Source organism: Phytoactinopolyspora limicola, assembly GCF_011320225.1.
GTDB classification, from domain to species: Bacteria; Actinomycetota; Actinomycetes; order Jiangellales; family Jiangellaceae; genus Phytoactinopolyspora; species Phytoactinopolyspora limicola.
On the sequence record NZ_JAAOEN010000007.1, the window covers coordinates 56938 to 172280 of the forward strand.

General features: G+C 64.7%; 103 protein-coding genes, 3 tRNA genes, 5 pseudogenes and 1 riboswitch (2 of these 112 only partly in view). Of the genes and pseudogenes, 30 read left to right on the top strand and 81 right to left on the bottom strand.

The genetic code is table 11. The annotated features are described in order from the left end of the window. A protein-coding gene (locus G8760_RS17350) for a helix-turn-helix transcriptional regulator (RefSeq protein WP_166353364.1) crosses the window boundary here: on the top strand, positions 1 to 962 show its 3' portion. The gene continues 19 nt to the left of window position 1, outside the view; only the last 962 of its 981 coding nucleotides appear in the window; the start codon falls outside the window, past its left edge; its stop codon occupies positions 960 to 962. Between the two features lie 134 nt (positions 963 to 1096). Here G8760_RS17350 and G8760_RS17355 read toward each other — a convergent pair. The 6 genes and pseudogenes from G8760_RS17355 to G8760_RS17380 form a co-directional block, all read right to left on the bottom strand. Beyond that, a pseudogene (locus tag G8760_RS17355) lies at positions 1097 to 2133 on the bottom strand (IS701 family transposase); the annotation flags it as partial. 174 nt (positions 2134 to 2307) lie between these two features. Then, a complete protein-coding gene (locus G8760_RS17360) occupies positions 2308 to 2838 on the bottom strand; it encodes a SigE family RNA polymerase sigma factor (RefSeq protein WP_425502346.1) in 531 nt (176 codons plus the stop codon). Next, positions 2835 to 3092 carry a hypothetical protein gene (locus G8760_RS17365; protein ID WP_166353488.1) on the bottom strand — a complete coding sequence of 86 codons (258 nt, stop codon included), beginning with the start codon at positions 3090 to 3092 and terminating at the stop codon, positions 2835 to 2837. Before G8760_RS17365 ends, G8760_RS17360 begins: the two co-directional genes overlap by 4 nt. 2 nt (positions 3093 to 3094) lie before the next feature. Next, positions 3095 to 3361 carry a hypothetical protein gene (locus G8760_RS17370; RefSeq protein WP_166353490.1) on the bottom strand — a complete coding sequence of 89 codons (267 nt, stop codon included), beginning with the start codon at positions 3359 to 3361 and terminating at the stop codon, positions 3095 to 3097. Positions 3362 to 4164: 803 nt separating this feature from the next. Then, positions 4165 to 4710 carry a hypothetical protein gene (locus tag G8760_RS17375; RefSeq protein WP_166353492.1) on the bottom strand — a complete coding sequence of 182 codons (546 nt, stop codon included), beginning with the start codon at positions 4708 to 4710 and terminating at the stop codon, positions 4165 to 4167. Then, positions 4695 to 4901: a hypothetical protein gene (locus G8760_RS17380; protein ID WP_166353494.1), complete on the bottom strand. Its 207-nt coding sequence runs from the start codon at positions 4899 to 4901 to the stop codon at positions 4695 to 4697. The genes G8760_RS17375 and G8760_RS17380 overlap by 16 nt, the downstream gene beginning before the upstream one ends. A 281-nt stretch (positions 4902 to 5182) precedes the next feature. Here G8760_RS17380 and G8760_RS17385 point away from each other — a divergent pair, with 281 nt between their 5' ends. Continuing rightward, a complete protein-coding gene (locus G8760_RS17385; protein ID WP_166353496.1) occupies positions 5183 to 5725 on the top strand; it encodes an HNH endonuclease in 543 nt (180 codons plus the stop codon). A gap of 599 nt (positions 5726 to 6324) precedes the next feature. Here G8760_RS17385 and G8760_RS17390 read toward each other — a convergent pair. The 3 genes from G8760_RS17390 to G8760_RS17400 form a co-directional block, all read right to left on the bottom strand. Next, positions 6325 to 7623 carry an ATP-binding protein gene (locus G8760_RS17390; protein ID WP_207782456.1) on the bottom strand — a complete coding sequence of 433 codons (1299 nt, stop codon included), beginning with the start codon at positions 7621 to 7623 and terminating at the stop codon, positions 6325 to 6327. A gap of 400 nt (positions 7624 to 8023) precedes the next feature. Beyond that, a tRNA-Glu gene (locus G8760_RS17395) sits at positions 8024 to 8097 on the bottom strand. 188 nt (positions 8098 to 8285) lie between these two features. Continuing rightward, positions 8286 to 8981 carry a hypothetical protein gene (locus G8760_RS17400; protein WP_166353498.1) on the bottom strand — a complete coding sequence of 232 codons (696 nt, stop codon included), beginning with the start codon at positions 8979 to 8981 and terminating at the stop codon, positions 8286 to 8288. 278 nt (positions 8982 to 9259) lie between these two features. Here G8760_RS17400 and G8760_RS30900 point away from each other — a divergent pair, with 278 nt between their 5' ends. The 3 genes from G8760_RS30900 (at position 9260) to G8760_RS17415 (ending at position 12913) form a co-directional block, all read left to right on the top strand. Then, the gene (locus G8760_RS30900; RefSeq protein ID WP_343074421.1) at positions 9260 to 9385 is read left to right on the top strand and encodes a group II intron maturase-specific domain-containing protein; all 126 of its coding nucleotides are present in this window, start codon (positions 9260 to 9262) and stop codon (positions 9383 to 9385) included. A gap of 247 nt (positions 9386 to 9632) precedes the next feature. Next, the gene (locus G8760_RS17410; protein WP_166353500.1) at positions 9633 to 10556 is read left to right on the top strand and encodes an HNH endonuclease; all 924 of its coding nucleotides are present in this window, start codon (positions 9633 to 9635) and stop codon (positions 10554 to 10556) included. 1505 nt (positions 10557 to 12061) lie between these two features. After that, entirely contained in the window at positions 12062 to 12913 is an 852-nt protein-coding gene (locus G8760_RS17415) for a hypothetical protein (RefSeq protein WP_166353502.1), read from the top strand. Between the two features lie 160 nt (positions 12914 to 13073). Here the strand turns inward: G8760_RS17415 and G8760_RS17420 are convergent, their stop codons facing one another. Beyond that, entirely contained in the window at positions 13074 to 14183 is a 1110-nt protein-coding gene (locus G8760_RS17420) for a hypothetical protein (RefSeq protein ID WP_166353504.1), read from the bottom strand. Between the two features lie 45 nt (positions 14184 to 14228). Further along, the gene (locus G8760_RS17425; protein ID WP_343074417.1) at positions 14229 to 17108 is read right to left on the bottom strand and encodes a DUF4365 domain-containing protein; all 2880 of its coding nucleotides are present in this window, start codon (positions 17106 to 17108) and stop codon (positions 14229 to 14231) included. A 237-nt stretch (positions 17109 to 17345) separates the two neighbouring features. Here G8760_RS17425 and G8760_RS17430 point away from each other — a divergent pair, with 237 nt between their 5' ends. Both G8760_RS17430 and G8760_RS17435 read left to right on the top strand, forming a co-directional pair. After that, positions 17346 to 17591: a hypothetical protein gene (locus G8760_RS17430; protein ID WP_166353508.1), complete on the top strand. Its 246-nt coding sequence runs from the start codon at positions 17346 to 17348 to the stop codon at positions 17589 to 17591. Positions 17592 to 17699: 108 nt separating this feature from the next. Further along, positions 17700 to 18494, top strand: a complete 795-nt coding sequence (locus G8760_RS17435; RefSeq protein WP_166353510.1) for an endonuclease/exonuclease/phosphatase family protein — start codon at positions 17700 to 17702, stop codon at positions 18492 to 18494. Between the two features lie 190 nt (positions 18495 to 18684). Here G8760_RS17435 and G8760_RS17440 read toward each other — a convergent pair whose 3' ends face one another. The 3 genes from G8760_RS17440 to G8760_RS17450 form a co-directional block, all read right to left on the bottom strand. Continuing rightward, the gene (locus tag G8760_RS17440; protein WP_166353512.1) at positions 18685 to 19014 is read right to left on the bottom strand and encodes a hypothetical protein; all 330 of its coding nucleotides are present in this window, start codon (positions 19012 to 19014) and stop codon (positions 18685 to 18687) included. A 109-nt stretch (positions 19015 to 19123) separates the two neighbouring features. Continuing rightward, positions 19124 to 19396 carry a hypothetical protein gene (locus G8760_RS17445; protein WP_166353514.1) on the bottom strand — a complete coding sequence of 91 codons (273 nt, stop codon included), beginning with the start codon at positions 19394 to 19396 and terminating at the stop codon, positions 19124 to 19126. Continuing rightward, complete coding sequence (locus G8760_RS17450; protein WP_207782458.1) at positions 19389 to 19580, bottom strand: GntR family transcriptional regulator; 192 nt, start codon at positions 19578 to 19580, stop codon at positions 19389 to 19391. The genes G8760_RS17445 and G8760_RS17450 overlap by 8 nt, the downstream gene beginning before the upstream one ends. Positions 19581 to 19803: 223 nt before the next feature. On the opposite strand from G8760_RS17450, the gene G8760_RS29905 reads away from it, so the two are divergent. Both G8760_RS29905 and G8760_RS29910 read left to right on the top strand, forming a co-directional pair. Continuing rightward, positions 19804 to 20619 carry an ATP-binding protein gene (locus G8760_RS29905; RefSeq protein WP_207782459.1) on the top strand — a complete coding sequence of 272 codons (816 nt, stop codon included), beginning with the start codon at positions 19804 to 19806 and terminating at the stop codon, positions 20617 to 20619. Next, complete coding sequence (locus tag G8760_RS29910; RefSeq protein ID WP_207782484.1) at positions 20564 to 21073, top strand: DUF4143 domain-containing protein; 510 nt, start codon at positions 20564 to 20566, stop codon at positions 21071 to 21073. The genes G8760_RS29905 and G8760_RS29910 overlap by 56 nt, the downstream gene beginning before the upstream one ends. A 983-nt stretch (positions 21074 to 22056) precedes the next feature. Here the strand turns inward: G8760_RS29910 and G8760_RS17460 are convergent. The 13 genes from G8760_RS17460 to G8760_RS17520 form a co-directional block, all read right to left on the bottom strand. Further along, complete coding sequence (locus tag G8760_RS17460; RefSeq protein WP_166353516.1) at positions 22057 to 25005, bottom strand: BTAD domain-containing putative transcriptional regulator; 2949 nt, start codon at positions 25003 to 25005, stop codon at positions 22057 to 22059. 60 nt (positions 25006 to 25065) lie between these two features. Further along, positions 25066 to 26025 (bottom strand): hypothetical protein, encoded by a 960-nt coding sequence (locus G8760_RS17465; RefSeq protein ID WP_166353520.1) that lies wholly within the window; start codon positions 26023 to 26025, stop codon positions 25066 to 25068. Continuing rightward, positions 26013 to 26642, bottom strand: coding sequence for a hypothetical protein (locus G8760_RS17470; protein WP_166353522.1), 630 nt, complete (start codon positions 26640 to 26642; stop codon positions 26013 to 26015). Before G8760_RS17470 ends, G8760_RS17465 begins: the two co-directional genes overlap by 13 nt. Positions 26643 to 26666: 24 nt before the next feature. Beyond that, positions 26667 to 27077 carry a pilus assembly protein TadG-related protein gene (locus G8760_RS17475; RefSeq protein WP_166353833.1) on the bottom strand — a complete coding sequence of 137 codons (411 nt, stop codon included), beginning with the start codon at positions 27075 to 27077 and terminating at the stop codon, positions 26667 to 26669. Positions 27078 to 27082: 5 nt separating this feature from the next. Beyond that, a complete protein-coding gene (locus G8760_RS17480) occupies positions 27083 to 27520 on the bottom strand; it encodes a TadE/TadG family type IV pilus assembly protein (RefSeq protein WP_166353524.1) in 438 nt (145 codons plus the stop codon). Continuing rightward, on the bottom strand, positions 27517 to 27897 hold the full coding sequence (locus G8760_RS31155) for a TadE/TadG family type IV pilus assembly protein (RefSeq protein WP_166353526.1): 381 nt from the start codon (positions 27895 to 27897) through the stop codon (positions 27517 to 27519). The genes G8760_RS17480 and G8760_RS31155 overlap by 4 nt, the downstream gene beginning before the upstream one ends. A gap of 6 nt (positions 27898 to 27903) precedes the next feature. Beyond that, a complete protein-coding gene (locus tag G8760_RS17490) occupies positions 27904 to 28110 on the bottom strand; it encodes a hypothetical protein (RefSeq protein ID WP_166353528.1) in 207 nt (68 codons plus the stop codon). A gap of 72 nt (positions 28111 to 28182) precedes the next feature. Further along, on the bottom strand, positions 28183 to 28818 hold the full coding sequence (locus tag G8760_RS17495) for a type II secretion system F family protein (protein WP_166353530.1): 636 nt from the start codon (positions 28816 to 28818) through the stop codon (positions 28183 to 28185). Positions 28819 to 29066: 248 nt separating this feature from the next. Further along, the gene (locus tag G8760_RS17500) at positions 29067 to 29957 is read right to left on the bottom strand and encodes a type II secretion system F family protein (protein WP_166353532.1); all 891 of its coding nucleotides are present in this window, start codon (positions 29955 to 29957) and stop codon (positions 29067 to 29069) included. After that, on the bottom strand, positions 29954 to 31465 hold the full coding sequence (locus G8760_RS17505; protein WP_166353534.1) for a TadA family conjugal transfer-associated ATPase: 1512 nt from the start codon (positions 31463 to 31465) through the stop codon (positions 29954 to 29956). Before G8760_RS17505 ends, G8760_RS17500 begins: the two co-directional genes overlap by 4 nt. After that, positions 31462 to 32256: a hypothetical protein gene (locus G8760_RS17510; protein WP_166353536.1), complete on the bottom strand. Its 795-nt coding sequence runs from the start codon at positions 32254 to 32256 to the stop codon at positions 31462 to 31464. The genes G8760_RS17505 and G8760_RS17510 overlap by 4 nt, the downstream gene beginning before the upstream one ends. After that, positions 32253 to 32825, bottom strand: a complete 573-nt coding sequence (locus tag G8760_RS17515; protein WP_166353538.1) for an SAF domain-containing protein — start codon at positions 32823 to 32825, stop codon at positions 32253 to 32255. Before G8760_RS17515 ends, G8760_RS17510 begins: the two co-directional genes overlap by 4 nt. 404 nt (positions 32826 to 33229) lie before the next feature. Beyond that, entirely contained in the window at positions 33230 to 34102 is an 873-nt protein-coding gene (locus G8760_RS17520; protein ID WP_166353540.1) for a DUF2637 domain-containing protein, read from the bottom strand. Positions 34103 to 34389: 287 nt separating this feature from the next. Here G8760_RS17520 and G8760_RS17525 point away from each other — a divergent pair, with 287 nt between their 5' ends. Together G8760_RS17525 and G8760_RS17530 are read left to right on the top strand one after the other, a co-directional pair. Next, complete coding sequence (locus tag G8760_RS17525) at positions 34390 to 35649, top strand: ATP-binding protein (protein ID WP_166353542.1); 1260 nt, start codon at positions 34390 to 34392, stop codon at positions 35647 to 35649. Beyond that, complete coding sequence (locus G8760_RS17530) at positions 35646 to 37010, top strand: DUF6414 family protein (protein ID WP_166353544.1); 1365 nt, start codon at positions 35646 to 35648, stop codon at positions 37008 to 37010. The genes G8760_RS17525 and G8760_RS17530 overlap by 4 nt, the downstream gene beginning before the upstream one ends. Before the next feature lie 214 nt (positions 37011 to 37224). Here the strand turns inward: G8760_RS17530 and G8760_RS17535 are convergent, their stop codons facing one another. Beyond that, a complete protein-coding gene (locus G8760_RS17535) occupies positions 37225 to 39033 on the bottom strand; it encodes an ATP-dependent helicase (protein WP_166353546.1) in 1809 nt (602 codons plus the stop codon). Position 39034: 1 nt separating this feature from the next. After that, positions 39035 to 40810 carry an AAA family ATPase gene (locus tag G8760_RS17540; protein ID WP_166353548.1) on the bottom strand — a complete coding sequence of 592 codons (1776 nt, stop codon included), beginning with the start codon at positions 40808 to 40810 and terminating at the stop codon, positions 39035 to 39037. 1105 nt (positions 40811 to 41915) lie between these two features. Here G8760_RS17540 and mobF point away from each other — a divergent pair. Further along, entirely contained in the window at positions 41916 to 45497 is a 3582-nt protein-coding gene (gene mobF / locus G8760_RS17545; RefSeq protein ID WP_166353550.1) for a MobF family relaxase, read from the top strand. 106 nt (positions 45498 to 45603) lie between these two features. On the opposite strand, the gene G8760_RS31160 is transcribed toward mobF, so the two are convergent. The 12 genes from G8760_RS31160 to G8760_RS17605 all read right to left on the bottom strand — a co-directional run bounded on the left by G8760_RS31160 (position 45604) and on the right by G8760_RS17605 (position 56533). Further along, a complete protein-coding gene (locus G8760_RS31160) occupies positions 45604 to 46029 on the bottom strand; it encodes a PIN domain-containing protein (protein ID WP_166353552.1) in 426 nt (141 codons plus the stop codon). Then, positions 46029 to 46208 carry a hypothetical protein gene (locus G8760_RS17555; protein WP_166353555.1) on the bottom strand — a complete coding sequence of 60 codons (180 nt, stop codon included), beginning with the start codon at positions 46206 to 46208 and terminating at the stop codon, positions 46029 to 46031. Before G8760_RS17555 ends, G8760_RS31160 begins: the two co-directional genes overlap by 1 nt. 154 nt (positions 46209 to 46362) lie before the next feature. After that, a complete protein-coding gene (locus G8760_RS17560; protein WP_166353557.1) occupies positions 46363 to 47685 on the bottom strand; it encodes a hypothetical protein in 1323 nt (440 codons plus the stop codon). Continuing rightward, positions 47682 to 48029, bottom strand: a complete 348-nt coding sequence (locus G8760_RS17565) for a hypothetical protein (protein WP_166353559.1) — start codon at positions 48027 to 48029, stop codon at positions 47682 to 47684. Before G8760_RS17565 ends, G8760_RS17560 begins: the two co-directional genes overlap by 4 nt. Before the next feature lie 87 nt (positions 48030 to 48116). Continuing rightward, positions 48117 to 48956: a bifunctional DNA primase/polymerase gene (locus G8760_RS17570; RefSeq protein ID WP_166353561.1), complete on the bottom strand. Its 840-nt coding sequence runs from the start codon at positions 48954 to 48956 to the stop codon at positions 48117 to 48119. Continuing rightward, positions 48953 to 49483: a hypothetical protein gene (locus G8760_RS17575; protein WP_207782461.1), complete on the bottom strand. Its 531-nt coding sequence runs from the start codon at positions 49481 to 49483 to the stop codon at positions 48953 to 48955. The genes G8760_RS17570 and G8760_RS17575 overlap by 4 nt, the downstream gene beginning before the upstream one ends. A 258-nt stretch (positions 49484 to 49741) precedes the next feature. After that, on the bottom strand, positions 49742 to 51034 hold the full coding sequence (locus G8760_RS17580; RefSeq protein WP_207782462.1) for a type IV secretory system conjugative DNA transfer family protein: 1293 nt from the start codon (positions 51032 to 51034) through the stop codon (positions 49742 to 49744). Between the two features lie 477 nt (positions 51035 to 51511). Continuing rightward, complete coding sequence (locus G8760_RS17585; protein WP_166353567.1) at positions 51512 to 52990, bottom strand: TraC family protein; 1479 nt, start codon at positions 52988 to 52990, stop codon at positions 51512 to 51514. Continuing rightward, on the bottom strand, positions 52987 to 54372 hold the full coding sequence (locus G8760_RS17590; protein WP_166353569.1) for an SCO6880 family protein: 1386 nt from the start codon (positions 54370 to 54372) through the stop codon (positions 52987 to 52989). Before G8760_RS17590 ends, G8760_RS17585 begins: the two co-directional genes overlap by 4 nt. Before the next feature lie 90 nt (positions 54373 to 54462). Further along, complete coding sequence (locus G8760_RS17595) at positions 54463 to 55554, bottom strand: hypothetical protein (protein ID WP_166353571.1); 1092 nt, start codon at positions 55552 to 55554, stop codon at positions 54463 to 54465. A gap of 4 nt (positions 55555 to 55558) precedes the next feature. Next, complete coding sequence (locus G8760_RS17600; RefSeq protein ID WP_166353574.1) at positions 55559 to 55912, bottom strand: hypothetical protein; 354 nt, start codon at positions 55910 to 55912, stop codon at positions 55559 to 55561. Positions 55913 to 56248: 336 nt separating this feature from the next. Then, positions 56249 to 56533 carry a type 1 periplasmic-binding domain-containing protein gene (locus G8760_RS17605; RefSeq protein WP_166353576.1) on the bottom strand — a complete coding sequence of 95 codons (285 nt, stop codon included), beginning with the start codon at positions 56531 to 56533 and terminating at the stop codon, positions 56249 to 56251. Positions 56534 to 57015: 482 nt separating this feature from the next. On the opposite strand from G8760_RS17605, the gene G8760_RS17610 reads away from it, so the two are divergent. Next, complete coding sequence (locus G8760_RS17610) at positions 57016 to 58134, top strand: CHAT domain-containing protein (protein WP_166353578.1); 1119 nt, start codon at positions 57016 to 57018, stop codon at positions 58132 to 58134. A gap of 486 nt (positions 58135 to 58620) precedes the next feature. Here G8760_RS17610 and G8760_RS30905 read toward each other — a convergent pair whose 3' ends face one another. Next, a complete protein-coding gene (locus G8760_RS30905) occupies positions 58621 to 59106 on the bottom strand; it encodes a group II intron maturase-specific domain-containing protein (protein WP_343074422.1) in 486 nt (161 codons plus the stop codon). A gap of 518 nt (positions 59107 to 59624) precedes the next feature. Between G8760_RS30905 and G8760_RS17620 the strand changes: the two genes are divergently transcribed. Beyond that, a complete protein-coding gene (locus G8760_RS17620) occupies positions 59625 to 60212 on the top strand; it encodes a hypothetical protein (protein WP_166353580.1) in 588 nt (195 codons plus the stop codon). Positions 60213 to 60329: 117 nt separating this feature from the next. Continuing rightward, positions 60330 to 60975: pseudogene (locus tag G8760_RS17625) on the top strand (transposase); the annotation flags it as partial. 68 nt (positions 60976 to 61043) lie between these two features. Here the strand turns inward: G8760_RS17625 and G8760_RS17630 are convergent. Genes G8760_RS17630 through G8760_RS17640 form a run of 3 tightly spaced genes read right to left on the bottom strand, consistent with a single transcriptional unit; the run spans position 61044 to position 63899 of the window. Next, on the bottom strand, positions 61044 to 62036 hold the full coding sequence (locus G8760_RS17630; RefSeq protein ID WP_166353582.1) for a tyrosine-type recombinase/integrase: 993 nt from the start codon (positions 62034 to 62036) through the stop codon (positions 61044 to 61046). Next, complete coding sequence (locus G8760_RS17635) at positions 62029 to 62964, bottom strand: tyrosine-type recombinase/integrase (protein WP_166353584.1); 936 nt, start codon at positions 62962 to 62964, stop codon at positions 62029 to 62031. Before G8760_RS17635 ends, G8760_RS17630 begins: the two co-directional genes overlap by 8 nt. Beyond that, entirely contained in the window at positions 62961 to 63899 is a 939-nt protein-coding gene (locus G8760_RS17640) for a tyrosine-type recombinase/integrase (RefSeq protein ID WP_207782464.1), read from the bottom strand. The genes G8760_RS17635 and G8760_RS17640 overlap by 4 nt, the downstream gene beginning before the upstream one ends. A gap of 336 nt (positions 63900 to 64235) precedes the next feature. Here G8760_RS17640 and G8760_RS30305 point away from each other — a divergent pair, with 336 nt between their 5' ends. The 4 genes and pseudogenes from G8760_RS30305 to G8760_RS30315 all read left to right on the top strand — a co-directional run bounded on the left by G8760_RS30305 (position 64236) and on the right by G8760_RS30315 (position 66394). Then, positions 64236 to 64616 carry a 4-hydroxyphenylacetate 3-hydroxylase C-terminal domain-containing protein gene (locus G8760_RS30305; protein WP_281355164.1) on the top strand — a complete coding sequence of 127 codons (381 nt, stop codon included), beginning with the start codon at positions 64236 to 64238 and terminating at the stop codon, positions 64614 to 64616. Between the two features lie 2 nt (positions 64617 to 64618). Further along, a complete protein-coding gene (locus tag G8760_RS17650; protein ID WP_166353593.1) occupies positions 64619 to 64990 on the top strand; it encodes a cupin domain-containing protein in 372 nt (123 codons plus the stop codon). A gap of 47 nt (positions 64991 to 65037) precedes the next feature. Continuing rightward, positions 65038 to 65507 (top strand): annotated as a pseudogene (locus tag G8760_RS31165) (flavin reductase family protein). A 209-nt stretch (positions 65508 to 65716) separates the two neighbouring features. Continuing rightward, positions 65717 to 66394, top strand: a complete 678-nt coding sequence (locus tag G8760_RS30315) for a hypothetical protein (RefSeq protein ID WP_166353595.1) — start codon at positions 65717 to 65719, stop codon at positions 66392 to 66394. A gap of 171 nt (positions 66395 to 66565) precedes the next feature. Here G8760_RS30315 and G8760_RS17665 read toward each other — a convergent pair whose 3' ends face one another. The 3 genes from G8760_RS17665 to G8760_RS17675 are packed head-to-tail and all read right to left on the bottom strand — an operon-like array spanning position 66566 to position 67313. Next, positions 66566 to 66850, bottom strand: coding sequence for a hypothetical protein (locus tag G8760_RS17665; RefSeq protein WP_166353598.1), 285 nt, complete (start codon positions 66848 to 66850; stop codon positions 66566 to 66568). Further along, positions 66850 to 67113, bottom strand: coding sequence for a winged helix-turn-helix domain-containing protein (locus G8760_RS17670; RefSeq protein ID WP_166353600.1), 264 nt, complete (start codon positions 67111 to 67113; stop codon positions 66850 to 66852). The genes G8760_RS17665 and G8760_RS17670 overlap by 1 nt, the downstream gene beginning before the upstream one ends. Further along, positions 67110 to 67313: a hypothetical protein gene (locus G8760_RS17675; RefSeq protein ID WP_166353602.1), complete on the bottom strand. Its 204-nt coding sequence runs from the start codon at positions 67311 to 67313 to the stop codon at positions 67110 to 67112. The genes G8760_RS17670 and G8760_RS17675 overlap by 4 nt, the downstream gene beginning before the upstream one ends. Before the next feature lie 98 nt (positions 67314 to 67411). On the opposite strand from G8760_RS17675, the gene G8760_RS31170 reads away from it, so the two are divergent. Further along, positions 67412 to 67741 carry a helix-turn-helix transcriptional regulator gene (locus tag G8760_RS31170; RefSeq protein ID WP_425502349.1) on the top strand — a complete coding sequence of 110 codons (330 nt, stop codon included), beginning with the start codon at positions 67412 to 67414 and terminating at the stop codon, positions 67739 to 67741. Between the two features lie 105 nt (positions 67742 to 67846). Here G8760_RS31170 and G8760_RS17685 read toward each other — a convergent pair whose 3' ends face one another. The 6 genes from G8760_RS17685 to G8760_RS17710 all read right to left on the bottom strand — a co-directional run bounded on the left by G8760_RS17685 (position 67847) and on the right by G8760_RS17710 (position 73802). Continuing rightward, positions 67847 to 68845 (bottom strand): M23 family metallopeptidase, encoded by a 999-nt coding sequence (locus G8760_RS17685; protein ID WP_166353606.1) that lies wholly within the window; start codon positions 68843 to 68845, stop codon positions 67847 to 67849. Next, positions 68846 to 69529 (bottom strand): hypothetical protein, encoded by a 684-nt coding sequence (locus G8760_RS17690; protein WP_166353608.1) that lies wholly within the window; start codon positions 69527 to 69529, stop codon positions 68846 to 68848. 49 nt (positions 69530 to 69578) lie between these two features. Next, a complete protein-coding gene (locus G8760_RS17695; RefSeq protein WP_166353610.1) occupies positions 69579 to 70163 on the bottom strand; it encodes a polysaccharide deacetylase family protein in 585 nt (194 codons plus the stop codon). A 68-nt stretch (positions 70164 to 70231) separates the two neighbouring features. Further along, entirely contained in the window at positions 70232 to 71878 is a 1647-nt protein-coding gene (locus G8760_RS17700) for a PQQ-binding-like beta-propeller repeat protein (RefSeq protein WP_166353612.1), read from the bottom strand. 165 nt (positions 71879 to 72043) lie between these two features. Next, complete coding sequence (locus tag G8760_RS17705; protein WP_166353614.1) at positions 72044 to 72868, bottom strand: hypothetical protein; 825 nt, start codon at positions 72866 to 72868, stop codon at positions 72044 to 72046. Between the two features lie 775 nt (positions 72869 to 73643). Further along, entirely contained in the window at positions 73644 to 73802 is a 159-nt protein-coding gene (locus G8760_RS17710; protein ID WP_166353616.1) for a hypothetical protein, read from the bottom strand. Positions 73803 to 75063: 1261 nt separating this feature from the next. Here G8760_RS17710 and G8760_RS17715 point away from each other — a divergent pair. From G8760_RS17715 to G8760_RS17725, 3 genes and pseudogenes are all read left to right on the top strand, one after another. After that, a pseudogene (locus G8760_RS17715) lies at positions 75064 to 75762 on the top strand (transposase); the annotation flags it as partial. 588 nt (positions 75763 to 76350) lie between these two features. Beyond that, the gene (locus G8760_RS30910; RefSeq protein ID WP_166353618.1) at positions 76351 to 76566 is read left to right on the top strand and encodes a helix-turn-helix domain-containing protein; all 216 of its coding nucleotides are present in this window, start codon (positions 76351 to 76353) and stop codon (positions 76564 to 76566) included. Continuing rightward, entirely contained in the window at positions 76566 to 77933 is a 1368-nt protein-coding gene (locus tag G8760_RS17725) for a tyrosine-type recombinase/integrase (RefSeq protein WP_166353620.1), read from the top strand. The genes G8760_RS30910 and G8760_RS17725 overlap by 1 nt, the downstream gene beginning before the upstream one ends. Positions 77934 to 78050: 117 nt before the next feature. Here the strand turns inward: G8760_RS17725 and G8760_RS17730 are convergent. The 3 genes from G8760_RS17730 to G8760_RS17740 form a co-directional block, all read right to left on the bottom strand. Then, positions 78051 to 78126 (bottom strand) — tRNA-Glu (locus tag G8760_RS17730). Between the two features lie 730 nt (positions 78127 to 78856). Beyond that, the gene (locus G8760_RS17735; protein WP_166353367.1) at positions 78857 to 79294 is read right to left on the bottom strand and encodes a hypothetical protein; all 438 of its coding nucleotides are present in this window, start codon (positions 79292 to 79294) and stop codon (positions 78857 to 78859) included. Between the two features lie 514 nt (positions 79295 to 79808). Beyond that, entirely contained in the window at positions 79809 to 80192 is a 384-nt protein-coding gene (locus G8760_RS17740; protein WP_166353622.1) for a winged helix-turn-helix transcriptional regulator, read from the bottom strand. A 92-nt stretch (positions 80193 to 80284) separates the two neighbouring features. Here G8760_RS17740 and G8760_RS17745 point away from each other — a divergent pair, with 92 nt between their 5' ends. Then, the gene (locus G8760_RS17745; protein ID WP_166353624.1) at positions 80285 to 80944 is read left to right on the top strand and encodes an NADPH-dependent F420 reductase; all 660 of its coding nucleotides are present in this window, start codon (positions 80285 to 80287) and stop codon (positions 80942 to 80944) included. 909 nt (positions 80945 to 81853) lie between these two features. Here the strand turns inward: G8760_RS17745 and G8760_RS17750 are convergent. The 3 genes from G8760_RS17750 to G8760_RS17760 all read right to left on the bottom strand — a co-directional run bounded on the left by G8760_RS17750 (position 81854) and on the right by G8760_RS17760 (position 83784). After that, positions 81854 to 82504 (bottom strand): hypothetical protein, encoded by a 651-nt coding sequence (locus G8760_RS17750; protein WP_166353626.1) that lies wholly within the window; start codon positions 82502 to 82504, stop codon positions 81854 to 81856. A 122-nt stretch (positions 82505 to 82626) separates the two neighbouring features. Then, entirely contained in the window at positions 82627 to 83016 is a 390-nt protein-coding gene (locus G8760_RS17755) for a hypothetical protein (protein WP_166353628.1), read from the bottom strand. A 381-nt stretch (positions 83017 to 83397) separates the two neighbouring features. Beyond that, positions 83398 to 83784 carry a hypothetical protein gene (locus tag G8760_RS17760; RefSeq protein ID WP_166353630.1) on the bottom strand — a complete coding sequence of 129 codons (387 nt, stop codon included), beginning with the start codon at positions 83782 to 83784 and terminating at the stop codon, positions 83398 to 83400. 130 nt (positions 83785 to 83914) lie between these two features. On the opposite strand from G8760_RS17760, the pseudogene G8760_RS31175 reads away from it, so the two are divergent. Beyond that, a pseudogene (locus G8760_RS31175) lies at positions 83915 to 84175 on the top strand (hypothetical protein); the annotation flags it as partial. Here the strand turns inward: G8760_RS31175 and G8760_RS17765 are convergent. Then, positions 84057 to 85253, bottom strand: coding sequence for a hypothetical protein (locus G8760_RS17765; RefSeq protein WP_207782466.1), 1197 nt, complete (start codon positions 85251 to 85253; stop codon positions 84057 to 84059). The pseudogene G8760_RS31175 and the gene G8760_RS17765 overlap by 119 nt on opposite strands. Before the next feature lie 199 nt (positions 85254 to 85452). On the opposite strand from G8760_RS17765, the gene G8760_RS17770 reads away from it, so the two are divergent. Next, positions 85453 to 86664 (top strand): sensor histidine kinase, encoded by a 1212-nt coding sequence (locus tag G8760_RS17770; protein ID WP_166353632.1) that lies wholly within the window; start codon positions 85453 to 85455, stop codon positions 86662 to 86664. Next, positions 86661 to 87335, top strand: coding sequence for a response regulator transcription factor (locus G8760_RS17775; protein ID WP_166353635.1), 675 nt, complete (start codon positions 86661 to 86663; stop codon positions 87333 to 87335). The genes G8760_RS17770 and G8760_RS17775 overlap by 4 nt, the downstream gene beginning before the upstream one ends. A 111-nt stretch (positions 87336 to 87446) precedes the next feature. Here the strand turns inward: G8760_RS17775 and G8760_RS17780 are convergent. The 4 genes from G8760_RS17780 to G8760_RS17795 all read right to left on the bottom strand — a co-directional run bounded on the left by G8760_RS17780 (position 87447) and on the right by G8760_RS17795 (position 90732). Next, a tRNA-Gln gene (locus tag G8760_RS17780) sits at positions 87447 to 87521 on the bottom strand. A 178-nt stretch (positions 87522 to 87699) separates the two neighbouring features. After that, complete coding sequence (gltX, locus tag G8760_RS17785) at positions 87700 to 89232, bottom strand: glutamate--tRNA ligase (protein WP_166353637.1); 1533 nt, start codon at positions 89230 to 89232, stop codon at positions 87700 to 87702. Between the two features lie 62 nt (positions 89233 to 89294). Then, a complete protein-coding gene (locus tag G8760_RS17790) occupies positions 89295 to 90080 on the bottom strand; it encodes a fumarylacetoacetate hydrolase family protein (protein WP_166353639.1) in 786 nt (261 codons plus the stop codon). Positions 90081 to 90195: 115 nt separating this feature from the next. Further along, positions 90196 to 90732 (bottom strand): hypothetical protein, encoded by a 537-nt coding sequence (locus tag G8760_RS17795; RefSeq protein WP_166353641.1) that lies wholly within the window; start codon positions 90730 to 90732, stop codon positions 90196 to 90198. A 52-nt stretch (positions 90733 to 90784) separates the two neighbouring features. On the opposite strand from G8760_RS17795, the gene G8760_RS17800 reads away from it, so the two are divergent. Then, positions 90785 to 91660, top strand: coding sequence for a 3-methyladenine DNA glycosylase (locus G8760_RS17800; protein WP_166353643.1), 876 nt, complete (start codon positions 90785 to 90787; stop codon positions 91658 to 91660). Positions 91661 to 91935: 275 nt separating this feature from the next. Here G8760_RS17800 and lplAB read toward each other — a convergent pair whose 3' ends face one another. From lplAB to ppk2, 12 genes are all read right to left on the bottom strand, one after another. Continuing rightward, the gene (gene lplAB / locus G8760_RS17805) at positions 91936 to 92982 is read right to left on the bottom strand and encodes a lipoate-protein ligase LplAB (RefSeq protein ID WP_207782482.1); all 1047 of its coding nucleotides are present in this window, start codon (positions 92980 to 92982) and stop codon (positions 91936 to 91938) included. Between the two features lie 108 nt (positions 92983 to 93090). Then, positions 93091 to 94131 carry an NAD(P)H-dependent flavin oxidoreductase gene (locus G8760_RS17810; RefSeq protein WP_166353647.1) on the bottom strand — a complete coding sequence of 347 codons (1041 nt, stop codon included), beginning with the start codon at positions 94129 to 94131 and terminating at the stop codon, positions 93091 to 93093. Between the two features lie 30 nt (positions 94132 to 94161). Continuing rightward, on the bottom strand, positions 94162 to 95781 hold the full coding sequence (gene cimA / locus G8760_RS17815) for a citramalate synthase (RefSeq protein ID WP_246222594.1): 1620 nt from the start codon (positions 95779 to 95781) through the stop codon (positions 94162 to 94164). Between the two features lie 385 nt (positions 95782 to 96166). Next, positions 96167 to 97264: a branched-chain amino acid aminotransferase gene (locus G8760_RS17820; protein WP_166353649.1), complete on the bottom strand. Its 1098-nt coding sequence runs from the start codon at positions 97262 to 97264 to the stop codon at positions 96167 to 96169. 202 nt (positions 97265 to 97466) lie between these two features. Next, on the bottom strand, positions 97467 to 101012 hold the full coding sequence (locus tag G8760_RS17825; RefSeq protein WP_166353651.1) for a S8 family serine peptidase: 3546 nt from the start codon (positions 101010 to 101012) through the stop codon (positions 97467 to 97469). Between the two features lie 145 nt (positions 101013 to 101157). Then, on the bottom strand, positions 101158 to 102192 hold the full coding sequence (locus G8760_RS17830; RefSeq protein WP_166353653.1) for a 3-isopropylmalate dehydrogenase: 1035 nt from the start codon (positions 102190 to 102192) through the stop codon (positions 101158 to 101160). A 468-nt stretch (positions 102193 to 102660) separates the two neighbouring features. After that, entirely contained in the window at positions 102661 to 104250 is a 1590-nt protein-coding gene (gene serA, locus G8760_RS17835) for a phosphoglycerate dehydrogenase (RefSeq protein WP_166353655.1), read from the bottom strand. Between the two features lie 196 nt (positions 104251 to 104446). Further along, positions 104447 to 105112 carry a TenA family protein gene (locus G8760_RS17840; RefSeq protein WP_166353657.1) on the bottom strand — a complete coding sequence of 222 codons (666 nt, stop codon included), beginning with the start codon at positions 105110 to 105112 and terminating at the stop codon, positions 104447 to 104449. A gap of 161 nt (positions 105113 to 105273) precedes the next feature. Beyond that, positions 105274 to 106089 carry a bifunctional hydroxymethylpyrimidine kinase/phosphomethylpyrimidine kinase gene (gene thiD / locus G8760_RS17845; protein WP_166353659.1) on the bottom strand — a complete coding sequence of 272 codons (816 nt, stop codon included), beginning with the start codon at positions 106087 to 106089 and terminating at the stop codon, positions 105274 to 105276. A gap of 4 nt (positions 106090 to 106093) precedes the next feature. Then, positions 106094 to 106801: a thiamine phosphate synthase gene (thiE, locus tag G8760_RS17850; RefSeq protein WP_166353661.1), complete on the bottom strand. Its 708-nt coding sequence runs from the start codon at positions 106799 to 106801 to the stop codon at positions 106094 to 106096. After that, positions 106798 to 107601: a hydroxyethylthiazole kinase gene (thiM, locus tag G8760_RS17855; RefSeq protein ID WP_166353663.1), complete on the bottom strand. Its 804-nt coding sequence runs from the start codon at positions 107599 to 107601 to the stop codon at positions 106798 to 106800. Before thiM ends, thiE begins: the two co-directional genes overlap by 4 nt. Positions 107602 to 107663: 62 nt before the next feature. Next, positions 107664 to 107757: riboswitch (TPP riboswitch) on the bottom strand. Between the two features lie 239 nt (positions 107758 to 107996). Continuing rightward, the gene (ppk2, locus tag G8760_RS17860) at positions 107997 to 108779 is read right to left on the bottom strand and encodes a polyphosphate kinase 2 (protein WP_425502352.1); all 783 of its coding nucleotides are present in this window, start codon (positions 108777 to 108779) and stop codon (positions 107997 to 107999) included. A gap of 214 nt (positions 108780 to 108993) precedes the next feature. On the opposite strand from ppk2, the gene G8760_RS17865 reads away from it, so the two are divergent. Next, positions 108994 to 109671: a phosphotransferase gene (locus G8760_RS17865; protein ID WP_166353665.1), complete on the top strand. Its 678-nt coding sequence runs from the start codon at positions 108994 to 108996 to the stop codon at positions 109669 to 109671. Positions 109672 to 109713: 42 nt separating this feature from the next. Next, entirely contained in the window at positions 109714 to 110892 is a 1179-nt protein-coding gene (locus tag G8760_RS17870) for a cytochrome P450 (protein WP_166353667.1), read from the top strand. Between the two features lie 28 nt (positions 110893 to 110920). Here the strand turns inward: G8760_RS17870 and G8760_RS17875 are convergent, their stop codons facing one another. The 4 genes from G8760_RS17875 to G8760_RS17890 form a co-directional block, all read right to left on the bottom strand. Further along, a complete protein-coding gene (locus G8760_RS17875; RefSeq protein ID WP_166353669.1) occupies positions 110921 to 111295 on the bottom strand; it encodes a VOC family protein in 375 nt (124 codons plus the stop codon). 1 nt (position 111296) lies between these two features. Beyond that, positions 111297 to 113279 carry an ABC transporter ATP-binding protein gene (locus G8760_RS17880; RefSeq protein WP_166353671.1) on the bottom strand — a complete coding sequence of 661 codons (1983 nt, stop codon included), beginning with the start codon at positions 113277 to 113279 and terminating at the stop codon, positions 111297 to 111299. Further along, positions 113276 to 115009, bottom strand: coding sequence for an ABC transporter ATP-binding protein (locus G8760_RS17885; protein ID WP_166353673.1), 1734 nt, complete (start codon positions 115007 to 115009; stop codon positions 113276 to 113278). Before G8760_RS17885 ends, G8760_RS17880 begins: the two co-directional genes overlap by 4 nt. Positions 115010 to 115110: 101 nt before the next feature. Next, positions 115111 to 115343 carry the 3' portion of a TetR/AcrR family transcriptional regulator gene (locus tag G8760_RS17890; RefSeq protein ID WP_166353675.1) on the bottom strand. 439 nt of this gene lie beyond the right edge of the window, so 233 of the gene's 672 nt are visible here — the last part of the coding sequence; the start codon falls outside the window, past its right edge; its stop codon occupies positions 115111 to 115113.

A 115343-nucleotide genomic window follows, 5' to 3' on the forward strand; every position in this document is an offset into this window, starting at 1 on the left:
CGTCGTCTCGCGCGGAAACTATCTACCGCTTCGTACTGTTCAATCCGGGACTCTCGATAGATGAAGTCGCAGCGGCTACCGAAGTAGAGCGAGCTGCCGTGTCAGGTGTGGCGCATGAGCTCAAAGAGTTGAATCTGGTGACGGTGACGGACGACGAACACTTGAATCCCGTGTCACCGCAAGTAGGCCTGAGGGACCTCTGCATACAAGCAGAAGTTGGCGTCGCAGACCGCCAGCAACAAGTCGATGCCGCACGGAAGGCGGTCGAGCTGCTGATCCTGGAGTACGAGCAGAGCCGCAAGGTTGCTATGGCGGAACAGATCGACGGCGAGGATCGCGTGCGTGATCTGGCGTGTTCCATGTTGGATGAGATTGACGCGGAACTCTCAATATGCTTTCCTCCACACGTCACCTGGGTGCGAACATGTTGTTCGATAAGCTCTAGCCCTCTATTTACTCGTATCTCCACGGGTAAAACTCGAGCGCGTGTGGTGCACCAACAAAACGACCGGGCACTATCGACTACAACCCGCCGCTTTACTCACTCCGTTTCCGAGGCCGGAGGGGAAGTCCGCCTGCTACCGCACGTGTCGGCGCCGTTGATGCTCGTCGATGGTGCGGTGGTCATACTTTCACCTCCCGGGGACAACCACACTGTAAGCGCTTGGCGAGTGACCAATCCGAGCATTGTTAAAACTACTCGAGTACTGTTTGATCTCCAATGGAACGCTGCCACGCCTGTCAGCGAGCCACAGCAGAGAAACAAGGATGAGCTGACATCGCTCGACTTTGAACTACTGCGGCTCCTTTCCGAAGGCCACACAGACAAGGCCGTCGCAGCCAAGTTGGGAATCGGCTTGCGCACTGTAGGCAAGAGAATGGCAGAGCTCTGCACGATGCTCGGCGCTCGAAGTCGTTTCCAGGCCGGCGTGCGTGCCGCACAACGAGGATGGCTAAGGTGACGCCGACGGGAGCTTCTGTGCCGCGGGTCGGTGTAGGGCCGGGTGAGGGTGTTGATCAGGTGGTGGATTTCGTTGCAGGCCAGAGGGACGAGCTTGTCGCCGGGGTCGGGCTGTGATGATCGCTCGGTCGCGGCGGTGACGGCGAGGAAGGCATGCGCGAGCATGGACAGCACGGTCCAGCGTCGCCAGGAGGTCCACGTCCTCACCTGGTGCTCGTCCAGCCCGCACAGTCCCTTGCCAGTTTGGAAGCTCTCCTCCACCGTCCACCCGCCTTGCCGGCGATCCTGACCAGCACGGATAGCGGCACGGGGTCAGGTGAGTAGCAGCGGTAGTACGCCAGCTCACCGGTGGCGGTGTTCCGGCGGACGAGCAGCCACCGATGCCCCTGCTGATCGTGATCGACGTCGACCAGCACCCAGTCGTAGACCCGTGGCCCCTTCACGCCATGACCGGCCGAGTACTGCTGCCAGGCTCGTTTCGGGAGCTGTTGGGTGATCTGGCCAGCGCGTTGTTTCCCGGCGCCGGTGCTGACCCGGTGCTCACGCGAGACGGCCAGCACATACCCCACCTGGCGTTGCTCCAACTCTTGACGTAGGTGCGGGTCGGCGCCGTAGACCTCGTCACCGGCCACCCATCGCGCCTTCACTCCGGCGTCGAGCGCGCGGGCGATCATCTGCCGGGCCAGCTGTGGCTTGGTCGCGAACTGAACATCGTCAGGCACCCCAGCCCCGGTCAGGCGATCGGCGTCGCTGGTCCAGGACTTGGGCAGGTATAGATCCCGGTCGATGAACGCATGCCCTCTGCTGGTGGTGTAGGTCAGATGCACCGCAACCTGCGCGTTCTCCACCCGTCCGGCAGTGCCGGTGTACTGCCGCTGCACCCCGACCGTGCAGACGCCCTTCTTCACGTCGCCGGTCTCGTCCACCACCAACATCGCCCTGTCCTCGCCGAGCCCATCGATGACGTAGTCACGCAGGTCATCCCGGACGCCGTCGGCGTCCCACGACGCCCTGAACAACAGGTTCTGCAGCCCATCCGGGCTCCGATGCCCGACGTGCTCGGCGATCGTCCAGCAGTTCTTCCGCGGCAGGTCCGACATCAACCCCGTGACCAGGTCACACGCGCTCCGATACGCCTCCACCCGGGCAAACCGGGCCGCGATCTGAGACATCAGCACCTGCCTCTCCACCCGCCACCTATCAACGTCTACGCTTGGCCCTACGGCCACCGTAAGATCATTCTTTGTCTTCACAAACCAAGATCATCGAGCGGTGGCCGCTCCATGTCCAGCACCGACACGACCAAGATCACGATCTACGGCTGGAGCACTAGGCACGTGGGCCGGTCATGTCACTTCCCGTTCAGTTGCATCGTTGTCCGGTATCAGGGAGGGCGCAAGACAGCGAATCCGTTTGAGGGCGTCGAACGACTGTCGCTTGACCGTGCCGGGCGAGCAGTTCAGCAGGGCTGCCGCGTCGGCCACGGAGAGGTCTTCGTAATACCGCAGGTAGACGATGGCGCGTTGACGCGGGGTCAGATGTTTGAGGATGGTGGCCATGTCGATCCGGTCCGCCACACCGAGTTCGGTGCCGTCGGTCGCCGCTGGTTCCGGCACGTCGTCGGTGATCACTTCGTGCCGCCGGCTACGCCGGCGCCACTGCGATCGGGTCTCGTTGAGCATAGCCGCCCGGATGTACTTCTCGGGGTCGCCGTCGCGGAGCAGCTTTCCCCAGCGGCTCACCGCCTCCTGAACAAGATCTTCGGCCAACCCGCGGTCTGCGGTCAGCGCCAGCGCCATCCGTAGCAAGCTTGGCCCGCGGCTTGCTACAAACTCGGTAAACCCGTCTCCGTCCACGTGCGTCAACCGCCCGTTCACTGGTCGCTCACAACAGTGCCGGGCATGATGACCTGAGCGTCAACCGGCAGCGAATGCAGCAACCGGGGTTCACCGCCGTCAGCGGGCAGAACGAACACATCGGTGGCATCCTCGATCACGGACGTTCTGGCAACGGCAGCCCCGTCATGAGTCAGGGCCAGGTATTCCCACGTCTCCTCCGACGTCGACTTGGGCAGATCAAACCGCGTGTATTCCGGCCCCAAGTGGTAACCACGCGCGATCACCGCAGTCATTCTCAGCTCACCACCATGGGGGCTGAAAACCTCAAAGCCAAACCGTGCGAGGTGATCGTCGTCGGCGAAAGAACCAGGTTAATGACTGGAATGAGCTGACCGGAGCCATTGAAGGGCAAGATCCCATAGACGTAGACCAAGACCAGCTGAGAGAGTTTAGACAGTTCGAGATCACCGTTGCCGTGGCTGACCGCGAATGCCGATCTGAGCACTACCAAGACACCTTCGATCAAGTGGCCCACGAGCACGAGAAAGAGTTCGTCACTCAACAACGAGAACTGCTAGAGACCTTTCGCGAGGCGCTCAGCACAGGAGGCCGCTAGCCCAGATCTTTCATTGGCTGCGTGCGGTTGATCGTTGTTCCTTTGGTTGAAGTTTCGGGTGATTGTGGCTGGGTGGGCATGACATGGTGGCCGAGTGTCGTCTCGGTTGGGGCGCAGGTTCGATTGTCCGACGTGCTGCACGGGCTCGGTTGGATAAGGGCGTGAGTGGTCTGGCCGGCCGGGTTCGGCGAGAGCTCGTAGCCGCGTGAATGCGGTGATGATTGAGTTCGGTCCAGGCATACGGCCGGCCAGGGACGGACTGCCCGAAGGTGTTCGTCAACACCGACACCCGTTCGACGCGGTCGGTGGCTCCTCGTCGGTCGCCTGCCGGCTGGTCGCGGCACGCTGCTCGCGAGCGGATCGCCTTCGGGCCAGGCCAGGTGTGCGGGATGCATGTCCTGCGCGGCGCACTGGCCACGGCCATGATCGACAACGGTGCCCCATTCCCATGGTGCTGCGCCAATTCGCTGAGCACTGCGAGCGGGAAGGCTACCCGGGCGGGTCGATCACCAAAGAAGCCGTCGAGGGGTTTCTCTACGGATGAGGGGTGACCCAAGACGGGCCTCACCAGCACAACCCAGCACAACCAAGAACACAGCGATTGTTTAGAACTCAGGTCCGAGCGAGATGCCTTTTCGGGTCGACCAGCGTCTCGAACCTTCCTGTTTGCCTCACGCTCGGATACCGGTGTAACCGGGATTCTCCAAGATCGGGCGTCAACCGCCAGGGGTGAGAGCGGCGTTCGTTTCCTAGCGGAAGGGTGTCAGCGTGATCACGACCAATGTCCAGGCTGCGCTGTTGGCGAGTAATGCGATCATGGCGCGGATCCATACGGGCTTGCTGCTGATCCGGGCTGCCAGGTCAGTGAGGAGAACGCCAAACAAGGGCATGTAGACGGTCGTGCTGATCACCAGGGAGGTGAAGTGCGTGTATCCGCACGCTGCGCCGGCCTCAATCTGGGCGGGTGACACCGGGAGGGCGACGAGGAGCATGGCTGGAACGGTGAAGGCGGCCGTTATCCACAACAGCCAATAGCCGAATCGTAGCGGCGCTGTCCTGGTGGATCGAGCCGCGAGCACGCGCGCGACGAACCATGACGTGGCGGCGACGGTGGCCATCAGCATCGACACTCCGGCATAGCCGGGTGGCTGGTGCAACTGCGGCAGGCAATGCGCGATGCGGATACCAACGGACATCCACGCTCCGATGGCCACGGCGACGGCACCAAACGTCACAACGCTGAGGCCGTACCCAATGACGAGCACGATCTTCTGCCCTGCTACAGCTCTGTCCACGACATCGCATTCTCCACTGCGTCGGCAAACCCGTTGGCAACATCCTCGTTCTCTGTTGCGCGCACGGCATCGGGAGGGTTGTGTGTGTCGGCGGGGTCTCCCGGCGGGCGAACCTTGAGGAACTGGTCGCGGGCGAATCCGGGGATCCAGTGTGCGGAGCGGTCGAGAACGTTATGGGCTGCTGCGACCATGCCGGCTCGTGTCCCGAAACGTTCGGCCACGAATCGTTCGGCTAGCCAGCATCGACCCATGGCAACCCGACACGCTAGTTCACAAGCTCGCTCGTTGGGTAGCGGACGACATGTTCCTGGACGACACCGACGGTCCATACATGTCGAAGCACGAGCCGGAGCCCGGCAAAAGCAGGCGCTAACTCCCAGTCGACCTCTGCCTCGTCGCCTACGGACTGACATCAGCGCCAGGTTTCGAGGTTCCGCCACCCGACGGGTACTACTGGAACGTCAGCACGACCATGAAGGTCTGGCGTGAGTCGACGAACGTCGCCAACGCCTGCCACGACCACTCTCTCAACGACGTCAGGTTGAGCCATCCCTACGAGGTGCTGCTGGAGGCGATCGGGGCCGAGGTCTTCCACGTCGTTTTCCGCAACCGTGAGTTGATGTTCCGGCTCAATCAATACCTCGCTGGACTCGTCCAGGAGATCGAAGCCGAGATGCTCACTGATACGCCGGAGCTGCGAAAGCGGTTCACAGCTCGGGGCAATCTGAGGCGCTCGACGCCTCCGACCTGGGCCCACTGGGCGGTGTTCTTCCGCGACGCGGGACTCTGCGTCATCTGCGGCGTCGACCTCACCGGCCGCTTCAATGTCCTGACTGCTAAGAATTACGATCACATCGTGCCTCTAGCCGCCGGAGGCCTCAACGACGTCACCAACCTCCAGTTGCTCTGCCGGAAATGCAACGCCACGAAGTCCGACTCGCCGAGCGGCACGAGTCGCGTCTACCCACACTTCGGCGCACGTCCGAACCCGAAGCCCAGCGGACCTTCGAAGTAGCCACGTGAGCGCCCCGCTCTTCGCCGGCGGTAGCCGCTCGGCAGTCCCCTCTGTTCGACAACGGCAGGCAACGAGATCTCCGGGTGGCATACCTCCCTCATCGGGAGTTCGCCCTATTCTAAGCTGTCTCCGACGAGCTCCTCAGAGCAAGTGACGGCGCGTGGCGTATCTGGTTTGGAACGTACTTGTCGGCGGTCAGATCACTCAGCTACCAGCAGAAACATACGGGCCACTTCCACGCCTCCTTGGCAATGCTCTGTTCCTGACGGTGAAGATCGGCGAATCGTTCATGGCAGCGGAACAACTGAAGGTAGGTTCATGCGTACTGCGCCAGAGTCCGGTTCAAGCAACGCACAATCGCCACTGCGATCGACATTGATACCAAGCCACATGCCTGGAGATGGCGGCGTCCCCCTTCGTGTCTGATAGCTGTTGACCTGCGCAGACGTAACATTGAGGGCCTCGCCTGCGGCTACTTTCGGCACGTATCTCTTACAACTACTCGTCGATGATCGCCGGACCCGTAGCTACATGCTGATACGCACGCCGTTTCACCTAGATGTGGATCTTGTCCTCTTTGAACCTGTGGAGCATCGTCATCAGTCTGGCGTGTGCTGGGACACGAGTGTTTCGTGGCGCCAGAGGGTATCGACTGGTGCGACGTGGAGACGGTCGTCGTAAGTGTAGGAGCGTGCGCCGAGATAGAGCGCGACACCACCGACGAAGCGCTGCCCTAGCTTGTCACGCAGGAGTCTCAGCGGCGCAAGGTCTCGTCCGGTGACTCGCGAGGATGCCTTGACCTCGACGGCCGCGACGCTTCCGTCGTCGGCTTCCAACACGAGGTCGACTTCTATGCCATCTCGTGTTCGGAAATGGCCGACCTCGATGAGCCGTTGCGACCAGCCAGTCTGTTTAATCACCTCACCGACGACGAACGTTTCCAACAGATGACCGAACTCGGTGAGGACTGCAGGCTCACGGCCGGCGAGCTTGCGCTCTGTCAGGCCCAGTAGCCATGCGGCGAGACCAGAATCGACGATATGGAGCTTCGGGTTGTTGCCGACACGGGCAGCAAGCGTCGTTCCCCAGGCCGGAAGCCGCCGGATCAAGAAGACGGCCTCGAGAAGTGCGGCGTACCGCTCCGTGGTACTGCGATCAAGCTCGGCCGCGCGAGCGGCCTCAGCAAGATTCATCGCCTGGCCGGTCTGACTCGCCAAACGACGCAGCAGCTGCGGCAACTGGGCCCGCTTCCGGACCCGGCTGAGTTCCACGACGTCTTTCGAGATGACCAGGTCGACGTAGTCGCGCAACCACCGCGCACGAGCATCGTCAGAAAAACTACGCAGCGCCAACGGGAACCCTCCCCATACAACACGCTGGACGTACTCGTCCCGGCCGGTCGCCGATGGCACGGCCGTCACCAGGCCGGCCGGATGTTCCAAGAGTTGGTCAACGAAGACTTCGGCCGTTCCCCCGATCTCGCCTTGAGACAGCGGCAGCAGGTCCAGAACGTGAACTCGCCCAGTCAGCACTCGCGCCACCTGGGGCAGGCTTCCATAGCGTGTCGAGCCGGTAAGGACGTACCGCCCTGGCCGCAGGTCACGGTTGAGTTCCGCCTTGATTGCCGACAACAGCTCAGGCACATGCTGATATTCATCGATCAGGACCGGCGAGGGAGCAGACGCGAACAATGCCGGATCGGCCTGTACCGCCTCCCACGTCGCCACGTCATCGAGATCAATCACAGTCGCCCCCATACTCCCCGCCAGAGCAGCGAGCATGGTGCTCTTACCCACAGTCCGCGGACCGTTGACGAGGACAACCGGCGCATCCCGCATACGTTCACGCAGGACACGCTCCAGCCGCCGCTCAACGGTGCCAGCCAGGGTCATTGCCATCGACGTTCACCTCGTGAGCATATTGGAGGTAGGTATTTGCACGTTTTGGCGCCAGGTTTATGACAATTTTGGAGGCCTGCTACTGCATATTTTCGGAGCCCAGAGCTAGCCCACTCAAGTTTCCACGCCGAAACGTCCCGAGACGCCCACCATGCCGCGCTCGACGACGTGGGGCGGCACGCGCCAACTCCTCCTGGATTCCACGCCAAGTGCATCGACGGTAACGCGGCCCGCAACCGAGCCAAGATCGACCAGGCTCTCGGACGATCGCTGGGAGACTGAAAACTTGCGCGCGTATTTGGCGTGAGTGGCCGCGGGCAACCGGTTTCAGCCGGTGACCGCCGGACATAACAAGAGCACCCCTCACCTGCGTTTCCGCAGGTGAGGGGCGCTCTACCAGTGGTAGCCCCGACGGGATTCGAACCCGCGCTACCGCCTTGAGAGGGCGGCGTGACTGCAACAAGTACACATGCCCTGAACTGCGACGATGCCCTTTCATCGGCGACGCGGACGGAGACTTGGGCACGTATTTGACACAGACACTCGACGACAACTAGGGATCACCGATCACGCTCGCGAAAGTGCAGCTTCCCCGCCACATCTCTGCCGCCAACAGACCCAACACAGCTCACTACGGCGTTCCGATCAACCCTGGGCTTGCTTCACGAGGCGAACGCCGTGTGGAAACCGTAGATGTCCAGGATCTTGGCCCGGGTAAGGGGTCGTCCGGTGGGTCGTCCTGAGGACATGTCCCATGTCGTGTGCAAGTGCCGGACGCTGTCAATCTCTTCTGCATGACGCTCGTAGAATCCTGCCAACAAGTCCAACACTCGTGGGCTGACCCGGTTGAACGCCACCTTCTCCGTCTTCGTCTCTCCCAATCCCCTGAAACCTCGCACGAAATAGGTGTCGAACGACGGCAGGCAACCCCAAACGCCCATCATGACCTTGCTGATCAAGATTCGGCTATTCCCGCCATCAGGCAGCAGCGCCAGCCGAATGTCGCGCCAGGCGTCCTCCAGCGCCTGCCTTTTCCTGGTATCGCGGTAAGCGTCCACGTCGCAGCCCCGCATAGTGGCGTTGTGTGTGGCGATCACCTCGACCACCCTGCGGTAGTGCATGACGTTGGTCTGCCTGAACAGAAACGTCGAGCCACGCAGCATCCCCCACGAGGCCAGGTAGTAGCCGAGATGAAGGCATGACAGTTCCATCACCTTGGTCGGATCACTGTGTTCTTGGAAATGGTTGAAACAGAAATCCCAGGATCTCTCTCGACGCCTGGACGCGCTCAGCTCGACGTCCTCGCGCAGATACGCCTCAACACCCGCCGCAATCTGGCCCTTCGTGACCTCCTTCATAGCCATGAGCCTAGCCCTAGCGTCACCACTGAGTAGGGCCGTCGTCGGGTGTCCTCGGTCGCGAGTTGAGTCCTTGATCGTGGTGTAGCGCGGTCGCTGCGGCGCTCGCGCCGATGGGCCTGCGCCTGTCGGAAGAGAAGGCGAGGGGCTGCCCACATCAATGAGGTGTTCGCCTTCCTCGGCTGGTGCATCCAGCGCCGCGCCTGCCGGAGCCGGACCGGCAAGAAGGCGATCTACACCTACCCATCGAAGAAGTCGCTGGCTTCGGTATCGGTAAGGTGCGGCCGCTGACGCGCCGTGCAAGACATCGAACGCTCCCAGACCTGCTGTGCAGGTTGAACCCGACGCTGCGGGGCTGGTGCCCCTACTTCCGCCACGGAGTGTCCTCGCGGACCTTCGGCTAGCTCGCCACTTCGCCTTCTGGCAGATCGTGGGCTGGCTCCGCAAACGACACCTCTGAGTGAACAAGCACACACTGATCGGCACTACCCGCCCGGATGGCACACCAGCGCCGACGGGACCAACATGTTCCGAGCCAACGCGTCCCCATCGAGTGCTATCGCTACCGGGGCACCAAGATCTGTCGAGCCGATGTCAGACGTACGCGGTCGGATCGATCGTAAGATCGTGAGGCGAGCTCTGGGGGTGCAGATGAAGCGTCGCGACAACGAGTGGATCGATCACCGCTACTTCCGGACGTACAGCGTCGCGGCCCGTCTCACAGCAGCTGTGAGCGATCCGTACACACATCTGCCCGGTGTCGAATCTCTCACGGCGGACGGCGACATCCTCGCGTTCATCGCCCCTTGGCAATCCGACACGCTCGTTCACAAGCTCGCTCGTTGGGTTGCGGACGACATGTTCCTGGAAGATACGGACGGTCCATACATCTCGAAGCACGACCTGGGGCTCGGCAAGAACAGGCGCTATCTCCCAGTCGACCTCTGCCTCGTCGCCTACGGGCTGTCGTCAGCGCCAGGCTTCGAGGTCCCGCCACCCGACGGGTACTACGAGAACGTCAGCACGACCATGAAGGTCTGGCGTGAGTCGACGAACGTCGCTAACGCCTGCTACGACTATTTTCTTAATGACATCAGGGTGAGCCAGCCCTACGAGGTGCTGCTGGAGGCGATTGGGGACGAGGTTTTCCACGTCGTTTTCCGAAACCGTGAGTTGATGTTCCGGCTCAATCAATTCCTCGCCGAGCTCGTTCAGGAGATCGAACCCGAGATGCTCACTGATACGCCGGAGCTGCGGAAGCAGTTCACGGCTCGAGGCGATCGACTGAGGCGCTCAAAGCCTCCGGCCCGGGCCCAACGGGCGGTGTTCTTCCGCGACGCGGGACTCTGCGTCATCTGCGGCGTCGACCTCACCGGCCGCTTCAATATCCTAACTGCTAAGAATTTCGATCACATCGTGCCTCTCGCCGCCGGAGGCCTCAACGACGTCACCAACCTCCAGTTGCTCTGCCAGGGTTGCAACGCCACGAAGTCCGACTCGCCGACCGGCACGAGTCGCACCTACCCACGCTTCGTCGCGCATCCGAACCCGAAGCCCAACGCACCTTGGAAGTAGCCGCGTGAGCACTCGACGCTTAGCTGAGGGTAGCCGCTCCGGATTCTCCTCTGGTCGGCAACGGCCTGGAACGCCGTTGCAGCCCCGAGCCGACCATCCCGAGCCCGACGACGCACCAGCCGCCAGCTCTTGGCCACGCCCGACCGTATCGGCCGCGGCTCCGCACTGTTGCGGTAGAAGTCTGCGGGTTTCCCCATCCACCCTGAGCTGGCCCCGCCGATCATCGATCTCGACACTCCAACGCCACACGGCTCTGACTCGTCTCAGCGAACAACAGATTGAAGGACTGGTCTGGCAAGTGGGCAGCGCAGTCAAGGCACTGGGCAATGCCGCGGTGGAAGAGCGAGTTGAACTCCAAGACGAGGTCGCCGTTCGTCTCACATACACAGCCCTCCGCACCAGGTCAAAGTGGACGTTGACCCTGCGAGGGTTAGGGCGTGTCCGAGAGGGACTCGGCTGTATACCCCCGCACACCGCGCTCGAACTAACCACCTGACCTGCGGCTTTACCGACGGACGCCGGCTCATTGTCCTTGGGCCGACGCGTCGGGAGCACCAGGCGCGCGCCGCTCGTCGTCATGTCGTGCAAGATCACATACGACACCAAATGGAGGCTACGTGCGACGACAAAAATACGCGTCCTTATCCCCGGTACAACGGCTTGAAGATCATCTCCGCGCATACCTGAACCACGGGGGCACCGAACACCTACGGGCGTGCAAGGAGATGATCAACAACCACAAGATCGGCACCAAGCTCGTACGGCACCACACGGACACATCGCACCTCGGCATCGCGACCCGGCTCAGCCGACTCATCGACAACCTCACGACCCAGAGAGATGAAGCCGAATGCCTCCGAGAGTTGAGATCGGCCACCGAGGACGCTGCTCAAGCACTCAATGTTCGCGCCAGCTCCCTCCGCCCACCAGGGGTGGTGTTCCTAGCCATGATTCCCATCGGCTTCTCCATCATCTTGGGCGTGGCGACACTCGACGTAGCACAAGAGAATCGGTCCTGGGTCATGTTCATCGGATTCATATTCATCGTTGCCGGCACATGGTTCAAAGCATGTCTTGACTTCTGGACGGAAGGTCTACAACGACGAACGGCAGCCTGGGAGCTCGTCAGGGACGCCACCCAGAGGGGACTCGACCAACACCGGCAACAAGAACGACAGATTCACAGCCCACGGATCGAGGCAACGCCCACACACGCCCGCCGACAGTTATGGGCAGCCGCCGGCTCCGCCGGGCTGTTCTCCGCCATAGCATCAATCGCGCTCGCTCGGCGGATACATCACCGGCAACAATCCACACCATCGCGCTCGTAGCCCCAGAGAACTAGAGACCCCAGGTACGCAAGTCACACTCAGATTCTCATTCGACACCCAAGGGCCGCGACCTGACGCCTGGCTGGCGAGCGCTTCATCGACATCCGTGGCCCACGGTCAAGGTTGACTGGCGGTTTCATATCGCAATCTCGTTTCCCGATGTACGGTCGTGCTGTGACCGACGAAATTCCCCAGGAAGAACCTGGCGATCAGGACGAACCTAGTAATGCCGGAACCAGCGAAGATGCGACAGATCCGCCCGAGTCTGGGTCGATTCAATACATTGGCTCGGACGGGGAGTGGCACGATATTGAGGTCGAACCGAAGAAGACGGGTGACCCTGAACTTGACGCCATCTGGTCGATGTCGTTCCATGAGTTGGAACGAATCCTTGAGGACGAGGCGCATCCTCTGCATGAGAAGGCGAAACAGGTCTCGGCCGAGGCAGCCGGGCCGATAGTCGACGCGGCGAATGACATTTTCCGGCCACTCACAGAATCGTTCGCAAAAGGCCTGGACATGTCGAAGATCGCTGCGTCGCTGGCTCCCAAACTCGACATGCAGGCGCTGTTCCCGGCGCTGAACGCCTCGTCATGGTTCGCCAAGCTGGTGCCAGATCTTCCAAAGTACGAACTCCCGGAGGGCCTGGCGGAGCAACTCTTCCAGAATTCCAGATTGGCACCATTGCCCGCACCTGAGCCTCCCGTGCATCGGCTAATCAACTTCGAAGCTGTCGAGCCCCCGGATGCATCACTGACGGAAATCAAAGAGGCCGCCGATGCACGGGCCCACGAAATGCGCGGCAGGCAGATCGAGATCCTCAGCAACCTGCTCATGGAGGCACGTGCAAGTACGGAATCCGGGAAGGAGGCCCTGGATCTCAGCAGGCAGGCGCTCGAAGCAACCAGAGAGAGCGTGAGCGAGGCGAGAGGCTCGAAGATCGCCGCCTGGACGGCGGCCGCTGTCGGCGCCATTGGTCTAGTGGCAACAGTTGTCTTAGGCATCATCAATCTCATTGCTCAATAGCTGTGCGGGCGGGGGCGCACACACACGGATTGAGTTCGACCTGGACATTCCGTGCCAATCAGTTGCGTCGCTGGAGCGGTCAGACTTGGTTGGCTGCCGCTAGACGCCTGGAATGACGGGCAAGCATTCCAATATTCCTCAGAATGCCTGATTCGAAGGCCTATCCATCGTCGACCACGACCGCCGTCTGCTTCTGCGTGAAGTCGATTGTTAGCCCCACGAATGCGTTCTCAGTAGCGATACCGGTCCGTCGGTCCGGAGCTCCCCCGCCGGGAGGAGTCGTGACTGGGTAACGCAGCCCCACGACCGCGTTGCGTGCCAGATGCTCGGGGGTGGGACCCAAAGGGAGCTTGGGGCATTCAGCTAGCTGTACGTCCCTGCCCTTGAAGTGTCGCTCGGCCGCAAGGTGGAACATGACGCCATGGGTGAGTGCCACCATCCATGCTTCTGCCAGGAGCGTAGCGGGTATTAGGCGCAACACTGACATCTCAAGTCCTTGCTTGCGTCCATTAGTCTTCGGTGCCACTGCGAGGTAGCGAAGCGTGATCGCATCGATCACATTGAACGCATCCGGTCCGTTCAGCGCGCTTAGCGGTATCGTGCCGTCGGCAGTGGGCCCCTGTCTAACGAAGACCGCGCGCTCATTGTCGTTCGCGGCCACTGCTAGGCCGTGTTTCAGCTTGTTGTGGGCGGCGTCGATGTTGATGTCTTCTCGTGTTAAGAGCAACATTGCGCGTCTGAGCCACGAAGCCATCACATTTAACGACTTGTTGGCGGAAGCTCTGATGCTACTGTCGGCGACCGCATCAATTGGCAAGGCAATGGACCAGAAAGTGCTGGCTCCAAGGTCACTATCGAGGTGATCAGCAGCTTGTCCGACAAGGTCGGCCATTTGCCGTGGACCATTGACCATGGACACCCAGACCGATGGTGCCTGTCGTTCTTTAGACGGTGTTACAGCGAGCGCGTGATAGAGCCGCACGAGCGCCTCTGCTGCATGGTGGCGGACGGCAAAGGCGTCGGTCGCGATCTGCAACGCGCGGTCCTTTTCGTCCGCTGCAAGGATTCCGTCAACGTCGTGGAATCCTAGCTTTGACAAGAACGCCGCGCCCAACCCATGAGCGACATCCGGTACACCAGGTTCTGATGCCGAGATCAGGGCGGCGATCCGGGAGGTGAAGTACCCAAACGGTCTCGAAGTGAAGAAGCTGTCGTCAAGTTCGCGTGCCTGTTGATCCGTCACTTGTGGTCCTTCAGGCTCCATAAACACCGCTGACTCCTTCCCTCGATCTCTGCCCAGCCACCGGAAAGATCTTCAGCCGGAGGCAGGGCGCTCCATGCTGTTGATCCTGGCGCGAACCTTCGCGGACGGGTGTTTGCGGAGGTTATGAAGGATACCGCTGAACGTTGATGTTGGGGCTTCCAATCTACTCAGTGTCGAGGCTATCCCGAGTGCGACGCGCGTACCTGTGTCCTGCATGCAATGCTGAAGTCCTTCGACGGCAAGATTGCTGCGCTGTCCTGTTGCCACTAATTCGGCGAGGATGGCAGCTGCCGGGCCCCGAACTTCGGGATATGGATCTTGGAGCAGCCCGACCAGGATCGCGGCCGCCTCAGGCCCGGGAATGCGTCGTAGGAGATGGGGTACCCATGATCGATCGGACGTGTCACCGGACAGCAGGGAGACAACTGCAGGCCCGATCGTTTGCTCGTCAAATGCGCCCAGTACCAGCGCGAGCTCCCATGCTGGGCCTCGGCTTCCGGCCGAGTTGCCAAATGGTGAGATCACGCCTGATTCGTTGGATGCTGAGGTAGCTGCTATCGATGCGAGCCGCGGCCGGATTTGCGCTGCGATCTCCTCCGCGTGATGTGCCAGGATCCACATCGGTTGGCGCTTGTCTGCGCTGGCCACATCCGGGTGAGCGAGAAGGTTGAGCAATGGCTCCCAATCAGCGACGTCCGGGTAGGTGACATTCAGTAGCGCCAATCCTGCCCCGGCATCGATCATGCCAAGTTCGTAAGAGTGCTTCTCTGCCGAGCTGATTCGCCGATTTACTCGTGATGCCATCTCAGTCACTAGGTTCGCTGCGGCATCTGCCCGCAGAACACCGAGATCGGCAATCTCAGTAAGAGCGTGCCACGAGCCTTGCTGTGCCTCCACCATCAAGACTTGCCGCGCAGCGGCGTCGTGTCGTGCAGCTATACCGAGGAGAGGCCGTCGAAGCTCATCGTGGTGAATTGGGGCCTTCTGCCCTGCCAGGACAGCCGTGGACCCATTCCATGCGTCGTCGGGCAGTGCCCCAACGACCCTGGCCCAGGATGTAGCACACGACTGATCTTGACCTGACAGTGCAACCAGGAATTCGACCACGGCCGATCTAGCAGCCGGCGAAGCCGCGAGAACGATGCCGGCAAGGGTGTCGATGAGCTTGAGCTCCACTCTGTAGGTCGGACTCGTTCGCTCCACGAAGGACTCGGGGGTCTTCAACGTCGCCATGACCCAATCGATGGACCGGTCCGCAGCGGCCTCATCAAGTACGTCCCCGCCATGACCAAGCAGTGCGAGATTGGTGGGAGCCGTGGTCCGTGTTGATCTCTCAAGATCGATGTCGGATGCGGCGGCGGTGACCGCCGCGGCGGGCCCGTCCGCGACGATGCGCGTCACGGCGCGGGCAAGCGCCTTGGCGTCTCCGGCCCATCGGAGCACATCGAGCCCTTCACGAAAGTATTCCGGATCGCTGTCACGATCCAGCCCTTGAAGGATGTACTTCCCCAGCAAGCCAGACGAATCCCGCCACCCACCATGATCACCGAGATAGCTAGCGAGCACTGAGGCACTCAGGAGGTTGTTCCGCGCGTCGTCCCCACCGATCAGTGAGATGCTCGAATCCCGTGACCACGCCGTGAACGCACGATCTGCCTGTGCCCCTAACCCCCACGCCAACTTCTGGGTGCGCCACCAGTTTGCAGCTGTGTCCATGCCCGTGATGACGTCGGCGACGTCCTTTGTCCGCCAGGCAGAGACATTGAACAGCAGCACCGCGGCCGCGCCCGCGATGGCCGAAGCGGTCACATCTTCGGGGTGAGTTACGCGGATCTGTTGAATATCGATCGCTGTCGCGCGGGCATCATCGACACGGCCAATCTCCGCGCATGCCCGGGCGTGTTGGAGTCTGAGCCAGGCGTAATCCACCGGGCTCGCCTCATCAAGGGCGAGAGTCGCTTCCAAGACCATCAAGGCGTAATCGGCGTCACCCTCTTCCAAGAGTCCCTCGACCGCAACCACGGTGGCCGCCGCCCGCGTCGCCGCATCCGGCGCCTCATCAATCAGCGGCAGCAGCAGATCCTTGTCACCACTGACCAGGCGCCGATACAGCCGGCCCACCAATCGCCAAGCCCAGGACCTCGAGTCTGCCGCCTCGTCGAGTGACGGCACGTCGTCGTCATCTTCGATGATCTCCCTCAAAGCGCGCACACGCGCCAATACCAGCATTGCGATCGCCTGCTCCACAACGAGTCCTTTTCGCCGCCCAGCATTGGGATGTGGAGCCACAAGCCTGGGCACGATTAGCGCGTATCGCAGCAGATCACGCGGCAGCACCGACTCAGAACCTGTCCATGCACTGCCCTCTAGAGCTACCACAGGACGAGCTGTAGCGGCCACAGCCAGCAGGGCGTGACGATTGCTCTCATCTACCGTGTTTTCCACCGGCACAAGGACCTTTGCGCCCTTGCCAGTACGAGTCACCGCGTCTTCGGTCACATGCTGCCAATATGACGTTCGCGATTCAAGATCGTGCAGCACGATAAGATGCGGCAATGCGTGCGAGAGCCAGGCGTCGATGTGCTTACTGTCGCTGTCGCGAAACCACCATCCGCGTAAACGCTCAGACTCGTATGCGGGCTCGTTAAAGTAGGTCGCACCTGCTTTCACCTGGGCACCCACAACAAGCCCGAGGTCAAACAAACGTTCATCCCGAACCGCGAGGAATAGGTCAGTACCGAGGTCGTGCCGATCATTCGCGGCCGACCCCCACCCGAGTCGCACGAAGGCTGCGGATACCTCGTCCATCCCAGCCCCGCCGACTTGGCTCTGGTTCGTCGCGCGCATACGGGCAGTCAACCCAACCCGAGCTGCGAAGTCCAGAACAACGCTCGGCAGAACGAGACGACGACCTCCGAGAAGCGTTTCCATCCATTATGGACGTGGAATGTCTCATTCAATGCGGCATCACCTTCTGTACCGCTCGGCCACATGAAGCCGACAGACCTCGGAATAGCCGCGGCACGGTCGGACGGCGCCGTCACGCGCCAGGCCCGGCTAGCCCAGAGGATGTGGACGATGCTGGTCTCGCCAGCCTCGGTTGAGCGTTGCCCAGGTCGGCTATGCTCGCATATCGGAGTCCATTGGCGGCGGGGTTGGTGTGGCGGCATGGTCACGGTGGCGTCGTACAACCTGGAGAACCTGTTCGCGCGGCCGAAGGCGTTCGATCCGCTTGACTGGTCGGCCGGCGAACCCATCTTGCAGGCCTATGGCGAGTTCAACTCGCTGATCACCGACGACACCTACACCGGCGCCGACCGGGACCGGATGCGCGAGCTGCTGCTCGAGGTTGGCGTGTATTACCGCAACACCCACGGCGCGATCCGCCGCCGCCCCAGCCCGACACCAGCGTGAGCGTGGCTGCGGAAGAACCGCGGCGATTTCGACCGCCAACCCCGCGATCCCACCGACGACGTCGAGATCACCGCGACCGGACGCGGGGATTGGATCGGTTGGCTGGAGTTGGCCACCGAACCCACCGATGAGATCGGCACCCGCATGACCGCCCGCGTCATCGATGATGTCGATGCCGACATCATCGCCGTCGTCGAAGCCGAAGACCGCCCGTCACTGGTCCGGTTCAACCACGACATGCTCGACCGGCACTACCGCCACGTGATGCTCGTCGACGGCAACGACGAACGCGGCATCGACGTCGGCATCATGACCAAACCCGGCTACCCCATCGGCACCATCCGCTCCCACGTCGACACCGAAGACCACGTCGGCACCATCTTCAGCCGCGACTGCCCCCAATATGAGGTCACCACCCCCACCGGGGTGGCGCTGCATGTGCTGGTCAACCACTTCAAGTCCCAGTTCGGCGGCGGCGACAACAAACGCCGACGCCAGGCCGACGCCGTCCGTGACATCGTCGACGACCTTGTCGCCGACGATCAACACGTCATCGTGCTGGGCGACCTCAACGAAGGCCAACCCTCCCTCGACGAACCACCCGTCAACCTGCGGGCCATGTTCGACGACGATGGGCCGCTGGTGTCCTGCTACGACCTCGACGGCTTCGATGCCGGGGAGCGGCCCGGCACGTTCGACACCTGCAGTATCCGCAACCGGCTCGACTACATCCTCATCTCCCACAGTCTCGTACCGGCGTTCACCGGCGGCACCGTGTTCCGCAGAGGCCTATGGGGAACCCGCAAGACCCGCCCCACCGCCTGGGATACCTACTCCGACATGACCGCCAACATCCACCAAGCCTCAGACCACGCCGCCGTCACCGTCAACCTCGACCTATGAGCACATGTGTCCTTGCCGGAGCTGCCGGGCACCGGCCCAGACGACAGCGCCCTCGCGTTCGGAACCGGCGATGGGCTAACGGTCGAGCAACTTCAACCGGTTCCGGCAACGACGACAAGCCGGCGACCGGACACCGCCACGCCCGTCCCACCGCGCCACCGCCCGAACCGGCTCCCCCGTTGCCGTCTTCTCAACGCGCACAGTGGCCAGTGACACACAACGCCGGGGCCCACCCATCCAGCGTCATCGGCCCGGGCGCGGCGGCATGATCACGCTCACCTATTCCGCGGTCGACCGCGCCGACACCGGGATGCGGCAGCGTATCCAGTAACTCAACCGCGACCGGGTCGAACTGGACCCGTTCCAGCGCGCTGATCAACTCGCGTCCGTAAGCCTTGTCTTTCTCGGTCAGGTGACGGCGCAGGTGGATGATTCCGGGCATCGGGTCGTCAAGGTCGATCGCGACGGTGTAGCGGCACATCGCGAACGGGCACCGTGCGACCGTCTGAGGCGTGTCCACACGTCTATAGTCGAACCTTTGTTCGCTCTTGTCACGTTGATCTCTGCCATCCACCCCAGGGAACCACACGTCCACAGCCTGAGCCAGCCGACCCGTCCGCCCGGCCGGGCTAGGCGTAGCGACGCTTCGCGTCGATCAGCAGACCCCCGAGCCGTTCTGCCATCTCCCAGGACAGCACGGCTCGGCTGTACGGGGAGAACTGGCGAGCAGCCAGCGTCAACACGCAGTACGGCCACTTGGCTTCGGCTTCGGCGGTCACCGCCACGGCGAACACCGCAGCATTGCGGGCGAGCATGATCTCTCCCACGTGAGCGATGTGCAGGCCGCTGTGGCTGGGCTGCTCGGAGAAGTCACACCAGCGCAGGCAACTGAGTTCATGCATCCTGATCACCACCCGGACGACGAGTCACGAAGGTCCCCTTGGCCGGCAACGTGACCACGAGATCGCGCTGCCGCAGCTCCTCCGTGGCCCGGCGCACCGTACCGATCGACACGCCCAGCATCGCCGCCAGGCTCTGCTCCCCCGGCAGCATCGCTCGAGGCTCAAGGTTCCTGGCTTCGACCACAGCCGCGAGGCTGTAGAGCCAGGCCCGCTCGGCTTCACAATTGATCGCGGCGCTAGGAGCTGGACGAGCCTGACCGCCTATGACACGTCACCCTGAATGCCTGACCGAATGGTTGCGCCAGGCAGTTGGCCGTCTGATGAAGCAAGAACGTCAGCCTGCAGAAAGAACAGTACGAATGCTGCTAACGGTAGCGTTAGGTCTGTGCTAACGGTAGTGTCGGCCCATGGCTCGGTATCAGCGGCGGCTCCTGGACACCGAACTCGACGAGCTCCTACCGGCGCTCGCGGCGGTGGCGATCGAAGGCCCGAAAGGGGTCGGCAAGACTGCCACCGCGCAGCGCCGCGCAGACATCACGTTCGAACTCGACGACGCCGAACAGCAACGCCTACTCGCCGCCGACCCCGCCCGCATCAACCGCGCCACGGGTACCGTCCTCATCGACGAATGGCAACGCTACCCCGCCATCTGGGACGACATACGCCGCAGCGTCGACCAGAACCCACGACCCGGCCGGTTCATCCTGACCGGCAGCGCAGCACCCGTCGTCACCCCCGTGCACTCCGGCGCCGGACGCATCGTCCAACTGCGGATGCGACCAATGAGCCTGGCCGAACGCGGCCTCGACACCCCAACCGTCAGCCTCACCGCCCTGCTCGCCGGCACACGGCCCCAGATCGAGGGTGAAGCGTCGATGGACCTGCCCGCCTACGTCGAAGAAATCCTGCGCTCCGGATTCCCCGGCATCCGCCACCTGCCGCCACGCGCCAGACGCGCACAACTCGACGGATACCTCGCCCGCATCGTCGAACGCGACTTCCACGACCAGGGATACCAAGTCCGCAAGCCCGCCACACTTCGAGCGTGGCTGCAGGCCTATGCTGCGGCAACCGCCACGACCACGGCTTACAACGCAATCCTGGACGCCGCCAACCCCCGGCGAATCGGACAAACCCGCAAAGACCACCACCATCGCCTACCGCGACGTGCTCACCCAGCTATGGCTGCTCGACCCGATACCCGGATGGCTGCCCGTCGATAACCCGTTCGCGCGACTCGCCCAAGCACCCAAACACCACCTCGCCGACCCCGCGCTCGCCGCGCGCCTGCTCAACCTCGACGCCGCCACCCTGCTCGCGGACTCACCGCAGCGACGACCCCACGGGCGAGCCATGATCGGCCAGCTCTTCGAATCACTCGTCGCGCTTAGCCTACGCGCCTACGCCCAAACCATCGAAGCCGACATCGCCCACCTACGCACCCGCAACGCCGACCACGAAATCGACTTCATCATCACCGGACCCGGCGGGCGCATCGTGGCCCTGGAAGTGAAACTCGCCCGCACCGTCGACGACAACGACGTCACCCACCTGCACTGGCTCCACAACAAGGTCGGCGACACACTCGCCGACGCCGCCATCATCACCACCGGACCCTACGCCTACCGCAGACCCGACGGCATCGCCGTCATACCCGCCACACTCCTCGGCCCCTGACCCGAAGTTGCCTCATCGCTATAACCAACGAATCAGCCGACCTGCGCCACACCACATCAAACACGAGGCGATACTTGATCGCCGAAAAACCAAACCTTAGCCGCTCCAATTATGATTCACTATTTAAATTCATAGGATTGCGGACGCTATTTTACTAACCGCCCTCAATGGCCAATGAATTGTTAAACGGAAAAGCATTGGCGCCAGATTTCGGAGACTTGCGAATTCGCCGATTCATGCGCTATTCTCTATATCTAGGGCAATAAATTGCCCCACTTCACCTACAGAAGGGAATAGTAAGCATGACCCAATACAATGCGATCTACGACTGGGGGCACCGGACGGCTTGTTTCGGAATTATAGTGGCGGCAGTCTTCATACTTATCGTTGTAATACTCGCCTTCATTGCCGGCCTACTGGTCTAGGTGTTTCAATCCGTCTGCACGCTCCTGTCCGCCAGGAAGGAGCGTGCTTGGACGTTTGTTCGCGCGGAGCGGGGATCCGTTAGCTATTGCGCAGGGCAAGACCGGCGAAACGGCCAGGACGAGCCTCAGAGGGCCACCAATGCGCGGACGACTAATTGCTACGCCTTGGCGTGGCTGGATCTAGCGCTCCGCTGGTTCCCCCAAGCCTCTGCCGAGAGGCCATTTGACCGTTCGTGATCACGTGGCCGCGGACTCGGTATCTAGGATGCCCAATGTGTCGATAATGTCGGAGCGGCGGGCTCGATAGCTACTGCCAATCTTGATCAAGGGCACGGGGAACTCTCCGGCGCGTGCTAGCTCGTGAGTCTTCGGTTGCCCAAGTCCGACGGCCCTCCCGGCGTCCACCAAAGGCACGGCGGCTGGAAGAGTTCTGAACTCGTCAACAGTCAACGCAGCTGCCATGACCACGCTCCTCAATCCCCAAAGCGTCGCACCCCTGAACCTTCGTGGCGCCCTCGTTACCTGGGAATCCCTTATGCGCGCACATGTCCTCCGCAATCAGCTCCTTGCCTGGGTGTGTGACGTCACTGTGCTTGATCGTTCGATTTCCTCAATCAACGCGACGCTCTCATCCTCCAAGTCGCCGCCCAATTCGTCCGCGAGGTCGCGCAGCTTGGCTATGAGGGCCAGAACACTGGCGCGGGTACCGAGGCGCATCTCAGCTTTGAGGCGATCTCGCCACAGCAGTTCACAACCCGGTTCGATCTCTAGACCGCGAAGTGCTGCACGTTGCGCACCTCGAAAGTCACCGTTCCGCAGGGCGCGCTCGGCCAGCTCGTGGCAGACGTCGACAATCTCGGCGATCATCTCCTGCACGTGCATGTCTGCCCACGCGTACGAGCCACTACGTACCCCGGACAAGGGCCGTGCCCGCACAAGCTCCACCGCTCGCTCCAGATTCCCGGTGCTCGTCGTTTGCGGTCCGTCGCGCAGCAGCTCGCGCCAGTCGTCCCAGTCCGAACGGACCGCCGGATGCAGCTCGTACGTGCTGGTTGTCGGAGGTAGATATGCCTGCCCAGATGGGTGCGCGCCGAGCCACCGCCGAAGTGTTGACACCGCGGTAGCGCGGGTAGCGCTGGCTTGCCGACGTCCGGGCCAGATGGCCTCGTCCATGGCCACACCACGGCGCCCCGGCCGCAACACCAGGTACGCGGCGACCTGCACTGCCTGTCCCCTCTTGCTCGGGTCAAGTGGGCCAACAGCGCCGATGACGTCTGGTTCGCCCAGCAGCAGGATGCGAGGGTGCTCGACGCGAGCCGCCGTCATGCCGGATGGCTGTGGGAGCCTTGGTGTTCTACCGGACTCCTGCTCGCTTCCACTCAAGTGGACAGTGAGATCGGCGGGGTATTCGCGCTCGTCTAGCGGTATTTCGTGCAGCCCAAGCTCTGCCTTCGCTGCCCCGGCCGGTTCAGCGTCAGCAGAAGCGATGAGGTCGGTGACCCGTTGCTGGGTGACGCGGTTCATCTGTTGCGGCCGCAGGGTGATTCCCCAGGGCTCCAGGATCGCTTCGTCGGCGCTTGCCACTCGAACGGACCATTCGCCTCTGCGGGTCGAATCGTTGGTCACGACGGCGATGGCGGCATGGGCTCTCTGACCGCTCAGCCGCGCGAGTTGTGTCCAATGCTGATCGTTTAGCTGCGTGGCCACGAGGACGATCTCCGGGGTCCACTCTCCCTCTAACCTGGTCCGTGCCTCGGTGAGGCTGGATGCGCCGCTCTCCTGAACAAGAGTTCGGTTGATGTGAGCCCGAGCCGTGAGTTCTTGCACGAGGATGTCCACATCTTGAGGGTCGACTCGCCTCGTACGGCCCGTTTGCAGTGGCTGTGAGCCGGCGTGATCGACGAGCGTGATTTGGACGTCGTCGGCGAGGCCGGAGGTTGCATACTCGGCAGCCAAGGCCGTCATGAACGCTCGCACGTTGTCGTCATTGCCGCTCACGTGCAGCATCCCGATGTGTTCGAGATCAAGCAGGATGTGCGCATCGTCGGCATCGTGGCCGATGGTGACCAGGCCCGGATATGGGGCTGGCCAGTGCTCAGCCTCGTCCGCGACAAGAGAGCCGACCACGTCAGGTGTGAGCATCCAGACTGTGTCGTCGTCGGTGCTGATCCAGGGCTCTGGTGCCTTCGCCGGTGTAACTAGGTGAAGTTCGAACTGGTCGTGGGCTAGACGTGCTGCGCGGACTGTCGGCGGAGCTCGGTGTTGCTGAGCAAGATCGCGGGCGAGCATGCGCAGTGCTCGATTGATGAAGTCGAGACTCATGGGGTCCGCGACGTGGCGCAGCTCGATCTCGGCAGCCGTGCCCGCGGGTCCCGGTGGGACGAGCCGTTGGCCGGCCTTTCGGTGCCGCTGTCGCAACGCGCGGCGCGTCGTGAGAAGAGCAATGACACCCGCGGCGAGCAACGCACCAACTCCCGCCGTGGTTCGAACGACGCCCAACACATCTGAGTCGGCATCAGTTTCCTCGCCATGTCCGGCCTGCGAGAGTTCGTCCGGGGAGAGTTCGTCCGGGGAGAGTTCGTCCGGCGCTGAGTCTTCACAGTCTTCTGCCCGTGCCGCCATCGTCGGCTGCGGCTCGACCGGCGGTCGGGCGTCGGTAACACTCGCCGAGGGAGTCCCATCGTCGCTGCCGACCATGTCGTCACCACTGGTGGTGGCCTCACCGGTGTCGGGTACGTGCTGGCCCAGGTCTGATACCTCGATCGGCACGGTGAGATTCCATCCGGGATAGATCAGGTCCGGGTTGGTCAGCCGGCGACCGTCCGGCTGGATTGTGTCGGCGGAAGCTTCTGCGATCTCTGGCCATCGGGTCGGATCGTCGAGTTGGTCGCCGGCGATGTCCCAGAGCGTGTCACCACGTTCTACCCGATGTATCGACTGATCAGCCTCCTCCAAATCGTGGGTGTCGGTTTCCGGGCCGGTACCGTCTGAATTCTCGCTCTCGTCGAGTGGTGCGTCGCGCACAGGTGGTTCAGTTTCGAGCTCGGCGGGCGGGACCGGCGGGACGGGCCGCCAGTCGTCCGCCGCGACAAGCATGGTGGTCGCCGCCGATGGTGACCCGGCCATGGCGGCTGGGCCGACGGCAAGCATCCCCAGCACCGCAGAGACCAGCAGCGCAGCAACGCGTTGCTGGGCGCCCAGCGCGGGTATCTTCGGCGCTCGCACTCCCCGCAGCGCAGCTGGTACCTCGACCAGTACGGCGAGGGCGAACGCCGCCCATCCGATCCATCCGGCGATCAACAGGGCGGAGATGAACATAGACCCGTCATCCGGCCTTGTCAGGGCAGTGGTGACCTCGTCGAGGTTCGGGATCTCGGATGGCCAGGGCCGTCCGCCGATCCGCCACAAGCCGTACGGGATGGCGCCCAGCGTGGATGACAGAACGAACAGGGCCAGAAGGCCACGCAGGACTTCAGATCCGCGCGCGTGTTGGCCCGAGCCGGTCATGCGCACGTGGCACCTCCCTGTCGCCTGGCGAGAATCTCGATGGGTTTGCCGTTGCGCGGCTCACTGTTCGATGAGTTGCCGCTCGCCGATTCGGATTCGCGCGGTGGAAGTCAGCGGATCGACATCGAGCTCCCCGGTCTCGCCGCTGGACGATTCCCACGTAGCGATCCACCGGGTCGTCACGCTAACCACGTAGGCCTGGTCTGGCTTCGAACCGCTGGTCTGTTCGTAGCGATGGCCGCACGTCGGCGAGTCGCGCACGCCCATTCGTGCCTCATATGGTGTTCCCGGCTCGGTACATACGTGGCTGCGGCCATCGCCCATATCCCATTCGGCATCCTCAACCGCAGCTGTCACCGTCACCGTGGTACCCCGCTCCGACGCTGAGTCGGTGATGGGGCCCCAGGTCTGCGGAGACGGATCGACGACCCACATCCATACGGGAGCCCCAACGAGGCCCATTGACTCGGGGTCCTCGTCGATCGGCCGCGGCGCTACGCCGACGTCCACGGGCTCCAGGTCCATGTCGTCGAGGATCTGCTGGGCCAGCACGGCTGGGTCGACGGGCGGCAGTCCAGGTGGCTCTCCCAGCCACACCACCCGATCGAGCTGGTACGGCGAGGGTGTTCCGGTGTTGTGGCCTATATGCATGTACAGCTGATAGATCCAACCGTCGGGGTAGTTCTCCCATAGGCCGTCGTGAAGACAACCTGGGCAGCCGTAGATGCCATCCGGTGCGTAGCGCCCGATCTCGTTGTCGGGAACCGGCCGCACGTACCGATCAAGTGACGGGTCGAACGGGCCGAAGGGGCCGGTGCACGGGATGTCCGGGACCGTGGGCTCGTTTTGATTGCAGCCCGTGGTTTCTTGTTCCTCGTCGTCCTCGGGCACGCATTGGAACCCGTTGTAGTACTGCCCGTCTTCACACCCGTACTCAGTCGAAGATTCCTCGGCTGCATGAGCGGTGTGCCCTATGACCGCGATTGATGCCACCGTCAGGGCCACGATCAAGCCTCGCACGGCTCGTCCACAGTGACTTCGATGTCTATCAACGTCCAACCCGCGTCCGGGACGTTGGCCCAGGCGATGGCCCATACCTGGTACTGGGTGGCATCATCGACGACGACGGCCTGCCCGTCGTAGTCGAATGGCTCCAGCTCGGTCATGTCCAGGCATGCCTCTGACTCCGCATGCCCTGGTTCACCGCCGTCATCGGCCCCAATGGAAACGACGTCGTGGCTCATGATCCTCGACTCGCCGCGCAGTTCCAGGCCTGCAGTGCTCCAACGGCCGGCCCAGTCCAAGAGAAGGTTGTAGGCGTCGAGGTCAAGCGGCCAAGAATCGACGAGGTCGACGACCCATTGCCCGTCGTCGTCTGCTGCATAGTCGCTGGTTGTCGCTCGGTAGTTGTCCCAGTCGGCGACGAAGTCCTCGAGCACATCCTTGATTTGTCGTTCTGCCTCGTCCTCCGGCGAGGTGGTCGGGGGTGCTGTGAGCGCCGGTGTGGTCACCTTGACCTGCTCATCTGTCGGCTCGTCGGTTGGCTCTGCCGCTGCGTCGTCGTCTCCCTGTGCGCAGCCAGCCAGGACTACACCGATCGACCACACCAGCGCCAGGACGACAGTCCGCAGGCTCATATTGTTCTCCGTTCCATCGTGCGTTCATAAGTCCTCAGCGATCCGCACCGTCGCCTCGCCTCGTCCCGTTACGGAGGAGATGCCGATGATCGACAGCCATACTGTCGGCTCGGTGGTGTGGGTGGTCACTGTGATCGCGTCACCGCGTATGGCGACTGTTCCGTGAACGCCAGCTTGCTTAAGGTAGCTGCGCGCGGCGGCGGTTGCCGCTGGGCGATCAAGTCCCGTGTCGCCGAGCAGATCATTGCCGGTGATGTGTTGCCCAGCAGCGCGTGCGGCTTCGGCGGCCGCGTTGTCGGCACGTTGCATGGCTCGCACCTTCAGGCCGCCGTCGTGGACAAGGCCGATGAGCGCGATCAGCGCGATGGCGAGAACGGTAAGCGCAAGGCTGACCGAGCCGCGTTCTGCGGACCGTGTTCGTGTTTGTCTGGTCATGGTGGTCACCGCTGCCGGTAGGTGTCGATGGGGCTGGTACCGGTCGAGGTGGCTACCCGTTCGGTGATGCCGGGGATCGGTAGGTCCATGACCCGGATCGGGCAGGTAATGGTGACCGCGACAGTAGCGTGCTGACCAGCCGGACGGTGGAATCCCGACGTGTCCACGTCCATCCCCAGGGCCAGGCAGTCGATCCCCTGGTCGGTTAACGACATCTGCCCGGTGACGTGCGCTTCGGTGACCGCTTCTGAAGGCGTGCGCGCGATGGAGGCTGCCCGAGCTGCGTCGTTGGCTGCCTGTTCAACCGCCCCAGCCGTCGTGGTGACTCGACCGGCCAGTGCGATCACGGCGATGACCAGGAGCACCCCAGGAATCCAAACGGCCCATTCCAGGGCGACCGATCCCCGCTCCGCGCGCAACGGCTGAAGTCGTCGGCGGCTCATCGCGTCGTCCACCCCTTCAAGGGAGCCGTTGAACTCTGCCTGACCTGTGGGCCGGACAAGCCGGGGACGAGGGATGGGGCGCGACCAGTCACCGTCACTGTTGTCGTCGTTGCGTCGTCGCTTTGTGTGACGCTCTTGACCGTCATCACCGATGTCCCGCCGGCGTCGGCGATAAACGACGCAGCGCGGGCCGCCCCGTCGCCTCGGGACTCGGCCGACGCCGCGCGAGCGCCTTCCTGGGCTGCGCCTAACGCCACGTTACGGGCGTGGAACCACAGCGCTCCCTGCATGACAGCCACAAGCGCGAGAATGACCGTGGGCCAGATGATCACTGATTCCAGAGCGATCGCACCGCGTTCCCGCCGTCGAAAGGTCATGGCCGTTTACGGTTGGATCTCTGCGGAACGGCTAGTGATCACGCCGCCAATCCATAGGGCCGCCGCCACCACGATGGGGAAGAGGATGGCTGCGACGATCACGTATTCGAGCGCGGACGCGCCCTTCTCTCGTTGTGTGGTCGCCATCCGGTCGCTTATGCGTGCGCCGATTTCAGCGATCCGGGTTGTGACGGTCAAGATGAAGTCGGTCATGAAGATCGTCCCCTCGGTGCGGTGTTTAGTGATGTCGGTTGTTGGCGTACCTCTCGTGTCGGTGTTTCGGGGCTATTGGATGGCGAGCGCCATCGGGGTAGCGATGATGAGCAGAAATACGATCGAGGTCACCGCAACGGGGGCCGTCGCGCGTTCGGTACGGACACCGGCTTGAGCCTTGTCGTGAGCCAGCAACTCGGCCCGCATGTCTTGGGCACGCGCACGCAGGTTGCCGTAGACGGTTGCGCCCTCGACACCGGCGAGTTTCATGACGTCACCGACCTTGACCAGTTCGGGCAGGCGAAGCTCCTCCCCGACGTGTCGAAGCGCCTCCCACGCTGGTGTGCCGCGGTATCTAGCACGTGCAAGTTCGTCTCGCAGCCTGCGAAATACCCATGAATCGCCCACGCTCGCCGCGTGTTCGAGCGCTTGGACAGGACCGGCGCCGCCCGCGCGTTCAAGCGCGACGAGATCGACGAAACAGGTCATCGCCCGCGCGAACTCTGCTCTGGCACGGTTGGCCTGGTTCGCCACCATGACATACGGGATGAGGGAAAGTCCGGCCGCGGCGGCAAGGCTGAACACTGCGGGTACGACGACGGGCGGTGTCCAGCCCACCACGGACGCCGCCAGCGCGGCCGCAGTCGGGGACGCCAAGCCCAGCATCGCCAGAATGGCGCGTTCCCCGAGGAACCGGCTCACGCTCATTCCCAACAGGGATAAATCGCGATGTGGTATGCGCATCAGCGTTGACGACCACCCCCGTCTCAACAAGGCGCCGCCGAGGCGTTCGGGTATCGAGACGCCAGCGCTCCTTGCCAGCGGCGCGATCCGGTGTGTGTTGGTCAGCTTGGTCGCGGTGTGGACGGGATGCGGATACCTCGGTCGCATTTCCCGGACAACTATGAGCGCTCCGAGCCCGGCCACGAGGCCGGCAGCGATGGTCATCTGAGTCATCACGAAGGTCCACCCCCGACGGCCTGGCGAGCGTCCAGATCGAGGATGCGAGTCTGCCGCGGCGTGCGGGTGATGCTTCGCAACCACATCAAGCAGCCGACGTACAGGCTGAGGTACACCGCAAGGACGGCTTGGCCCAACGTGCTGCCGTACGGCTCGGAGTACGGGGTCATGAAGAGGAACGCCAGGCCGCAGACAGTGATGAGCGTGATCACGCGTACATTGGCGCGTGGCTTGGCTTGTTCGGCGGCCACGTTGCGTCGCATGCGTACGTCGTCGGCGACGGTGTCCGCCAACCCGGTCAGAACCTTGGCCAACTGGGCGCCACGTCGTTGTGCGCCGAGGATAAGCGCGGACGCGATGAGATCGCCGGTCGCGTCGTCGATGTCGTCTGCCCACGCACGAAGTGCGTCGGGAGTCTCCCAGCGGGCCTGAATCCGGGCTACCAGCCGCCCAACCTCGGTTCGGATGGGTGGCGGAACCGTGGCCAGGCTCGTTCGGATGGCTTGCTCGATGCCAATGCCCGCACCGATCACGCCTGCAAGATCACGCGTCCATGCGCTCATTGCCTCAAGGCGGGCGATCTGCTGTTTGTCCGCAGAAGTCTGCAGTAGCACCGGCAAGCCGACGATCGCTGCTGGGACCGCAGGGACGGCAAGGAGCCAGCCGGTCAGCAACCAGATCAATACACCGGCGCCGCATCCCGCCCCGAGCAGGGCTCGTCGGCGACGCTGGGCAGGTGTTTGGCCGCGCGCCGCCCGCAATCGTCGATGCAGGCGGTCCCGACCACGTGCAACGTCGCTCTCAGGCACCGGAACGAGCCCGGCAACAATCAGCCACAAGCCGCCCAAGGCCGTGACAGCGAGAAGCGCAGCTACCGGTGGGTTCATGGCCATTCCTGGGAAGGCCGGTAGCCATGATCAGCCAGTTCACCGATCCAGGGCGGCGGTGTGCCGGGCATGGCCACACCGTTCGGGCCAGCGGTGAACACATCGGTGACGGCTGGCATGCCCCGCTCGCCGGGTTCCAGTGCGATGACCTCGTCCACGTAGCGGCGTTGCTTGACCTGCCCATCGCCGCCACGGCTGGCGCGGAGCTTGATATGCACGATCAGGTCGACATGGTGTGCCAACAGCCGATATGCCAGCACGTCGGTTATGTGTGGACCAGCTTCCAGAAGGCAGGTGGCAAGCCGCTCAATGGCGTCTCGGGCATTGCGAGCGTGAATGGTGGACAGCGAACCCGCCCCGGCTTGAGCCACCTTGAGCATGGGCAATGCCTCAGGCCCGCGGATCTCGCCCACCAGCATCCGGTCAAGATTCAGCCTCAGCGCAGCCTCGAGGAGGTCGTCCAGGGTGACCTCGCCAACCGGACGTCCGTCCGGCCCCTGCTCACCACTTCCCGGCCGCGCGGCCAACGCGATCGGGCGGCGGATGCTGGAGGAACGCAGCTCATCGAGATGGAGCTCGTGCTCGGTCTCGAAGGTGGCGATCTTTTCACCCGGATCAATCACTTGAGTGAGTGCTCGCAGCAGGGTGGTTTTGCCTGTGTTCGGTTCCCCCGCGACCAAGATGCTCCGCCGCGCCTGCACTGCGGCGCAAAGGAATGCAGCGAGCTCCGGGGTCAACGTGTGATATTCGCCGACGAGCTCGTCAATGGTGACGTTGATCAACCGGTGCCGCCGGATGTTGATCACGGTCTGGGTAGCGAGCCATCCGATTGCTGCCAGCCGGTGCCCGCCGTGCAGATTCAGATGCAGGATCGGACTGTTCTCGGTGAATGTCCGTTCCGTCGTGCCGCCGTGGCTGGCGAGATTCGCCACCATCTCGCGCAGTTCTTCTTCACTGTCGGCAACCGGCGGGAGCTCCTCCACTCGCCCGTACTGGTCCAGGGTGACGACCTTCTCGCAACCGAATACCTCGATGTTCTCCAGTTCCGGATCGTCAACCAAGGGCTGCAATCTGCCCAGTCCGAGCAGCGCGTCGAAGATCGCCTTCTCCATTGCGGCCTGGCTGTCAGGGGTGATGCTCTGATCCCCTGCCTGGTAGGCGGCACGGACGTGTTCGTCCAGTAGCTCACTGACAATCTGCCGGGCCACATTGCGCCGATGCTCTTCGCTCACACCGTCGCTGTCGCGCAGCCGATCCGCGAGCCGGTCTGCCGCGACCCGGCGGAAGCTTCGGATCTGTGCCCAATCGGGATCGCTGCCCTGCGCGGCGTTTGCCCGCTTGCTCGAGTCTGGTGGTCGCGTCCGAGAGCCATTGACGTGGCCGGAACCGACACCATTGCCGAGTGATGAGACCAGATCACGTGCGCCGGGCCCGGCCGTCCCGTGCCCGGTGGCCGCATGCCGCAAGATCGGCAGGTCAGTGATGTCGGTACCCGGCGTCGTCGTCATGGCCGGCCGCCTCGCCCGTTGAGCACGTACTCGCGTCGTTGGGCGACATTGTTCAGCTCGCTGATCGCCGATCGGACGCTTCGCATCAGCGGCGACTTCTCAAAACGAGTCCGGCTGGTGATTTCCTTGCCGCCGGATAGCCGATCCGCATTGACCGGATCCCAGGCAACCGTGGCCCACACAGGTAGGCCGGTGGCCCGGGCCACGTCTTTCGATGAATGCGGCTGACCCTCGCCGACAACGATCGCACCTACCCGGTCGTTGGCCACGTCGGCGTCACCACGGAGTTCAGCCGCGTTCGCCGCTAAAGACACGATGTGGTCGAGCTTGCTCCGCGTGACCACCGCGCACAACGTCGCCCGATCGACCAGCGCCTTCGGCGCCTCGCGCATACCGACCCGTCCGGCGTCGATCACAACGTCGATCCCGTGGCTGGGCAAGGTGACGAGAAGAGCCGCCAGCTCCTCCCAGAAATCCTTCGTCAGGGTCGCGCGTTGCGCGGAATTCGCCAGCCCTGGTAGCACCAGCCGGTCTGAATCGAGTGGCAACTCTCGTGTGACACCGCGCAGGGTGGAAAGGTTCAGAGCATTGTTCCGGGCCGCTACGGCGAGATCGACCATATTCGGTGCCGGCTCGGCCTCACCTCGTAGGTGACCTGCATTAATGCTCGAGCTACCCGAGACATCGCCCTCCACGAGCAGCGCAGGCCGCGGCCACGCGAGCGTCAACGCAAGTGCCAGCGTCGTCACACCCGGGGCGCCACGTGTTGACGTCAAGGCCAGAACCGTCACAACCCGTCACCGCCGTCCTCCAGCGAGTCCAAGACGATTCCGACACGACCGGTAGCAACCCGCGCGACAAGATCACCGGCCACGTTGCTACGAACCAGAACATTGACGACGATGTGGCCGGTCGTGGCTTCGCTCGTGACACTCACAACCGACGCGGCGATCGAGTCCGGCGTCGTGTCCGGCGGGTCATCTCCCGCATTCGGTGTATCGAAGATCCGCACTCGTGAGCCGGGAGTAATTGGCTCAGTTGGCAGCTGCGCCTCTGTGACGGCAACCCCGACAACTGTTTCACCCGCCGCTGGCAGCATCTGAGTCGTCACGGACCCGTCAGTGAGCAGGCTCCCCCGCGACAGGTCAGCCGCGGCGCGTTGACCGACGATCTCAGGAATGCGCGAGGCGGGAATCGGCGCCAAGGCCGGATCCGGCATCGCTGAAGCGGTGGTCAAGTCATGTTCGCTGATGACATGACCCCTCGGCACATCCGCCATCATCGCGATCACCTCGACCGCGTCGCTGGCCCGTTCGGCGAGCACATAAGCACCACCACCGCCCAAGGCCAGAAGCGCCACGCCCAGCCCAATGAGTCCTCGCCGTCGCGAGTACCGCACTCGTGCAGCCGTTCCGCGCTCACGAACATCCAGGAAGGCGGCGTGGCCGTTGGGTGCCGAACCGACGCCTTGATCACCTACATCATGCGCGGCCGTCCGGGGCGTCACGCTTGGCTCGCCCGCACAAGAGGGACGAATCCGCAGATGCGATCCACCCACCGGCTCATCATGTATCTCCCCTCAGCCGCCTGGCGCCCCTCCCTGAGCGCCAGACACCTGGTCAATGACCCGTTGAAAGATCGTGTTCTTCCAACTGTCATGACACTTAAATGATCTTGCACAGCCTGCCGCGATTCCGCAAGGGGCCAATTGGGACCGCAACGCCTGCTCAGCCGACGTCGCGCGGCGCTCCAGGACCATGTCCATCACGACGCCTCCGGCGGCGCTCCGTTGGCATTGGCCGCCAAACGAACGTCGGCGGCAACGAACCGCCGGCTTACCGGCGGCTCGGCGAAATGGGACTCGCCATCTCTTACGGCTTGCAGCCACCGCCGGCCCGTAGAAGGCGATACCCCATAGCGTTCAGCCACCATCGCTCCAGTCACCGCACGACCCGCATCGCGTTCCCTTTGCAACCAGACGCCCAGGTCTTCCAGGGTGGGCCGCACTCGCCGCGTCTCACTCGTCCGCAGGTGAGAGCGTGGAACGGCGTCCGTCCCGCCGGACCAGTCCGGAAGGTCATCGCGTACGACGCCGTGATCCTCCCCGCCACCAGGGACCCCATCGCCCACATCGACGGCTCGCCACGCCTGCCGGTCTCCGCGCAGGCCCCGGCGCGGCTCGGCCGCAGGAGCAAGCAACACAACGAGCATGTGCGATGCACACAGCAGCGCCGCCGGCGGGACGGCGCTGACCAGCGTCGCCACCAAGAGCGAGACCCGTGACAGGTCAGCGTGCGACGCCGCATGCAGGGCGTTGCCCGCAACGCTCACGGATGCCGCCATCGCAAGCGTCACCCAGGGATACCACGCGATACGCCACCCACGAGGCCGCAGCAATACCGCGGCGACCGTGGCCACGCAAATGAAACCGTCCACCACCAACGGCCAGATCCACGCCAAGCGCTCCTCAATTCCGGAAGCAACGGCCAGGTCCCTGAGGGCATCAAATGACAAGCTGAACGCTGCCACACCAAGAGTGACTACGGCGATGGACAGCGCGACGAGCACATTCCGCCGGATCGCCTCAGAGTCCCGCCGTAGCCTTCCAAACGATGTGGCCGGCGCCGTGCTGCGCACAAACCCGCTCCCTCCAGACGTAGCAACCCCTACATCCGGTCAGGGAGACGCCCCACCACGCACACCGGGTGTGTCAGATACACCGCTCATCGGACAGACCCTGACTCGGGAACCCCTGCCAGAGCCGAACTCGCGGTCGGCGACCTTGGGTATGCTCGCCGCAGCATGATGCTGACAGGATCTGTCGGTACCAACCGGCCGACGAGCCCTGAGTTGAGGCCTCGAACGGACGCTAGCTTTCCGACCCGTACCGCCCACATTTCTATCGCGAACAGGGAGTCGTAGCCGTGAGCATTCATGACTCGGACGATATTGTCGCGCCCACGAGCGGCGCGATCGTCAGAGTCCGGCGCGTTGATCTAGATGCCAGTCGCATCTATATCGACCGTCTTCCGGATGGTCAGGGTTGGTTGTGGCATCCGACGCTCGCCAACTCGGAACCTGGCGACGTCTACTACATCCCAAAGAGCACAGCATCGGAGGAGCTCGAGAAGCTTCCATACGATTACTGGCCGAACCAGGGCAGAGACATCGCGACGGTCCTAGAGATCAGCGATGACCGGAAGACTGCAATCCTTGAGGTCAACGGCAAGATGACAGCCGTTCCTCAACGCATCGAACCACCGTTCGAGTCCGGTCAAACCGTCTCTTTCAGCTCCGAAGGCGAACCGGGAGCCGTACTCACCTCAAAGCCTATTGACCGACATGGGCTACACCGCGAGTCTCCCGGGCTCGACCCGTCAATCATGCTCGTCGAACCACGCGACATCGACGTTCAACTGTCTGACTTCGGTGGCTCCGCGGACCTAGTCGGCCGAGCACTCGACCTCGTTCGCGTAGCACTCGACCCTCGGCAACTGATGGACCGCATCGGGGTGAAACCCGTGAAAGGCATCCTGTTCAGTGGCCCCTCCGGCACAGGCAAGACCCATCTCGCTCGCGCGCTCAGCCGCGAAGCCGGCGCCAAGTTCTACCTCATCGATGGCCCCGAGATCATCAACAAATGGGTCGGAGAAAGCGAACAGCGCCTACGAGACCTCTTCGAGCACGCAGCAGCGAATGCCCCCGCGATGCTCTTCTTCGACGAACTCGACAGCATCGTCTCCAGGCGAGGCGCCGATGCACCCGAGTATGTCACGCGCTTCGTTGGCCAGTTTCTGACGGTGCTCGACGGTTTTGACTCCAGCAAGGGCGTACTGGTCATCGCAGCAACGAACCTCCCTGGCGCGCTCGACACGGCGCTCTTGCGCCCCGGCAGACTCAGCTTCAAGGTCGAGTTCAACGGCCGCCCCGACAGCGAAGACCGACTCGCCATCCTCGACGCTTCCTCACGTCGAGTCCGCGGAGCCGGCAACGCAGATTTGAAGGCCCTTGTCGACGAGACCGAAGGGTGGACGGCCGCAGAAATGTCGATGATCTGGACCGAAGCCGGTGTCCTAGCCGCGCTCGACGGGCGAGAGAGCCTCAACGCAGAAGATATCCGAGAGGGCCAGGCGCGCGCGAGACTCAATCGCGAAACCACCCTCAGGCAGGAAGGCCGCGTGTGAGGCTGAGACAGCGATGGCGACGGAAGCGCACCTGGGAACAACGACGACGCGAGTTCGTCTATCTCGATGAAGTCAGCGTCACCAGCCTCGTTGCCGCTCGGCACGGGTCGATCGCCGAGACGTTCAAGAACACCCACAGCGAGACCGCAGGCATAGAGGCAGGGAGCCAGCTCTCTACCCCGCTCACACCTGGGCTGAGTCTCAACTCCCGGACCACGTCCTCTAAGACGACCACTCAAGAGGTGGTGCGACGCGCTGTCGTACAAGGGACCTTCCGTAGCCTGCGAATCACCGACTCAGACCTGAAGCTCTCAATCGAAGATCAGCAGCCCCAGAAGCGGCCCCGGCAAGCCAAGACGGAGGCTGAACTGGTCCGAGCCCTGGAGAAGCTCACCAAGCAGCGACGCGCAGTCCGAGTAAGTGACCTCAAGCGCGGAGACGTCGTTGAACTGCGTGTCGAACTGAGCGCCGACCGCACCTACCAGTTCACGGCCGCGGCCACGTCGATGCTCGACATGATCAAGGGCCGATCCTCCGTGTTCGGAATCAGTGAGTTCCAACTCGCTGAGATTGCACCCATGCTCGACTTGCTTCCCAAGATGCTTGTAGACCTCGTACCAATCAACGCCAACGTCACCAGCCACGTCCAACTTGACCTGGAGAACGAGTCCTGGCTCATCGACACCACGATGATTGCACCAGAAAGTCCCCTGGTCACCCTATCCGAACCGATCTCAGTTGCCGGAGTAACCGAACTACCCCTCTACTGGAAGGACGCCCGCCGGGTTCTCTTCGACCGGTCTGAGTACATCGTCTACGCGCGCCTCGCCAGATCTGGTCTCGACACGGCCTGGTCACCGGTCAAGATTGCGGACGTATTCGACTCCATCTCCAAAGACATCGGCGACCAGATCAGGCAACTCCCCCTCGCGTTCGAAGGCGTGCACAAGGCAGGGGTCGAAGTACTAGCAACCCCGATCCCCGATGTGCTGAAGACCCACGGTCTCATCCCCTTCGGACAAATACTCGCCCGAGCCACCGGCCGCGAACTCGACGACAGCGCCCTGGAGCAGGCCGCACATGAAGCAGCACAGGGCGTCGCGGACATTGAGAAGCTCGGCGATGTGCGCGTCACTCGTGCCGCGTTCGACCGGGTCGTCGCAGCCGTGGAGTCGAGCGCGCCGCTCGTCCTAGCGCCCATCGACAGGGACCTAGTGGCCGAACTACGCGAACCCTTCCAGAACCTCGCCCGAGTACTGGCCGCACTCCCTGTGGTCGAAGCAGCAGCGGTAGAGAACTCCGCAGAAGACGACTCAAAACAGCAACTTCTCGAGGTCGAGTTCGTAGCGATCTACTGGTGACGCCGCGCTGCGAACGCAACCTGTGATCACTCGCCTTTTTGTAAGGGCCATCGGCTTTACTTGGGGTTGCAATACGGGACTCGTCGATGATTGTTGTATGGATGGAGCGTAGACAAGCCCGGACGCAAGGCGGCGGAATGGTACACTCGTAGACACCGGAAAGCTAATCTGACGACCGTCCGTGCGCGACCATGACTCACGGGAACGCCGTCGGCTATCGGACGAGTTCGAGAAATCTCGACGGGTTCGAGGCTCGGCTCCCATACCTGGTCATACGCGACTGCGGTCGGGTCAACAGAAGAGAGCGCCGGGCTCGGCTTATCGCGACATAAAACGTCCGGAGCTCCGCCGTTAGTTTCTCGGTGGAAGTGGCTCTGAAGTCAGGCAGCTGACCGTCATTCAGGCCGACGACAGCAACAGCCCGGAACTCACGGCCCTGCGATTTGTGAATCGTTAGGAGTCGTACGCCGGGAGCCAATTCGTCCCCTCGCTGCTGCTTGGCGCAGAACAGCTTGAAGTTTCCCCATGTGACGGCAACACGGTCGACTTCGGCATCAAAGCGGGACCATGCCTCGTCAAGGAGGGCCAGGTCGGATTCCCAAGCTGCCGACTCGTCTGGGGTGCTCGTCTCCGGAAGTTCGACATCTGCGAGCGTCCGAGTGAAATCCTCAACTCGATCGACTTCGGCCAACGGAGCCAACGCTGCGATCGCAGGGTCTTCATGTGCTCGCAGTACGGATGCCAGGGCGTCGAGTGTCGAGGCCTGATCCTCGGAGACGTTCAACAGGCGCCCGAGCTGCCAGTGGGTTGACCGGTGATCGGCAGATGTCCGGAGAGAGACGATCTCCATCGCGATGCGGCCCGGTACGCTTGAGAGCCAATCGCCTGTGGTGCTCGCCGACACAAACTCGACGCCTCGCCCGCTCAGCGCTGTGCTGACAAACCGAAGCGCACCGCCCGACCGTGCAAGGATCGCGATCTGCTCAGGCTCGATTGCCGCCGTTTCATCCGGAGCGAGTTTCGACGGATTGAGGCCACCGGACAAAAGGCCTTCGACCCATCCCGCAACCAAGTCAGCCTCGGCTGCCTCATCGGGTGCCTCGCGAAAAGCCACTTCGCCCTCAGCAGCGTATTCCCCGGCAGGGTTCGGATGACCAAGTTGAGCGGCGATCGCCTCTGTTGTTCGTCCGATCGCCGTTGCCGAACGGAAGTTGGCCGTCAGATCGAATCTCCTTGCTCCGAACTCTGCGGCGAACTTGAGCATCAGCGTCGGATCGGCGCCCGCGAAGCTCACGATCGACTGTTTGTCATCGCCAACCAGCATCGTCGGGATGGTCAACTCGCCCTCCGACCCAGATATGAGGCCGACCAGCAATCCGTATTGCGCCGCGGTCAGATTCTGGGCCTCGTCAACAATCACCTGCTCGTAGACGCGGGCGACCTGACGCTTTACTGACTTCACTTCGAGGAGTCGCTCCGCAGCGGAGAGCAGTCCTGGGTAGTCCAACGCCCCCGCGTTCTCAAGAGCCTGCTCCCACTCCTCCAGAAACTCACACGTCGTACAGGTGGACCGAGCCAGGTCCAAGGCTCGAAGTGTGTCGACCGTGTCTTCGGGAGCGTCGATGCCGTTGTCGTCCAGCCACCGGTTCAGCAGTTCAGCACGGTCCTCGTCGCGCACGAGCAACTCTGGCTCAGCAGGAAGACCGATGTTGGTCCCGTGCTGCCGCAGCAACGAATGAGCAAAGCCGTGAATCGTTTCCGTGTCGACTCTGCGAGAAGCACTGCCCAGACGTGTCCTGAGGCGATGCCGTAGCTCTGTAGCGGCTTTGACGGTGTACGTCACCGTCAGAACTCGACTGTGCGACTCCGCCTGGCCCTCAAGCAGTCGCTCGACGCGTCTTGCCACGACCTCTGTTTTTCCGCTTCCAGCACTCGCCACAACGATGACGGCCGCATCCTCACTAGCGATGGCGGCAGCCTGTTCTGGACTCGGAATGATCTCGTTCAAGGTCGGCTCTGCCATCTCACAACTCCGCGACCAGGCGACGAACGAGCGTTTGAAGCGACTCCGGCCAGTCAGAAACTGACGGGTAGCCCTCAATCAACCTGCTCGCAAAGGCCGCACCGCCGCTGCCCTTCAGGCCCTTCATCGCAGCGAGGACCGAGTCAGACGTGCCCACCGTCACGTCGATGTCCGCACATGTCTTGCGGCAGAGTTCCTCGTCGAAGTTAACAAGCATGTGCTCGAACCCTCCGACTAGTGGCTCGCCGGATTCGTCAACGCCGACAGCCCAGACGACCTTGTTCATGTCGCTTCCACCGTGGTTCTCGATCAGACTCTTCACCGCCTTTTGACCCGCGTCGTCTGAGTCTGCGAAAAGGAACCAAGGCATCTCGATCATGTTCGCAAACTTTGCGGCCGCTTGAGCGAGCGTGCCGTTCATGCTCTCGGGATCGATGACACAAATTCCATGTGCCTTGTCTCTCAGGGCATGCCGGAGAATCACCGGAAGAAATGCTCGTTCGCTTGCACCGTCACCGATGACGAGCGCGTTTGCGAAGAGCAGCTCTCCGAAGGGCCGTTCCACCAACCGACGCAACTTCTCCATCTCAGCTTGGTGCGTGCTGGGTCTGAACGCTCGGTGCGTCGCTGCCGCGTCGGTGTCAGCCGGACCCAGGTCGACTACGCGCAGAACTGGCCGTCCACCAGGCAGGATCCGGATGCACATAGGATCGACTACTGTAACCAGTTGTGAGGAATGGGTGCTCACAACCTTCTGACCCTGAAGGCCGCTCAGCAAGCCCGCGAGATCTAGACTGGCTTGTGGGTGAAGATGTGCTTCGGGTTCCTCAATTAGGGTAATGGGGTGAGGTCTAATTCGCGGCCCATCATTTCCGAGCCGACGTTCGTAGAGAACGCCTTGAACCTGCAACGACGCGAGGCTCCGCGAGCCGGCGCCGTGAAGTCGAATGGGCATTGCCCCGGTGCCGCTGTTCAAGTCGATTGAGATCGACCGCGCGAGCTCCTCAAGCCTGATCGGAAGCGGATTCAAGTCAGGCGATCCCATGCTGCCAATCAGGCGGTTCAACTGCCCGAGCGCCTCGGCAATCGAAGCCAGGGTTTGACTCCCCGTCACGATCTCTTGACCCAACGCCGACAGCTGGGCTTCGAGCGACTCGCGGTCGCCGTCCCTGACCTCGAGGTCGCTCAGCACCTTCCGAATGCTCGACCCACGTCTCCCGAGCTCCTCCATAAGGTCTCGTCCGGTGTTAACTAGATCAACTGCGAAAGCTTGACGGTGATCCCGTGAAAGGGAGGACGGATTTCTTTGCTCTACCCAACCGCCCGTACTTGCATTGAAGGTCAGGAAGAACGCTTCAGACCGAGCTCCAGTCCCCTCCGAGGAACGCCGAATACGAGTACGCCAAGCGATGCGCTCCCGGAACGGCTCCTCCCTGATCGTCTGGCTCATGCCAGCGAACCTTCGACCGATCGCATCGTCGAACGTGTCCTCTTTTGAATCCGAACGAGGCGGCGTAGGTGCAACGACGACGTCAATCTCGGGCTCTGAGCTGTTACCGATCGTGAAGTCGTCTACATCGGCCGGACGGCCCCCGAACGCAACCTGGATCGCGCTCAGGATGCGCGACTTGCCGACGTTGTTGCGCCCCACCAGGAGAGTCAGGTCTGGTTCCAACTCAACGGAACATTCAGCAACGCCTCGGAAGTTGCGAATGGTCACACGCTCGACGTAGACCGACGCAAACTCGCGCGACCGTTCAGTGGGCTGTTGCGTCATGACTCGAACCTACCGCCTTAAGGCTCCGAGGTCCTGTTGACACGGTCTTCCCGCGGGTGTGAGTACGAGAACAGTCCCGATAACCGAGAATGCCCCCGCCAGCATGTGTCCTGTCGACGGCTCGAGGCGCCCCCACCCGACTGAACGAGGCAATTGTCCACCCCAAACGTCCGGGCCCACTAAAGCGCATGTATCTCTGGGCGGACTGACACGATGCCGCCACGTCATAGCCACACCGCACCAGCTTTCGCCGCGCTCTCGTAGCCGCCCGCATATGGCTAACAATCCTGCGACGACGAACGAGGAACCAGAAGCGATGCTTCGGCACAGCGCATTCCGCTCTGTCGGGTCCAGGATGACGAGAAGCAAGTGGCCGTCCTTTGCCGATCCTACCGATCTCGGACACTTCTGGCATTCCGGCCCCTGATCCGTTCGGCAGCCGTTCGTTTGTGCGGCGGTCACCTACTCCCTTTCAGCAGAAGCACGTTGGTCTGGCCCGCGTCGACGACGTGATACAGGGAGGCTTCGGTGGCCATTGCAAGGATCGCAATTCTGCGCTGGTGCGCCCTCTGTAGTTCGCTCCGGCTCCACGAAGAACTAACAGGCAAGGCCGCTCGTCCACTACCGGATCGACGCATCCTCGTCTGTGACCAGTGCGGTTTTGTCACCACACCACCGCGATGAGAACTGCGGACACGACAGCACTCGAAGAGCCTGGTCACCAACGGGTACCGATCGGCGCACTCAATGAGAAGCGCTGCCAGAACGGGCACTGTAGGCGCTGGTTCGTCGCGGCCAGCGTCGTACAACGATTCTGCTCATCGAGGTGCCGCACTGCGGCTCGCAGCGATCAGTCCGTCGCTCGCGAGCGACGCTCATGCGAACATTGCGGTGCCGATATCGCCGGTCGGCGCGCAGACGCGCGTTTCTGCTCATCCGTCTGTCGCTCGCGCGCTCACCGGCAACGCGCACGAGCGAGCGATCACCAGACATGCCAACAGTGTGGTATCGACCTGGCCGGGCGGCGCGCCGATGCCAAGTACTGCTCGTCAGCTTGCCGCGCAATGGCGTATCGCTCGCGTACGGACATCGATGGTGCACGCTCATGATGTCGATCAAGGAGCTGCACGCAGGCGACGGATATTCGTATCTACTGCGTGGCGTCGCTGATGGTGAAGGTATCACTGGTGTGGTCTCGCCTATGAGCCGTTACTACGCCGAGTCCGGCCACCCGCCCGGTCGGTGGACCGGCGCAGGCCTTGCCGGCCTCGCCAATGGTGCCGGGCTAGTCGCCGGTGAGCGCGTTACCGAACAGCAGATGGAGCGACTGCTCAAACACGGCACCGACCCCGTCACCGGAGATCCTCTTGGCCGCCGATACAACCAGCCAAGATCGTGGCGTGAGCGAGCCGACGCGCGCGTCCGCGCATTGTCGACGACGCTCACCGACCAGGAGCGTGCTGCACTCACTACCGCAATCGAAGCCGAGGAGCGTGCACGACCAACCCGCCGCCCGGTGGCCGGGTTCGACTGCGTGTTCTCCCCGCCGAAGTCGGTAAGCACGCTCTGGGCGCTCGCTGAACCAGGCGTGCGCGATCAAATCGCTCATGCACACTACGTGGCCATCGACGAAGTCATGCGGGTGATGGAGCGCGATGTCGCGCGCACCCGGATCGGCACTGACGGTGTCGCTCAGGTCGAGACTCGCGGATTAATCGCCACGGCGTTCGATCATTACGATTCCCGCGCTGGCGACCCACAGCTGCACACCCACGTCGTGATCGCCAACCGGGTTCAAGGTCCGGACGGGAAGTGGCGAACGCTGGACTCGCGCGGTTCGTTGTTTCCAGCCGCCGTCGCAATGAGCGAGCTCTACGACACCGTGCTCGCCGACCAGCTCACCGCTCGTCTAGGCGTGAGATGGGAACGACGCGGCACCCCGGCGAAGCCGAAGAACCAGTCTTGGGAGATCGCCGGGGTACCCAACGAACTCATGACGGAGTTTTCTCAGCGGGCTAAAGGCATCGAGGCGGTCACACATGAGCTGATCGCCGCCTACCGCACAACCCACAGCCGGGATCCCGACGACGTCACAATCGTCCGTCTACGTCAACAAGCGACGTACGCCACCCGCCCTGACAAGCAGTTTCGCTCGCTCGCCGAGATGACCGCTGACTGGCGCGCCCGCGCAACCTTCTATGTTGGCTCCGACCCGCAACGCTGGGCCAGGGGCCTGATCGGGCACACCACGGAGGCACCGGCGCCAGCCCTTAGCGAAGACGCCGTCGCACCGCTGATCGATCAGCTCGCCGCAGAAGCGCTCGGTGAGCTTAGTGCCGACCGTTCAACCTGGCGTACCTGGAACGTACGCGCGGCCGCCGCGCGCGCATCTATGCCGCACCGACTGCCCGCCCCCGCCGAACGCGACGCTCTCATCCAAGCGATCACACGACGGGTGACCGAGATATCGGTCAACATCACCCCGCCAGAGCTCGCCTTTACCCCCGAGACATTCCGTCGCAAAGATGGCACGTCGGCGTTCCGACGCACCCACGGCGACATATTCACCACGAGCAGCATCCTCGACGCCGAAGATCGGCTGTTGGCTGCGTCGGAGACGTTAACGGCTACCGTGCTCGACCCGACTACCGTCGAGCATGCGGTCGCGTCGTCATCACCCAGTGGACTCACAACCTCGATAGATCAGGCCACAGCCGTGAGGCAGATCGCGACCAGCGCACGCATGCTCGACGTCCTCGTTGGCGCAGCAGGCAGCGGGAAGACCACCGCTCTGGCCACTCTGAGGTGCGCATGGGAGACCGAACACGGTCCCGGCAGCGTCGTCGGGCTAGCTCCCTCGGCGGCAGCGGCCGAAGTGCTTGGCGAGAGCCTCGGTATACCGACCGAGAACACAGCCAAGTGGCTCTTCGAATCAACCGGAGCCGCTACACAGAATCGCGGCCAGCCCACTGCCGGTCCGTGGTCCTTCCGGGCCGGACAGCTCGTGATCGTCGATGAGGCATCCCTCGCCGGAACCCTGGCGCTTGACATTCTTCGAGCGCAAGCCGAGGCCGCCGGAGCAAAGCTGCTCCTCGTCGGAGACAACGCTCAACTGTCGCCTGTCGAAGCAGGTGGAGCGTTCGGGATGCTCGTGCGCGAACTCGGCGATCGAGTTCCCGAGCTCACGGATATTCGACGCTTCACCCACCCGTGGGAGCGCGACGCCAGCCGCGCGTTGCGCGTAGGTGATACGAACGTCATCGAGACTTACATCGACCATGACAGGGTTCGCGACGGCGACCGCGAACAGGCGATCGATGCCGCCTACAGTGCTTGGCGGGCCGACGAGGCTGCCGGACAGCGGTCGCTCCTCATCGCCACCGACGCAGCGACCGTCCGCGACCTGAACGAACGCGCGCGCACGGACCGCGTCGCTGCTGGTCATGTTGAACGGGATGGCGTCACACTGCACGATGGCACCCGCGCCGGGCAGGGAGACCGGATCGTCACACGGCAGAACATGCGGAGCCTGGCCACCGGGCCACGCTCCTTCGTGAAAAACGGTGACCAGTGGACAGTTCAACAACGCAGAAACGACGGAGCGCTCATCGCCACCAGGCGAACCGGTGGACCGTCAATCGCCCTTCCCCCTGACTACGTCGCCGAACATGTCGAGCTGGCCTACGCCACCACAGCACATCGCGCGCAGGGCAGAACCGTCGATACCGCCCACACCATCATCGACCACACACGATCCACACGCGAAGCTCTATACGTCTCAATGACCCGCGGTGCCAACGCCAACAGCGCATACGTCATCACTGAGCTGACCGACGAAGAAATCCCCGATGGCGACATCCGAACCGCTCGCGACGTCCTCTCCGAGGTGATGAAGCGCAGCGGTGCCGAGCTGTCCGCTCGAGAGACCATCGCCGACCAACAGCGCCAGGCCACAAGCATCGCCCGCCTCGCAGCCGAATACGAGACCATCGCGCGCGAAGCGGCCGCCAGTCATTGGTCCGGCATAATCGACTCTTGTCCACTTCCCCGTTCCCGGGACGTTCCTACGACGTCGCCGTCATACACGCCACTTGTCATCGCGATGCGGCGCGCAGAGAACAGCGGACTGAGTCCCGAACAGCTCCTGCCCCGCCTTGCCACCGCCGAGGAGCTGGAGCACTGCGACGATCCGATCGCCATTCTTCATCACAGGCTTGATCAGGTGACCGAACATGCCGCCTTCACTAGGCCAGGCCTCGATCAGCAACACCTCATCGCCGGGCTTATCCCGGTAGCTGAACATGTATCCGATCCTGCGCTACGCCGCGCACTCGACGAACGAGCCGAACTGATCGAGCACCGCGCCACCGAGCTCGTCCAGCAAGCCATCGCCGACCAGCCGCCGTGGATAACCGAGCTCGGTCCAGTCCCTCATGACCTCACCAAACGTCAGCAATGGCAGCGCCATGTGGCGACTATCGCTGCCTATCGCGAGCTCCATGCCATCAACGGTCCGGCGGCCCTTGGACGCGACCTGTCGTCGGAGGCGATACGACGCCTCGGCCACCGCCGCGCCCGGGCTGCATTCGGCAGCGCACAAAAACTCGCCGCGAATGCTCACGCTGAATTCACTCGCCCACGCGCTCCGAAGGCGTCGACCGAAGCCTGTCGGTCATACCGTCCCTGACATCGCGAATACCCAGCACGCACCGGTCTAGCCTCGTCAAGATCCGGCCTCGTCGTCCCGCACTCTCCAGGATCAGGCCCGACATGACCGCCGGTGAGGCATTGCGCTAGCCGTCACGCCTCAACTCTGTGTGAAGCTCAATGCTGGGGCAGCCAAGAAACACGGCATCATGGGCGACTAGCGGGATCTGCCAACGCATCGCGGTGGCAGCGATCCACAGGTCACCCAAATGCTCCTTCTGATGCAAAGGGTGGCCAAGACGACGGCATTCTGCCCGCAACCTTGCATACGACCACACCGTGTCGTCATCGACGGGCAGTGGCCGACTACGACGAATCAGGCGCTCTAGCTGTTCAAGGCGCTTGCCACCCCATCCGGCGGCTAAGGCGCCATACCGAGCTTCGGCGACGGTCTGCTGAGCGACCGCCAGCCGATTCCCGTAGACATGTTTGCCATACAGATTGATGAGGGGCGACCGTGGTCGAAGCCACGCGGTGAAGACATTCGTATCAAGGAGTACGGTTGCCGCCATCACTCGTGGATCGCTCGAATAAACGCATCCCACTCGTCATCAGTGAGGTCAGCGATCTCGAACGATTCATCTTTCCGGAGAGGCTTAGCGCCAGCCATCACCTCATCCAGGTCAGGTTTTCGCCAGTACGAGGCGCTAGCCTCATCGAGCGCGTCAGGCGCGACTGCTGGTTCAGACATCGCCATCACCTCCTCACCTTCCCTCAAGAGTAACCGACATTCGCCATCAAGCTATTTCCTTGATCGCCAAACGTCGCGTGGCCAGCATCATCGCAGATCAGTGCCCGTCAACAGCGACCTTGCCGAACCCTGGAGCCCTCGCGTTGCCCAGTGTCTAACCGATCGACGGGCGATTCAAGGGGCCAAGCCGTGGACGTTGCCGGTCGCGGCGGAGCGTTCCCGGATCGAGCACGTCCCGCGGTCGCGAAACCGCGTCTCTTCGGGCTCCCGACTGGCCGGTCGGCAACTGGGCACCTAGCCGCTCAGCCTGCTTGGCGGCGCGATCAACAGCCTTGGAAAGGCGTTCGTGGATCGGATCATCGAGTGCAAGACCGGGCATCTGCACTCCCTGGTGTTCAGGCCGCCGGCACCATTCACCCCGGCTTACCATCCTGTCGATGAGATCGCGGGACGACGTCACGGTGGCCAACGCCGGTTGAACGCTACGCAAGGCGGCTCGCCGCTCGGAGTCGCTCAATGCGGCGACCCCTCGCTCCTCCACACGGCGCCAAACCAGGCGGATCTCGCGGACCTGGTGCAGTGGGCGCTGATCGTCCGCGGCCAGCGAGGTGTAAGCGCGGGTGTAGCGCGCGATGGCGTTCACCGAGGACGCAACGCGCCGAGTGCTGTCCGCAAGCGGACCCAATACGCGTTTGTCGCTATGTTGGTCCAGGACAGCCGCCACCGCAGCCAAGCTACGAGCATGAGCGTGAAGCACGGCCTGGACGCTCTCCGGTCTAAGGTGCTCGGCTGTGCGAAGCAGGTGACTCAACCGCGCGGTAGCAGCCGGCACCTCGGGCAGCGAGCGCACACGTAACGGCATGTCCCGGCGGCCGTCTGGTAGGGGGACGCCTTGGGGCAGAGGACCAGCTTTGGCAGTGCGTCGCAGGTGCTCGCCGGCAAGGGCGAGTTCCCATCCGTCTCGCTCGCGGGCATACGCCGGGCCGATGACAGCAGCCTTCGGATGCGCTCGCGCTAGGTCGCGGTCAAGCAAAGCGGCCGCCTCGACGAGCACGGCGATATCGGCAATGGCGGGCCACGCGTCCTCCCCATGGGGACGTGCCTCGGCTGGCACCGCGTTCCACTCATGGGCCGCCAAGGCTGCGTGTCGGCGTATCTCACGCCATTGCCGCCCCGCGTCGGTCACGACGTCGTAGTCCTGCCAGCCGATGTCGTCGCGCGAGGAACCATAAGGGACGGGTTCGCAGCTCAGCAGGCCCAGGGCCGAACCGATGGGTCGAATCATCAAGTCTCCGAGCAATGGCTCCGGGACGGGGGTTTCACCGGTGACGTCTTGCAGTACTTGCCTGCAGAGCCGTCGGACGTTGACACGGCCTTCGTCGACCAAAGCGAGTTCGCCGTTGTCGACCCGGGGGGACTTTCCCATGAGGTTGGCAATCTCGATGGCCAGCCGACTGAGCTCTTCGTCATAGGTCACGGCACGCCGCCCAAGCGATCATGCTCAGCGAGAAGGTGACTGGCTCGAGCGATTCTCAGCCGCAGCTCGACATCAGTGCCGGCTTCGGCCGCGGCCCTGGCCAGCGCCTCACTCACGGCCGGCAGAACTACGCCCAACGGCGACGGCTGGCGACTGTCGTCCACTCTCGGATACGGAGGTGTGACGTCGGTCAGGACGGTCAGTACCTCGCTCGCGGTAATGAGCGCGAGGATGCCCGATCCGTCAAAGGGATCGGCGTCGTGGCGCTCCGCGGCCGAAAGCCACGCGCAGGCGTTGGCGAGATGCGGAGGAAACGGTTGCATTTGCATCTGGTGTGCGTTCATGCTTTCAGCCTTCCGTCGCCGCCGATCACGTGTCCCCCTCCGCACGGCATCTGTGGATAAACCATCGACAATGCTCCCCTCTTGCGCTCAGCGCTGTGGATACTGGCCACGCCCACTTGCACGCCGCAACTGTGATGGGCCATGGCCCGCGAGCCTGCGGTAGGCCGAAGAGATCGTCTGAGCCGCCTCACGCTGATCCAGGCCAGCACGTACGGCGGCGTCGAGCAATGGTTGCGTGTCCCGCACTCCTCCCTCAGCTGCCCGACAGGACGCCCAATACAGGACGTCGTTTCGGTTCCCTTCGGGAGTTTGAGCAACGTAGCGGGCCAACCTCTCGACCACGCGCTCCGACGTCGCACTGTCCAAATCGGGGGCAGCCCTTGTGGCCGCCAGGTGACGTCTGGGCACAGATGCGCTGAGATACTCGCGAATGGCTTCCCAGTTCACCGACGCACTTGGCTGCGTGCTGCTGGCCACTGTCACGTAAGTCCCATGGCCGCTGATCGCGGACGGCGGCAGCAGCACGTAACCCCCGGTAGACCGAAAGTCGATATGGGCACGCGGCACAGACCCGTTGCGTTGGGCGGTGCCGGGAAAGTAGATATGCACTCCCCCGCTCGGCGTACGAACCATGTGTGTCCAGCCGTCAAGCAACCCCGCGTTGCGGAGCTCTGTCATCTGCGGGTATCCGTTGCCCGCGGCGTGAACATCGACGTCGACCACGTCAAAGGTGCTCCGCCCGCCGTGCCGTCCCGTCGGCATGGCCAGGTTCGCCTCGGGCCAACGAGTCCACCAGTCACGGATCTCGTCCACGTCCGTCATGGCGGCGTAGAAGCCGCGCTGAATGAGCGGACGTTTGGTGCCTGGGACGCAGGGAAATACCGGCAGCCCTGACGATGCGCACCTCAACGCCGCGTCGAGCATCATTCTGGACTCCCGGCGTCCGGATGGTCCGTTCCCGCTTCGGCTCCAAGCTCGTCGCTTATTGCCGTGGCGAACTCGCTCCACCAGTGGGCATACAGATCGTCAGCCCATGGCGGCGTAGTGCCCTCTCGGTGTTCACGCGCGGAACAGCCCGTTCGCGATGTCCATTCGCGCAGCCGTTCGCGCGCCTCGGCGAACATGCTGTGCCAGTCGGCCATCGCCGACGCCGACTGACGATCGCCGTACGCCACCTCCCATGAGCCCCACAGCGCAGTCAGCTCCTCAGTTTGTGCGCCATGCCGCCACCAGCAGGGCGGCAGCTCCCGGCTGTCCAGCTGATACCGGAGAGCAACCCAGCGCACCCACCCAGCAAGGTCGACGAACGCCCGCTCGTAGTCGTCTGCGGACATCTCATGCCAGCGGATCGGTCGTGGCGATTTCGGACCGATGAACTCCGCAACCAATCCCTCGACGACAGCCGGATCTAGACCGTCGTGAGCTGGATCCGACGCATCATAAAGGTCGTCCACGCCCGCGGCACCTCCTCGCCGTCAACATCTCAGCCACGGCTTCGCGTCGCCGTCTGAGAACCTCTCAAGCCGAAGGGAGACGACTATTCGCGCACACGCTCAGCGACGACGGCCCGCGCGAACACCACGACAGGTCGCTCGCAACGCCACAGCAGCGGCTTCAATCGAACATTTGTTCTATTCTAGCGAAGATGGTCGCGCCGTTCGAAGCCCACAGCGTCAGAGCCAGGGGGCATGGTTCGACACGTCGACCTGTATCTACACGTGATCTGCGCCGGCGAGTCGCCGTTCGGTCTCGTCACGTTCGTGGCGCAGTTGTTCGGCGTCGTGCCGGTCCGTCCACGGCGCCATCTCGAGAACGATTGGCGGGGCCGAGCGGAGCATGAGAACGCCGGTCCCGAAGGGCAGGGTGCGGAGTCGGCCCGTATCCATGATCGGGACTCGCCGCAGGCTCGTTGAGGTCGAGCGGGCCCCGTCCTGCGCTCGTGACGTTGAGAGCGTCTCGTCATCGCGTTCACCGATCAGCGCGGAGATGTCTTGGAGATCTTTAGGGTTCGACGCGCCGCCAAGGATCAGCTTGACCGTTGCGGCGTCCCAGATGGTGGCTGCGTCGTGCTCACCCCATCTGCCCCGCGCCTGGGCCAGTGATTGAAGGACGGCAGTCGTGGCGAGCCCGCTTCCGCCGCCTTCTGCCATGAGGGCGGGCAGGCTCGGAATAGGCACAAGATTGCCGATCTCGTCCAAGACAAGACTCAACGGCGGGTCAAGGCGCGCACCGGGGTTACCAGCTGCGAGACGGCGTGCGGTTTCTAGCACGTCTTCGACGAAGGCGTTGACGAGTGCGTTCGCTGCGCCAGCACCGGTCGATGTGCCCAGCATGTACAGCGTCCCACCCGAGACGATGAACTCCTCGGGGTCAAATTGCTCGTGCGCAGTGGGAGTGACGGCGTCGAGAACTCGTGGGTCGGCCAATGCACCCAGTGCTTGACGGACGCCGCTCCAAACGTTTGAGCGAGTCCGCTCATCCATCGAGATCGTGGCTTCCAAGGCGTCCGCCCAGCCGGCGGCAGCGACGTCGGTGTTGTACATGAGCCGGACGGCCTCCGATGCGTGCACCGGATCTAGGGACCAGCGATAAAGATCGCGGGCGGTGCGGTGGTCGAGGGCAGCGGCATGCAACAGGCCACGTAGAACTGCCTCGGTTTGCGCTTGCCAATATGAGCCGTTCTCCACGCCGCCCCGGAAGCCGGTATCGGAGGCGAGGCCCCGCGCTCGGATCATCGCGGTCTGTGGATCTGCGCATCCTCGTACTGGCGACCACCGCAGTCCACCGGGGATGCCGGGAGCGAGGTGCTGCGGATCGAAGACCGCCACCGGCCCGAGTCGAGCTCGGGCGTTGTGAGTGATGGCGAGATTGTCGGGGCGGGTCGAAGTTGTAACGACGGCGCCGGGAGCGTCCAGGATCATGTCGACGACGACATGAAGCCCTTTACCCGAGCGGGTCGGGCCCAGAACAATCACCGAGTCTTCGCAGCTAATCCAGACGGGCACACCGCGGGCTTTACCGAGTTGGTGACCAACATCATCGGGGGCAGGTTGACCAAGCGATGGCCGCAGATACCGGGCACGCTTGCGCAGGGTCCGCGCGGACGCAGCACGACGGATCTGCTGTCTAGTGGCAGTGCCAGGGAGCGCATGAACAGGTGCGGCTTCTCTGCCTCCGACCCAGTGCTGGGCTAGCCACGCGCTGCCAACGACGACCAGGGCAAGCGCGACAGTGGCCGCCCAGGTCACGGCAGGACCGGGCATCGGCTGACCCCACGCAGCATCAGGGTCTCGCGGGTGCGTGATAACCGCAACCACCGCATCCGGCGTGAACCTAGGCACGTCGTACCCGCCTGCCAACGCCGCGATGGCCGCTCCGGCCCACACCACTCCGGCCGCGGCCAGCAGTCCCAGTGCTGCGGTGATAACGAGAGTGCTTTCACGGTTTGTGTTTAAACGTCCACGTGTCGAGGTCATGCTCGTTTACCCGTTCATCCGCTGGTCCGTGTCGAACAGTTTTCGCTCGGTCAGCGAGAGCGCATGGGCCACAACGTAGGCGCGTTGTCCGATACGCCAGAGCCCTTCGCCGACGCCGAGTTCGCCGATGATGTCGCGTTGGGTTGGGGTCAACCCGAGCAAGGCAGCGGACTGTCCAAGTTGGTCGCTCTCTTGCCGGTAGGCGATCCGGGTTGAGCAGTCGGCCAATAGTCCGGCGGCCAACTCACGCGATTCGGAGCCTGCGTCACCGATGGCATCAAGATCGCTGAGCCGGTGGATCACGGCCATATTCGCGATCCCCCACGCGCGGGACAGCTTCCACTGGGCTTGCATGCGGCGCAACAATGCGGTCACGGACATCAGGCGCCACGCTTCGTCGTAAATGATCCACCGAAGGCCGCTCTGAGCATCCTGCAGAGCCCCTTCCAGCCACGACGATGCGCAGGTCATGATGATCGGGAGCGCTTCGTCGTTCTCGTTGAAAGCGGACAGATCAAGGCTCACCATCGGTAGGGTCGGGTCGAATTGGGTCGTCGACTCACCGTCGAACATGCCCCCGAGGTCGCCGTGAACCATGCGCGCCAGCGCGTGCCCGACACGGCGGCCGTCGTCGCGCAGGACAGCGACATCGTCCGCTGACAGGTCTGTCGCCAACGGCGACGGCGCCAGCAAATGCTGAACCACCGTCGGCAGTGTGGGCGTGCCTCCCGCACCCTCGGCCACGGTCAGGGCCGTGGTTAGCGCAGTTTGCTCGGTCGGAGCCAACGCGTCGCCGAGCACTGTCTCTGCGATAGCGCGAAGCAATTGCCTGCGCCTGGCCTGTACGAGAGTGGACCACTGCGCATCACTCAAACCACTTGGGCGAGTTCCTTCATCCAGAGGATTGAGCCTGGTGGTTAGCCCCGGGCCAAGTCGAATCACCTTGCCGCCTGCGGCCTCGACGACGACGCTCCATTCGCCCTTGATGTCGCCTGGCACGTACGTCTTGCGTCCGAAGGCCAGCGATCTCCAAGCGATTGACTTGGCTAGACTGCTTTTGCCGTTGCCGATGACGCCGGCCAGCAGCACGTTTGGGTTCGTGACGATCCTCGCCTTGTAAAGCTCCCAAGGGTCGAAACAGAAGCTCGCGCCGGCGAGCAAGTCCCGGCCGATGTACATTCCGCTAGCCCCGAGTCCGTCGTCGGCGAGAAAGGGATACAGCACACGCAGGCTGGCGCTCGTGGAGTAGTGCGCCTGTAAACGCAGCGGCAACCAGGACCGTCCAGCCGCTGGGCCGGGGGCACCGGCTCGTGGGTGGGTCACGTCCCGCGGAGTGGCGCGCTCAGCCATTTGTTCTTCGCGTCGCCGCACGCGTTCGTCATCCCTCTTCTGGCGAATCAGTCTGCGTGCTTCCTTGCGCGCTGCCCGCCGAGCGGCGGGGCTGGCATCGGCTGGGATGAAGAGTTGACCGGAACGCACGTTCATAGCAGCATGCGCCCGAATGGCAGCCCCGCATAAAAGGCGGTGTCTTGCTGTCCATACAGCACGACAGTGTCCAGGCCGCAATGGTGGCAGGCGGTCTCCGTCTCCTCCAGTGCGAGTTCGAGTTCCTCCTTCGAACCGGCGGACACTGTCACCAGTCCGGTGAACGCCAGGTCAGCGTGCCCAGAGACCAACTCACGTTCACGTTTATCAACGTCTTCCTGTTCCCGCCTCTGAGCCGCCGTGGTTCGGATGTCACGCTTGTCGCGGCGCCGCTGTTCGGATTCTTGTTCCGCCTGCTCGATCTTGAGTTGTCGCGTGGCCTCACGGACCGTGCGCGGTCGGTAGACCACGCTGACGCTTCGCTGAACCGACGTGGCCAGGAGGAGCGGCACCAGAAACGTGGCGTCGACCTCTTCACGCGTCCATTCCTTGATCCACAGAACAGCGTGCCAACCGTCGTCAATGCGCAGATGGTCCCATTCGGAAGAGACAGCCACAGGTCCGGCTACCGCAACGTCGCGGCCTAGGCCCGACCTCTCCCACGCAGGAGTGTGGTGTGGTCTGAAGGCGGTGTTGATCAGGCGAGCGAGGTCCGACTCGTCCAGCCAGGCGTCCACGTTGATTTCGGCCGAACGCAGATTCGCAGTCAACGAGGTCAGCTCCCGCGCAAGAACGTCGGCCGCGCCGGCCACTCCTCCACCGGCGGACCGGACAGCGCGTGCCGAGTCCTTCAACGACACGGTGACGGAGAGCAGTGCTTCGTGTCTGGACGACGTCGGCTCGGCATTGCTGACAAGCTGTCCGTATGACTCCGCGGCGAGGCGGGAGTCCTGGCGGCCATCCCGTTCCCAATGGGTGCGTACCGCGTTCCCACCTTCAGGAAGCGACCGGACGAGCACCTGGAGCCTGCTCATACGCCCAGTGCGGCACGCGCCGCTGAGGGCCTGTCCCCACCCGGCTACACGACGGTTCTGGTCGTCCACGCTGAGCAGCAGGAAGACGTCGTGGCGGACGCGAATTACGCCGGTCAGCGTGCGCCGATGTGGGTCAAGGATGAATGCGGCCCCAGAAGGGTCGTGCCGATGGAGCCGTAGGCTCGCTGACTCACCCGGCAGGGAAAGTGTCCCCACGGATCGGGGCCGGTCCGGCCGGATCAGCCACAGCGCCTGGCCGCGGATCCGCCGTAACAGGGCATGCACCACAACTGGTGTCCATGACACGAGGGTTCGGCCTCGTGGAGCGACGAAGGCAAGAACGAGCGCACTGATCCATACCGGCGCCGTGATCACTATCCCGGTAGCGCCAGCGCTCATCGCCGCCGGGCCGAGGACGGCCGCCGCGACACCCACAGCTGCCATCTGAGCCGCAGAGAGCCCCCACATGACACCTCGCTCAGAGCGTCGGCCCAACCGTGCGGTGACCGCAGCCGGTGGGCGCGTACTTCCGATACCGTCCATTAACACGTTCTCCATTCACCCAGATGTGTGTTGGCGTTGTCGGTGCAGGAGATGGGCCGGAGCAGTTATCACTCGCCCCGCCCCGGCCACCGCCGCGCGAGACTGAAAGATCACCGAACGCGCGCTGTGTGAACCGGCATGGACCGTCATTGCGCCGCGCCCCATAGTGCCGTCCCATTCCCGGCCGCTCGGTGTCACGAAATCGAGGAACTTGTACGTCAACCAGGGCGCAATCGCAGCGACGAAAAGCAGCATCAAGCCCATGGACAACTCGCCAATAGACCGCAACACCGACCCAGCGGAGCCAGACAATCCTTCACGGATGGCACTGGCGGCGATCGCAAACGTCATCACAATAGTGATCTTGCTAATCGCGAGCGCGAACATGATGCTTGCCCATTTCTGCGCCCAGCCAGACGTCCATCTGCTCGTCAGACCTGCAAAGGCCAGCGGAGCGAACACGGCCGCGACTATGATCAAGGCCTTGCGTGCCATCAGCGCGAACCACACGGTGATCGACGCCAAAATGTAAAAGAAGGCGAAGACAATGATGAGTATCGCCGGGAGCACAGCACCGTGGCCGGTGGCCGAGGCAACCAACATAGCCGGCGTCAGCGCCTCGATCGCCTCGCCTACCTCGACGCCGACCCGCCATCGCATGATCAAACCAGCAGCCCAGTCGGTCAACGTCAACACCGACTGCGTCACAGACAAGGCAATCGCCGTGGCCGAGAAGCTACCAAGCATGCCCACGACCGCACGGACCAGTTCGCTCGACTGGCGCCGCCACGCCGCTGACGCTAGCTGAACGATATAGAGCGCAACGACGATCGGCAGCGCGATGAGCATGGCAACCGTGACATTGCCCCTCACCCAATCGGCGGTCAGGTCAACTGCCGTCGTCTCCATGAGCAGGGACCACATCGCGACAATCAGCGTCTCCGCCGCCTCAGCCATAGCTCGGGCCAGATTGCCGATCGTCTTGTCATGGAGCCACCCGCCCGGATCTATTCCACCGCTGACGAGCTTGCACACGAACTGGGAGAACGGATCGAACAGGCCACCACAACCGCCACCGGTCGGCGAGGGCTCGGGATAGCTCCGCATCAACTCACTCCGCGCCGGGCAACGGAATCCCTTGGCCGATGCCCCACGCCCACGACGTGATCGTGTTCACCATGCCGAAACCGATGAACGACACCAGCGCCCAACCAGCCGCCGTCTTGCCCGTATCGACACGATGAGTCGAGCCAGACATTCGTCCCCAGGCCCACATCAGAAACGCCACGATCACCGCACCTATCGACGCAAACAGACAGAACGACAGGACCCCACCAAGCAGCCTTCTCAGCGCCGGTATCCCCGGAACCGCATCGTCATTCGGCGTAATCCCAGGGTTAAACAGCCCTACGTCGACCTCCCCCAACAGCCCGAACGCCGCGATCAGCCCTTCAACGACACCCATGCCTACTCCCTGCCGCTCGACCGACCCGCGTCGGGCGCGGGCCTCCGAACGGTAGGGAGCCAACCATCGGCGCACGTGGGCGAACATCACGCGCGATACCCGCCTCCCCAGATGGCCAAAGGCCGAGATAACACGCCGTGATGCAGGTCAGCCAGACGATCACGTTATTGAGTTCGTGTTGGGCCTTTGGCGACACCCGTGTTCCTGATCGCACGAGGGGGTGACGCCCGAAGGTCCAGAAGCGTGGCGTCGGACGCCCGACGCGACGCTCGGGAACCTCTAATCACGCTCGCGTTCGCATTCTTGTTACGCGGGCATCTCCCCCGCCAGCGCCTGTCAAGCGTTCTCGTACACGGTCGTCAAGACCCGAACAATGATCAATGGTTCTAACATCTGCCGCTGACTCATGCCCGGGCCGTCCAGAATCAGCTGTGCGGCGGTAACGCCCATCTGAATCGTCGGCTGAGTAATCACCAACAATGCCAGCAACAGGTACTCCGCCCACGCGGAGTCAGCCAAACCGTCCATGACGACATCGCCCGGTACGTTCCGACCGTTAGCGGCAAGCGAATTGAACACGCGAAATGTCGCGCCTTCCGTGGTCCCGAACACCGCGTACACCGCTCCGTCGGCGAGCCCAACGCGGACGCGATACAACCGCCTTGTGAGGGCGGTGTTCCCGCCCCGTAGACTATGCCCCTGACCAGTAACGACGCGTCCAAGACTGAGGCGCTAGAGACAATCTGGCCGCGTATTTGCCGACGGCTCCCGGTGGACAGTCGATGTCAACCGATGATCGCCGGACACGCGAAGAAGGCCACACTTCGCGGTATAGCATCGCGGCCACCTTTCACACGGCGCTGCGACCATGTTCTATGAGGAGGCCGACGCGGTGTGGGGGCGTGGCCGCGTCGGGCAACCACGCTTGCCAAGCATGCGGACGTGGCCGATCAGCTCGTGCGATCGACGTTGGAGCAAAAGATCCGCCTGATTCGGGGCTATGAACGTCGCCTGCGCCCCTTACTCCGTCCGGCGGCGTCCATGCCGTCGCATGCATGTTCCCGAAGGGCGTGCTCCGCCCAAGAGCTCAGTAATATCGAGACGTGGCGCCCATCATTCAGCGAATCAGGCACTTCCTATCGGACGAGGCGCGCCGCGAGCGCAAGGCAGCCCGGGCTGAGTGGAGTGAGCGTTGGAAGCAGAGCCAAGCTGAGGAACAAGCCATCCTCGCTGGGAGAAGCCCATTGCACTTCGCGACCACGCGGTCGCCGTTGGTTCAGGGACAGGTCCAGATGGGGCCCGCCTACGCACGCATCCGCGGCAGGTACAGCTTCAATTCGCGACTCACTTTCGCTACCCCCGCAGGGGAATCACGCACAACACCAGCCCGGGTGGATCATCCCGCAACCGTCTGCCTGCCAGCAGACACCGAAGTGTGGATGCACGAGGAGATCTTAGACCAATCCGGAAAGAAGCTTGGCTATGTTTCCTCAGTAGACCACGTCCCAACCGGGCAGCAGATCGATTCGGTCCCGGTGAGTGGGCCCTGTGGCGAGAACCTCGTGGCACGAATCTCGACGCTGGAGCACATTAAGATCAACTTCACGCGTGACCTTACCATCACCTCGACAGTCGAGACGCATCGTCCAGTGGTTCTCGTCACCGCAAATGATCGTGACCGGCCGCTCGACCTCGGAGCAGAACAAGCAGCCATTGAGCGAGCTATCGGCTGGAACTGTGTCAGGGCAGTCCCTGCCGCGACACCCGGAAGGCTTGTGGAAGCCATTGATCAACACAGCCCAGCAGTCCTTCACTTCGCTGGCCACAGCAACACAGAAAGCCTCTACCTACGAGACGAACTGGACCACGAAATCGAAGTCACCAGTGAGAACTTTCGAGATTTCGTGGAGGGTCGCGGCATCAGGCTTCTGATTCTTAACTCATGCTACTCGAATGCCACAGCCGAAATGTGCTTACCGTACGTGTCAACGGTGATCGGGTCGTCCAGCGAAGTGGACGATGAAGACGCCTGTCGATTCGCTGGTGAGTTCTATGCGAGCCTGAGCCGGGGCCTCACCGCTGAGCAGGCGATGAAGAACGCTACCGATATCGTCAAGATGCACGATGGCGAGGACTACTTCGTGTTCCTGGGCGAAGGCGAACTTCGCCTGAACATCCCAAGCGTGGCCACACCACGGCAGGACACGTCGGTCGACGCATAACCCGCGCCGCGGAAGCTCCCGCGCAGTTCGCGCGGCAGAGTTCAGACGGCCGTCGTGACCGCTGGATGTCTCCGTGCAACAGCTCCCGGCCTAAGCCAATGCGCGAGTCAAGTTGCTGATGCCGCCGACCCTAAAACCGACTAGCTCAGCTGACCTAGGAGGCCACAACGCAGCTCAGTCCCGATGGTTGAGTCGGCCTGGGGCGCGGTTCCGGAATTGCTTCCGGTCCGTTTCCCCAGGCCGCTCACCGAACCCGTCGTGCCGATCTCTCGGCAACGGGCTCTCCACGGTGTCTGCCGTTAGGTGTGGTTGAGAGCGATCCAGGGGTTGGGGATCTTGGTTCCTCGGTACCGGTATCGCGTGATCGGTACTGAGGAGAGGTTGAAACAGTTCGATCCCATGCGTCGACGGTCTGCGCCACCGGCCGTTGGAGCCGGTGAGGCATCGCCGGATGTCCTTCCTGCTCCAGCGGTGCAAATTCTTTCCCTAGCGGATCCCCCTCCGCCACACGAAGTTTTCGAGGGACTGCATTGTGTGCTTACAGACTGCGTGCTTGAAGTAGTTGGACCAGCCGCGCATGATCTGGTTGAGCCTGATCAACACGGCCCCGGGTGGCTGCGACAACCTGTTTGTCAGGGCATGGACCTTTCCTTCAACGACCGGATGGGCCGGTCGCCGATGAAGGTGTAGGCGTACCACTTGTTCGTGCCTCGCTTGCGTTTCCACTGGATGCGGAACCCTAGGAAGTCGAAGGGCCTGCTGCACAAACGGATGACACTTTCGGTTTGGGCTGCCTTGGAGTCGGCTGGTTTTATGATCAACTCGTATTGGATCTGAGATCAACCGTCCTAGAGTATCCTGTGGACGGCAGCGGTGACAGGTTCTCTCGACCCAGACAACGATCACGATTCGCGTTTCTTCGCCTGTAGTCCAGGAGCGGCGGTCGAGGACCTTTTTCTGTAGCCTTACCATAAGGCCTGGAACCAAATCGCCTTCTGCCGCGGCGCGGGGCCGCCAACGTCCCACTCGGCCAACGCTTTCCGGACTACCCTTCAGGGCGTGATCACGATGCCATCTTGTCACCGCGCAGACCGTATCCAAGATCTCACCCCTCGCCACTACAGCCGAGTTTCGGCCACCGACCCAGCTGAGCCTGGATGTTCTGCTTGCGAGCCGCCAACTTCAGCTCCTTCTCAGATCAGTCAAATGTGCACTGTCGACGTGCCATCGATCAACGTCTACGCCGAGACATACGGCATGGGAAGATCACTCCAAAACCTACCCATCAAGTTCATCTCTGCACTGAACAAGATCATCCATCTGTACCCTTTTCCATATCCGGCACCGATACCACCAGGACCGCACGACTGGAGCGCTAGCGCGGCTAGCCAATTTCTCGCGATGCGCAGCTCAAGATCATCTCATGTCAACATTCATCAGCAGGGTGCACTATTCAAGATTATCAGTGCCTTAAACGAAATGGAGGTTCTGTGAATCGCGGCCGTGCTTCTTCCAAGCCTGAGGGCGAGTCATCGCAGGCCCTTAACGCGAAAACACAGCTGACTTCGGCATGGATCGGACTCGTTGGTGTCGCCATCGGCGCAATATTGGGACTTAGTGGGAGCCTTCTATTATACTTTCAAGGCAATAATATTCATGATGTTGCCGCACAGAACCGCGTTGCTGACATAAGACGAGCGGCATACAGTGATTTCGTGGCACAGACTCAAAGTGTGCGGGGCACGTTTACAACATTTCATAATCAGGTAGTCAACGGAGCAAAGGGACAGGAGTTATTTACGCTGTACAATGAAATAATAGCACCTGAGTTAGTAAAGTATGCCCGCGTCGCATCTAGCATTGAACTTGTCGCTCCGCCGAGTGTCGGAGATGCATCCCGCAAGGTGAGTCTAGTGCGAGATCGCTTCAGTGAATTGGCGTTTCGCTCCATCGAATCCAAGGATGGTGAGAGCGGCCCTGTCGTGCCATATTCTCAGGACGAATTCGAGTCGATACTCGATGATTTCGACCGCGCAGTACGCGATTTTACAAATGAAGCGAGGGCTAGCTCAGTTTAAAGCCAAAATACCGCAACCTGAGGCTCAGGGTTTCGGACTATCGCGAATTGAAAATAGCTAGCCGTTCAGAGTCAAGCTTCTCAAAGTGATTTAACCCGCGAGCATTGGCTCGCCTGGCACGTGTGGCGCCACACCCGACGCGACAACAAGTACGTCACCGTGATCATCGATCTGACCGGCATCCGCGATGGCGCCGGCCAGCCAGGCTGCTGGACATGGTCGAGGGCCGCTCCAAGCAGGTGCTCAAGACCTGGCTCGCCGAACGCGACGGGTCCAGCAGGACATCCATAACCACCGCAGCCGCAAGAGCGACCCGCTCCACGGTGCACCACGGACGCTGCACACCGGAGTCGATCTGCTCACCGACAAGCAGAACGACCGACTGAGCGCCCTGTTCGCTGACGACCAGCATGTCGAGGTCAAGGCCACCTCGGGGATATACCAACGCATGCTCGCCGCCTACCGCGAGCAGGACCGACGCTGTGGTCGTGAGCTGATAGTCAAGCTGATCGACTCGGTCAGCCACGCCGTGCCGAACGCGCTGAGCGAAGTCATCGCGCTCGGCCGGACACTGAACAAGAGGTCCGCAGACGTCCTGGCCCACTTCGACTGGCCCGGCACATCCAACGGCCCGACCGAGGCCATCAGCGGCCGACTCGAACACCTCTACGGCTCCGCCCTCGGATTCCGCAACCTCACCAACTACATCGCTTATGTCGACTTCCGCATAAGCGATGGTATGTCGCCTTCATCGTTATGTTGACCAGCTCCGTGTGCGCCCCTGCTCGGGCCGGGATCAGCGGTTGATCCGGCAACATAATCGTCCGGGTGTTACCTGCTCTTGAGGAAGGCGATGAGAGCGTCTGACGCCTGGTAGCGGGCGGGTGGCCGCTCGTCGAGGGTGGGGACGCGTCCGAGGGTCCGTCGCTTGAGTTCCAGGTCGGCGTGGAAGTAGATCTGCGTGGTCTGGATGTTCGCGTGTCCGAGCCAGAGCGCGATGCTCGCGGTGTCGATTCCGGCGTGCAGCAGGCTCATCGCGCAGGTGTGCCGCAGCGTGTGCGGGGTGACATTCTTCCCGGCCAGCGAAGGACACCGCTGTGCCGCGGTCGTGGTGTGCCGGGTGACGAGCTTGCCGACCGCGGCCCTGGTCAGCGGTGTCCCACTGCTGGTCGGGAACACTGGCCCGTCCGGCGCCGGAGAGAGCTCGCCGAGCCAGGCGGCCAGGAGCTTGACGGTGTTCTTCTGCAGCGGGATCACGCGCTGTTTACGGCCCTTCCCGACGCATTCGAGTTGGCTATGCGGGCCGAGCTGGATGCTGTCGATGCGCAGGCTGGCCAGTTCGCTGACGCGGAGTCCGGTCTGGATGCCCAGGTGCAGCAGGAGCCGGTCGCGACGGCCGAGCCAGGTGCTGGTGTCGGGAGCGGCGATGAGCGCTTCGGCCTCGGGGGCGGTGAGGAACGAGACGAGCGTGGTCTTCGTGCGTTTCGCGGGGATCGCGAGGACCTGGCTGATCGTGGAGATCGCGTCCGGTGCCCGGTAGCTGGCGTAGCTGAAGAACGACCGCAGCGCGGCGCGGCGGGCGTTGCGGGTGGCGGCGGAGTTCCCGCGCTCGGTTTCCAGGTGTTGGAGGAACCCGCCGATCAGGTCCGCGTCCAGGTCGGCCAGCGCCAACGCGGACGGAGCGATGCCGGTGGCCTGCTGGGCGTAGGTCAGCAGGAGTCGGAACGTGTCGGCGTAGGCGGCTTTCGTGTGGACGCTGGCGTTCAGGTGCCGGTCGAGCTTGTCGGTGAAGAACCGTTGCAGCAGCGGCGCGAGGTCACTCATCATCGCCCCCGCTCGCGTGGATGCGTTCGGCGAGAGCGGCTGCGAGTTCTGGAGTGTTCGACAGATACCAGTAGGTCGCTTCCGGGCCGACGTGCCCGAGCCAGGCTGACAGCACCGGCATCATCGCGTCGACGTCGCCGCCGGCGCGGACGTGACCGATCAGGGTGTTCGTCGCGAACGAGTGCCGGAAGTCGTGCAACCTGGCGGCCGGTTCGGTCGGGCCGCCGGCGAGGCCGGCTGCCTCTCGTATTTCGCGGAAGGTGTTCCCCGCGGTGGAGCGGGCGATCCGGGTGCCGCGGCGGGCGACGAACACCGCCGTCGTCTTCGGGACCGGGAACGTCCGATCGCGCATCCGCTGATATCTCTGGATCGCGGCCATCGTCGTCGCGTGGAGTGGGACGAGCCGGGACTTGCCGAACTTGGTATCGGTGACCCGTGCCCATCCGCTGCCGTCACCGGCCTCGTCGTCGGTGGCGATGTCGTCGTCGTTCAGGTTCCGGGCCTCGCTGATCCGCATCCCCGTCGCCGTCAGCAGCCCGAGGAGTGTCTGCCAGGACGCTGCACGGACTCGTGGAGTCAGTGTCCCTGCCGCGACCAGCAGAGCATCGATCTGCCCACTGGTGAAGATCAGCGGGCGAGGACGATGAGCGCCGTAGGGTCGCCCGTCGAGAACGGGAACCTCTGTCGCGGCGTCGAACCACGCGACGTGCTCAGCGAACTGGCGGACGTAGTTCAACCGTTCCAGCACCGTGCCGCGGGAGAACTGTGATGCCCACGCGGTCGCCAGATCACGGCGGATCGTGGGCTCGCCGGCCTCTTCCATCCAGCAGACGAATCCGTCCAGTGCCTTGCCCGTCGCGGTCAGCTTGAACCCCAGCGCCCGCCTGGTCGCCAGGTAACCGTCCAGGAGGTCACGCAGCCCGCTCATCGTGCCCACCTGCCCGACGCGGCAGCAGGCCACTCGGGGACGAGCTGGGTGAGCCGGTTCTTGTCGACCTTGGTGTAGATCGCGGTCGTGCGCGGATGCGCGTGTCGCAGCAGCCCCTGAACCTCCTGCAACGTCGCTCCGGAGGCGAGCATCCCGGTCGCGAACGTGTGCCGCAGCCGATGCGGGCCGAACTTCTCCACCCCGGCTTTGATGCAGATCTGCCGGACGGTCCCGCAGACGCCGTTGGAGCTCAGCGGCTGGACCGGATCGATCACCGTCCAGAACACCTCATCGCCGGCGACCCTGCCGCCGCGGCCGTGGAGCACATAGTCCTCCAGCGCCTGGCCGACCTCGTCGGGCAGCGGGAGTTCATCGACCCGGTCGCCTTTGCCCCGGATGCGCAGGCTTCCGGTGCGCCAGCCGATGTCATCAAGCCGCAAGCCTGCGATCTCGCATGCGCGCAGCCCGAGCCCGGTGAGCAGCAGCAGGATCGCCCGGTCGCGGAGCCCTTTCGCCGAACGCAGATCAAGCGTGTCGAACAGCGCCTCGATCGTGCCCGCCGGCACCGGGTCCGGGATCGACGAGAGCCGCCACGCCGCCGCATGCGGCACCACCCCCGACAAGTCCTGCCCCGTCCGCCCGGAGCGATGGCAGTACTGCAGGAACGAGCGCAGCATCACCAGCTGCTTGCCCAGCGTCGAAGCCTTCAACCCGCGCGCGGCTTCCAGGTTCACCCACTCGATCACCGTCGCCGCCGCCAGCTTCCGCAGCGACTGATCGACCGGCGCGGGCAGCCACTCCACGAACCCCGCCACCCGGGCGGTGTATGCGGCTGCGGTGCGCTCCTGCGCCGACCGCTCCCGCAGTAGCCACCCCTCGAACTCGTCCAGCACGCCTCGCGCGTCGGCGCGGCGCTGATCACGATGAATCGCCATCTCGGTCCTCCTCGACCTGATGCTGGGCGATCCCAGCGACCGCCCAGTCAGATCAAGCGAACCCCGACGCGACCGCGCACGGTTATGTTGACCGGATCAACCGCTGATCCCGGCCCGAGCAGGAGCGCACACGGAGCTGGTCAACATAACGATGAAGGCGACATACCATCGCCAGAGCCCTCCTGGAAACCGGCGGCGCCAGCCCTCCCTATCAGCCCGCGCCACACCCGCATCTGTGAAGAGCCGAATAGTGGCCGGAATCACGCCCCGGGCACCGTGGCAGGCCCCGAGCCGTGGTCGGTATCGAGATATCCAGGTTGGCCTGCGCGGAGAGCAATGTACCCCAATGCTGTCGGCGATCGATACCCTAATCTCGCTCATCGGCTCTGGGTACTGCAGCTGCCGTCCGGTGTTGCCGACCTCAACAGCCCGGTCACCGCACCCGACGTACAGCGCTACATCCAGTCACCCGGCGTAGGCAGCATCGAACGCATCAAGCTGTCCCGGCTCGCCTGGGACATCAGCGGCTCAGAGTTTGCCGGTCGCCATCAGCAGTACGAGATCTTCTACGCCGGCGCTCCGTTCGTAGTAAGAGGCGTCTACACGTTCCACAACTTTGGCTATGACGAGCACGTCGCCAGGCTTGACGAGTTTTTAGCGACCTACGGTACCGACGCACAGCCGAATCGGACCGCGACTACTAGCCGGGAGGTATGAGCATGGCCAAGCCGGAGATCGAGTTCACTCCCACCTCGTCGGTGCCGTTCCGGCCGTGTGATCCACCGATAGACGGGCTCTCCGAGGCGGTCCTGGCGCGCAACGGCACCGACGGCACGATCACCCGCATACTGCGGTTCGAGCCGGGAACCGACACATCCCCAATCGGAACACTCACTCACGACTTCTGGGAGGAGGTGTACATCTTTGAGGGCTCATTCGTAGACCTTCGGCTCGGCCGCACCTTCCGGACCGGTGACTGGGCCACCCGCCCGCCTGGGATGGAGCACGGTCCATGGTTCTCACCAGACGGAGCCAAGATGTTCGAGGTCAGGTACACCCAGCCGGCAGCAGACGGGGGAGATAGGCGATGATGACCGACACCTTCATCGAGCCAGACAGCGCCATCATGCGTCGGACCATGGGGCGCTTCCTGACCGGTGTCGCAGTGGTCACCGCCGCCCACGACGAAGCACTCGTGGGGATGACGATCAACTCGCTCACCTCGATCAGTCTCGAACCGCCGATCCTCATGATCGCGCTGAACCAAAACACCCGAACCGGCGATGCTGTGCTGCACAGCGGGCAGTTCGCCATCTCCATCCTGGGCGCCAAACAAGAAGCGGTCGCGCGTCAGTTCGCGGTCCGAGGCGAACGCGGTTCGAGGCGGGCGAATTCGACACCACCACCTGCGGCCTGCCGACCATCCGCGGAGCACTCTCCCAAGTCGAATGCCGCGTGCTCAAGCATGACAACATCGGGGATCACCAGGTCTTCTTCGGTCGAGTCATGGGCTGCCGGGACCGCGACGGCGAAGGGCTCGCGTTCAACGCCGGCGCGTTCGGAGCCTTCCGCGATTTCCGCCACGACACGATGCCATGGACATTCTGACCTGCTCCCTCCTGGTGCCACGCCCGCCCTCCACCTCAGGGATCTCGATGAGTCAAGAAGACCGATGCACCTATCCACTCGACGCGGCGCCACCGGTCGCCGACGATCCCACCCAGACCGCGTACACGCAACACATGGGATCGCGCCGCTAAACCGACGTCCAATACGCCATCCTGTCCGGATACCGCCCACTGCTACTCGACCTCACGGTGCCTCAGACCGACAGCCGCCCGCCACTGGTGATCATCGTGCATGGAGGCGCCTGGCTAACCGGCAGCCACAAGCGGGCTCTGGGGCTAGGCACCTCCGTCGGCCAGTTCATGACCTGGAACGGACTGAGCCGTGTTCAGGGGCCCAAGTCTTTAGGCGGTTTTGGCAGCGCCGACAGCTCGGTTTCCGAGCTGTCGCGCGACCATCCCAGCGCAGGACGGCGCGCAACGGATCACCCGTCGCCGTTCTGTATAGGGAGAAGTGGCAAGGTCGACACACAGGGCAGGTGCCCACCCGTCAAGGGTCATCAACCCCGGAGCGGCGGCGTGATCGCCACCGCCGATTCCTCGATCGGTCACCCCAACCCCGGGATGCGGCAAGGTCGTGAAGATCTCGATGGGAGTTGGCTCGAAGCTGACCTCGCGCAATGCGCCCATCAACTCTCTCCCGAACGCCATGTGCACCTCAGTGAGATGACGTCTCAGGCAGGTGACCGCCGAGATCGCGTCGTCGACGTTCAACTCGATGTCGCGGCGGCACGCCGGTGCCGGACATCGCGCAATAGTTTGCCTCGACTCCATCAACCAACTGTCGAACTTATTTTCTATTTTGTCACTTTGATCTCTAAACTCCCGCGCACACTGCCCGACACGGGCACATCAGCTACCACCCTTTGAGAGTGCGCCCCCGCTGCCCGATGGCCAGCATAGTGCGGCGCCATGTGCAGAGAGGAGCAGCGGCCCGACCTGCGGAACACCAGGCCCATCCACCCACGATTCCGTCCACCCGAGAACCCGATGCTGCGCTGCCACAGCAAGGACACAGGGTCGCGGAGGGCGAACGCTGATCTAACCCGCCCAGGAGCCGTAGCGCCCCTTGGCATCCATGAGAAGTCCGGCGAGCCGTTCGGCCATTTCCCAGGACAGGATCGCCTTGCCGTACGGGCTGAATTGCCGTGCCGCCAGCGTGAGCACGCAGTACGGCCGCTTGGCGTCGGCTTCGGCGGTCACCGCGACCGCGAAGACGCTCGCGTTGCGGGCGAGCATGACCTCACCAATGTGGGCAGTATGCAGACCGCTGTGACCGGCCTGGTCGGAGAAGTCACACCACCGAGGACATCGTCGCTCGCGCATCAGGACTCACCACCCAGACCAGCGACGACGAAGGTCCCTTTGGCCCGTAGCGTGACCACCACACCACGTCGCCGCAGATCTTCGAGGGCGCGACGGACGGTGCCGATCGAGACACCCAACATCGAGGCAAGCGCACGCTCACCCGGCAACCTCGTCCCAGGTGCGAGGTTCTGGGCCTCAATCACCGACCCGAGGTGATCCGTGACCCGGCGGTGGACGTAACCAGGGGCGCCGTCATCGGGGTCGAACTCTTCCCACATCATGCACCGCCCCGATCGGCCCCGTCGCTCTCGCCCCGCCTGCCGGACCGCGAACCCGCGCCACGACGGGCACGATCAGAGGTAGCTGCGATATCGGCGTTGCTGAGCAGCAAATCCAGGCACATGATCTCGCGCTGCAGATCCCACAAGGCCGACTGCACCTCAGCCTCGGCCTGAGCCACCCGGTCCACCTGGCGAGTCACAGCCCGATCTCCATCACCCGGCATGGCCACCACCCCGCATCGTCACCAGCGGGCCTTCGCCCTGCCCCAGGGCAGGCGTGATCGATAGGGTGTGTCCCATGGTTCTCAACCTCCAAGCAGGTTGGGTTCCTAGGTCTTGGGTGGCGTTGGCGCGCCGCCCAAGACCGCCTAGTTGTCGCTCTTCAGTCTACAGCGGATTCGCTGCGCAGCAAATCCGCTGTAGACTAGCGTTATCTGCCGTGGCGGAGCAGGAGCTATGGGATACCAAGGCCGTGGCTGAGTATCTGGGAGTGACCGCTTCAACAGTTCGGGCCTATGTCGCCCGAAATGAGATGCCAGCCCCGGACATGAGGCTTGCTGGTGGTTGGGTCTGGCACGCCTCCACGATCCGTGAGTGGCACGAAAACCGGCCAAGCCAACGCGGCTAGATTCAGCGTAACCGAGGCAACTGCACAACATTGAACCTCGCGGTACGCGAGCTGGTCATGTCGGCGCGATCTAGTGCATTGGAGCGCGGTCTCCGCTTCAGCTTCTCATGGCTCCAGGTTGTGTTCAGCGAACCAGTGTTCCGGATCCAGGGTCGCTCCGTCGTGGCGAATGGTCAGATGTAAGTGCGGTCCTGTAGATAAGCCTTCGTTGCCGACGGTGCCGATTTGCTGTCCGGCATCGACGGTTCCGCGGCGGGCGACGGTGGTAGACGCCATGTGCCCATACTCGCTGGTGTGACCGTCTCCGTGGTCGATCTCGACCAGATGTGGTCCGGCCCATGGCCGGAATCCGACGAATGTGACCTTGCCTGCGGCGATGGCTAGGATAGGAGTACCGGCGGATGCGGCGAAGTCGAGCCCGTCGTGCAGTTTCCACTCGCCGGTGATCGGGTGTTCCCGGTAGCCGTACCGGTCGGTTATTCGGTAGCTCCCCTTCGCGATGGGCAACGACGCAGCACAAGTGGCGCCGTCTCCGGCCAGCTCGGCCACCCAGGCGCGTGCGTCGTCTTCCCAGTCGGCATAGCGATCGGGATAGGCGCTGCGTTGAACGGCCTGGGCGGCTTGCCCAACGGTCATCTGTTCCCAGCCGGGGATGTCGAGCAGTCCGGGCGGTTCGCTTGCTGCTCCTTGAGAGTTTGGCCCGTCGGGGCCGCCGAAGAATGCTGCCGATGCGTAGGAGACGTTCATCAGTTCGCTGGGTGTCCCCCAACCAGTTGATGGGCGTTGCTGGAACACACCGAGGGAGTCCCGGTCGCCATAAGGAAGGTTCCTCAGTCGGGTCTCGACCGCCCCGGCGGCCAACGCAACGACCAGGCCCCGATGCGGAACGCTGGCGGTTTCGCCTGCCCTGATGACGGTTCGTGCTATCCCCGTTTGCTCCGCGTCGAGTTCGCTGCTGGTGGATGCTGCACAGAACGTTCCGTGGCCATCGTCGCCGGTGTCGTCGTTGCCTGCGTCGCCGAGCACGACAGAGATGCCGAACGTGGCGGTGAGTAGGAAGGCGAGTGAGATGAATGCGAGCCCACCGATTGTCTTGCCTAGCATTTATGGTTGCCGATCAAGGACCCGTAGGAGTCGGCATCCGGACCACTCGGCCGCGCAACCGATCAGCATCTCCAGCGACGGTCGAATAAGTTGAGTCTGAGCGCTGCCGTCGCCGCCGGTGTAGTGCATCGTCTGCGTGCCGGTGACAAGGACCATCGTGGTGATGACGCCAGCGCGCGTCAGGGCAGGGTCGAGTTCGACCTCCTCGGCGCCAATGGGTTCACGCACATCGAACACAGCCCATTGCTCGTGCGCAGCCAGGCGACCCCAGACCTCCGGCTCCGGTATGAGCTCGACGATCCCAGCGAGTGCAGGATCCTCGGCGAACGCGGCCCAAGCCGTGTCCGCATCCACGGCATCGGCGCCGATGCTCACCGCCCACAGGGCGTCGACGTAGTGCTCGCGATCCTCGCGATAGTCAATTCCGAAGACGACTTCACCAATCCAACGGCCCAGCTCACGCGGATCACCCGTCACCGGTGCGTCGAGCAGCATCCCCGCTGGCGACCGGCCGGCTGACATGCTCGCGTGGGATCGGACGCTGCCCGTAGGTGAGGCCACGCCGCCATCTCGCGTGTTCTCGTCAGACCGATCGTTGTCATCGGTCATGCTCATCAGCGCGAGGACGGCGCCACCTGCAAGGAGCCCGCAGCCGATGATCACGATCCATGTCTTGCCGAGCACGATGTCAACCTCCCCCTCCGTCGTGGGTGCGGAGTTTTGGATAACCGGTTCACACGGCCGGGCCAACGAGGCGGGTTGCAGACGTCCTAGGTGTTGTGGTCCGCGAAGTTGGCGCTTGGCCACGGGCCATCAGGGCTACCGTCACGAGCTTTGTGCGGGCCGCTTGGTCGTAGGTGAGCTCTCCACGATCGACGGCGTCCACAACGCGCAGCCCGACGGCATCGACGTCGCGGCCTACGCTTGCGGCGACTGGGCGGAGGATCGAATCGTCGTGGCGGACGGGGCAGAGATCCCAACCGAGCTGGTAGAGGTGGTACAAGCCGTTGGGGCCTGGCTGTAGATGGAACGACCCGAACGCGGTGCGTGTCTCACCGCCCACGTCTGCTGGCTCGATGACGAACTGGGAGTCGACCCGGACCCGCTCGCCTTCCCAGCTGAGATGGTCCAGCGCCGGGAACGCTTCGCCGGCAGGAGTCGGGAAGCTGTCGCGCTGCACCACGCTGCGCGCGATGTCGTGTAGTTGCGCCTGCCGCGCGACGATCTCAGCCATCACGCTGCGAGTGACCGCAGGAACGGCTTCCCGGCCGGAGCCATAGACATGCCACGTCCAGGTCGCGACTTCGTAGGCGGTCAAGTATCCACCGCCTCGGTTCTTGGCGGCCCAGACATGTTCCCAAGGCCCTGACACAAATCGTGGATTGTTCATTGCCGATCACCGTTCCTGGTTGTCTCGGTCGTTGTGCCGTTCTCTGGTGCCAATGCGTATGCGGTGCCGCCGACGACGGTCACGGCTACGCCGTCGGCGGTCACTCCGAGCGGCGCTGGCGTGTCTGCAGGTAACACCTCGACGTCACCGGCTGGGTCGATCCGCATGATGTGCCCGTCGTCACGGACGCCCCAGACGTGGCGTTCGGTGTGCCAGTGCCATGTGGTCTCCGGTTCAACTGCCGCCTCGCGCGTGCCGTCCAGCCTCAGCGTCACCGGTCCTAGCGCGATGCTCGGCGGTGACGCGGTCTGGCCTGAGGTCAATCGGGCGTGCCTGACGTCGGCCCACATTGCTCGAGCCGAAGCGATTTCCTGCCCGCTGCTGGCATCGTGGGTCATGACCACGACGTCACGGTCGTCGTCGTTCTGTCCAGGACGGTTCCAGACGACGGTCACGGTGTTGCCGGCCATTCCGGCCCATCTGCGGATGACCATCCCTTCCGGGCTGTCCAAAGCGACTACCTCGGTCCGGCCCCCGTGCACTGGCGTGCGTTGCAACACGGCGGTGCCGTCCGACGACACGACCACACCATCAACTGCGGCCATGGCCGTCTGGCCCTCACCGATTCCGACCTCGACAAGCCCGGACGCGTTGAGCGCCCACACGCGACCCGGCATTTCGGGGTCAGAGACCAATACAGCGTCACCGGCGTTGCTCACCCGCGCACGCGGCCCGGTTCGTTGCACGACGGGGACGTCGCCCTTGGCGGGGGTGCCAAAGACAAGTTCACGTGCGCGTTGCCAGACCACTGTGTCGTTGCCATCGATCCGGACCAGGAACAACGACCCTGCGTCGGTGCGAGCTTCGTGTTCCCATACGACGGTGCCGGTGGCCGCCTCCACCAGGCGGACATGGCCGTCGCGCGCGTGTGCGGCGACAAGTTCGGAGTCGCCAGTCACTGGTGCCGTCCCGGGAGCGACATCCAGCTGCCACACTGGCTCGCCGGAGAAGCCAGGCGGAACACGGCCGGGGACGGAATCCACCTCGGACGCCACCGCTACCGCGGCGGCGAGATGCTTTTCCCCAGGCGGGTCCAGTTTGCCGACGACGACCATGGCCAACGTGCAGGCCAAGAGCACCGCCGATGCACAAGCCATGACCGCTGCTTCCGTCCGGCCATCGGATGACTCGGCTCTCGCGCCTTGGTAAACGCTGTCCTCGTCTTCAGAACACGAAACGGCCACCGGCTCGGGCACCTCGCCTGTCGCGGGCAACTCGTCGACCACTGGCTCGTGTTCTGCCTCGTCCACCTCCTTTGAACCAGCGTTCTGGTTCTCGGTGGCCCGCGGAGGCGGCAGCATTCGTCTCCGCCGCTGAACCGCCGGTAGGTCCACGTCGCGGTTTGCATCCTCTCGTTGCTCACGTTGGCTGTTCCGAGACTCTGCGGGGGTCGAACCGTCCTCCTCGGGGGATGCGGCGCCGTCGTCAACAGCCGCATACTCGGGCCGTGGGGCCGGGGCGGCGTGGACGACGTCACGGTATGCGCGGCCGTGTTCGTCGACAGTTCGGACCAGCAACGGATGCCCGGCGTCGGACGCCATCTGAGCCAGATGCTTCCAGGCGTCGGCCCTATCGACACTCACCTGTCCTGTTGGTGAAGTGATCGTCGTCGTAGCATCGCCGAGCTGGTCCACTGTGATCACGGCCGTCACATCCGGGCGATAGCCCACCGCTCCTCCCATTGCACCTAGCAGAAATCCGTGTCTGTCTTGTCAGGGAGTACTCGACGACCGCACACTGGACCGGCCTTATGCACTGACCCGAAGCTCGGCGTCGGCTTTCCTGCCGTCTACGAAGGGTGCAGCGAACTTCGCCACTCGTGCGGCGAACTTCGGGTAAGCCCGCAGTTGCGGCCGTTCCCCATCAGCCAGTCGGCAGCGCAATGTCCACCACGCCGAGTCCGCTGCACCACCGCGCCGGGTACCGATCAACAGCTCAGCCAGGGCTCTTCTCTGCGCATGGTCGAGGCCCTCTAGGTGCGGTGAGCGATACACCTCGGTGTGCATGTAGGAGCGTGAATGTGCGGCCGCGATGACCTCGATCACCTGCTGGATCGCCTCTACGGTCTGTTGCGGTGGAACACCTGCTTCGATGAGTTCGGTCTGCAACAAACGCAACGCCTCGTCCCAGTCCTCCGTAGGTTCGGCTTGAACGTTGCCCAAAGCCTCGTCACCGACAGGGTCCTTCACCCCCGCCGGCGCCGTTGAGGCATGCTCAAACGTGGTTCCCTCGCCTAGACGGACCGTCGTATGCAGTGCGCCAGCCTGCAACCGCGACCGAACATTGGACTGCATAAGCTGACGTGCGTGCCGCTCTGACACTCCGAGCTCGTCGGCAAGCGCCGCCGAGCATGCTCGGTGCCACAGCGCAACGTTGATCATCCCCCATGGGGAGCGGGCACTGACGACCTTCTCTGGGTAGGTCACCAGCATCTCCCACGCCAGACCGACCAAGTGATCAAGCCGATGCGGATCGACCACATCGGCGTGCGGCACCGTCCACCGGTGCGACATTGCCCGAAGTGCGTCCACCACCAAGTGGCCGACTGGGCTGTCCCATCCCTCCCCATCCATCACGCGTGTGAGAGCGGCGCGCAAGCCGTCATCGGTGAAAATGTCCCCGACACCCACTCTGTTCGACGTAGAACCAGACATGCCGAACCTCCCAGGAGGTCTCCTTGGACACGGCCGTCGCGGCGGAACCTCGCCCACGTCACCCGTGTCTCGCGATCGCCTACGCTGCGAAAGCACAGTCGGCACTCATCACCGAGCCGTTGGCCGAAGCGCTGACCGACGAACTCACCGAAACGCTCACCGGCACGAATCAGCCCAGCTCAAAGGCACTTCTTCACGGACGCCGGACGACGAGACCCTCACCAGAAGGGCGCCGCGCCGTCTAGCCCCATCAGGAATTGATCAACTGATGAACACGCTGGAATGAGACTCCGAGAAGCCAACCGATGTCACGCAATGACAGTCCGTGATCGACCAGCGCCCGTGCTGCAGCCCGAACCTCAATCGCGGAGGCATGATTCGCCCAGGCCGCAGCTGCACGCAGCTCTTTGCTCCTGTTCAAGCGCTCGAGTGCTGCCTGCGGCAGAACAGGGCAAATCTCCATGTCGACCTGATCCGCCGGAATACCCAACGAAGCAGACAGGGCATGCCTCTGCCGCTCCGCACACCGAGCAAGAGTCCTGGCCTTCGACACCACAGGCGGGCAGCCACACGAAGCCGACCAGAACCAACCATCCCACTGCGCCAAACACACGTAACGCCGCCGCGTGGTACTCATCGCGCCGACCTCGATTGACCGGGACGAGAGGAAACGCGAACGGACTGTCCACACGTCCTAGCGGAGCGCATCGGCAACCGCCTCGGCTAACAGCCGGCCTCGCCGCACGCGGTCCGGGGCAACTGTCGCCTGCCGGACGCCGTTCGGCCATGTCAGTACGACGGGTTCCTCGCTCGGCTCGATGCCGAGGCAGGCAGGGTCAGGTACCGTACCCATTGGGTCTACCTCCTGCTAGCTCAGGTGGTGGATCAAGGGACCGTTCGGAGGGCCAACTCCGGGCGGTCCCGCTGTGCAGTTCTCTATTGCATCCACCCGACCATACATGAGCCAGCTGTACATGACTAGCCTGTACTCTAGGCTCGTTTGCGTGCCGGGCGGTGAAGATGAGATCTGGGATGTAGCACGGGTCGCAGAGCACCTTGGTGTCACACGAGGCACCGTTTCTAGCTACCTTCACCGCGACCAGATGCCCAAACCTGACTATTGGCCATCAGTAGGGCCATTGTGGTGGCCGTCAACCATCAAGACCTGGCACCAGAACCGCCCCAGCCAACGCACCGATCGACATAAACGTCCTGAGTAGCCGGATGCGGCAGCGGTGTTGCGGCTGGTCCCGACCAACTCGACCTTGACCCTTCGCCGCGTCCCAGAAATCTTCCTCGATCCGCACGCCCTCGCCCCGTCCGGAATCGTTCGTTATGGGACACGTCCGCCCGCGTCGGGTGGCACCTGTTCGACTATCTCTGGAGTGATCGACTTCGCTGGCCACTCCGTGCCGTCCACGGCGTGCAGCGTCACAAGCATCCTCGGCGGGCGGTCGATTCCGACAAGGTAGGGGTTGTCCTCAAGTGCGCCCCGGTATATGCCCGGCTGCACTCTCTCGAATCGGTGCTTGATTCGTGGACTGCTGTACTCGAACGCCTGCGATGTTTCGGGGGGTTGCCGTCGGCGCAGCGCCCGAAGCCTATCCCCGGATTAACGTCGACTGACGGAAGCGCCAACTCCAGGTCGACCGCCAATGTGGCCTGGCCACCGTTCCACACGCGAACCAAGCCCGTGCGGTTGATGATGAACACCCGAATCCGCGGGCGGGTCTCATCTCGCCGCCGTTCGTGTTCGATCGCCACGGCTGCCTCCGTGGCGTCCGCCGCCCGTCGAGCTTCGTCCGCCGACCGCTGGGAGGCCTCGGCGGATCCCTTCGCCGCCTTGACCTGTGCTTCGCCGTGGCGCTGAGCGACGAAACAGCGGCGCCGGCGAACAACGCCGCCACGATCGCCACAACGAGAGCCGCTACATCCATGCCGGATATTGTCCCACCGGCATGCAACACAAGCGGTCGACCGCCCGGCAATCGCATGTTGCGCCACTGCCGTCGACACGTTCGTTGTCGGACGTGGCTGACGACGACCCTGGCTCTCGGTGGCGGCAGCTTCACGATCTCGACGTCGCGGTCCCACGGCCCACCCCGACGGCCTTCCGCGAGGGCGGCAGAGTCGTCAACGCCGTAGCCCCGAGCGCTACCGGGAGGACGGGCACCGTGAGGTGCTTGGCATGCGGGTGGCCACCAGCGAGACCGGGGCGGCGTACAAGCGAGTTCTTCGCCGACCTCGTCGCCCCCGGGCTGGCCGGCGTCAAGCTGGTCACCTCCGACGCGCACGCCGACTTGGTCGAGGCGATCACGGCGAACCTGCCCGGCGCCACCTGGCAACGCTGCCGCGCTGACTACGCGGCGAATCTTATGAGCATCTGCCCGAAGAGCATGTAGCCCGCGGCCGAAGCGATGCTGCACTGGCGTCTACGACCAGCCCGACACTGCGAGCGTGCAGCCCCAGTTCGACCGGCTGGGGCGACTACGTCGCCGAACGCCTGGACGCCGCGCGTGCTGACATCCTGGCATTCACCGGCTTCCCCAAAGACGTGCGGACGGAAGATCTGGTCAAATAGCCCATCCGAGCGGCTCAACAAGGAGGTCCGCCGCCGCACCGACGCCGTCGGGCTCTTCCCGAACCGCGACGCGATCGTGCGCCTCGTCGGCGCGTTGCTGGCCGAGCAGATCGACGAATGGGCCGAAGGCCGCCGCTACCTCGGCCTCGAAGTCCTCGCCCGACGCCCCCTCACCCCCGTCACCGACACCACCACGGAGGTGACACCCGACCCAGTCCTCGTCCTCAGCGTCCAACCCAACAAAGGATCATCGGGGCACTACACCACTCCCAGGGACTTGACCGCACATGGTCCGGGCGCAATCGTCGCAGCGCCTACGATTCGACCTCTCGCGCCGAACCTCCGAGGGCCCAACCACAGTGTGCGTGCGCCCAGAGACGCCTCCCTGCCGGTACGGGAGCCGGGAGTCCCGAACGGCAAGGAGGGCAAGTGAGTACCTACAAACGCTGCAAGTGCAAGGACGAAGGCAGCTGCGAACTGGGAATCCAGTGCCCGGATCTGAGACGCGAAGATGGCACGTACAGCTCGTTATGAAGGTCATTCAAGCGCGGCCCCGCCACTCACCTGACGCGTTGACTCGCGACACCTGCACGAGCGTCTTCGACGACGTCGGCAAAGACATTGCCACAGCGGCCGCCGCAGTCGTCTCACGGACACGACGAGCGACGTCCAGGCCCTACGGCCTCCCCGATCGGAGCTCAACACCGCCCCACCACGCCCTCGAGAACTGCATAACCGCAGGTGAAAGCCATGTTCGCAAGTGGGCGCAGCTGGGCTCTGACCAGCGATCAGACCAAGCGGGCACAGAAGGGACACTGCCATGGCGGCCATACATTCACCTACCCACCGGCAACCCCGTCGACATCTCACGGTGGCCGACATCTGCGAAGAACTCGGCATCTCCCGGTCCACGTTCTACGAGTGGCGCGCCAAGAAGACCGCGCCCCCGTGCTTCAAACTTCCAAACGGCGAAATCAGAATCCGCCGTGACGACCTCGAGCGTTGGCTCGAGGGACGGACGGAGCTTCAAGCCTGATGCTCACCACATACAACGTCCGTATCTGGAAGACCGAGGTCTACAAAGGCAAGCGCGTAACCAGTCACTACGTCCGCTGGAGCGTCGAAACGAAACGATTCAGAGAATCGTTTCGGACTCGGGCACAGGCGGAGAGCTTTCGAGCGGCCTTGATGGCGGCCGCGCGGAAGGGTGAGGCGTTTTACGTCTCCTCCGGCCTGCCGGTGTCGATGAGGCAAACCCAGGAGAACATGTCCTGGTACGAGTTCGCCTGTGACTATGTCGACGCAAAGTGGCCCAAGTCGGCGGCCACGACTCGCCGCACGGTCGCCGAAGCAATGACCGCTGTCACCTGCTCGATGCTCACGACCGACCGCGGCAGGCCCGACGGGGTCCAGCTTCGGTCTGCGCTGAAGCGGTTTGCGTTCAACACCGGCCGGCGGGATGGCTCGAACCAGCCTAGACAAGTTACGGACGCCCTGAGTTGGGCCAGCCGACACACCCGGTCAGTATCAGCCATTAGCGACCCGCAGGTGCTGCGGAAAGTTCTCGACGACATCGCCACATGTCTGGACGGCACCCCACGCGCACCGAGCGTGGTCTCCCGGTGGCGGCGAATCCTGCACAACGCCGTCGAGTACGCCATCGAACGTGAAATCCTCGCCACCAACCCCATACCGGCGCTCAAATGGAAACCACCTCGCACCGTTCAGGCCGTCGACCGACGCCGGGTCGCCAACCCCGCACAAGCTCGGGCGCTCCTTACAGCCGTAGACACGCGGGCACCACATCTTGTTGCGTTCTACGCGTGTCTGTACTTCGCCGCCCTGCGTCCGGAAGAAGCTGCCGGGCTCTCCAAGCAGAATCTGACCCTGCCAGCTGAGGGTTGGGGCGAAATCCATCTCGAACGGGCGAGACCTCACGCTGGCAGCGAGTGGACCAACTCCGGAGATAAACGCGACAATCGCCAACTCAAGCAACGCGCGATCGGCGAAACCCGCACCGTACCGTGCCCGCCGGAACTCACCGCGCTGCTCCACCGCCACATCAAACGGTTCGGCACGACGGCGGACGGGCGACTCTTCGTCGGCCAGCGCAACGCCGACCACCTCCCCGTCCTTACTGTCACCCGAACCTGGGCGCGTGCCCGCGAAGCCGTCTTCGGCGAGATTGCCGGAACGTCTCACGTCGCTGCCAGGCCCTACGATCTGCGCCACGCAGCAGTGTCGACATGGCTCAACGCCGGCGTCCCGGCAACCCAAGTTGCCGAGTGGGCAGGCCACTCCGTCGACGTACTCCTCGCCACGTACGCCAAGTGCATCGACGGCGAAGCTCAGCGCAACCGAGCCAAGATCGATCAAGCCCTCGGCCGATCTCCAAGCCCCTGAAAACTTTGGCACGTATTTGGCACAGACAGTCGTAGAAACCCGTTTCTAGCCGGTGACCGCCGGACACAACAAGATCGCCCCTCCCCGCGTTTCCGCAGGTGAGGGGCGATCTACCAGTGGTAGCCCCGACGGGATTCGAACCCGCGCTACCGCCTTGAGAGGGCGGCGTGCTAGGCCGCTACACAACGGGGCCATGCGCCATAGTCATGCTCCTGACGCCGTCGGAAACTCTACCCGACTGGGCGCCAGGCTCCAAACCACCGCGTTGACTCATCTGAGGATGCCCGCGTGGGATCTGTGATGGATGGAGCTCACGTTGGGTGCGCGGAAGCAGATCACGCCGGCCCAGCTGGATCGGTGGCCGAAAGCGACTCGTGCGGAGAAGTGCGAGATCTTGAAAGTTTGTCCGCCTCTCTCTACGCACAGACGCCACCCACACGATCAACAACACCGCATCTTTCACGTGGCTGTCAGTGGCGCCGCGCACGGCAACGTTTCGGCCGACCACGTGGGTGGGTTTCAGGCGCCGCTCCTAGTGCGCCCCGGAGCGGCCCTCCAGAGGTAGCACGACGCCCTCAGGCATCTAGCCCGGCAAGGCCGCAACTGAGCCGCCTGGTGTGCTGCGCGCCTTCTTGGACCATCCGGATGGGGGCGCTTAGCTGCGCACACAGCTCTGCGGGTCAGCCGTGTGATCCGGGTAAGGACATCGGCGCGAGGTTCCAGGGCGGCGGAAAGGCGACATCAAACTCAGCCGGTTGAGCCGCAAAAACAAGTAGCGCATGCCGGACCAGGGAGTCCAAATCCCGGCCCGGCATGCGCTACATCATGACCTAACGGCCCCGTCGCAACCTGACATGGCGGATACACACCCACTCGGCGGACCGCCGCCCATAAATGTGCTGGCGCTCAGGGCTTAGCCGCGATCACTCCTGGACCATCTCGGGGTCGCCAACGTCGACGTTACCGTTGTTACCACCACCGGTACCTCCGCCGCCGCCGCCAGTGCCGCTCCCCCCGCCCCCGCCGCCTGGCCCCCCGCCGGCGCCCCCGCCGCCCGAGGAGCCGCCATCTCCAGAGCCCCCACCGTCGCCCTGGTCCGAGCCCTCTACGTGCACCTGCACGATAGCCTCGGCCAGCTCGGCCTCCGTTCCGTGGAAGCTCTCCCCCACGTAGGCGACGCCCACCACCACGTCCCCGTCTGAGGCCTTGTAGTAGAACACCCGAACTCCATTGTTCTGCACGATGGAGTACTGGTAGTCCCAGTTTCGGGCAGCATCGGCCATTCCTGTCGCCGCGGCGCCTAGCACCATGGCGCCCGCGAGTGCGAACGGCGCGATAGCGCGGATAAGTTTCTTCTTCACCTGCATGTGTTCTCCCCTGTGTACATCTGAGCTGTCACGTGTGGTGGCCACGGGCCACCACGACGTCAATGTGCTGGGCCGGCGTTATGTGTCGACGGCGCGGCTGCGCACACAATCGCCATCTCGATGGCTGTTCCTCCTTTTGCCGATATCAAACGTCGTCGTGAATGGTCGACTGCGCCATCGACGCCAACCATCGGGTCACGTCGAAACTGTGATCCGACGCATGGTGATGACAGCCAACCGATTTCACGATGAAGGCGTCCGTCGCACGGTGTCGCGAATCCCAGACACTCCCAGACGTCTATGGGGAGCGCCGCGGCTGACCTCACGGCCTGGGCGCTCACCCCAACCGCCCGGGTTGGCCACCGTGCACCTAGATCACGCTTCAGAACGTCGGTGCGAGAGGAAAACCCGGGGACCAACACGCTCTTCCTACTCGAATCATTTCGTGACCTGCAACAATGCGTAGCCGGGTGCCCGGCGGGCGAACCGTCCGGCCTCCGCAGCAGCCTCAATCAGGTTCTTCGGCGTGCATCGCCTGGAGGGTAGTGGCATGGCGGTACGCCCAGACGCCGACGGCCTGAATCGGTTCGAGGAGATCCTGCCCGGCCTCGGTCAGTTCATACTGCACCCGGGGCGGTGCTTCAGCGTACCGTCGTCGAATCACCAGTCCCGCATTTTCCATGCGCCGCAGGTTGTCGGTCAGCACCTTATGACGGATGCCACCAATCGTCCGCTGGAGTTCTCCGGGGCGCATCGGACCATTGCGCAGAGCCCACACGACCACCGGAAGCCACCGAGACGCAAAGAGGTCCAATGCGGCGCGGGCGGGGCAGTCAGCAGCGAAGGGGCCGTAGGCCTCGAATTCCACTGCCCCCGTTGATTCGACCGTCATGGCTTACTCCACCATTGTTGTTACGCACCCAAGAGTGCATAACGACTCTCCTACGTTGTTCATGACATCGTCAAGACGGAAGAGAGAACTCAATGCGCATCGCAACAATCGGCGCCGGCAAAATGGCCCGCGCCCTGGGCGCCAAGTGGGTCGAGGCGGGCCACGAGGTGTATATCGGCGCGCGCCGCCCGGCAGAGGGAAGTAGGGTCGGCACCGAGATAGGCGCCCGCGGTGGCACCATCGACGACGGACTTCCCGATGCGGAGGTCGTTCTGCTCGCCGTGCCGGGGCGGACCGCGCCAGTGGTTGCTCAGGGCGCGGCCGCTCGCGGCTCGCTCGACGGGAAGATCGTCATCGACTGCACCAACGCGCTGGGCTACGACGCCTTTACCGCACCTCCGGACTCGTTTGTACTGGCCACCACCGCGGTTGCTGAGGCGGTCGCGGAAGCCGTGCCCTCAACCAGGGTCGTTAAGGCGTTCAACATTCTCGCCGCCGAGGTTTGGACGACGCCGACCCGCCAGTTCGACGGACAAGACACGCTGGTCCCGGTCTGCGGAAACGACAAAAACGCGGTCCGTTTGGTATCGGGCCTTGTCGCGGACGCCGGAGCGCAAGCGATCCGAGCGGGCGACCTGGCCCGGGCACGCTACGCCGAAGCAACCGCCGCCTTCGTGATGGGACTGTGGTTCGCCGGTCACGACGCCCGCGCGATGTTACCGCCGCTGGACGCTATGACCGGAGCTGACTGAGCGATGAGCACTGCGTCCCGGTCGGATCGACGTGCCGAGTTCCCGCCCAGTGATTCTCATCGCCATACATGATCACCGCTTTCAACGCCTGGACATCAGAAATAGCGGGATTCGTATTCAGCCGTTGCCCCACAGCTGTGCGACAGGCTCGGCAATTATGCCCAGCAGTCGTCGTTGGTCCGCTTGACGTGCCGAGCTTCAACCCAGTAGTGGCCGTTGCCGTGCGGAATTGTCGTCCTCAACCGCCTGGTGGAAGAGAGAGTGGGATTCGCGTTGATTCGCTGTCCCTTATAGAAGTTGCCATTGTGCCTACTCCCACTGGAGTAGGTGTAGCGCGGAGTCTGCCCCGCGGTGACCTCAAATCGACAGATCAAGGACGGCGCGACGTCGGCTGTGACCACTCCTGCCGTCACCGACGCGGCCGCGACGACCTTACCTGAGGCGGAATTCGCCCCGGCGGACGGAGCGGCAACAGCACCGACTCCTAATGTCATGACGACGGCGAGCGCACATGCGGCCATCCGGGACCTGAGTTTGTTGGACATGTACCGTCTCCCCTTGCACTGGTGGCGATCTGCCGCCTCGTGAGCCGCGCGACCGCCTGGTTAACCTGAAACCTCAGCCTGCGACAAGATCAACAACACCGCATCCGTCACACGACTAGTACGTGGCGCCGCATACGGCAACGTTCAACCAAGAACAACACCGCCCACGGCAACGTCCGCGACCCATGTCCACCATCTACGCCAGAACCCCGGTCAGCGCCTTGGCACAGATAGTCGGAATGCGTCGCGGACGCGCCCGAACGGTTACCCGGCAGCCTCAGCCGCTACCCCCAACAATCATCGCCGGTTCACCCGCTCGCAGAAGCACGTCGCCGGAACCGGTGGGCAGCGAGTTTAAGCATGACTACCAGCACTTACCGTCGCCACGATCAGTGGTCCAGCTGCCGTCCGCCCTGGTCATCAACCGCGCCTGGAGAGTTCTGGACTCAGGCCAGGCGCTCCAACGGCCACTCCGGGCGCTGTAGTGGCGGCCCCTCGCGATGCCTCGCCAGGAGCGGTACTCGCCAACAGACTCGGTGAGGCGGTCGAAACTCCAGCCGCCGACCCTGCCAAGAGTCGTCGTGCTGTGACTCCAGTCGTGTGAGACGTTGCGCACCGTCGAGCCGTTGCCTTCCCAGTACTTTTCGACAGTTAGTCGGAAGAGCCGGTGACCGGCCAGGTTGTTGGCGTCCCGCCGAGCCGTCAGCGTGCACCCGCGGTACGTCGCCTTGATGGTCGGCGAGTCGACGGTCTCACTCTCCACAGAGTCTTCGGCTACGACCTCCACCGGCACAGTCAGCACCACGTCGGGATCGTGGTAGGCATCACGAGCGTCAGCCTCGGAAAGACCACCGACCTCCATGGCTCCAGCGACGAACTCTTCTTCGCTCATCGGGAGTTGATCCTCGGCGTCCTCGTCACCCGCAACCGCCGCGCCAGGGGTCGCGAGCGCGAGCACACAGGTCAAGGCGAGGAACGACGTCAATGCACTTCGAGTTATCGCGTGGGCTTTCAAGTAATCTCCATTCACTGGGTTGGATATCCGGGAGTGCGAAAGATGTGACGAAACTCGGCCTGACTTAGTCTCAGGCGCCTTAATGGCCGCACCCGGTTAGCCGGGGTACGCAGGCTCAGCGATTACGCCCGGCACTGGTCGCCGGTTCGTTTAACGTGCCGAGCATCCACCCAGTAGTTCCCGTTGCCGTATGAGACGGTTGTTCTCAACCGGTTGGTGGGCGCCATCGTGGGGTTCGCATTGATCCGTTGCCCCTTGGTGAAATGCCCGTTGTAACCGCCGCCGTCCCAATGAAAGTAACGGCGAGTCTTCGACGCGGTGACCACGTACGGACAGATCATGGCCGGCGCCACGTCTCCGGTGACCGCTCCCGCCGTCACCGTCGCGGCCGCGACCGCCTTGCCCGAAGCGGAGCTCGCTCCCGCCGACGGAGCTGCAACCGCCCCGACGCCCAGCGTCATGACCACGGCAAGCACACACGCCGCCATCCTGGACCTGAGTTTGTTGGACATGTTTCGTCTCCCCTTGCATTGCTGGCACCTGCCGCCTCGTGAGCCGCAACCGCCGGTCTGACTAAGCGACTTCAGCTTGCGACAAGATCAACAACACCGCATCTGTCACACGACTGGCATGTGCAACTACGCACACCTCAGCCCGCGAAACCAGCCCCATGCACTCGACGGACCTCCGCCGCCGGAAGAAGGTGACAAGCGGCCGTTCTTCACGCCGTCTCACCGACCGAACCCACTCGTGTGAAAACCAGCCGACCAAACACCGAATGGGGCAGCGCCCGCGAAACCTCATCCCCACTCATTCCGACGCCGAATCAAACGCCATCGCACGAGTGGTCAGAAGATCGTGGACCTGCCCCAACGGCTACGCTGACTCAGCAACTACGCCCGGCACTGGTCGCCAGTTCGTTTAACGTGACGAGCATCCACGTAGTAGTGGTTGTTTCCGATTTTCTGGGTTGTCCTCAGCCGTTTGGTCGCGGTTGGATTCGGATCCGCGTTGAGCCGTTGCCCCTTGGAGAAGTATCCGTCGTGTTCGGGCCCACGGTTATATCGGTACCGGGGCGTCGTCGCCGTGACCACGTACGGACAGATCGTGGCCGGCGCCACGTGTCCGGTGACCGCTCCCGCCGTCACCGTCGCGGCCGCGACGGCCTTACCCGAGGCGGAACTCGCTCCCGCCGACGGAGCAGCAACAGCCCCGACACCGAGCATCATGACGACGGCCAGCACACACGCAGCCATCCTGGACCTGGGTTTGTTGGACATGTTTCGTCTCCCCTTGCACTGATGACGATTAGCCGCCTCGTGAGCCGCAACCGCCGGTCTGACTAAGAAACCTTAGCCTCCGACAAGATCAACAACACCGCATCTGTCATATGACTGGCCTTCGCTCTGAGCCGTGTCCACCTGGCTCAACGCCGGCGTGCCGGCGGAATGGGTCGCCAACTGGGCCGGACACTCCGTCGATGGCCTACTGCGGATCTACGCGAAGTGCAACGGCGGCGACGCGGGGAAGCCCTCCACTGTGCCTGCGGGTTCTACATCAACGGGTGCGTGCCGCAACGCCGGCACGCTCCACGGGTACGGAAGTGGTAAGCGAGCGCGGCGGCACCGAGAGCAACGGCCCAGAGCGGCCACAGGACACCCGGATTACTGACGACGGCCTCCGGATCGGTCCAGTCGGTGAGCCGGACCATCACCATCCCTGCTGAAGCCAGCGCGACGGCGACGATCGACGCGAACATGATCGGGAACATCGGGGGCACCCGCCTGCCGGCTCGGCCGAGCACCCACCGGGGCCAGATGACACCCCAGCGCTGCACCAAACCCAGGGTGAGGATCCCGCCCAGGGCACCCAACGTCGCCAGATAGGCTCCGGCCCAGACGAGGCCGTCCTCGTGCAGCTCATCGAGGAACTCGCGCGAGACGGTGAACGGTACGCCGAATGCCCAGAGCCACCGGACCACCGCGTAGGTGAACGGAACGAGTGCCGCCGTGTACGCGGCCCAGCGGCCCCACCGTGCCGCGGCGGCCGGTGTGGTCCAACTCTCGGTGGCGCCCGGGCGCCGGCCGCACCGCGGACAGGCGCGGAGCGTACGAAGGTGGAACGCCACGGTAGCCGCGGCGAAGAGCACTCCGCCAAGAGCGCACAGAACCAGGTTGAGATTGGTCCACGGGTAGAGCAGTGCGAAGAACTCACCAGCCCCCATCGGTGGCCAGCCGAACGGAAGGGCCAGGATCGCCGGCGTGTAAGCGATCGTCATCAGGACCCGGTGGTCCGGGATGAAAAGGATGAGGACGACGGCGAATATCCAGCCGGAGGCGATCAACGACGATCGGAGCGTCCCGCGTGCGCGGGCCCGGGCGAGGCCGATTCCGGCCAGCCCACCCGCGAACCCGAGAACAGCGATCCACGGCCCGGCCCCAGCTGCGGTCGCCTCGCCGAGCATCGAGTGGTGCCGGGCTCCGGGCGCGTCGCCTTCGCCGAACGGGAACCCCGGCACCCCCAAGGTCCACAGCAGCCCTAGTGCGCCGTAGCCGAACGACCAGACGGCCGCGGCGTAGCCTGCCCACGACCGCCAACTGCCCAAGGCCCTGCGAATCGGACCGCGAGGTGGTTCGGCCTCGGCGTGCCCCGGCTCGGGCTCACCGGTCCTGGCGTGCCCCGGCTCGGGCTCACCGGTCCCTGCGTGCGCTGAGCCAGTCCCGGCGTCGGCGGATGTGGAATCGATCATGCTGTACCTCCGAGTGCGACGCGGGTCGTTCCCGCTCACACCTCTAGCCTTCGCGTGGATCGTTCGCGCGACCAGATGCCGTCCGGCCCGTATCAAGCGCTGCTGACCACCGGAAATATGCCGAACGGCACAGGTCCTGCTACCCGCCTGCCAGTAGGCTCAGACTGATGACTAACACGGCGGCATCGAGGCGAGACCAATGATCCACGGATCATACAGGCACGCCGTCTCCCACCGTGTGCTCCGGGGTGCTGGCTGTTCGGTACTGGTCGCCGCACTGTGCGGGTGGGGCGTCGCTGTTCCGTGGGCCCGGCCGCTGGCAACGACGACGGCAGCGGCAGCCGTCGTGATGTTCTGGTGGCCCCTCTCCAAGACGTGGCTGCCATGGCTCGTAGGCGGTGCCGGTGCGGTGTCGGGTGCGGCGACCGTCGGCCATCGGCTACTGGACTGGCCGGGCATGCCACCGTTGGCCGTCGTCGAAACCGTGCTGCTGTGGGTGCTGGTGGGGATGGTCGTCCGATGGGCGCCCGTCCGTTCGGCAGCCATCGCCGGCGCCTCGGCCGGCCTCGCGGCGGCCGTCGGCGTGCTGCGCATCATCGGCCCCGCGGACTCCGATCAGCTTTCACCGGAAGAGTCGCTCTATGCCGTGGCCTTCTGGGCGCTCGGGCCCATCGTGGCGGCCGCGATCAGCGTCTACCTTCGCCACTTGGACGATCGCCGGACGAGCGCGGTCGCCGCCGCCCGGCAGGCACAGCGGCTGGACCTCGCGCACGACCTACACGACTACGTCGCACACGACGTCAGCGAGATGATCGCCCAGGCGCAGGCCGCCCAAGTGATCATCGACGACACTCACCCGGCCCACCCGGTGCTGCGCCGGATCGAGGCGGCCGGCCTGCGCGCCATGACGTCGATGGACCGAACCGTGCACTTGCTCCGCGGAGGCGCCGAAAACCCGGAGCGGTCCGACGCCGAGAACAGATCCTTGCCCGGTATGGCCGAACTGCCGGAGTTGGCGGAACGGTTCGGCAGCACTAGCTCGGCCGTCGTCCATCTGTCGGTGGATCCGGTTCTGGCGTTGCGGGTGCCGCGCGAGCTGGCCGGCACGGTGTATCGCGTCGTCGTCGAGGCGCTGACGAACATCCGCCGGCACGCCCCGTCGTCGGACACCGTCGAGATCGCCGTCCACCACGATGCCCACGAGCTGGAGGTGGTGGTGCGCAATGAGGGCGCAGGGGCGCCGGCCGTCGAGCCCGGCCGCAGTGGCGGGCTCGGGCTGCCCGGTTTATCCGAACGGGTGGAGGCCATGGGAGGCACGTTCCACGCTGGGCCCATCGCCGGCGGCTGGGCGGTCCGGGCCCGGTTCCCGCTGGTGGCCAGCGCCCCGACCTACAAGGAGGCCCCACGATGACCACCCGGATCGTCATCGCCGACGATCAAGAAGCCATCCGCGGTGCGTTCCGGATGGTGCTGGACGCACAGCCGGACATGCACGTTGTAGGCGAAGCCGAGGACGGCGTCGCGGCGCTCGACCTGGTTGGCCGGCTCCGCCCGGACGTCGTGCTCGCCGACATCCGGATGCCCCGGATGGACGGACTCGAGCTCACCAGGCGCCTGGCCGGGCCGTCGGTGGTCGCTCCGGTGCGGGTGGTGGTGGTCACGACGTTCGATCTCGACACCTATGTGCACACGGCCTTGCGCAGTGGCGCCTGCGGTTTCCTGTTGAAACGGTCCGGGCCGAATCTGCTGATCGAGGCGGTACGTGCGGCCGTCGCCGGGGACACGCTGATCAGCCCGCAGATCACGGTCCGGCTTCTGCGGCACATGCGCCCGTTGGACCAGCGCAGTGGGACCGACGGTGCCGTGCCGCTGGATGCGCTGACCGACCGCGAAAGAGACGTGGCACGGCTCGTCGCGCAGGGATACAGCAACGCCGAGATCGCTGCCGAGCTGTTCATCAGCCCAGGCACCGCGAAGAACCACCTCGCGAACATCCAGCAGAAGCTGGGCGTGCGCAACCGCGTCGGCGTGGCGGGCTGGGCATGGTCCAGCGGCCTGGTGCGCGCTGTGCCGGACGCCTGATCGTGTCGCTGCCCGGACGACCATGCCGACGTGACCGCACTCCATGCCCTCTGGTGCGCCCCGGAACTTGGCTCAGATGATCGAAATGTGCCCTGAACGGCGCAAAGAACGTGGCTGGGGTACCAGGACTCGAACCTAGACTAAGTGAACCAGAATCACTCGTGCTGCCAATTACACCATACCCCAAGGGCATCGGGCGGGCCTGCCGCCTGATCCGCCCGGTAAGAATAGCCGCCCGGCAGCTCAGGCTCCAAACCGACACGTCGCGACGTACGTCACCCCGCCCCGTCACCCCGCCCCATGATCATGAACACTTATCCGTGCTATCACCCGGGTAAGTGTTCATGATCATGGGAGTGGGCGGTTAAGGGAGGGAGTTCAACGCCGCCTCCAGGCGGTCCAGCGTCGTCTCGCGGCCGAGCAGCTCCAGCGACTCGAACAACGGCGGCGACACCCGACGTCCCGTCACCGCCACCCGCACCGGCCCGAACGCCAGCTTCGGCTTCAGCCCGAGGCCTTCGATCAACGCTGCCCGCAAGACCTGCTCGATCGACTCCGTCGACCACACCTCCGCCTCTCGCAGGGCCGACGCGGCTGCCTCGAGCACGGGTTTGGCGGCGTCGGTGAGAACCTTCGCACCGTCGGCCTCGTCCACCGCGAACCCCTCCCCGGCGAAGAGGAACCCCAGCATGCCGACGCTCTCCTCGAGGACCACCATGCGCTCCTGCACGAGAGGTGTCGCTGCCCGCAACAGCTCCAACGACGCTTCGGAGGGCGGATGCGCGAACAGCCCCGCTTCCTGCAGGTGTGGCACCATTCGCTCGGCGAGATCGTCGACGGTGAGCCGCCGTACCCAGGCGGAGTTGATCGCCTCGGCCTTCTTCAGGTCGAAGCGGGCAGCATTGGGATTGACCTTGGTGACGTCGAATGCCGCAACCATCTCCGGCAGGGAGAAGACTTCCTCGTCGCCGCCGATCGACCAGCCCAACAGCGCCAGATAGTTGAGCAGGCCCTCACGCAGGAAGCCGCGGTCGAGGTAGAGCTGCAACGACGACTCCGGCTCCCGCTTCGACAGTTTGCGTCCGCCGTCGCCCGTCACCAGTGGAAGGTGCGCGAAGCGTGGCATCGGCCCGCCAGCGATACCCAGCTCCCGCAGCGCCTCGTGCAGCACGATCTGCCGTGGAGTGGACGACAGCAGGTCTTCACCGCGCAACACGTGGGTGATCCCCATCAGCGCGTCGTCCACCGGGTTGACCAGGGTGTAGAGCGGGTGACCGTTGGCCCGGACCAGGACGTAGTCGAAAAGGTTGTGCTGGTCGACGCTGATCTCACCGCGGATCAGGTCGGTGAACGTGACGGTCTCGTCGGGGGTACGCATGCGCAGGACCGGCTCGCGCCCTTCGGCCCGGAACGCCGCCACCTGCTCGTCGGTCAGGACTCGGCAGTGGCCGTCGTAGCCGCTGGGTTTCCCCGCCGCCCGGGCAGCCTCCCGGCGCTCCTCCAGCTCGGCGGTGGAGCAGTAGCAGTGGTACGCCTTACCCGACTCGAGTAGACGGGCCGCGACGTCGCGGTAGGTGTCGTAGCGCTGCGACTGCCGGTACGGTCCGTGGTCTCCCCCGGCCTCCGGGCCCTCGTCCCAGTCGAGGCCCAGCCAACGCAGCGACGCCAGCAGCGCCTCATACGACTCCTCGCTGTCCCGCGAGGCATCGGTGTCTTCGATGCGGAACACGAACGTGCCGCCGTAGTGGCGGGCGAACGCCCAGTTGTATAGCGCCGCCCGAACCAACCCGACATGCGGGTTGCCGGTGGGCGACGGGCAGAACCGCACCCGCACGTCGCTCGGAGCGACGTCGCCGAGCACGAACGCGTCCGACGCATGGTCGTCAGTCACAGACATCACCTTCACGTTCATATACGACACATGGAACTGTCACGAACACTTGCCGGGGCGCCGGACCGTCAGTCGGCGGCGGCCACCACCTGATTGCCCAGCACGCCAATACCCTCAACCGACACGACGACGTGATCACCGGCGTTGATCGGCCCGACACCGGCCGGGGTGCCGGTGAGGATCACGTCGCCGGGCAGCAAGGTGAACGCCGCGCTGATGTAGGAAACGAGAGCGGCGACGTCGAACACCATCCGCGACGTCCGCCCGTCCTGCCGACGTTCACCGTTGACCTGGCAGCGCACCGCGACGTCAGCGGGATCCAGGTCGGTCTCGATCCACGGACCGAGAGGGCACGACGTGTCGAACCCCTTGGCCCTGGCCCATTGGTGATCCTTACGTTGCAGGTCACGGGCCGTGACGTCGTTGGCGCAGGTATAACCGAGCACGACCTCGGGCACGCGCTCGGCCGGGACGTCCTTGGCGATCCGACCGATGACGACGGCCAGCTCAGCCTCGTAGTGCACCTCCGCGGAGTGCGCGGGCAACACGATCGGATCGTCCGGGCCGATCACCGACGTGTTCGGCTTCAGGAACAACAACGGCTCGGCCGGCACCTCGTTGCCCAGCTCGTCGGCGTGCTCCACGTAGTTGCGCCCGACGCCCACCACCTTGCTGCGCGGGATCACCGGCGCCAGCAACCGGACGTCGTCCAGGGCTATCTTCTCGCCGGTGAGCTGGATGGGCTTGTACAGCGGGTCGCCCTCCAGAACGGCGAGGACAGTCTGGCCGTCCTGATCTTCACCAACCGCACCGAATCGCGGGTCGTCACCCGTCGTGAACCTCGCTATACGCACGCACGGAGAGTATCTCGGACCGACGGCGGCGATCGAACCGGACTCGCCGGCACGTCGCGTCGCCCTGGTGGCCACCGCTCAACCGGCGATCCACCCGGCCCGATTGGGGGGCGTTTCAGGAGCCGTGGTGTTGGTGGCGAGAGCGTCCAGCAGCGCGCCGACGCAGGACGGTCACCACGTCGGCGTCGAGGCGCGACACCACGACGACCCCCAGCGCCGCGACAACCGCCACGGCGATCAGCACACCGGCCACCGCGGCCGTCGTCGACACCGCGTCGCCGACCAGCCAGCCGATGGCCACCAGCCAGCCCGCGGCGACCCACACCCCCGCGTCGCCGGCGACGTCATGGACGATGGCAGCGGAGTCCGACGTTCGCACGACGGCGGCGTAACACGCGACGACGGTGAGCGCCGCGCCGATGGTCAACCCGGCCGCCACCAACCAGCCGGTCGTCGCCCCGAGGTGACCAGCGACGAGGTAGCCGACGACGCCGGGCCCGACCAGCCCGGCCGCAACGACCAGCGTCTTCGCTGCGATCAGCAGAGGCAGCAGAGCGACGGCACCCAGGACCGACCGGACCGCGAGCCGTCCACTGGCCGGGGTCTCCCGGCTGGCACTGGCGGCAGCCCGCTGCGCAGGGTCGTCTCTCATGCTGGCACCCTATCCACCGGCCCGCGCTTTGGGTCCTCGTAGGCTGGAGAACGTGCAGGTCCTGACCGAACCCGAGTGGCGACGCCGCGCCGAGGCGCACGCCCGACGGGTCAACGCTCTCATCGGCCAGCACCTCGTCCGCCGCGACGAAGGGCGGGCCCACCCGGTCGAAGATTTCCTGTTTACGTACTACAGTCAACGCCCAGCCCGCCTCCGCCGTTGGCACCCTGGACCAGGGGTGACGCTCGCCGGCGACGCTCCGCACGCCCAATGGCGCGGGTACCACCCAACGGCGGAGGGCACCGTCCTCGACCCGGCGTTCATCGCCGAGCGGGCGGACACCTTGCGGTGGGTGCGCGACCTGCTGTCCGCAACCGCGTCCCGGCCCGCGTTCACCGGCTGTTTCGGACTGCACGAGTGGGCCATGGTGTACCGGACCGCCCCTGGTGACGTCCGGCATGAAGCCTGGCCGCTGCGGCTCGGACACCGCGGCACCGACGACGTCGTCGAGTCGCACCAGATCCGGTGCACCCACTTCGACGCCTTCCGGTTCTTCACCGAGCCGGCCCGCCCCCGCAATACCGTGCAACCCACCCGATCGCACCAGGCGCAGCTGGAACAGCCCGGCTGTCTACACGCCAACATGGACCTCTACAAATGGGCGTACAAACTCAGTCCGCTCACGCCGAGCGAGTTGGTCGCGGATGCCTTCGAGCTGGCCAAGGAGATCCGAGTGCTGGACATGCGCGCCTCCCCGTACGACCTCGCCGATCTCGGATACCAGCCGGTGCGTATAGAGACGCGGGAGGGCAAGGCTGAGTACGCCGCGGCGCAGCGTAAATTCGCCGAACGTGCCGCCGCGCTACGCCGTCGGCTCCTCGACGTGGTCGACGCGTGTCATCCAGCACCGTCGCCGACCACACCCTAGCGCACCCCGCTTCCGCACCTGATCTCCGTTTTGTCACCTGATCGTTTTCATGGCGACGATCAGATGCGGATGTGATGGCAACGCTGCTGGTCAACGCGCCGCAGCGGCGTCTGGATACATCTCAAGATGCGAACGGTAGAACGATCAGATGCGGAAACCGCCCTGCGGCGTGCGGTCGTGCATCTGATCGAGAAGTGTCCACATGCTGTGACGACGCGATCAGATGCGGAAACGGAGATCAGGTGCGGAAACGGAGATCAGGTGCACGACGGGGGTTAGGGGACGCGGTAGAGCCAGTCGTCCGAGGTGAACTTCGTCTCGGCGAGCTGCCGAGCTCGGGCCAGCGTCGCACCGTCGAGTTCGCCGTCCGCCAGACCGTAACGGGTGCGGAACGTCGCCACCATCCGGCTGATGACGTCGGCGCGATCCAGCCCCGTCTGGCTGCGTAGTGGGTCTACCCGCTTGTTGGCGCTCTTCGTGCCCTTGTCGGAGAGTTTCTCCCGGCCGATGCGCAACACGTCCAGCATCTTCGCCGCGTCGATGTCGTACGCCATCGTCACGTGATGCAACACCACGCCTCCAGCCAGCCGCTTCTGTGCGGCGCCGGCGATCTTGCCCACAGGCGAGGTGATGTCGTTGATCGGCTGGTACGTCGCGGCCACGCCGAGGTCGTTGAGCGCTCCCACCACCCAGTCGTCCAGGAAGGCGTACGAGTCGACGAATGACAACCCCGACACCAGCGACTCCGGGACGTACAGCGAGTAGGTGATCGTATTCCCGGGTTCGACGAACATCGCCCCGCCACCGCTGATCCGGCGGACGACGGTGACATCATGCCGACGCGCCGCCTCGAGGTCCACCTCGTTGCGCACCGACTGAAAGCTGCCGATGATCACCGCGTTGGACGCCCATTCCCATACCCGCAGCGTTGGTGGCCGCTCCCCCGTGCCGACCTGATCGGCGATCACCTCCTCCAACGCCATCTGCAGCGCGGGTTCGTACGGCTCGCCCCGGAGGAGGTGCCATTGGTGGTCGGTCCAGCCCGTCGCACCGGTGACGGCTCGGCGTACTGCCACGGCGACCGCGTCGGCATCGAACCCGAGTGAGACCGCCCCTTCGAGCGCTGTCCGGGCTCGGGCCGACAACTCGGCCGCCGGAGTGTTCAGCGGGATGCCGCTGAGCGCCTCGTTGATCCGCGTTAGCGCGTCGTCGGGTTCGAGGAAGAAGTCGCCGCTGATGGTGGCCTTCTCGATGACGTGGTCATGAACGACGAGGTCGGCGACGACGAGTTTTCCGCCCGGCACCTTGAATTCACCATGCACACCCTGTGCAACCACCGAACCACGCCGACTGTTCCGACCTCTCCCCATGATCATTGGCTTTTGACTACCGGATCCGGTAGTCAAAAGCCAATGATCATGGGGAGGGGGCTAGGGGAGGCCGGCGGCGAGGTCCCGGGTGATTTCACCCGCGCCGACCTCCCGGCACCCACTGGTGTTTTGGCCCGCCCACATCCACGAGAAGTCGCCACGCCCCTGCGCCTCGGCAGCCGCCCGCAGCGGCGCTACGGCGGCCGACGCCAGCGGGAAAGCGGGCACGTCGTCGCGCATCGCGCCGAGTTCACGCATCGCCCGGTTGACGAGGCCCCGGGCTGGCCGTCCGCTGAACACGTTGGTCAACGCGGTGTGCCGCGAGTCTTCGCTGGCCAGCGCGGCACGGTGGACCGGTGAGGTGGTCGCCTCCGGGCAGCGCAGATACGCGGTACCGACCTGCACTCCCTCAGCGCCGAGCGCTAGCGCCGCCGCCACTGCCCTAGCGTCGGCGATCCCGCCGCTGGCGATCACTGGCACGTCGACGGCGGCCACCACCTGCGGCACCAAAGTCAGCGTGCTCACCTGAGTTGTGAGGTCGTCGGTGAGGAACATGCCTCGATGTCCGCCGGCTTCGAGCCCCTGGGCGATGATCACGTCGGCTCCCCCGTCGTGCAGCCAACGCGCCTCGTCGATCGTCGTGGCCGACGCCAACACCGTCGACCCCCACGCCTTCACCCGGGCCAGCAGCTCAACCGACGGCAGCCCGAAATGGAAGCTGACGACGGGCGGCCGGAACTCGTCGAGGACATCAGCAGCGTCGGCGTCGAACGGCGACCGCGTCGGCCCGGACGGCCGAGCGTCCGGATCGAGCCCCAACTCCTCGTAGTAGGGCCGCAGCCGCAACCGCCATGCCTTGTCTCGTTCCGCGTCGGGCGGCGGCGCGGTGTGGCAGAAGAAGTTGACGTTGTACGGCCCGTTCGTCAACGTCGTGATGCGGGTGAGTTCGGCCCGGATACCGTCCGGGCCGAGCGTCGCGCAGGGTAGTGAGCCGAGGCCACCGGCGTCGCACACCGCGGCGGCTAGCTCGCTGCCTTGCACACCCGCCATGGGTGCCTGGACGATGGGAAGCTCGCTGTTGAGTACATCGGCCAGGCTCACCCGGGTTCTTCCTCTCGTCGCCGGCGGAAATCAGGAAACCCGTTGCACGCCCTGCCTGAGCAGGCCGTAGGTAACGCCGGCGACCAGCGCTTCCCACGACGCCTCGATGATGTTGGCGCCGACACCGACGGTCTCCCACGACCGTACGCCATCGGTCATCTCGACGAGCACCCGCGTCACCGCGTCGGTTCCGTGGGAGGCGTCGAGAATCCGCACCCTGAAGTCGATCAGCTCGATCTTGTCGATCTCGGGATACAACGTGCCGATGGCGGCCCGCAGCGCATGGTCGAGGGCGTTCACCGGGCCGTTGCCTTCACCGGTGACGACGGCCCGCTCACCACCCGCACGCAGCTTGACCGTCGCCTCGCTGATCGCTTCGCTGCCCGGCCGGGACTCGGTGATCACCCGCCAGGTCTCGACGTCGAAGAACCGCGGTCGCTCACCCGCCGCCTCCTCGCGTAGGAGAAGCTCGAACGACGCGTCGGCGGCCTCGAAGGTGTATCCGGCCGCCTCCAGCTCCTTGACGCGCTGGGTCACCCGCGTCACCAGTTCGCGGTCGTCGGACAGGTCGAAGCCGAGCTCGCGCCCTTTCAGCTCGACGCTGGCCCGCCCCGCCATATCGGATACCAGCATGCGCATGTCGTTGCCGACGTGCGCCGGGTCGGTGTGCTGGTAGAGGTCGGGGTCGACCTTGATGGCGCTAGCATGCAGCCCGGCTTTGTGGGCGAACGCGCTGGCGCCAACGTACGGCTGGCGCGAGTACGGCACGGCGTTGGCCAGCTCCGATATCGCGTGCGCGATGCGAGTGGACTCCTGCAGCGCACCGGCGGGCAACACCGCGCGGTCGCGCTTCAACTCCAGATTGGCGACGACGGTGATGAGATCGGCGTTGCCGGTCCGCTCCCCAGTACCGTTGACCGTACCCTGCATGTGCGTGGCCCCGGCATCGACGGCGGCCAGCGAGTTCGCCACCGCACACCCGGTGTCGTTGTGAGCGTGGATCCCGACCCGCGCCCCCGTGGCGTCGAGAACGTCGGCGACGATAGCCCGCACGTCGTCGGGCAACATGCCACCGTTGGTATCACAGAGGACGACGACGTCGGCCCCGGCCTCCGCGGCGGTGCGGACCACTTCGAGGGCATAGGAACGGTCCAACCGGTGACCGTCGAAGAAGTGTTCGGCGTCCAGGAACACCCGCCGCCCTTCGCCGGTCAGGAACGACACGGTGTCGCGGATCATCTCCAGGTTCTCGGCCCGGGTGGTACGCAGCGCCCGCTCGACGTGCCCGACGTGGCTCTTCGCGACGAGTGTCACGACCTCGGTCTCGGCGTCGACGAGGGCCCGCACCAGTTCGTCGTCGGCGGCCCGACCGTCGGCCTTCCGGGTGGCCCCGAATGCGGCGAGGGTGGCCGACGTCAACTGGAGCTCGTGACGCGCCCGCCGGAAGAACTCGGTGTCCTTCGGCACCGCGCCCGGCCAACCACCCTCGATGAAGCCGACGCCGAGTTCGTCGAGGTGCCGGGAAATAGCCAGCTTGTCCTGGACGGACAGGGACAACCCTTCCTGCTGCGCTCCGTCTCGCAGGGAGGTGTCGTAGACGTGAAACGCCTCCGGGTCCACGCCGCTGGCCTGCTCCGCTGTGCTGGTCACTGCTCTTCCCCGATCCGTGTGTGGGTGGATTGCGTGCGAATGTTCGGTGCGTGCCGGCCACCGATGCTCACCGTGTCCCGCTGGCGCCACGCGTTCCCGGACCGCACATGCTCCCTGGAATGCAAAAGACCCCTCGCAGAAGCGAAGGGTCTGGCGCGCCGGGCGGTGATGCTCAGTGCCGACGCGCGCCAATAATAATCATCTGGAAAGACATCGCTTCGTAGCATGCCACAGACTCGACGATCCGGCCAGCGCCTGCGTCCACATGGTGAACAGCCGTACCACTGGCTGGACGCGCTACCGACAGCCGCTCCTCCGGTCGCCCTCCCGTTGTCCGGCCGGACAACGTGGAACACGGAGGCCGCGGGGCGGGACGACTGGCGGATCAGACGACGCGATGCATCCAGCCGTGCTGATCATCGGCCCGGCCGTACTGGATGTCCAGCAACGCCGCGCGCAACTCCTGGGTGACCGGCCCCGGCTCATCACCCATGGTGAGTTCGCCGCCGTCCCAGGCGAGCCGGCCCAGCGGTGTGATCACCGCGGCCGTACCACATGCGAATACCTCGGTGATCTCTCCGGAGCCGACGCCGTCGCGCCACTCGTCGATGGACACCGGACGTTCTTCCACCTTCATCTGCCGGTCGGCGGCCAGGGTGAGGACGGTGTCGCGGGTGATGCCTTCGAGGATCGTGCCGGTGAGCTGGGGTGTGGTGACCGAGCCGTCGGCGCGGACGAAGAACAGGTTCATGCCGCCCAGCTCCTCGACCCACTTGCTCTCGTTGGCGTCAAGGAAACACACTTGGTCACAGCCGTTGGCGATGGCTTCCTGTTGGGCGATGAGGCTGGCGGCGTAGTTGCCAGCGCACTTGGCCGCTCCCGTGCCGCCGGGCGCGGCGCGGGTGTACTCCGAGCTGAGCCAGATGTTGACGGGCTTCACGCCGGAGGCGAAGTACGCTCCCGCGGGCGATGCGATGAGCGCGTAGGTGACCTGCTTGGCCGGCCGAACGCCGAGGAACACCTCGGAGGCGAACATAAACGGCCGCAGGTAGAGGCTTGCTTCGCCGCCCGATGGCACCCACTCGACGTCGGTGCGCACCAGCAGGTCGAGTGAGTCGACGAACGCCGCGGCCGGCAGCTCCGGTAACGCCATACGCACGGCGCTGCGCTGAAAACGAGCGGCGTTGGCCTCGGGCCGGAAGGTCCACACCGAGCCATCGGCGTGCCGGTACGCCTTCAGACCCTCGAAGATCGACTGGGCGTAGTGCAGGGTGGCCGTGGCCGGGTCGAGGGACAGCGCAGCGTACGGCCGTAGGCTTGCGTCGTGCCAGCCCGCGTCGGGGGTCCAGGTGGCGGTGATCATGTGATCGGTGAACGTGGTGCCAAACCCGGGAGCGGCGAGAACCTCGGCCCGGCGCTCGGCCGGTACCGGGCTCGACGAGAGGGTCGTCGAGAACTCCAGTGCCGGCGCGGTCGCAGTCATGGCGAGGTCCTTTCAAGCTGAATGGTCGGGGTCGACAATTCTATGTGTCGACGAATGGTGCCCTGGGCCAACTAGTAGGACATCCGAAGAAACGTTACCTGGCCCGCACGCCAGTAGTAAACCGGAACCTCATCCCCGCCCATGATCATGAACACTTTGCCGTGCCATGGCACGGCAAAGTGTTCATGATCATGGGGAAAGGCTAGTGCGGGTGGGACGGGGTCAGGGCGTAGGCGCGCAGCACGGTCTGCTCCATGGTGTTGCCGTCGGCGTCGGTAGCCTGGACTCGCAGCGACACGAACTCCGCGCCCTGTCGCGGCCGAACCAGCGCTCGCCATCGGTCTGGCCGCGCCCCAGTTACTGGTGCTTTCTCCCAGGTGCGCCCGTCGTCGAAGGACACGTCGACGTGCAGGTCGCCCCGCCGGATCAGCCCTGCCCCAGGTAGCGCGTCGACGTGTACCGGCACCAGAGCGGGCCGCCCAGCCGGCAGCCGGTTGTACTCGTCCACATCCGGAACGAACCGTACAGCCGACATCGGCAAAGCCGTCGCTTCACTTTCTCGCTCCGAGGTAAACACCCACACCGCCGAAACGTCCTTGGACAGCACAGCGTCCGAATCCGGACGGCGGAACGACACCTCCAGGCGATACTCGGCCGGTTCAGGGGCCACAGTGAACTCGCCGTACCCAGCGTTGCCTGTCTCGCCGACCAGCTCGCCGTCGGCATACAGCGCCGTTCGTGCTTCGGGCGGATGGCCCCAGCCGCCATGCCCGCCACCATCGGCCTGGTCCGGCAGGTTCACCACGATCTGGTCGCCCACCCGGTATGCCGCCGGGACGACGGCCGGCCCGGCCTCCGCCCCCACACCCGCCACGACGGAAAGCCCGGCTTCGCGCCCCACACCCGGCCCAGCCGACCCCGTGGATCCCGCAGGTCCATCCGGTGCGCCGAAGGGATCCCACCATGGCGCCGCCGCCTGCACCCCGAACCCGAACACGGCGGTGTTCCACCGTTCGCGCAGCTGCTCACCGGCGACGTGCCGGGTCGGCTGGGACCACAACCAGCGGTCATTGCCGTCGAAGGCGAGGTCCCGGTACCACCACGCGCCGTCGGTGGTGAGGTGTACCCGCATCGTCCCCGGCAATTCCACGCTCGGCAGCGGACCGCCGGCGGAGCCGAGTCCCGCCGGACCAGCCGCGGAGAGGCTCCCCGAGGCTTCGTCCTCCGCCCCCTCGACCGCGATGTCCATCTCGACGGTGGCCAGCTCATCTGCGCCGACGTCGCGGCTGTACCCGGTCGGAACCTCGCCGGGGACGAACCAGGCGGCCCCATACACCGCTGCGGCGTCATCTTCAGCGGACCAGTACCCGGAGACGTGTCCCTCGAGTTGCTCGGGCTCCAGCGTGGGACCGAGATGCCCAATGGACCAACCATCGAAGGTGTCGTCGATGAAGCCGACGGCCCGCCGCGGCAGGTCCGGGTTCACCTGCATCGCGAATCCGACGTCGACCCACTCCAGCGTCGCCGCCTCATCCGGCATGGTGACCGATACCGGCGCCGCCTCACGGGCGTCCATCACCACCGTCATGTCTTGTTGTAGGTCGAGCATCGGGTATCCGAGCACCGTGTTGTCGTCCGCCCCATGAATCCACGACGACAGCGCGTAGCGCCCAGCTGGCAGCCGCAGCCGCACCTCGTCACCGGCGACGCCGTCCGCCCACGTGTGAAGCTCAGCGTCGTGGCCGCTCACGTGGGTACTGAACAGCTCTGCCGGGGTTCCGTCCCGGCCGAGGTGAGTCAGTATGACGTCATGGCTGCGCACCTCCTGCTCGATCGCGAAGGTCGTGCGCACGACGGTGTCTGCCGACGTGGCCACGAACCGGCCGGTGTAATAGCCGTCCGGGCCACCAACAGTCGTGTCCGCGGTGACGGTGGTGCTGGCGGTGCCACCCGGCGGGACCACGAGTTGGTCGGCTTCCAGGGTGAACATCCCGGCCGGCGGCGCGGCGCCGGCCGGCCCGGCCGCCTCCACGGTGAGATCCACCGTGGCCGGCTCGTCGCCGAGGTTGCTGTAGGTCAGAGTGTGCGTGATTGGCTCATCGTCATCGTGCGGCCACTGCTGTACTCCGAAGCTGACCGTCGCTGGCTCCACCACCAGGGTCCCTCCCACCACGGCGGCAAGGTCGAGGCGGCCGGCGCCCTGGTCGAACACATCCAGCTCCGCACCCGGCGTGGCCGCTGATACGAGTGCCGCTTTGATTCGCGCACCGTCCCAGTCCGGATACGCTTCGGCCAACAGTGCCGCCGCACCGGCCACGTGTGGTGTCGCCATGGACGTGCCGTCGAGGCTGGTGTATGCGTCGCCCACGGGGTCGCCGATCCACCCGTCCTGTGCCCGCGCCGCCACGATCCCGACACCCGGCGCGCTCATCTCCGGCTTCACGCCACTGTCGCCGAGCCGTGGGCCACGACTGGAAAACGGCGCGACCTCGTCGTCACGGTCCACCGCAGCAACGGCCAGGGCCGCGTCCGCGCTTGCTGGGGAGCTGACGGTCTCCTCGAATGGTCCGTCGTTACCGGCAGCGACGACGAACAAGGCGCCGGTCTCGGCGCTGAGCCGGTTCACCGCCTCCTCCAACGGATCCAGCTCCGGAGTGTCGTCGCCGCCCAAACTGAGGTTGACCACCCGCGCCCCTTGTTCGACGGCGGCCCAATACATCCCGTCGAGGATGGCCGAGTCTGAGCAGCCGTCGTTCTCACACACTTTGGCGTCCACCAGCCGCGCGCCGGGGGCCATCCCCTGGTAGCGGCCCTCAGCGGCGGCGCCGGTGCCGGCTACCGTGGACGCGACATGTGTGCCGTGGCCCACCAGATCGCCGTCGTCCTCGTCGGTGAAATTGCGTCGGGCGGTGACCTGTCCGGCCAGGTCGGGGTGGTCGTCGTCGATCCCGGTGTCAAGGACGCCGACCACGATCCCCTCCCCCGAGAGTCCCATCTCCCACGCCGCCGGTGCACCCACCTGCACGGTGCTGCGGTCGAGCAGGGGGCGGCGTTTGCCATCCAGCCATATCCGGGCTGGCCGCTTGTCGGACGTCCGGTCCGCGTCCGACGCCGAGCCTTCCTCGGACACCATGGGGAGCAGATCGGCCCACACGTCGGCCGCGCGGTCTTTGTCCACCTGGGCGGCAGCACCGTCCACCGCGGGCAGCTCCCTGGTGACCAGGGCCCCGGCGGTGGCGAGCTCGCCGGTCAGCCGGGCAGCGGCAGCGCCGCTCGGATCGGGCGCCTCCCCCGCATCGGACGCCTCCCTCGGTTCGGACGCCTCCCCCGCGTCGGGCGCCTCCCCAACACGTGCCGGGTCCCCATCGGCGGGGTCCAGCTCGCCGAGGTCCGGTGCCACGATCAGCGGTATGTGTTCGATGCTCGCGTCGTCGTAACCGGCCTCGATGAGTGTCGTCACGTCGAACAGGCGACGGTCGAGAGTACCGGCCGCCAGCGCGCCGATCGCGTCGGCGGGGAGCACGTGCAACCCGTCGGGGCCGCGGTCGATCCGGAACTCGATGCCCTGACGGCCGGGTCCGGCCTCGACCATGGCCCGGTGGGGCTGGCCTTGCGGCACGATGACCTGGTCACCGGTGATCAGGGTCACCGTGACATCGCGGGCTGGGTTGGGTGGCGGCGCAACCCCCACCCAACCGGCCGCGGCCGGGCTGGCTACCAGCCCGGCCACTATCGTGCTCGCGATCACGCACACCTTGATCTGGGCCCTCATCCGTGCCCTCCCGTCGACGTCATACAGGGGGAGACGCCCGACCGGGTCGGCCGGTTGCACGGCGAGTTGATCGTCCCGGCCAAACCACCGTGAATGGTTAGCCGGTGACCCGTCGGAGTGGCTAGCCGGCGACCCGCGCGGCCAGCGCGTCTCCGACGTCGCTGGTGCTGCGCTGAGCGCCGCCGCGGCTGGCCAGATCGGCGGCGACGGCGTCGTGGACCGACTGTGCCCGCTCGGTCAACCCCAAGTGATCGAGCAGCAGCGCCACGGACGACACCGTCGCGGTCGGGTCGGCGATGCCCTGTCCGGCGATATCCGGTGCCGAGCCGTGCACCGGCTCGAACATCGACGGTGCGGTGCGGTCGGGGTTGATGTTGCCGCTGGCGGCCAGGCCGATACCACCACAGACGGCCGCGGCGAGATCGGTGATGATGTCGCCGAACAGGTTGTCGGTAACCACGACGTCGAACCGGCTCGGGTTGGTGACCAGGTGGATGGTGGCGGCGTCGACGTGCATGTAGTCGACGTCGACCCCGGGGAACTCAGCGGCGACCTGCTCGACGGTGCGGCGCCACAGATGGCCGGCGTGGACCAGGACGTTGTGTTTATGGATGTAAGTGAGTTTGCGCCGCGGCCGGTCCTGGGCGCGCCGGAATGCGTCACGTACCACGCGTTCCACTCCGAAGGCCGTGTTGACGCTGACCTCGGTGGCGACCTCGTGTGGGGTGTCGACGCGCAGGGCGCCGCCATTGCCGACGTATGGCCCCTCGGTGCCCTCCCGGACGACGACGAAGTCCACGTCACCAGGGTCGGCCAGCGGTGTGCTGATGCCGGCGGCGATCCGCGATGGACGCAGGTTGACGTAGTGGTCGAACGCGAAGCGCAGCTTGAGCAGCAGGCCGCGTTCCAACACTCCGCTGGGCACGGTGGGATCACCGATGGCACCGAGCAGAATGGCGTCGTGAGCGCGGATCTCCTCAAGCACCGAGTCCGGCAGCGTCTCGCCGGTGGCGTGCCACCGGCGAGCGCCCAGATCGTATTCGGTGGTGGACACCTTCACGTCAGAGATGGTGTCGAGAACCTTCAGACCCTCGGCGACGACGTCGGGGCCGATGCCGTCGCCGGGGATCACGGCAAGATTGATGCTCTGGGTCATGACCGACCACGGTATCCGCGCCGTCCGAATGGCAGTACGCACTTCTCACTATTTGGACGGCTGTCCGTGACCGGGCTGGCGACCGGTTGATCAGCGGACGGTTACTCAGTGGCCGGTTTCGCCGCCGTTGTCACGGCGGTCCATGGCCTCTTGCAACGCCTGCTGAGCTTTCTGCTGCTCTTCAGTCATGATGCATACTCCGACAGAGAATCTAAGAATGAATGTGGGTGGCGAATGCGGGAACACTCGCCGGCCAGCTGGGGTACACCAGGCTCCGCGACGGGGAGCCGGCCTTATCGGGCCCCGTCGCGGCAGCTAAGAATGCGTACCGACCACAGCATGACCCTGTGAACGTTACGCCCGTGTCGAGGCGCTGTCTCGCCAATCGACACAACTTCTCACATTCCGAGATTCTCGATCATGTAGGTACGGCCGAGACACCAAGGGGTCCCGGCCGTACCTCCATGGTTAGTCGTCGAGATCGACCGTGCGGCCCCACTCCGCGCCGATAGCCTCCACGATGCTCTCCATCGGGGCACCGGCAATGGCTTGGTCGACGGTCATCGCGACCAGCGCATGCCCACCCCGGGTGTCCCGGCTGACCTGCATACCCGCGATGTTGATCTCGGCCTCGCCGAGGATACGCCCAACCGTGCCGACCACACCCGGGCGGTCGACGTAGCGGAAGAACGCCATGTGCTCGCTGGGGAACGCCTCGATGTCGTGACCCAACACCTCGACGATCTTCTCCACGTGTTTCGGCCCGGACAACGTTCCCGAGATCGAGACCGTCCGCCCGTCGGACATCACTCCGCGCACGGTGACGACGTTGCGATAGTCCGGTGAGTCTTCGTTGGTGATCAGGCGCACCTCGACGCCGCGGTCGGCCGCGATCACCGGCGCGTTGACGTAGGAGACCTGCTCCTCGACGACGTCGGCGAACACACCCTTCAGCGCCGCCAACTCAAGAACCTTCACGTCATGTGCCGCGATCTCGCCGCGTACTTCGACGTCAAGCTGCGCGGCGACCCCACCGGCCAGCGCGGTGAAGATCCGGCCCAGCTTCTCAGCCAGCGGCACCCCGGGACGGACGTCCTCGGCGATCGCACCACCTTTGACGTTCACCGCGTCCGGCACCAGCTCACCGGCCAATGCCAGCCGCACCGACTTGGCCACCGAGATGCCGGCCCGCTCCTGCGCCTCCGCCGTGGACGCACCCAGATGCGGGGTAACAACAACCGACTCGAACTCGAACAGGGGCGACTCGGTGCACGGCTCCGACGCGAACACATCGATGCCGGCGCCGGCCACCCGTCCTTCTTTCAGCGCCATCGCCAACGCGTGCTCGTCAACGATGCCCCCACGGGCCGCGTTGATGATCCGTACCGTCGGCTTGACCTTCGTCAGCGCACGTTCGCCGATCAGCCCGGCCGTCTCGGGTGTCTTCGGCAGGTGCACGGTGATGAAGTCACTCTTGACCAGCAGCTCGTCGAGGGTGACGCTACGCACGCCGAGCTGAGCAGCCCGCGCGGTGGATACGTAGGGGTCGTAGGCGATGAGTTCGGCGCCGAACGGAACCAGCCGTTGAGCGACCAGCGCGCCGATCCGGCCGAGCCCGACGATGCCGACGGTCTTCTCGTACAGCTCAGTACCGGTGTACTTGCTGCGCTTCCACTCCCCGCCCTTGAGCGACTGATTGGCCGGCGCGATGTTGCGGGCGGTGGCCAGCAGCAACCCGACGGCGAGCTCGGCGGCGCTGGTGATGTTGGACGTGGGGGCGTTGACGACCATGACGCCGGCCTGGGTAGCGGCCTTCACGTCGACGTTGTCCAGGCCAACTCCGGCCCGGGCGATGACCTTGAGGTTCTTGGCGGCGGCGATAGCCTCGGCATCCACCTGGGTGGCGCTGCGGACCAGGATGGCATCGACATCGGCGATGGCCGGCAGCAACGCCGCGCGATCCGCGCCGGTGGTGTGCCGAATCTCGAAGTCCGGGCCAAGCGCCTCGACCGTGGCCGGCGATAGCTCCTCGGCGATCAGTACGACGGGCTTGCTCACGTGGTTTACACCCTCTTCTTGTGTCGTGCGTCCACTGCGTGCATCAGGGCGAGCGCGACACTGAGCCCGGTCGCAGTTGATTGTAACCGCTGCGTTTCCTGGCCGCGACCGCCGAACACCACCCGGGGCCGGACATGGACCTCACCCGGCGCGAGCCACACCTGCCGCGAACCTCACTCGGTACGACGGCACCAGCTCACGGCATCGGCCAGGTCTCGCCTTGATACGACGCGTCCCAGAACATCCACTCGAACCTCGAGGCACGAGCATACGCGTGATGCATCTGCTCCACGTTGGTGGTGTCGACCTCCGCGAGGTTGTCCACCAGCGCCTCCGCGCGTCGCGTGTCCGCGGCGAACTCCGGGTCGCCGTACGTCGCCAGCCACGCCGCGTACGGGTGGTCCGGACGCTCAGCGAGGGCGCCGGCCAGATGCTGACCCACCTCGGCGTAGATCCGGAAACACGGCAGCAGCCCGGCCATCGCTACGCCCACCGGCGCCAGCGAGGCGTCGGCCTGCAGGGAGTGGACGTAGGCCAGACAGGTGGGGGTCGGTTCGGTGTCGAGGTTGCTGAGCTCTATGCCGGCCTCGTCCAAGAACGACGCGTGGAGCAACCGCTCGGCGTCGACGGCGCCAGCGGCGAACCGGGCGATGGCCGCGGCACCGTCCGGCTCCGGCCACCGCGCCGCCGTCGTCGCCAGCGCGCGCGAATAGCGGGCCAGGTAGTGGGCGTCGTCGATCATGTATCGCAGGAACACCTTGCGATCGAGTGAGCCGTCACCGAGCTCCCGGACGAACGGGTGCGCGAGGATGGCGTCGTACCAGGGTTTGGCCCGGTTCCAGGCATCGGCGGAGAATCCCATGCTGCTGTGTCACTCCTTGTTCTCGGTTGGGTGCGTCGGTCGGCATATCCCCGTGATCGTTAGCGGATTTCGGCCCCCAGGCCGGGTGATCGTTGCCGGTTTCGTGTCGCGATAGCGACCCAATCCCGGCGACGATCACCCGGCCTGGGGGCCGAAATCCGCTAACGATCACGGGGGCGAGGTGTCCAGAGGGCGTGAAAGTGGTGCACTGGCCCATAACCGCCGCCGACGTGAAGGGTGTCGGCGGCACGCAGGGCATCGGTCAGGTACCGCTTGGCGTCGGCGACGGCCCGCGCCAACGGCCGGTCGAAGGCGAGGCCAACCGCGATCGCCGAGGCGAAGGTGCAGCCGGTGCCGTGGGTGTTCTTCGTCGCCACCCGAAGTTCCCGCAGTTCGTGTACGCCGCCGTCGTCCACCAGCACGTCGATGGCTTCCGGGCCGCCATCGTGCCCACCTTTGACGACGACCGCCGCCGCCCCCTGCTCCCGCAGCGCCGCGCCCGCCTGCGCCATCCGGTCCGGGGGGACGTCGTCCCATCCGAGCAGCGCCGCCGTCTCCGGCAAGTTGGGGGTAATCACCGTCGCCAAGGGAACCAGACGCTCCCGGATCGCCTCGACGGTCTCTTCGGAGACGAGCCGATCACCCGATGTCGCCACCATCACCGGGTCGACCACCACCTGCCGCACCCGGTAGCGCTCGATCGCCTCCACAACGGCGTCGACGACGTCCGGGCCGCCCAACATGCCGGTCTTCATGGCGCGGACGTCGAGATCCTCGAAGATCGCCGCCAGTTGGTCGGCGACGAACTCCCCCGACACCGGCAGCACCCCCGTCACACCACGAGTGTTCTGCGCGGTCAGCGCGGTCAGCGCCGCCGCGCCATAGGCACCGAGTGCGGAGAACGTTTTGAGATCGGCCTGGATGCCGGCACCGCCGGACGGGTCCGAACCAGCCACGGACAGGACGGTGGGGATCATCGCGTCACTCCTTGCTCGACGTGATCGGTGAATCGTCATGGACTGACGTGCGCTCTAGCGGGCGTCGTCGTTGTTCATCCGTCAGCGCGTCGTCGACGGCGTCCCGTAGCCGGGCGGCCGCCAGCTCCGGGTCGCTGGCGCCGAAGACCGCCGACACCACCGCGACGCCGTCGGCCCCGGCCCGGATGGTCGCCGCTGCCCGCTCCGGGGAGTTGATCCCGCCGATGCCGACGAGTGGTCGATCGGTCGTCCGGCGCAGCCCCGCCACCCCGGCGAGCCCTAGCGGTGCCGCCGTGTCGGTCTTCGTTGGTGTGGACCAGACGGGACTGGCCGCCACGTAGGAGCACGCCGCTAGTTGCTCCACGTCGTTCCCCTGCGGGTCCTCGATCGACCAACCAACCACCGCGCCGCGACCCAACGTGGCGCGGGCCAGCACCGGGGTGGTATCCGTGACCCCCACGTGGACCCCGACCCCGGCCCGTTCGGCCACGTGAACGCGGTCGTTGACCACCAGCGGAACGCGGGCCGGTGCGAGCACATCGCGCAACTCGCTGGCCTGGCGCAGAAGTTCGTCGTCGCTGGCGTGTTTGTCGCGCAGCTGAACCAGCGTGGCGCCGCCGCGCACCGCCGCCAGGCACATCTCCGCCAGCCGCTCCGGTGGGGTCAGCGCCGGATCGGTGACGACGTACAGGCGAAGGTCGAGGACGGTCATGGCGCGACCCGGACGCCATGAACAACAGCCGGCTCGTCAAGTGTGTGCAACTCGTCGAGGATCCGCCAGCGCAACGAACCGGGTCCGGCGGCTTCGGCCGCGGCCCGCTCCCCCGCCAGGCCGAACACGGCCAGTGCCGCGGTGGTCGCCACCAGGGGGTCCTCGTGAACCGCCGCGAAGGCACCCGCGACGGCGCTTGCGGCACACCCCATGGCGGTGACCTTGGCCATCAGCGGGTGTCCACCACCAACTCGCCAGGTCCGGTCAATGCTGGTGACGACGTCCACCGACCCCGTCACCGCCACCACTGCGCCGCTCTGACGTGCAAGCTCCTGAGCAGCGTCGATGGCATCAGAGGACTGGTCGGTGCTGTCCACACCCTTACCGCGGGCGCTGGCCCCGGCCAGGGCGAGGATCTCGCTGGCGTTGCCACGGATCACGGTGGGCCGCAGGGCCAGCAGATCCGCCGCCACCTTGGTGCGGTACCCCGTCGCCCCGGCGGCTACCGGGTCGAGCACCCACGGGATGCCGCGCTCAGCCGCGACCCGGGCGGCGTCGAACATCGACTCCACCCACGGCGCCGACAGCGTGCCGATGTTGACGACGACGGCGTCGGCGATACCGGCGAACTCGGCAGCCTCCTCACGGGCGTGCACCATGGCCGGCGACGCACCTGCCGCCAGCAGCACGTTGGCCGACAGATCCATGGCGACGTAGTTGGTGAGATTGTGAACCAGCGGCCCCCGGCGGCGCACCGCGTCGAAGACCGTCCAGACGTCGGCCGGTACCAGCGCGGACATAGCGCTCTCCTTCCCACCGGGAGGGAGCCTGCGAGGTGGTGCGTCTGGTTCGAGGTGACGTCCGCACCCCCGATTCGGCTCCCTGCGCCGGCATGACCCGGATCAGGTTCGGCGGGTGTGATCTCAGCCTCGCGCGAGGCACCCCGGCCGATCGGTTTCGTGATTCCAACCTACCTCATCGGGCACGACGGGCAATACGCCGCCTTGTGCCCAAACCCGCCACGCCACCACCGCCCGCCACGCTGCCCCGGGGTTGGATGTGGCAACGGAGCGGAACTGGTGAACGGAGTGGAGCTGGTGCAGCGACGGAGCGGCGGAGGTGTTGCTCTGGCGACACTGATGGCACTCCGTTCGCGCACCAACTCCACTCCGCGCACCAACTCCACTCGGTGCGCTCACTCCAGGGTGGCCGCGTGGTCCGGAACGTGGTTCTGCAGCTCATGCGGCGGGCGCTGGTAGCCCGTGGACTCTGGCCGCGGCGGCAGCTCTATCTCCGGCTGTTTCACCTCGTGATAGTCGAGGGTGGAGAGCAGGTGGGCGATCATGTTGATCCGGGCGCTGCGTTTGTCGTCGCTTTCGACGACGTACCACGGTGCCTCGGCGATGTCGGTGTGAACGAACATGTCGTCCTTGGCTCGGGAGTAGTCTTCCCAGCGCTGGACCGCCTCGACGTCCATCGGCGAGAGCTTCCACCGTCGCATGGGGTCTTCCAGCCGGGACCGGAAGCGACGTTCCTGCTCCTCGTCGCTCACCGAGAACCAGTACTTACGCAGCAGGATCCCGTCCTCGACGAGCAGCCGCTCGAAGATGGGACATTCACGGTAGAAGCGCATGTACTCCTCGGGAGTGCAGAAACCCATCACTCGCTCCACGCCGGCCCGGTTGTACCAGCTGCGGTCGAACAGCACCAGCTCGCCGGCCGCCGGCAAGTGCTGGATGTAGCGCTGGAAGTACCACTGGGTGCGCTCGCGGTCCGACGGCGCAGGTAGCGCGACGACGCGGGCAATCCGGGGGTTCAGGAACTGGGTGACCCGTTTGATGACCCCGCCCTTCCCGGCGGCGTCTCGGCCCTCGAAGATCACGACGAGCCGGATCCCCTCCACCCGGACCCATTCCTGAAGCTTTACGAGTTCACTCTGGAGTCGGATCAGCTCGGCTTCGTACAGCTTCTTCTTCAGCCGCCGACGATCGCCCGGCTGTGCTGCCGCGGCCGCGTCCGAGCTGCGTTTGGTGACGGACACCAGGCCCTCCTCGCCGGCGTACGGCCCCTGCGCGGCGCCCCCGCCATCGGTACACGTTAATGCTGTTGTCTCGACCCTAACGTTCCCGCTGACGTCGCCGTCACCCACTCGCCGGATCGACCACCCACGCACCGCCTGCGACGATGGTGCGATGAAGCTGCTGGCGTCGGGGCGGGAAGCCGACGTTTACGATGTCGGCGACGGGCGGGTCTTACGCCGGTATCGCAACGGCCACCGCTCTGTCGGCGACGAGGCCCTCGTCATGCGGCACGCCCGTCAGCACGGAGTCCGGGTGCCCGAGGTGCATCGGGTGGCTGGTGGCGACCTGGAGATGGAACGTATCGACGGCCCGACGATGGTGGACGCAATGGTTAATGGCGCCCTACCCATTGATGACGGCGCCGTTGCCCTCGCCTCCCTGCACCACGACGTCCATCACGTGCCTGCCCTGCGATCCCAGGCACCCGAGCACCGCCTCCTCCACCTGGACCTGCATCCGTACAACGTCATCATGGCAACGGACGGTCCGGTGCTGATCGACTGGCCGCACGCCACCGATGGTCCTCCCGACCTCGACGTCGCCGTCACCGCGGTGATCCTGGCGCAGGTGGTACATCTCCCCGGCCCGCATGCCGAGCTGGCCGCGGCGTTTCTCGAATCGTTCACCACCCGCGTCGCCCCGCCACCCCGGCAGATGATCGCCGCGGCGGCCACCCGACGGGCCGCCGATGCCAACCTCACTCCAGCCGAGCACGCTGCCCTGCCGTCGGCCGTGGCCATGCTGCACCAACTGTTCGGTCACCGAACGCCGGATCAGTCCGACAGCTAGGGCCGCGCCGGAGATCCGTCCGGCACGATACGGTCGGACATCATGTTCGACCCGCGTGACCCGGAGTTCCTCGCCGATCCCTACCCGTACTTCGCCCGGCTGCGTCGCCGGGGTGAGGTCCATTGGCACGACGGACTCGGCCTCGCGGTCGCGGTGTCACACGCAGCCGCGTCGGCGGTCCTGCGTCACCGCGGTCTCGGCCGGCTCTGGTCCGACGCACAACCTGCCGACCGGTTCGCGGCGTTTAATATGTTGCACCGGAATTCGCTGCTGGAGAACGAACCACCGGCCCATACCCGGCTGCGTCGGCTGGTGTCGACGGCCTTCCAACGCGGACATGTCGAACGGCTGCGCCCCCGCGTGGAGCAGCTGGCGTCGGACATGGTCGCGGGCCTAACCCGGCAGATCGAGACCGACGGCCAGGCCGACCTGCTGGAGCATCTCGCGCAGCCGTTACCGGTGGAGGTGATCGCCGAACTGCTCGACGTCCCCGCTCCCGACCGGCCGAACCTGGTCCCGTGGTCGAACGCGATAGTGAAGATGTATGAGTACGGTGCACCGGACGAGCAGCGCGACAGCGCCGAACACGCCGCCGCCCAGTTCGCTCGATACCTGAATGAGCTGGCCGGGGAACGGGTACGACGGCCCGGCCCGGATCTCATCAGCGACCTCACCCGCAGCGGCCTCACCACCGACGAGGTGGTGGGCACGGCCGTGCTGCTCTTGATGGCCGGGCACGAGGCCAGCGTCAACGTTCTCGGCAACGGGGTGTACGCGCTGCTCCGGCACCGTTCGCAGTGGGAGGCGCTGGTGGCCGACCCGGGGCTGGCCGAATCGGCGACGGAGGAGTTGATCCGGTTCGACTCTCCACTCCAGCTCTTCGAGCGCACCGCGAAGGAGGACGTCGAGATCGCCGGCTACCGGGTAGCTCAGGGCACCAAGATCGCCGCGCTACTGGGCGCCGCCGCTCGTGACCCCGCCGTGTTCACCGCGCCGGACACGCTGGACATCACCCGGAACCCGAACCCGCACATCGGCTTCGGTGGCGGCATCCACTACTGCGTCGGCGCCCCGCTGGCCCGGGTGGAGGTAGCCGCGGCTTTACGCGCGTTGTCCCGCGACCTGCCCGGCCTGCGCCTCGCCGGAATGCCCCGACGCCGCGCCGAGTTCGTCATCCGGGGTTTGCGGGACCTGCCGGTGACCACCGCGTCGCCGGCATAGGTCGATCAAGGCGTCGGTGGGCGCAGCGTCAGCCAGCCGCCACACAGAACTCGTTGCCTTCCGGATCGAGCATGACCGTCCACCGCTCATGCCGCCGTTGCACCGACGCCCCAAGCTCGACGAGCCGCTCCACCTCGGCTTCGCGATCGGCGGCGACCACGTCGAGATGGAGCCGGTTCTTGACCACCTTCGGCTCGTCGACCTGCTGAAAGAACAGCATCGGACCCGGACCGCCTACGGACACGGTCGGGTCGGTGTCCGGCGTCAGCCCCAAACTCGCCAGCCGTTCGACTTCCGCGTCGTCGTAGGGGAGCACGTCGTACCCGTCGAGTGCCCCGGCCCAGAACCGGGCCAGCGACGGTGCGTGCCGGCAATCGATCGTGATCTCGTCCAGTTTGGCCATGTCAGGGTGTCTCCCCTTCGGTCACGGGTTGGGTGAACTGGCTCGCATACAGCTCGTAGTACGCTCCGCGCCGACGCAGCAGTTCGGCGTGCGACCCCTGCTCGACGATCCGCCCGGCCCGCATCACCAGGATGACGTCGGCGTCGCGGATTGTCGACAGCCGGTGGGCGATGACGAAGCTGGTCCGCCCCGACCGCAGGGCCGCCATGGCCTCCTGCACCAACACCTCGGTTCGGGTGTCGACCGAACTGGTGGCTTCGTCGAGAATCAGGATCTCGCGGTTGGCCAAGAACGCCCGGGCGATGGTGATCAGCTGCTTCTCGCCCGCGCTCAGGTTGTCGCCTTCCTCGTCGATCACGGTCTCGTAGCCGTCCGGCAGCGAATGTACGAACCGGTCCACGTAGGCCGCCGTCGCCGCGGCGACGATCTGTTCATCGGACGCCGACGGGTCGCCGTAGGCGATGTTGTCCCGGATCGTGCCACCGAACAGCCAACTGTCCTGTAGCACCATGCCGATGCGGGAGCGCAGGTCGGCCCGGGTCAGCTCGGTGACGTCGACACCGTCCAGCCGGATCCGACCGCCCTGCAGCTCGTAGAACCGCATGATGAGGTTGACGAGAGTGGTCTTCCCGGCGCCGGTAGGCCCGACGATCGCCACCGTCGTCCCTGGCTCCACCGTCAACGACAGGTTCTCGATCAAAGGCGCGTCAGGGTCGTAGCTGAACGACACGTCGTCGAACTCCACCCGGCCCCGCGGCGCGTCGATGGCCACCGGCCGCGCCGCGTCGGGTTCCTGCTCGGGTTCGTCGAGCAGCTCGAACACCCGCTCGGCGGATGCCACACCGGATTGCAGCAGGTTGGCCATCGACGCCAGCTGGGCTAACGGCTGGGTGAACTGCTGGGAGTACTGGATGAACGCCTGGACCTCACCCAGCGTCATCGATCCGGACGTGACCCGCAGCCCGCCGACCACGGCGATGGCGACGTAGTTGAGGCTGCCGAGGAACATCAACACCGGGCGGATGATCCCGGAGATGAACTGAGCCTTGAAGCTGGCCTCGAACAGTTCCTCGTTCTTGGCGCGGAACGTGCGCTCCACGTCGTCCTGCCGGCCGAACGCCGTCACCAGCGCGTGACCGGTGTACGACTCCTCGACGTGGGCGTTGAGATCACCGGTGTGTTTCCACTGGGCGACGAACTGCTTCTGCGACCGCTTCGCGATCACGGCGGTGACGATCACCGACAGCGGCACCGTCACCAGCGCGATCAACGCCAGCAGCGGTGATATGAGAACCATCATGGTCAACACACCCAGCACGGTGAGCAGCGACGTGATCAGCTGACTCATGGTCTGCGTCATCGTCTGCGAGACGTTGTCGATGTCGTTGGTGACCCGGCTCAGCACATCACCGCGCGGGCTGGTGTCGAAATACCGCAGCGGCAGCCGGTTCAGTTTGGCTTCGACGTCGGCCCGCAGCCGGTACATGGTGCGTTGCACGATTTCGTTGACCAGGTAGGCCTGTAGCCAGGCGAACAGCGACGCACCGAGGTAGATCATCAGCACCCCGATGAGCACCCAGCGCAGCGCGTCGATGTCAACACCTTGCCCTGGGACGACGTCCATGCCGGTGAGCATGTCGGCGAACGTGTCCTGACCGTCGGCACGCAGCCCGGCGACCACGTCGTCCTTGGCGGCGCCGTCGGGCAGCTGCCGGCCGATGGCGCCGGAGAAGATGAGGTCGGTGGCGTGGCCGAGCACCCGCGGCCCCAGCACGTTGAGCGCGATGCTCACCACGGCAAGAGCGAGCACCAACACCACGCCGGTCCGCTCGGGCCGCAGCCGGCCGAGCAGGCGACGTGCGGACGGCCCGAACTGTAGCGGCTTCTGCGGGGCGGCGGCCATAGCCCCCATGCCGAGGGGGCCACGTCCGCCGGGCGCGGCCGGACCGGGCCGGGCGGGGCTGTCGGTTCCGGTTCGGCTCATGTCAGGTCCTCCACGGCGAGCTGCGACTCGACGATCTCCACGTAGGTCGGGCAACTGGCCATTAGCTCGTCATGGGTGCCGACGCCGACGACGGCACCGTCATCGAGGACCGCGATCTGGTCGGCGGCGGTGACCGTGGACACCCGCTGGGCGACGGTGACGACGACGGCGTTGGCGATATACGGGCGCAGGGCGGCGCGCAGGCGGGCGTCGGTGGCGACGTCGAGGGCGGAGAACGAGTCGTCGAACAGATAGATGTCGGGGCGGCGGACCAGGGCCCGCGCGATGGCCAGCCGTTGCCGCTGACCACCGGAGACGCTGGTGCCGCCTTGGCCGAGTGGCGTGTCCAGGCCCTCGGGCATCGCACGGACGAAGTCGACGGCCTGGGCCACCTCCAGGGCCTGCCAGAGTTCGTCGTCGGTGGCGTCGGCCCGGCCGTGCCGTAGGTTGCTGGCGATGGTGCCGGAGAACAGGTACGCCTTCTGTGGGACCAGTCCGATGCGGCGGCGCAAGGTCTCAGGGTCGAGCTGGCGCACGTCGACACCACCGACCCGCACCACACCGGCGGTGGCGTCGATGAGCCGCGGCACCAGACTGATCAGCGTTGTCTTTCCCGCTCCAGTACTGCCGACCACGGCGAGCGTGCTGCCTGGCCGCACCTGAAGGGTGACGTCGCGCAGCACCGGCTCGTCGGCGCCGGGAAAGGTGAAACCGGCTCCGTCGAACTCGAGACTGACCTGTTCGGGAAGGCTGGTGACCGGGTCCGACGCTGTGACCACCGACGACGACGTGTCCAGGACCGCCTTGATGCGCTCCGCCGACACCGCGGCCCGCGGCACCATGACCACCATAAACATGGCCATCATCACCGACATCAAGATCTGCATCAGGTAGGTGAGGAACGCCGTCAGCGCCCCGATCTCCATGGCACCGTCGTCGACCCGTATCCCGCCGAACCACAACACGGCCACACTGGACACATTGAGCACGAGCATCACGTAGGGGAACATCAGCGCCATCAGCCGACCGGCCCGAAGCGCGGTGGTAGTCAACGCTTCGTTGGCGTCGGCGAAGCGGTCGGCCTCGTAGGGTTCGCGGACGAATGCCCGCACCACCCGTACGCCGGTGATCTGTTCTCGCAGGACCCGGTTGACCACGTCGATACGCTGCTGCATGGCACGGAACTGGGGGATCATCCGGCGGGCGACGAGCAGCACACCCACCAGCAACACGGGGACGCTCACGAGCATCAACCACGACAACCCCACGTCCTGGCGCAGCGCCATGACAACCCCGCCGATCGCCATGATCGGGGCCATGACGAGCATGGTGGTGGTCAGCATCACCAGCATCTGCACCTGCTGCACATCGTTGGTGTTGCGGGTGATCAGCGACGGCGCACCGAACTGGCCCATCTCCCGCGCCGAAAACGCCGACGCTTGGTGGAAGACCGCGGCCCGCACGTCGCGCCCGAACGCCATCGCGACCCGCGCGCCGTAATACACCGCCGCGATGATGGTGACGACCTGCACGAGTGTGACGACCAGCATCCATCCGCCGGTGGAGACGACGTAGCCGGTATCGCCCTGAGCGATTCCGTGGTCGATGATGTCCGCGTTGAGGCTGGGCAAGGTGAGTGCGGCGAGCGTGCCGACGAGTTGGAGGGCGACCACGGCGGCGAGTTGTCGCCGGTAGGGGCGCAGGTAGGTCCGCAGCAGGTGGACGAGCATGGTGGAACTCCAGACGTGGTGGTGCGTGCGGCGGCGGGGCGAACACTCCCGGGCCGTGATGATGGTGGGCCGCGGCTGGCGCCGGAACCCGGTCTACTGGGTTACGGCGACCGGCCAGCGCGCTGCTCGGCTCTCGGCGCGGAGGTGGTCTCGTCGTCATGTGGCCACCTGGCGACACCGTGCAACAAGAGGTCGACGATTCCGGCGGGTGTCATGATCGGCCCGCTGGCGAGGCGCGGATGGGAGCCGCCGAAGGCGACGATCTGCAGGAGTCGGGCCGCCTCGGCGGGCTCGACGCGCAACCGGTGCCGGTCCGGTTCGAGCATCCCGGCCA

Coding starts and splice junctions, on each gene's coding strand:
- G8760_RS17745 (WP_166353624.1), top strand. CDS start 80,285: ATGCGCATCGCAACAATCGGCGCCGGCAAAATGGCCCGCGCCCTGGGC.
- G8760_RS17365 (WP_166353488.1), bottom strand. CDS start 3,092: ATGACTGCGGTGATCGCGCGTGGTTACCACTTGGGGCCGGAATACACG.
- G8760_RS17630 (WP_166353582.1), bottom strand. CDS start 62,036: ATGAGTGACCTCGCGCCGCTGCTGCAACGGTTCTTCACCGACAAGCTC.
- G8760_RS17410 (WP_166353500.1), top strand. CDS start 9,633: ATGAAGCGTCGCGACAACGAGTGGATCGATCACCGCTACTTCCGGACG.
- G8760_RS17820 (WP_166353649.1), bottom strand. CDS start 97,264: ATGACTGCGACCGCGCCGGCACTGGAGTTCTCGACGACCCTCTCGTCG.
- G8760_RS17490 (WP_166353528.1), bottom strand. CDS start 28,110: ATGACCGACTTCATCTTGACCGTCACAACCCGGATCGCTGAAATCGGC.
- G8760_RS17840 (WP_166353657.1), bottom strand. CDS start 105,112: ATGGGATTCTCCGCCGATGCCTGGAACCGGGCCAAACCCTGGTACGAC.
- mobF (WP_166353550.1), top strand. CDS start 41,916: ATGATGTCGATCAAGGAGCTGCACGCAGGCGACGGATATTCGTATCTA.
- G8760_RS17470 (WP_166353522.1), bottom strand. CDS start 26,642: ATGAGCCTGCGGACTGTCGTCCTGGCGCTGGTGTGGTCGATCGGTGTA.
- G8760_RS30910 (WP_166353618.1), top strand. CDS start 76,351: ATGGCGGCCATACATTCACCTACCCACCGGCAACCCCGTCGACATCTC.
- G8760_RS17650 (WP_166353593.1), top strand. CDS start 64,619: ATGGCCAAGCCGGAGATCGAGTTCACTCCCACCTCGTCGGTGCCGTTC.
- G8760_RS17705 (WP_166353614.1), bottom strand. CDS start 72,868: ATGGATGGGGAGGGATGGGACAGCCCAGTCGGCCACTTGGTGGTGGAC.
- G8760_RS17400 (WP_166353498.1), bottom strand. CDS start 8,981: ATGAAGGAGGTCACGAAGGGCCAGATTGCGGCGGGTGTTGAGGCGTAT.
- G8760_RS17875 (WP_166353669.1), bottom strand. CDS start 111,295: ATGGCCAAACTGGACGAGATCACGATCGATTGCCGGCACGCACCGTCG.
- thiM (WP_166353663.1), bottom strand. CDS start 107,601: ATGTCCGCGCTGGTACCGGCCGACGTCTGGACGGTCTTCGACGCGGTG.
- thiD (WP_166353659.1), bottom strand. CDS start 106,089: ATGATCCCCACCGTCCTGTCCGTGGCTGGTTCGGACCCGTCCGGCGGT.
- G8760_RS17390 (WP_207782456.1), bottom strand. CDS start 7,623: ATGGCAATGACCCTGGCTGGCACCGTTGAGCGGCGGCTGGAGCGTGTC.
- G8760_RS17480 (WP_166353524.1), bottom strand. CDS start 27,520: ATGAGCCGCCGACGACTTCAGCCGTTGCGCGCGGAGCGGGGATCGGTC.
- G8760_RS17760 (WP_166353630.1), bottom strand. CDS start 83,784: ATGTCCAACAAACCCAGGTCCAGGATGGCTGCGTGTGTGCTGGCCGTC.
- G8760_RS31160 (WP_166353552.1), bottom strand. CDS start 46,029: ATGGCGGCAACCGTACTCCTTGATACGAATGTCTTCACCGCGTGGCTT.
- G8760_RS17555 (WP_166353555.1), bottom strand. CDS start 46,208: ATGTCTGAACCAGCAGTCGCGCCTGACGCGCTCGATGAGGCTAGCGCC.
- G8760_RS17830 (WP_166353653.1), bottom strand. CDS start 102,192: ATGACCCAGAGCATCAATCTTGCCGTGATCCCCGGCGACGGCATCGGC.
- G8760_RS17585 (WP_166353567.1), bottom strand. CDS start 52,990: ATGAACGTGCGTTCCGGTCAACTCTTCATCCCAGCCGATGCCAGCCCC.
- G8760_RS17795 (WP_166353641.1), bottom strand. CDS start 90,732: ATGAGAGACGACCCTGCGCAGCGGGCTGCCGCCAGTGCCAGCCGGGAG.
- G8760_RS17755 (WP_166353628.1), bottom strand. CDS start 83,016: ATGTCCAACAAACTCAGGTCCAGGATGGCGGCGTGTGTGCTTGCCGTG.
- G8760_RS17635 (WP_166353584.1), bottom strand. CDS start 62,964: ATGAGCGGGCTGCGTGACCTCCTGGACGGTTACCTGGCGACCAGGCGG.
- G8760_RS17870 (WP_166353667.1), top strand. CDS start 109,714: ATGTTCGACCCGCGTGACCCGGAGTTCCTCGCCGATCCCTACCCGTAC.
- G8760_RS17430 (WP_166353508.1), top strand. CDS start 17,346: ATGGTCACGGTGGCGTCGTACAACCTGGAGAACCTGTTCGCGCGGCCG.
- G8760_RS17540 (WP_166353548.1), bottom strand. CDS start 40,810: ATGACGCAACAGCCCACTGAACGGTCGCGCGAGTTTGCGTCGGTCTAC.
- G8760_RS17600 (WP_166353574.1), bottom strand. CDS start 55,912: ATGGGTGTCGTTGAAGGGCTGATCGCGGCGTTCGGGCTGTTGGGGGAG.
- G8760_RS17865 (WP_166353665.1), top strand. CDS start 108,994: ATGAAGCTGCTGGCGTCGGGGCGGGAAGCCGACGTTTACGATGTCGGC.
- G8760_RS17500 (WP_166353532.1), bottom strand. CDS start 29,957: ATGAACCCACCGGTAGCTGCGCTTCTCGCTGTCACGGCCTTGGGCGGC.
- G8760_RS17425 (WP_343074417.1), bottom strand. CDS start 17,108: ATGGAAACGCTTCTCGGAGGTCGTCGTCTCGTTCTGCCGAGCGTTGTT.
- G8760_RS17565 (WP_166353559.1), bottom strand. CDS start 48,029: ATGAACGCACACCAGATGCAAATGCAACCGTTTCCTCCGCATCTCGCC.
- G8760_RS17590 (WP_166353569.1), bottom strand. CDS start 54,372: ATGTGGGGGCTCTCTGCGGCTCAGATGGCAGCTGTGGGTGTCGCGGCG.
- G8760_RS17670 (WP_166353600.1), bottom strand. CDS start 67,113: ATGATGTGGGAAGAGTTCGACCCCGATGACGGCGCCCCTGGTTACGTC.
- G8760_RS30305 (WP_281355164.1), top strand. CDS start 64,236: ATGTACCCCAATGCTGTCGGCGATCGATACCCTAATCTCGCTCATCGG.
- G8760_RS17505 (WP_166353534.1), bottom strand. CDS start 31,465: ATGACGACGACGCCGGGTACCGACATCACTGACCTGCCGATCTTGCGG.
- G8760_RS29905 (WP_207782459.1), top strand. CDS start 19,804: ATGGCTCGGTATCAGCGGCGGCTCCTGGACACCGAACTCGACGAGCTC.
- thiE (WP_166353661.1), bottom strand. CDS start 106,801: ATGACCGTCCTCGACCTTCGCCTGTACGTCGTCACCGATCCGGCGCTG.
- G8760_RS17535 (WP_166353546.1), bottom strand. CDS start 39,033: ATGGCAGAGCCGACCTTGAACGAGATCATTCCGAGTCCAGAACAGGCT.
- G8760_RS17685 (WP_166353606.1), bottom strand. CDS start 68,845: ATGCTAGGCAAGACAATCGGTGGGCTCGCATTCATCTCACTCGCCTTC.
- G8760_RS17475 (WP_166353833.1), bottom strand. CDS start 27,077: ATGACCAGACAAACACGAACACGGTCCGCAGAACGCGGCTCGGTCAGC.
- G8760_RS17445 (WP_166353514.1), bottom strand. CDS start 19,396: ATGCATGAACTCAGTTGCCTGCGCTGGTGTGACTTCTCCGAGCAGCCC.
- G8760_RS17460 (WP_166353516.1), bottom strand. CDS start 25,005: ATGACCGGCTCGGGCCAACACGCGCGCGGATCTGAAGTCCTGCGTGGC.
- G8760_RS17495 (WP_166353530.1), bottom strand. CDS start 28,818: ATGAGCGTGAGCCGGTTCCTCGGGGAACGCGCCATTCTGGCGATGCTG.
- G8760_RS17380 (WP_166353494.1), bottom strand. CDS start 4,901: ATGGTCGCAGCAGCCCATAACGTTCTCGACCGCTCCGCACACTGGATC.
- G8760_RS17595 (WP_166353571.1), bottom strand. CDS start 55,554: ATGCGGAGCTATCCCGAGCCCTCGCCGACCGGTGGCGGTTGTGGTGGC.
- G8760_RS17385 (WP_166353496.1), top strand. CDS start 5,183: ATGAAGGTCTGGCGTGAGTCGACGAACGTCGCCAACGCCTGCCACGAC.
- gltX (WP_166353637.1), bottom strand. CDS start 89,232: ATGTCTGTGACTGACGACCATGCGTCGGACGCGTTCGTGCTCGGCGAC.
- G8760_RS17880 (WP_166353671.1), bottom strand. CDS start 113,279: ATGAGCCGAACCGGAACCGACAGCCCCGCCCGGCCCGGTCCGGCCGCG.
- G8760_RS17640 (WP_207782464.1), bottom strand. CDS start 63,899: ATGGCGATTCATCGTGATCAGCGCCGCGCCGACGCGCGAGGCGTGCTG.
- G8760_RS17665 (WP_166353598.1), bottom strand. CDS start 66,850: ATGCGCGAGCGACGATGTCCTCGGTGGTGTGACTTCTCCGACCAGGCC.
- G8760_RS17725 (WP_166353620.1), top strand. CDS start 76,566: ATGCTCACCACATACAACGTCCGTATCTGGAAGACCGAGGTCTACAAA.
- G8760_RS31170 (WP_425502349.1), top strand. CDS start 67,412: ATGGTTCTCAACCTCCAAGCAGGTTGGGTTCCTAGGTCTTGGGTGGCG.
- G8760_RS17765 (WP_207782466.1), bottom strand. CDS start 85,253: ATGATCGATTCCACATCCGCCGACGCCGGGACTGGCTCAGCGCACGCA.
- G8760_RS17775 (WP_166353635.1), top strand. CDS start 86,661: ATGACCACCCGGATCGTCATCGCCGACGATCAAGAAGCCATCCGCGGT.
- G8760_RS17710 (WP_166353616.1), bottom strand. CDS start 73,802: ATGGGTACGGTACCTGACCCTGCCTGCCTCGGCATCGAGCCGAGCGAG.
- G8760_RS17885 (WP_166353673.1), bottom strand. CDS start 115,009: ATGCTCGTCCACCTGCTGCGGACCTACCTGCGCCCCTACCGGCGACAA.
- G8760_RS17740 (WP_166353622.1), bottom strand. CDS start 80,192: ATGACGGTCGAATCAACGGGGGCAGTGGAATTCGAGGCCTACGGCCCC.
- G8760_RS17770 (WP_166353632.1), top strand. CDS start 85,453: ATGATCCACGGATCATACAGGCACGCCGTCTCCCACCGTGTGCTCCGG.
- G8760_RS30905 (WP_343074422.1), bottom strand. CDS start 59,106: ATGGTAAGGCTACAGAAAAAGGTCCTCGACCGCCGCTCCTGGACTACA.
- G8760_RS17570 (WP_166353561.1), bottom strand. CDS start 48,956: ATGATGCTCGACGCGGCGTTGAGGTGCGCATCGTCAGGGCTGCCGGTA.
- G8760_RS31155 (WP_166353526.1), bottom strand. CDS start 27,897: ATGACCTTTCGACGGCGGGAACGCGGTGCGATCGCTCTGGAATCAGTG.